Source organism: Brockia lithotrophica, from assembly GCF_003633725.1.
GTDB classification, from domain to species: Bacteria; Bacillota; Bacilli; order Thermicanales; family DSM-22653; genus Brockia; species Brockia lithotrophica.
The window spans coordinates 251,605-366,947 of record NZ_RBIJ01000001.1 but is presented as its reverse complement, the minus strand read 5'-3'; the positions used below and the strand labels follow the sequence as shown (position 1 = coordinate 366,947).

Sequence of the window (115,343 nt, the reverse complement as noted above, 5' to 3'; positions counted from 1 at the left end):
CAAGCCTCCACGTCCCGCACCGTAAGAAGCGTGAGGTCCTGCGGGCTCATGCGCCCTTCGCGGAGCACGCGGGCGGCGTGGGCGCGTATGGCTCCTTCCACGACGTTGCGCACGAACCGCGCGTTGCTGAACGGTGGGTAAAACTTGCGCTTTTCCCGGACGATGAGGCGCTCAAGGGCCGCCCGTGCTCCGGGTGCCAGGCGGTAGTCCCTTTCTTCCACGAACAAATCGGCGATTGCAAGGAGTTCTTCTACCGTGTAATCGGGAAAACGAAGGCGAAAGGGGAAGCGCGAAGGAAGCCCTGGGTTGGTGGCGAGGAATTCTTCCATCTCCCGTTCGTACCCGGCCAAGATGAGGAGAAACCTCTCCCGGTGATCCTCCATCGCCTTGACGAGCGTGTCGATGGCCTCGCGGCCGAAATCCCGCTCGCCGCCGCGGGCGAGCGAATATGCTTCGTCGATGAAGAGGATTCCCCCCATCGCCCGTTGAATGGCATCGCGCGTTCGTTGGGCCGTGTGGCCGATGTACTCGCCGACGAGGTCCGCCCGCTCCACCTCGACCACGTGGCCGCGGGGCAGAAGCCCTAGCGCGGCAAACACGCGTCCCAACAGGCGAGCGGCCGTCGTCTTTCCTGTCCCTGGACTTCCGGAAAACACCATGTGGTAGGATTGCGGCTGCACGCGCAGACCCATCTGCCGACGTCGCTCGCTCACGAGGACGAAGGCCACAAGTTCAAAGACAAACGTCTTGAGTTCCCCGAGTCCGATGAGGCGCTCCAGCTCCGCAAGCGCCCCGTAGAGGTCGGGACGGCTCTGGATTTCTGGGAGGTCGAATAGGCCGGAACGCACATTCCCTTGGGCGTCCCGTGTGCCCGTGCGCGCCAAAACAAAGGTCCCCCCTCGCAGCTCTTGCTTGGGAACGGGCGAATGCGGCCGGGCAGGTGCAAACTCTCTCCCCCGCCCGCCGATGAGGACGGTCGGTCGCGGATCTGCGGCGAAGGGGTACGCCATGGGTTTCCCTCCTCGATCTTTGCCAAAGGTTTCTCCGCGGGCTCCGGTTCGGCGGTCTGGGCTTTTGCCCTGCGTCTTACGGTATGCACGGGGCTTGTCGGGGGTGCGACCCCCGGAGCCGGGGAAACTCCACTCAGTCGTCCGGAGGAAGGCGTACCCAACGCTTGAGGTACCCTTGGTCGTACAAGGCCTTGATCAAGATCACGAGAAACGGCGCGAGAAAGACGCCCGGCCAGCCGAAGTACGCCGCCGAAAGGACGATGGCCAAAAGCATCGTAAACGGGGATACACCGAGCGTTTGGCCCATGATTCGCGGTTCGAGAATGTGGCGCGCGAGGGAAACGACGCCGTAGAGGATGAGGACGTAGAGGGCCGGCAGCCAGCCGCCACTCACGTATTCGGATACGATCCAGGGGACGAAAAAGGTCATGATCCCCAAGTACGGGACAAACTCGAGGACGGCCGCCAGCAGCGCGAGGAGGAACGGGTTCGGCTTGTGGAGGATGACGGCGCCGATGAGGACGAGAAATCCCGTCACGGACACGATTTTGAGGAGCGCCCCGAGGTAGCGGACGATCTGGCTCAAGACGTGGGCGTTGAGGAAGTGCAGGGCGCGACGGAGGGTTCCCGGCGCACGCGTAGCGTACCAGTCATGCCAGTGGTCGTATTCCAGAGCGAAAAAGAACGTAAGAAGCCCGGAGAGGAAGATGTCCCCGAGGAACTTCGCCAACCGCGTCGGCCAATACGTGATCGTGTCCAAGAGTTGGCGGAGAAGCCCCTGAAGCCAGGTTCCCGCTTGGCGTACGAAATCCGTCTCGTACGCGCGCAGGCGCTCAAACACCTCAGGGGGGAGGTTCTCCGCCTTTTGTAGGAACCATTGATACTGTTCGTTTACGCGGATCTCCATGTACTCCACGGTCTTGGGAAGTGCGTCTACAAGACCACGGATCTCTCCGACGACGATGAGCCCGATGAGTCCGAGGACGAGAACGATGAGGAGGATAAAGGCGAGAAACCCGAGGGAAACGGCAAGCCCGCGGGGAACGCCACGACGTTCGAAGAGGCGAATGAACGGGCGTACAAAAAGAAAGAGTACCACCATGTAGAAGAGCGGCGGCACGAGGTGGAAGAGGTAGCTAAAGGCGGCCATGAGAAGGTAGACCGTAAGGACGAGGACGGCGACGTCGAAAATCGTGCGGGCATACTTGCGGTAGTACTCGATCAAAGCGAAACCCCTCCTCCCCGTCCGCCGCTTAGGGGTCTTTGCGTCGTTTCGCTACTCTGCAGTTTATTGTACCGTACGCCAGGGAAAACTTCGTAACCCCCCGGAAGAGCCGTACGTCATTGCACAACACAAAAGGGCCCGCTTCACTCGGGCCCTTGTCCATGTATTGCCTAACCGCGACGGAACCGCGGGAAGAACGGGCTTTCCCTCGCCCCTTCCTCAATCCCGGGCGTATTCCGGGGATCCTTCGATGAGCGTCTCCCCTCGCGAAGTCAGATCGCCGGCCGACTCGCGCACGCGCCGCACGATCTTTTGTGCCCCTTCACGCACGTTTTCCTTGAATCCTTCTGCCACCTGTTCGGCGCCTTCACGGACTTGGTCGAAGGCCCGCCGGCCGCGCTTCGTGAGCTGACGCACCGCATCCTCTTCCCACGCCAAATCCATCCACTTCACGACGGCCACTCCGGCGATGAGGCCGAGACCGGCGCCGACGAGAAAGGCCCCGAGACCGTTCTGCACGTTGACCACCTCCTTCACCCGTTAGCGTTTCCCGTGTTTTTGCCCTCATGTGTCGAGATTTCGGGGAAAAACGCCCAAGGAGAGATCTGGCTCTTTCGGTCTCGCGAAATCTCCCCTATCCTTCTTCCGCACGATGCATCCTAAGGGACGGCGTTCGAGGAGGGAAGGCTGATGGACAGACGCATCCAGATCGGGGGCAGGCGATATCGACCATTCCCGGGTTTCCTCGTGCTCGCCGTCCTCTTTCTCGTCCTTTTCGCGGGCGGGTTCGTCGTCGTAAAGGCCGGCGTCGGAAAGGCCGGGGGGAAACCGCAAACGGAAAAACTGACCGCAGGCCAACCCTATGTCACCATTCAGACTCCCGATGTTCAACACCAAGGCCCCAGTGTCGGGTCGCAAGACACCCACGACCAGCCTCAAAGCCCCAGCGTCGGGGCGCAACACCCCAACATCCGGCCGCAAGGTACGTTTGGGGGATCGAGGTACGTCGTAACGCGCTCTTCCCTGGTACGGCTCTTGGGAGGAAACGGCAAGGAAAAGATCGTCCTTCTCACCTTTGACGACGCCCCTCGCGGCGAGTCGACACGCAAGATCCTCGACGTTTTGGAACGTCACCGCGCCCCCGCTCTCTTTTTCGTAAACGGGACCTACGCCGAAAAGCGGCCAGAGCTCTTGCGAGAGATCGCCCGAAGGGGACACGGGATCGGGAACCACACCTGGAGCCACGCACGCCTCACGCGCATCCCTTGCGAGCAGGTGCGGGAGGAGATCGTACGTCTGAACGATTTCGTGGAACGGGAGACGGGAATACGTCCCGCCTTTTTCCGGCCGCCGTACGGGAAAATGTCCCCCTGTGCGTATTCTGTACTCGAAGAGGAGGGCATGGTCCTTCTCCAGTGGACGTGGTCGAGTGAGGATTGGCGCCGCAAAAGCGCCAAATCGATCGTGCAAAGCGTCGTCTCCCACGTCCACCCGGGTGCCACGCTCCTCTTTCACGACCTCTCTCTTACCGCACGCGCCCTACCGGAAATTCTGGAAGAGCTTGAACGGCAGGGCTATCGATTCGTCCTGCCCGACGAACCGCTGCCGGAGGATTTCCAAGGGGTGCCGTAGCCCCGTCGAAGGAGCTCTTGCGAGAGGTTCGAGCGCGGAAGGCGCAGGCTGCGCATCACCGCCCGCACGACCTCCCGCAGACGGGTGAATTCGAGTGCGAGGAAGAGCGCGAACGCCAAACCGAAGGAAAACCCAAGAAACCCAGCCGCCCATACCCACGACACTACGGCGAAAAAAAGGCAGCGGATGCCCTCCCGCGGAGAGCGGATCCAGGCGCGCTCGAGCGCGAGGAGCTTGAGGTGTTGGGCGAGGAGGACCCCGCTCAGGTGGACCGCGACGAGGAACGGACGGAAGACGAGGAGGGCGAGGAAATCTCCGAGGTTCGTGTACGGAGAAAGGGGATAGGCGCCGCTCAAGAGAAGGCGCATGGTGGGTTCGAGGATCCCTACTGCCCCGAGAAACAAGAAAACGGGCACCCCTGCCTCCCCCCTCGTTCCGCCGTCGCCTATTCGTGTCTTATGCGACGTTCCCAGGGGCATATGTGCAGAAAGCTTCGGAGGAACGGCGTCCGTGCGCATTCAGCGGCCGCTCGAGATTCCGAAGGCGGCCGCCGCGTACAGAAGTGCGGCGAGGTGACCGGACAGGAAATTGACCGCCTCGTTGGAGAGGCGAAATGCGGAACGTGTGGAATGCGGTCGTTCCCAAAGCGCCCCAAAGAGAGAATCCATGAAAAGTCCCGCGATCCCCGCTCCAACCAGGAGGAAAAAGGAGGGGGGCGAAAACGTAAGGAGAAAGTCGAAGTTCTCCGGAGCTTCTCCCTGCGAAGGTGCGGATGAAGCCGCGTACGAGGAGGCCAATAGAAAGGCGGAAGTCGCGAGGACCACTGCGCCTGAGATTCCGAAGAGTGTCCCGACGGCGGTCACCCCACCGCTCGCCCCAGGGGCAAGCGGTCTTCCCGTGAGGACGTCGCGGGGTACGCCGCCCCAGCGGATCCCCGCCTCCGTAGCCCAGGTGTCCGCGGTCTGGGCCGCGAGGAGGGCGACGTACGTTCCGAGAAACAGCGATGCAGACGACGGAAATGCATAGGCGCCCGCGAGAAACGCGGGGAGCGTTCCGCCGCTCGCGCACACCTGCTTCCAGGTGCGGGGGCGGTCTTGGTCTTCGACGGTCCGACCGGCGTGCGGGAAGGGGCGAAAGAGAAAGCTGCCCGACAGAAAAAAGACCACGAGGGGCCCATACCAGCGGACGTCCCCCCAAGCAAATGCCACCGTTCCCACGCACGTGGCCGCCAAGGCCCCCGAAGCGGAAAGTGCCCGCAAGCGGTACCCGGCAGCCGAGACGAAGGCGGCAAGTACGAGAGCGAGGAACAAACGGAACATAGGACGCGTCGCCTTCCCTTCGCGTAGCGGATGGTATAATACGGACATGGCGGCGGTTTCCGGGCGTCCGCGTACCTTTGCCGAGGCGAAGCCGGTCGCCCGAACCGTACCCACACAAGCCAATCGTGAGGAGGTCGCATTCCGATGAGCCAGGAGCAGATCGTCGAGGTGGTTATTGAGATTCCGCGCGGTAGCGCGAACAAGTACGAGTTCGACAAGGAGCGCGGGCGCTTCGTCCTCGATCGCGTGCTCTACTCTCCCATGTTTTACCCGGCGGAGTACGGCTACATCGAAGAGACGTTGGCGGAGGACGGAGATCCGCTGGACGCCCTCGTCCTCACCACGTACCCCACCTTCCCCGGAGTCGTCATCGAATCGCGCGTCGTAGGGTACCTGCGCATGGCGGACGAAAAAGGAGAGGACGAAAAGCTCCTCGCCGTGGCCACGGGGGACCCGCGGATGGACCACATTCGCGATCTGTCGGACGTACCCCCCCACATTCTCAAGGAAATCGCGCACTTCTTTGAAGTCTACAAGACGTTGGAAAACAAGAAGACGGAAGTCCGCGGCTGGGAAAACGCCGAAGCTGCCGTCCGCTTGCTCGAGGACGCCCGGCGGCGTTACCGCGAGCGGGGGTAAAGTTTCGAGGGACGACGGAATAGGACGTATGACAGGAGGCGAATTCGGCGATCGAGTAAGCCCGGCGGTCAAGGATACCAAAAAAGGTGGGAAAGGCGAAATGTCGGGAAGAGATGGGCAACGTTCGCCCAGCCGCACCCCTCGGGCGCTCCGACGCGCCGCCGCGCTCGTTTTGGTCCTTCCCATCTTGTTTGCCCTGTCCGGGTGCATTGAGATGAATATGGACCTCAACCTCACGCAACCGGACAAACCGCGCCTTTCCACGGAACTCCTTGCGGAAGAGTCGCTTATCTCCCTCGCCGAGAGCGAATGGAACAAAAATGTCCAAGAGATGAAAGACGAGTGTGCCAAGGTGCCGACGTGCAAATTTGAGGAACTCACGCGGGGGAGCAAGCAAGGCTTTCGCGTCGACGTACCCGTGGTCTTCGATTCGCAGGGCAAGCTTTCCCACGACGGAATCGAAATCGCGCGTACCTCGAAGCGCGAGGGCAGCAAGGTGTACGAAGCCTACCGCGTGACCCTCGATCTGAATCAGGTTTCCGGGGCCTCCGGCGACTCGTTTCCCGCACTCGTGGAAGGCACGTTTGCCGTTCGGCTTCCCAAGGATGCCTCGGACGTTCAAACAAACGGTAAGTACAACGCCCAGGAGCAGACGATCACGTGGAAGATCGGGACTTCGCAAAAGGGGCCCATAGAGTTCGCCTTTGCCCATCCGGCGAGAGGCGGCCTTCTCGGCGCCTTAGGGGGTATCGGGATCGCCGTAGTCGGCCTTGCCGCCGCGGTGGCGGTCGTTCTCTTCGTCGTCTACCTTTTGCGGCGAAAACAGAAACAAGAAAGCCCCTGGCAGGCCTACGCGGCAGGAGGTTCCGCCGGCGGACCCGTTTTCCCCTCCCCCACCCCGCAGGGAACGCATGTTCCGCCGCACACACCCGAACCCCCTCAGCCTTCGCAGGAACCGCCGCCTTCCTCCGGGGAAACCCCGCCGACTTCACAACCTCCGGAAACCCCCGAGCGGTAAAGTCAACTCCCGCAAACTGGGGGGCAAGCCTCTGAGCTTTCGGGCACGGCGAGTCCCTAGACGTCCTCTTCGTCGCAGCTACGGAGCTCCCCGAGGGGAAAGCGCATGCGAAACGTCGTCCCCTTCCCCAAGGTGCTTTCCACCCAGATCGTGCCGCCGTGGGCTTCCACGAGGCGCTTCACGATCGCCAGACCCAATCCCGATCCTCCTTCGCCCCGCCTTCGCGACTTGTCCCCTTTGTAAAAGCGTTCAAAGACGTACGGGAGGTCCTCCGGTTCGATGCCGACGCCCGTGTCGGAAACTTCGAACCAGAGGACCTCTTCGTCTTCCCAAGCGCGCACAGCGATCTCGCCCCCGTACGGCGTATAGCGCAAGGCGTTGTCCACGAGGTTCGTGAGGATCTGCTCGAAACGGTCGGGATCGAGGCAGTAGGAGCCCTTCGTCTCGACCGCTGTGCGAAAGCGGATCCCCCGCTCGCGCAAGATGGGGTCGAACCGACGCTTGAGTCGGGTTACAAGTTCTTCGGGCATGGTAGGGCGCCGGTACAGCTTGAGCCGCCCGGCTTCGAGGCGCGAGAAGTCCAGGAGGTCCTGAACGAGCCGCCCCATGCGGAGCGTTTCCTCGTGGATGATCTGAATGAGTTCGCGCTCCTCCTCTTCGTTGCGGGCGAGTCCGTCGAGGAGGGCTTCCGTGTACCCCTGCATGAGGGCAACGGGCGTCTTGAGCTCGTGCGAGACGTTAGCGAAGAAGTCGCGCCGCAAGGTTTCCAGACGCACTTCGAGGGTGATGTCGCGAAAGACTACGCTCACGCCGCGCACCCCCCCTTCTTCGCGGTAGAGCGGCGTGAGGGTGACGTGGTACGACCGCCCGAGGAATTCGAGCTCCGCGAGGCGCACGGTTTTCCCTTCCCGGATCGCCTCTTCCCACTGGGGGCGGATGAGGGAGAAAAACTCTTCGAGCGAAGGTACGAGACGTCGAGCGGCGCTGTTCGCGTGCAGAAAAGTCCCCTCCGTGTCCGTAAGGAAGACGCCTTCTTCCATGCTCTCGAGCACGCCCTCGAGTTCCTCTCCCTTTTCCCGCAAGGCGTTGATGGATTCCCGCAGCCGCGAGGCCATCTGATTGAAGGAACGGGCGAGCAACCCGATCTCGTCCTGGAAATCGTAGGCGAGGTGCGTGTCGTACTCGCCTTCGGCGATGCGCTTGGCGGCAAGGCTGATGTCCGTAAGGGGTTGGGTGATCCGACGCGTGAGAAAGAGCGCCCACGCCGTGACCCCGAGGGCGGAGAGGACAATCGTTCCCAAGATGAGCCGGTCGATCCCTTCGACGATCGGACGGAAGCTCGCCTCCGGCTCCAAGATGAGAACGGCTCCCTTGCCCGCCGGAACGGCGGCCCCGCTGGCGACGACGAGGACGGGGATGCGCTTCCCCCCTTCTTCGTAGGTCGTGCGGAGCTTCACGCTTCCCCCACTCCATACGGGACGAAACTCGGCGGAGGCGGCGATCGGCCGAAGCCCCTGCGGCAGCTCGGCTGCGTCCGGTCCAAAGACGAGGTAGAGCCGGCGGTCCTTCGTCTCTTCGATCACGCTGCGGAGTTCCGTGAGGGTACGGCTTTGCTCGCGATCGGCGGCGGAGAGGAGCACCTGTGCGGCAGAACGCGCGAGGATCACGAGGTCGTCGAGTTCTTTGTTGAGGAGAAAACCGCTCACAAACTGCGAAAGGAGCGAGCTAAAGACGATGAGGACGACTACGGTAAAGGCGACGACCGTGACCCAGAGCTTTCCGACGATGGAACGGACGATCATTCTTCAGGCACCTCGAGCTTGTAGCCGACGCCCCACACAGTGACGATGAGGCGCGCGGCCTCAGGCGAAACGCGGCCCAACTTTTCCCGCAGGCGTTTGATGTGCGTGTCTACGGTGCGCAAGTCGCCGAAATACTCGTAGCCCCAGACCTCCCGAAGGAGCTGCTCGCGCGTAAAGACCTTGTCCGGCTGTACGGCAAGAAAGTACAGGAGGTCGTATTCCTTGGGCGTGAGGTGCACCTCTTCGCCGTTTACGAGGACGCGCCGCGCGTCGTGGTCGATCTCGAGGTACGGAAGGCCAATCTTCCGCCGGTTGCTCACCTCTTCTGCCAGAGGCGAGGCGAGGGACCGCTTGAGGATGGCGCGAATCCGGTAGATCACCTCGCGTAGGCTAAACGGCTTTACGACGTAGTCGTCCGCCCCGACCTCGAACCCGAGGATCCGGTCGGGCTCCTCACCGCGCGCGGTGAGCATGAGAATAGGCGTGCGTTTCTTTTGTCGAAGGTGCTGGGCGACCTCGATGCCGTCCATTCCCGGAAGCATGAGGTCCAGAATGATGAGGTCGTAGTCGTTTTCGAGCGCCTTGCGCAGCGCTTCCAGACCGTCCTGGGCTTCGTCGATCACCACGCGGTAAGGCTCGCGTTCGAGGTACATGCGCAAGAGGCGACGGATCCGTTCCTCGTCGTCTACGACGAGAAACCTCACCTCGCGTCCCTCAAAGCCTTCGAATTCATCCGTCTGACGTTTCCCCCGGGCCGGGCCGACCCCCCCTCCCACCTCTCCGCGGTTGACCCCCCGTATGTCCCCGTGGGAATTTCGGCGTTCATCGGCCACGATTCTCTTGCCTCCTTTACGTTCCGCGCTCTGGCTCTCTTATTTCTCTCCCCCGCCGTCCCCTCGCCTGCGGCCGCGTTTCCTTGGAGGTAGACGGATCCTCCTGTGCTCCAGAATCGGCGGCAGGCGGTTCCAGACCGACGAGGCGGTACAGACGTGTGCGCTCTTCCGGGGTGAGCGGGCGCACCTGCCCGGGGCGCATGCCGTCAAGGGTGAGAAAGGCGACCTGCGGCCGGTGGAGTTCCTTGACGGAAAAACCGAGCGCCTCGAACATGCGGCGCACGACGCGGTAGCGGCCCTCGGTAAGCACGATCCGCAGCCGCGTCTCCTCCCGTCCCCCACCCGGTATCCATTCTACACGCAAAGGGCGGACGAAGCCGTCCTCGAGGGTAACGCCCATCTCCACGCGCCGCTTTGCCTCCGGCGGGAGGTTTCCCCGGAGGCGGACTTCGTACACCTTTTCGATGCCGTAGCGCGGGTGCATGAGCCGGTTGGCGAGTTCCCCGTCGTTCGTGAGGAGGAGAAGCCCCGTCGTGTTGCGGTCGAGCCTCCCTACGGGAAAGACGCGCACGGGAATCCCCCGGAGGAAATCGCGGATCGTCCGCCTCCCCTGTGGATCGTAGAGAGTCGTGATCGTGTTTTTCGGCTTGTACAGGAGGTACACGACCTTAGGCGCGGAAAACCGAACCCGCTTTCCGTCCACCTCCACGACATCCGTCTGCGGATCGATGCGCACGCCCGGCGTGCGGACGACGACGCCGTTCACGCGCACGCGTCCGGAAAAGATGAGCGCATCTGCCGCCCGCCTCGAGGCAATCCCTGCCTCGGCCAAAGCCTTGTTGAGGCGGAGCCCCCCCTTCCCTGCACCGCCGCTTTCGTCCCGTTCGCCGCTCTCCATGGCCGTCCTTCCTTTCCACTGCACCAAAAGTCCTTTCCCGTCGCATCCCACCTTCCCTTATCATACCGCTTTTTCCAAAGTGCTCGCGTGGGGGCGGGATGGGGCGCCGCCTTAAGACGCAAATCGAATTTTTCCGACTCGCTTGCGCGGAGAGGGAGGATAGAGTTAATATATAGGTACTTGTAAGTACTTGCGCAAATTTTTCCCAAAAAACAATGAAAAGAGCGAAGTCCAAATGAAAGCGCTTCCCGTGAACTGCTCGATCGAGCCATTGCTGCCATGGTGGCGGCGATTGACGTGTACAACAAACCCGACTTTGCCTATCGAGCCGAGTCGTTCACCATCTTGGCGCTCAATGCCAGGGCAGGGTCTTCCCGCTCCCCCTGGCGTGGCACAGAGCGGTCGCGTCGGTTGAAGAGTCAGATCCCCGTGTAGATAGGAGAAGCATGTGAGGAGTCCATGAAACCCCGCACCATCCCAAAGCCCTGGGCGTTGCGCTCGCCGAACCCCGCTTCGTACCCGATGGAGAGTAGCTCTTTGTTGCCTCCTGCCCAAAATTTCCCTTCGAATCCCCGCACTTTCGTCCCCTGAACTTCGTAGAGACGGGAACGCCACTTTCCAACGGGCTTAAACGTGAGCGGCTCGGGCGGGACCTCCCACCCCAGCGCCTGGGCCTTCCGCCTCAAGTTCGCTTCCAAGTTGCGCCAGAAGTCGGGCTCATCAGGAGACAGGAACCTGCGGTGTAGCTTTTTTCCTCGGCGAATTCCCGTGGATACTACGATAGGAGACAGGGTCTGGAAAAGGCGGAATCCTGAAAGTTCAGGATTCTCTTCCACTACAACTCGCTCCACTACAAGCTGAGTCTTGCCCAAAAGGGCCGTTCCCTCTGTAAGGAGAGTGAGCGCCAGGGCTTCCAGTAACCCGATCAAAGGCGAGGAGACCCACCACCGGATGGGCGGTACCATCTCCAACCCCTCTTCCCGTCTCCGCGCCTGTTGGGGGAAAAGAAGAGAGAAAGTGAACATCTTGTACCGGTGGCCTCCGGCCGCAAAGCCTCGCTCGTGCAACTGCTCTCCTAGCAGAGGATTCGTTTTGTAGATCGCGGCATAAACAAAGCCGTGAAGTAGATGCGGGTAGTTCCAGGGAAGTACTATCGGGTTATCTCCAGTCCAGTCTACGCGCAAGCGCATGTGATTCCCCACCTTTATTCCAAAATGGTACGAGTAACTATTTTTTCTTGTCCCAAGATTTCCTTCTTAACCAACTTTTTACCGGGAAGCTGGTAAATGTAGACGCTGTCGCGTTGGGGATCAATTAGTTTGCTAAGTCCAGATTTTACTTTAACTAATTGCGCTTCTGAAAGTTCACCTTCAAAAACACTGTTCTGTGCCCAGTAAAGAAAGCGTCGCAAATACTGGCACACCTTAGCTACCCTTTCCTGCTCAATATCGTACACAATTATCACATACATGTTCATTCCCTCACACCATTAATAAATATACTGGAGTTACCACCATGCCCGCAAAGATTTATAAGTTTCGATATTAACAAGATGCTTAATAAGCTTGTAAGCCTCCAAGCGAATTAAGTGACGGTAAGAAACATGACGCTTCAATCTCCTGTGCTTAACGGTCGTCTGTAAATACTCCTCAAACACTCGAACAAACTTTTTGCGGGCGCCTTCTTTCAAATAAACCCCTTTCGCTTCGCCTATACTTTCAAAATCATTCTCGTCTATCTCTCCCCGGTTGAGTAAGCGGAAAATCAAACGATCAACAATGAGTGGTTTGAAAATTTCTGACAGATCTAAAGCAAGGGAAAAGCGTCTCTGCGACGGTTCGTGGAGGTAGCTAATCGTTGGATTCAGCTGGGTCACATAAAGCTCTGACAAGGTAGCCGTGTAAAGCAAACTATTGCCAAAGGAGATCAAGGAATTTACTTCGTTATCTGGAGGACGTCTTACCCGCTTTGTGTAGGGCTGCTGAAGTTCCAGGATTTCGTTAAATGCTTGGTAGTAGGCATCACGAGCGCGTCCTTCTTCACTCATTAACTCCGCAACACTGCCGCATTCGTTCAGTCGTTTCAAAGAAGACTCTACCACTTCCAAGCTCACATCCACCTCTCTGCCCCGGTTCCGGTAATAGTTCAAATTTCGTCGAAGATGAAAGAGAGCTCCGGCCACAAATTCTTTGGCAATTTCCAGCCGCTTCTGGGGGTCCAGATAGTGCTCTACCTGCTTAACCAAAAGGTAACCGCTGACGTTTGTTTCGCGGGGATAAAAGCTACCGATGTAAAAGCCATAGTAGTTAAAGCAGTGAAGGGTAACTTCATTTTGAGCCAGAAATGTAAGCAGCTTAGTGTTGAGATCTATCTCGCCGAAGAGATAAAGATCGCGAACATTCTCTATGGGGATGGGCACCTTTTGTAACTGGCCATCTTCACTCTCTTGCTCGAAGTAAAGGGTGTTTTGCTTACGACGCAACCGCCCGCTGCGGAAGATGTAATAACTCTGCGCCACCTCTTGCTCACCTCTATCCCCAGCAGAGTTCGCGATATGCGCACACACGGCAGATCGTTGTGGATTCTGCCGACGGCGGTGCGGAAAGCTGCTCGACTTGTTGAACACCCCGCAAAGCCTCGGCGAGGCGTCCCTCGAGCTCCGGTGTCAAACGCACCTCTTCCCTACGCCGCTCTCGCGGAAAGCGAAGTTCTCCAACCAGTTCGCCCGCTCCCAGCCACCTAAGATAGGCGAGGTAGTAGGCCAGCTGTAGCCGGGCCGCCTCTGCCAGCTTGTGCGAATATTTTATCTCCAACACTTTGCCTTCGCTTTCCAGTAAGTCGATTTTGATCAGTTTGTCAATCAAAATTTCCCTGCGCGGCGTGCCAGGATAGGCACGCTCGTGCATAAGTTGTCCGAGTGCTACTCGATCAGAAAGCGGTTCCATCCGTAAACCCTTCGCGAAAAGCCACAGCTTGCGGTGGCATACCACCCAGTAGTTAACCTTAATGCCGTTGGTGCGCAGCCGCTCAAACTCCTCGTAGGAAAGCATCGCCTAACCACCGCTTTTTTCTCAATCCAAGATAATGGCGCCAGGAAGAACCTTTCCTTCCCCAGGCACCTCAAGCCCGAGCTCAGTGTAGGGAAGACTTGTGACCACCACTTTCAAATCAGAAGCTAGGGTGAAGTACTCCGCCGACTTCAGCCAGTAGATGGGTACCGGCACCAGGAGTTCAGGCAGGCGCCACCCTTCCCCCTTTTCTTTAAAAGCGTAGGCCTCTTGGACAAAAGATTCGGGCAAAACCTCAACAGACACTACTCCGCGCCGCGTAGCGAAGCGGGCGCGCATCTCCTCATCCGAAAGGTCGATTGTGTAGCATCCCAGTATGCGCTGCACCACGTCCAGCGTTTCCCTTCCCTCCTGCAACTCTTTCTGCCACTCTTCTGTTACCACTACCCGCTCGTATAACTGAGCGGTTGCCCGAAACAAAGTAGTTTCGTCGGGAGTTTCTGGCAAATCGCGCAGGATCTCCAGGCTCCAAGAGAGGATCTCCTTGCCGTAGACGCGCTGCGAGCCCTCCGACCACTCCTGGTAGATAAAGACCGGCACCACCCCCTTCTCCCCGCGCCGGTTCACCCTTCCCATCCGCTGGATTAGAGCATCTATCGGTGCAACCTCGGTTACGAGCGCATCGTAAGAAATGTCCAAGCTCACTTCCACCACCTGGGTAGCCACAAGAATCGTGCCTTTTCCTGGATTCTCCGCCCGCTTTTCCTTTTCAGTCCTGTCACGTAGGGTAAAGCGGGAGTGCAGCAAAGAGCAGTTAGACCAACCGTGCTCCTCCCTGAGCTGGCGGTAAATGTGCTGAGCGTCTCGCACCGTGTTGGCGATGAGAAGTACAGCTTTTCCCTGCTTGGCAAGTTCCAAGGCAACCCTAACCCCGTCACTCAGCAAGGAGCCCTGGTAGAGCTTTATCTGGTGGCGTCGACGTGCCCAGAGATTCTCTTCGGCTTCCACGAGCTCTCCCACCGGGAAAAGCTCTTGGAAAAGCATTAGAAGCGGATCAGGGAGGGTGGCGCTGGCCAGGGCCAGCCGGGCAGGCGGCTCCCGGTTCAACGCCTCGAGCAAAAGCCCTAAGGTGTAAGGCTCGTAGGCATGCACCTCGTCCAGGATAAGGGTGGCGTGCCGCAGGAGGCCGCGGCGCTCCTCCCAGTGGCGCCCATGAAGATGCGCCAATAGGTACTGATCTAAGGTGGCTACCGTAACGGGTTTGGCAAAGACCGACCCGAAAAGCCGAATGTCCAGCGGATCCTCTTCCCATTCTTGCCCTTCCGACTCGCGGCGCCACACGTAACTGGCCCGTCCGTGAGCCAGCGCCACGGTCTCTTTGCCGTAGATCTGGCGCAGGCGCCTCCACATGGCATTGGTCGTGGCTTGGGTAGGAAGCAGGTAGATGAGCCGCTCGGTGTTACCTGCCCACAAGAGCAAGGCCTCCGTCTTCCCCGTACCGGTCGGGGCCCGCAGCCAAATGACGTTTTTCTCATAAGCTTCACGAGCTCTTCGCTGGAAATCTCTTAGCTTTTCCCCCGTTTTCTTTTGAAGCTCTTGTACATGGTCCTTAACCCGCAGCGCTCCATTGTTAAGAAAAAGCATTGAGGATGAAGCCTTCTTGGCCGAAGCTAGCCAGTCTGCCAGGTGAAGCGCCGCTTTAACCTGGGCAAAGTTTTGCGCAGATAGGCGTTGAAGGATTCCCCGAAGCGTACGATTTTCTCCGTTAAAGCTCATGCTTTGGTCAAGAAGCAGAGCAGGGTATGGGTATAGACCTAAAAATTTCCAGATATTCTTCCAGAAATCTTCTATTTGAGGCAGATTTTCCACACCGTAACGGCGAAGGAGATCCCAAACCTCACGGAGGATATCCTGAAGTTTAGCCTCCTCAAAGTCGGGCAGACTTTCCCTGAAGCCCTTGTAAAGCTCGGGACCCAATGGCGAGTGGTGGGTAAGCACCGCTGCGGAAGCTTCGTAATCGTGCTCACCCCAGCCATAGTGGCCCCGCAAGAAGGCTTCGGCCAGAAATACAAACGGAAATGAAGCAAGGGCATGGGGAAACGCCTGTCTCTTTAAGTGGTCCAGTTCTTTGGGAGAAGCTCCGTCTCTGGCGGCCTGCATATACTCCTGAAAACTTTTCGTGGCCTTCCCTATGTCGTGAAGGGCACAAGCCAGAAGTACTTTGACCCGCAAAGGCTCAGGAAAGTCCAAGCGGTCCGCGATCTCGGCCCCCAGCCGGGTCACTTCGGCCAAGTGGTCGAGGAGAGAGGTATCTGGTTTTGCTAGGAGTTGAGCCATGCGAAGCTCCTCCCCCTCCACTGGAGAGCGGGTACACCGGGGACTTCTACTTCCAGCCCCGGCGGTATAAAGCTTATAGTAATGGAATTCTCTGGGTGGCGAACCCCCTTTCTATCTACCGTAAAGGCGAGGGGCAGCGTCTCCACTACCGACGGTTCAAAGTAGCCGCCCGGCTCAAGGACGGGTTTGATACCAGGAATTTGCCGGATATCTCGGGGTAGCGGCGTGCCGCGAAAGCGCGGAGCTCCTTCTGAAGCCTCCCCCCAGCGGATATCCTCCACCAACATCAGCTCGTCTTCTCGCCCCAGTGATAAGGGGTAAGCTGGGTCCTTAAAGGCTTTCTCCAGGCGTTTCAATAAGCCTTCGTCGCCTCCGTAGATCAGCGTGTAATGGGTAAAGAAAAGAAGTTCCCGGAAATAAGGGGAGCGCTCGGCGATTTTACTTTGCTTGATTTTCAATACTACCCACATATCTTTGGCGCGTCCGGGTTCACCCTCCCCTTCCATCCAAACTGAAACCTTAAGACTGCGGACGGGTGAGCCGGTCTCCCACAACTCCCAGTCAGGAAGTCCCAGAGCTGCCCCGGCAATGCCGAATAAGGTCGTGGGGGGTGGCATGGGGAGGGTTCGCTGATAATTGTGATCCAAAGGACGTCGGAACGAGGCCACCGGGGCGCGAACGGTTATTAGGAGGATTCGCTCCATAGACCTTCCACATCCTCCCTAGCTTTAGCCAGTGCATCGCGAACTCTAAGAACCTCACCGTACTCTCTCAAGGTATTGAAAATCTCTTCTTCGTTACCGAAAATCCCGGGATCTAAGCCGAAAATGGTGTGCTCACGGTAATCTCTAAATCTCTCTAGAACGTTCACCAGGGGGGCGAGATTCAGCAGATACCTCCCGTCCTCATAGCGGGCTTCAAGCGCCTCCAAAAAAATCGGATGTTTCACCCGCAGCCGGGTGTAGGCGAGGAACTTCGGAGAGAGGTCGGCCAGCATCCTAGCCGTACGTCCACCACCCCAGAGGAGATTGAGGGCTTGGAGCAAATCCTGAATCCGTTTTCTACGGTCAAGAGAAGAAAGGGTGCGCTCTTTCTCTCCCCCGGTTTCCAGAGGTTGGAACACTCCTACCCGGTCAAGCTCCACGAGAATCGTGCCCTTGAAAAGGTTGGCGTAAAGCTCAGTTTCGAACATGTTCCCGCCAGCGGCCATCGCCTGTCCGAAGCGCTCAAAGGAGCGGGTACCGAGGTCTCGGTCCCCCTGGAAGGGGAAGAGTCCTATCGCCGCTGAAACGCGCACCGGCGAAGTACGTCGGCGCCCGCCAGAGGGATCTAGGTAGCCAAACAGATCTTCGTCGATGAATTCCCAGGGACGCACCGGGGGAGTCACTTCCTGTCCGCTTACCTGGGAAAAGGGTTCGGACAAAGTATACCCCAGATCCGCAAGCCTCTCCCGCAACATCCGCCGTATTGCCTGACCCGAAATGTAGGGAACGGTACTCCCGTCAGGCAGGGTGACCTTCTTTGCTACCACCACGTTACCTTCGGTGTGGGAAGCGTTAACGTTAGCGGCAGATACCTTGGCTAAATAACCCACAACAATGGCCTTGCTCATACTCACGCCTCCTTTGTCTGAACTCCCGATTGTGGTGTGGTTTTGCGCAAATAGGCGTTCATAGCGTAGATAGAGAGAAGACTTTTTACTCTAACCCACGGAACCCCAGCAATACGCTCGCCTTTTTCGATACGAAGCAAAACCTCTGGTACGGTTATTTCCAGGCGGAACTGTATGTCGTTTAAAACCCGATAGAAATCCTCAGGATTCTTGGCGTTGCGCAAGGCGTAAAGCAAACCCACCTCCTCATGCTCCCGAGCTGCTGATCCGAGGGAGTACCCGAAACCTGCCAGTATGCGCTGAAATTGTTCGTCCATGCCGAACACCTCCTGCAAATACTTACCCAATATTTCTAGAGTACCCCGCACCAGAGGGCGGGGGTTCTCCTCCTTTGCCCGGGCGTCGAAAAGAAACTGCTCGACAAACGGTGAAGGATCGAGGAATTCTAAAATGGCGTGGGCAATTTTGTCGCGCAAGATGGTCTCACGATTTTGCCCCTGCTGTGCCCAGAACTGCTCAAAAATCTGGATGATGTGCTGGTGCGGATTTTTGTTTATGTTTTTCTCCGCTATAATTTTTTCCCAGCTTTCGTAAAGTCTGTAGAGGTGCTGGAGCTTGGAGAATTCTCGCAGTGCCCGCATGCTAAACGCCTGTCCCGGTTTCCCGGTGACCGCGTAAAGGGTAATCGGTGCAGGCGGGGGTCCTCCTTTCCCAGCACCGAGGAGCGAGGCCAGGAGGTCACGCGCCTCTTCGGAAAGCAGATCAGAGTTGCGCACGTGTGTGAAAAGCTTTAAGAGGAGCCCCCACACGGTCTCATGAGTATATGGACCAGCAAAAGCCACCGGCGCAGTGCCGCTCCGGTCACCTTTTAGACGAAGGGGTTCCAGAACCTCTTCCTGTAGCCTCTTCATTTCCCTTGGCTCAGAATGGAAGATAAAGAAGTGAAGCGCCTCGTTACCTTGCGCCTTCCACAGCCATCCCAGATACCCCGCCATACCTGCCAGCGCGCAACGGGCGCATAAGCGTAACGCCCGCTTTGTCCCGGAGTAAAACGTGCCGAACTTATCGGGATCCACTACAAAAGGATACATCCACATCTTGGCCTCAGCCAGTAAAGCCTGGTCTCCGCAGAAATCACATTTACCGGGACGCTTGCTGAATTTAAGGCTCAGGTCAAAGGTAGGGGGAGATGTAAATACCTTTTCTTTTTTACCTTCTATCTCGACATCTATTTTGGGTGCCGAACCGGAAACCTTGATAAAGATGTTGGCCGGATAAATCCAATTAACTTTATCATACTCCCGAAACTGCCCGCTGTTCTGGTCGTAATACTTACCTTTATTGCCGCTGGGCTGCACCAGCTGACTGACTAGCCACTCCCGCACTCTTTCCACAGAATGCTCTCCTTCGCCGAACTGCCTGAGAAGCACCACTAATCCTGTATCTATCCAGAAGTTTCCTATCGGCTCATCGAAAGATAGATAGACAGAGAGTTGTCCCATCTCATTCACCTCGCAAGGATTTCGAGAGTACTTTCAGCAAAGTAAAACCGTCACCTAATTCGTAATCTTTTCATCAATATATCAAGTTCCCTAAATGTCCCAGTTGTAAGGAATTATACCATGATAGTGGTAAGAAAAACAAATATCAAACATGGCGGTGCAAGCCGCGAAAAAACATTGGTTTAATATTAATAGTTTCCTTTGATTTAATATTAATAGTTTCCTTTCTCCAGGATTAAAGCAAAGATGTTAAGATAATCTCATCCTCTGCCTAGACCAGTTTCTGGAATTGTACCCCGCGCGGCCCTTTTTTATTTTTATAAGCGTTCCCTCAGGTCGTACCATTGCTGCAATAGACTCCTGGTCGTGGCTCTCCCAGGTAGAGGCCCTAGACATGATCTACCCCGATTTCTTTCACCAGCATAAAAGCCGCCTCGTCCTCCACCCATTCGGCCACCGTCTCCTTGCCAAAGGCCGCGGCCACGGTGGTCATCGCCTGGACAATGTTCTTGAAGGAAGGTTTCTTCACCGCCTCGCGCACGAAAGGCCCGTCCATCTTCAGATAGTCGAGAAAATCCTCTGTCAGAAGGCCGAAAAGCAAAAAAGAAGAAAAGTATGAGCGAGTATGACCGTCGATAACGACCGGGGTTTCGTCAACGACCTGCCGCAACCGCAGCTGAGCGTGTCGTTGACCAGCTTAAAGTTGTCAAGGTCGAGGATTGCCGAATCGTGAATGCGGTAAAACGCCCGCAGCACCACCTTACGTACCCTAGAATTCCCGCCTGCCGTAACATTGCCAGGTGCTTAGCAACCACTGACTGCTCCGCCCCGACCGCCGGGATGATCTCGCAGACGTAGCGCCCTCACTCCCGCAGGAAATCAAGGATCTTGAGCCGCAAGGGGCAGCTTAAAGCCCGCAGTAACTCTGCTGCCAACTCCAGCCGCATTTCCTTCACATCTTAACATCCTCACATCCTTTCCTACATGGCCACGTTAGCATATAGTCTTGCTCCGCGTCAAGATCTATTAGGCGATTGTGTGCTCAAGAGTTAGTAGGTGGACTCGGAAAGGAAATTCTCCATGCTTCACCCACGTAGCCCCGGCAAAAGGCCCTTTCAGTGCCGGGCAAACTTGCTCTAAGCCAGTTCCCTGCTTCCTTTACTTTCCGCTTCACCTGCACCGCCTGGGCCAAGTGCTCCTGCCCGGCCAGCCTTAGCTCCCATCGAGAAGTCTACTTCTCTAGCTCCTCTAGCTCCCCGTTGGACCGCGCTGACAACGAACTCTCCTCACCGCTTAGTTTAAAACCTCTTCCACCCCCCAATCCCCCGAAGCTATGGCTTGTTTGGCTTCGTTGGAAGTAATTCTCCTCGGCGTGCCAAAATCCCTCTACGAGCCGCCAGTTCAACAAATAGTAAGGATCCAAAACGTGCAATGCTCCCCAGGGAAGTAATTTACCCCCTGCTCGGCCCACTCCGACCCCGTCGTTCCCAAGGTATATCTCCTTCACCTGACCTATGTCCCACTGGCTCGCTACCCCAAAGTGAACCTCCCCCCACAACCTCTCTCCTTCGCCTACAACGCTCATTACCAGCTTATTCTTCAAAGCCTTCCGGCTACCCCCGACTTCCTCTTTGCCCGTGATAGCCACGAAGAGTCTGACCTCAACAAGGCTTTCAATCCCACAATGGTTCGATTGGTACGAGATATGTGGATAGATCATGAGCGGGGATTCCCATGTTTCAATCCCACAATGGTTCGATTGGTACGGCACCAAGTACGTTTTTCTTGTGTGGTACGTGGCTGTTTCAATCCCACAATGGTTCGATTGGTACACAGTCCCGCGTCCCGCAAGAGTTCGCGGGAGGTGAGTTTCAATCCCACAATGGTTCGATTGGTACATTTCGAATCTAATTCTGTTGAACAAATCACCTATGACGGGTTTCAATCCCACAATGGTTCGATTGGTACTAGCGTGGGCATCTCTTCGAAAAAACGGCCATCAAAAAGGTTTCAATCCCACAATGGTTCGATTGGTACGCCGTGGTTCCGGCTTCTCCTACCGACTCTGCTGCGGTTTCAATCCCACAATGGTTCGATTGGTACGCCGTGGTTCCGGCTTCTCCTACCGACTCTGCTGCGGTTTCAATCCCACAATGGTTCGATTGGTACGCCGTGGTTCCGGCTTCTCCTACCGACTCTGCTGCGGTTTCAATCCCACAATGGTTCGATTGGTACGCCGTGGTTCCGGCTTCTCCTACCGACTCTGCTGCGGTTTCAATCCCACAATGGTTCGATTGGTACGAGGGGGACTCGGGCTTGGGCTGAAAATATTCGGTTGTTTCAATCCCACAATGGTTCGATTGGTACTCTATAGGTTCCGCCGGTTGTGACGACCAGTGTCAAGTTTCAATCCCACAATGGTTCGATTGGTACACCCTTCATCGTCGACCTTTCGAATGAAACAGCGTCGTTTCAATCCCACAATGGTTCGATTGGTACGGCCACTCACCAAAATTAATTATGATCATTCACTAAGTTTCAATCCCACAATGGTTCGATTGGTACAAGCGCGGACGGAGAACAAAAAACTGATTTCATTCGTTTCAATCCCACAATGGTTCGATTGGTACTTTCTGGATTACAAAGAACCAAAGTATGTTTTAGTTGTTTCAATCCCACAATGGTTCGATTGGTGCCCTTGCTCCGCGTGGTCATTTCGTGATACCATACGAAGTTTCAATCCCACAATGGTTCGATTGGTACCAGGAAAGGGCGGCGCGGCTCGTAGGAGTGTCTCCTGTTTCAATCCCACAATGGTTCGATTGGTACCCGGCTATTCCGCGTGGTACTTCGCGGCGCTCATCGGGTTTCAATCCCACAATGGTTCGATTGGTACGCCTTCGGGATGTCCAAAGAAAGCTAGATGAGCAAGTTTCAATCCCACAATGGTTCGATTGGTACTCGCTCGGGAAATTCATCGCCTTGAATCCGTACTGAGTTTCAATCCCACAATGGTTCGATTGGTACTAGCTCTCCGGCCCTGTGCTTTCGCCGATGTGCGATGTTTCAATCCCACAATGGTTCGATTGGTACTGTGTTTTACCTGTTCTTCTCTGGGGGATCGATCACAGTTTCAATCCCACAATGGTTCGATTGGTACTGTACGGCAGATCGCGCTCGCGGTGTCCGGGATCCCAGTTTCAATCCCACAATGGTTCGATTGGTACAACTAGTTGGCAAAAAAATCCCCCGGAAGAATCTCCGTTTCAATCCCACAATGGTTCGATTGGTACGATCTTTTTAAAACTGAAGCAACTTGAGATGGATGTGTTTCAATCCCACAATGGTTCGATTGGTACCTCGCCTCGATTTCTGTGATTAAAGGCGCAAACAGCGTTTCAATCCCACAATGGTTCGATTGGTACTCTGTCGCGGCACCGACGTGCGCGCGCGCTCTCGCCGGTTTCAATCCCACAATGGTTCGATTGGTACGGGAGGAGCTAGCCAAGCGGAAGGCTAGCGAGGATTTGTTTCAATCCCACAATGGTTCGATTGGTACGACTTTCGCGCCTTCGTTTGATAAAATATACTCGAAGTTTCAATCCCACAATGGTTCGATTGGTACCCGATTTTTCTTGCAAAAACTTTGGAAAACATATAAAGTTTCAATCCCACAATGGTTCGATTGGTACTCTCTCGCTGCGCTCTAGACATCGTAGTCATCTCCAGTTTCAATCCCACAATGGTTCGATTGGTACTTCTCTCTGGCTATCTTTTTATAATTGCCATAAGAGTTTCAATCCCACAATGGTTCGATTGGTACATTCAAGAAAGCAAATATTCCTACCGCTACTATTTTGTTTCAATCCCACAATGGTTCGATTGGTACGGTTTTACTTCTCGTGTCATGAACGCTGGAATTAAAGTTTCAATCCCACAATGGTTCGATTGGTACTTTTCTCCTTGGCAAGAATACCAAATAAACGATTCAGTTTCAATCCCACAATGGTTCGATTGGTACTCCCTTCATACCACATCGAGACAACCATGTCAAGTCTCGTTTCAATCCCACAATGGTTCGATTGGTACTTCGATTCGGACTTGCCTGATAAGGCACCTTCTGTGTTTCAATCCCACAATGGTTCGATTGGTACACGTACGTGCCGCACGAAGCATCGGCCATCCCTCCATCCAGTTTCAATCCCACAATGGTTCGATTGGTACAAGAGAGGTGAGGGGGATGCCGATACTAGCTTCGACGTGTTTCAATCCCACAATGGTTCGATTGGTACGTGGCGGAGTTTTTGATATTGATTTTGGTTTTCGTGGTTTCAATCCCACAATGGTTCGATTGGTACCGCCCGGGCCGCGGTCGATGATATCCCGGTTGCCGCAGTTTCAATCCCACAATGGTTCGATTGGTACCTGTTGAAACACCACAGATGCCTCAATTGCCGGATAGTTTCAATCCCACAATGGTTCGATTGGTACCCGGCTGCCCATGGATCAATCCCAACCCAATATAATGTTTCAATCCCACAATGGTTCGATTGGTACTTTTTTCACCACCTTAGTAGTTTACGTAAGACACGGGTTTCAATCCCACAATGGTTCGATTGGTACCCGCCCGCTTCGGCCCGTCAAGGGTTTTCAATCCCTTGTTTCAATCCCACAATGGTTCGATTGGTACGATTTTTGAGAACGACATCGATGTTGAGGAGGTTGGTTTCAATCCCACAATGGTTCGATTGGTACCAAATCCACCCGTGCACCCGGAGAAGGACTGCGGGAGTTTCAATCCCACAATGGTTCGATTGGTACACTAATACAGTTCGCGATGCGGTTTCTAAAGAACAGTAGTTTCAATCCCACAATGGTTCGATTGGTACAAAATCCCATACATCGCTTTCCCGCCAGGTGATTATGTTTCAATCCCACAATGGTTCGATTGGTACTTGGAAACCTTGGAAACCGAGGTTGAATAAGTTCTGTTTCAATCCCACAATGGTTCGATTGGTACTCGATTCGGTTGTTGGACGTGTACCGTCGTCCAAGGTTTCAATCCCACAATGGTTCGATTGGTACTTTCAATCCCACAATGAGAGGAGCTAGCCAAGCAGGTGTTTCAATCCCACAATGGTTCGATTGGTACCCTCAGACCGCTCAATGCGACTGAAATCCTCCAAAGTTTCAATCCCACAATGGTTCGATTGGTACGCCGCTGCGATGGCTCTCTATGCCTTGATTGCCGAGTTTCAATCCCACAATGGTTCGATTGGTACTTTTCACAAAGTGCCCGCGAGCCCTTGATTTTCAAGTTTCAATCCCACAATGGTTCGATTGGTACCAAGACCGTCGGAATTCGAAATGCCTTGATTTTCCTTACTTCCCGCCTTCGAATCTTACCCTGAACTGCCGTCGACCTCCAGTTGCCCCAAAACCCTAGGGGATCGACGGCAACTCACGATCCTTGAAGCCCGCACCACTACTGGATCTGTCATAACCTTCCAAACGCCAAATGGCCTCCGGTGCGCTTTGACCACCTCGATCGACGGCAATTATAGCACAGCGGCAGCAGGTAAAGCAAACCCCGGTTTTGCCGGGTGTGCGTCAAGAGATAGATGGTCCCCAACCGCTCTGTACCAGGAGAAGCGATTATCCCAGACCACTTCTTTCAAATAGCGCCAAAGCCCCGCTATCCTCTTCTCCCTGACTCCCCGAACTCCTTTCACCGTTTTGTTCAAAACCTTCCACCCTCCCCACCCCCCGAAGCTATGGCCTGCTTGACTTCGTTGTAAGTCTCCTCGTCGTGCCAAAATGTCTCAACGAGCCGCCAGTTCAAATGGTCAAGGATCCAAAACGTGTACTGCTCCAGGAAAGTAATCTACCCCCTGCTCGGCCCACTCCGACCCCGTCGCTCCCAAGGTATATCTCCTTCACCTGACCTATGTCCCACCGGCTCGCTACCCCAGAGTGAACCTCCCCCCACAACCTCGCTCTTTCGCCTACACCGCTCATTACCAGCTTGTCCTTCAAAGCCTTCCGGCTACCCCCGACTTCCTCTTTGCCCGTGTAAGCCACAAAGTGTCTGACCTCTTTTCTTTTCGCTCCTCTGGGGTTTTAATCACCATCCCGTCGGCCTCTATGTAAAGCTTGGAGGTCCTCTCTTTACCTCTGGGTGTATCCCCCTTATTAAAAAAGGCTTCTCTCCTGGGCTCTCCTTTCCGCCTGAGCGCTTCTCCTGCTTCCTGCACGGCCTGCCACACCGCCATACCCTAGAATCTCTGCCGCTCGCCTGAAGAGCATGTCTACTCCCAGCTCCACCGCCATCTCTTTTCTTCTTACGCTTGGCTCCAAGCTCTTCGCACAAGTCTATAGTCTGCTTGCCCGGAAGTTCGGCCAAACCTGCCTTGCTGCCCAGAACCTTCTAGAAGTTTCCTTTTTTGCTTCCGCTAGCAAGAAGGTAAGAGGATGCGCAACCCTTTGGGAAAGCTTCCCTTTGAGACGCATCCGTCCGAAGGCGAACGATAGACGTCTCCCTTACCCAGAAAAAAACCACCGGCCTACGAGGAGGGCGGCGAGGATGCCCGCCGCATCGCCGATAAGGCCGACCTTGACGGCGTAGCGTTCGCGCACGATTCCTACGGAACCGAAGTACACCGTGAGCACGTAAAAGGTCGTATCCGTGCTCCCCTGCATGATCGCCGCCAGGCGCCCGATTTCACTGTCCGGACCGTATCGTCCCATGAGATGGGTGACGACCGCCATGGACGCGGCGCCGCTGAAGGGGCGAAGAAGCGCGAGGGGCAAGAGTTCCGGCGGAAACCCAAGGGGGCGAAAGTAGGGGGCGAGGAAGGACGTGAGGGCCTTAAGGGCACCGGAAGACTGAAACACCGCCAGGGCGGCGAGCATCCCCACGAGGTGGGGCAAGATCGTGAGGAAGGTTTCGAACCCTTCCTTGGCGCCTTCGATAAAGGCGGAATAGGCAGGGACGCGCCGAAAGAGCGCCGCACCCAGGATGACCGTGAGGAACGCGGGCAACACCCAGGCACCGGCCGCCTCGAGCCAGGCGAGAGGCATCCTTTCCCCACCCCTCTATCGCACGCGGATGCGCCGCGCGTGGTTCGTCTTATGCGGGAGAGGCCCCGAGGAGACGGCATGCGGGGGATAAGTCGCACGCGAATGCCGCCGCGCGTGGAACGTCCCACGGGGACTCAAGGGCCTTCGCGCCATTGGTAATACCGGTCTACAAGCACCGCGACGGTGCTCCCCAGAAACGAGGCCAATACGACCGCCGGGAGGATGTCCGCCGGTTGGGCGGCGCCGGCGGCGGCGCGAATCCCGATGACCGTGGTCGGAAAGAGGCTCACGGAAGCGGTGTTGAGTGCGAGGAGGGTGATCATCGGCCGGGTGGCGCGTCCCTTTTCCGGATTTAGCTTGTCGAGTTCCTGCATGGCCTTGATCCCGAAGGGTGTGGCGGCGTTTCCCATGCCGAGGAGGTTGGCGGCGATGTTCGCCAGAAGGTACCCTTCGGCAGCGTGGCCCCGGGGCACGTCGGGAAAGAGCAGGCGGATGAGGGGCCGGAGGAGTCGGGCGAGGGCATCCAAGAGGCCGGCCTTGCGCGCGACGTTGAGGATGCCCATCCAAAGCGTGAGGATTCCGAGGAGGGAGAAGGCGACGTTCAGCCCTTCTTGGGCGCCTTCGAACAGGGCGGTGCTCACGTGGGCGATGTTTCCCGTGAGGGCGGCGTAAAGGATGCCGACGAGGAAGAGACCGATCCAGACGGTGTGGATCATCGGATTCCCTCCTCACGGGCGAAGCTCGGGAGACACGCCGCGCCCAGCGTCGCCCGACAGCGGGGCGAGCGGCACGCTCCCGATCGCTTCCTGACCGAGGTACACCTTGAGGAAGGCGTTGGGCCGGAAGGGACCGAAGTCCGCCTCCTGCACGAAGCGGCCGATCCGCGAGACTTCGTCCGACTGGAGCGGATAGGCGAGGTCGGCCAGGGCGGCGTAGCTTCCCCGAACTCCCGTGAACACTTCGCCCTTGTGGACGATGGGCGTAAGGGGAAAGTGCGTAAACCCATAGTCGAAGAGCTTCCTTACGTCGTTCCAGTCGTCCGGGGCGTTGAGGACGACGGCGATGAGGCGTCGGCCGTCCCGCACGGCGCTCGCCGCGAGCCCCCGCCCGGCGCGGTCCGTGTATGCGGTCTTGATCCCGTCGGCTCCCTCGTATGTCACGAGGAGCTTGTTCTTGTTCGTCCACACCGCTTCGGAATTCCCGTGTCCCGAAGGGGTGACGCGGGGGCGGTAGACGCGCGTACCGACGATCTCGCGAAAGGTCGGGTTTTCCATGGCGTAGCGCGAGAGGACGGCGAGGTCGTAGGCGCTCGCGTAGTGGCCTTCGGCATCGAGGCCGTGGGGGTTTACGAAGTGCGTGTCCGAAAGGCCGAGCCAGGCCGCCTTTTCGTTCATGAGGAAAGAAAAGCCTTCCACCGAACCGCCGACGTGTTCGGCGATGGCCGTGGCGGCGTCGTTTCCCGAGCGAAGCATGAGTCCGTAAAGGAGGTCGCGCAAGGGGATCTTGTCGCCTGCGCGGAGGTAAATCGACGATCCTTCGACCCCTTCGGCGTTAGGGGAAACCGTGACGACTTCGTCTAAGTCGGAACTCGATTCGAGGGCGACGATCGCCGTCATGATCTTCGTAAGCGAGGCCATGGGGAGGCGCGCGTGCGGTTCTTTGGCGTAGAGAACGCGTCCGCTCGCCGCATCCAGGAGCACGGCCGCCTTGGCGGAAACTTCCGGTGCGTCCGCATCCTCGGGCGGCGGTCCGGGAAAGAGGAGGGCACGCCCGGTGGATGGCCCCTCAGCGGTGGGAAGGCTTTGGAGCGGCACCGGAAGAGACGAAGTCCTTTCTCTCCCCTCGGTCGCCCCTCCCCGGGAGACGGACGGCCGTTGCGGCGCGTGGAGAACGTCATGTGCGGCGGAGAGAAGTTCTCCGGCACGTATGAAGCCTCCTCCTCGCTCGGAAAGCTCTGCGAAAAGGAACGCGCCGCCCGCAGCGAGGAGTACGACGAGGAAGACGAACTTGCGCCAAAGGGATCGGCTTGCGCGTTCACTCCGTCGGCGTGGCCGCTTCCCCACGGGATACCCCCCACTTCTTCGGCGGAAAGCAAGGTCACCGCTACCCTATGCACGCCCGTCCGGGGGCATTCCCGGAACTAGCGAAAAAGCTCGCGCTCGACCTCCTCTTCCGACGGAAGCGGGGGAAGTTCGTCCAAGGAGGACAACCCGAAGAGGTTGAGAAAGCGCTCCGTCGTTCCGTAGAGAATCGGGCGGCCGATCCCCTCCCCGCGCCCCACTTCGCGGATGAGCCCGCGTTCGAGGAGGGTCTCGATCGGGCGGTCGCTCCGCGTTCCGCGAATTTCTTCGATTTCCGCTCGGCTCACGGGCTGTCGGTAGGCGACGATCGTGAGGCATTCGAGGGCGGCCGGCGAGAGGCCGGCAGAGGCCCTCCCCCCCTCGAGAAACCTGAGGAGGAGGGGGGCGTGTTCGGGACGCGTGACGAGACGGTAGGTGTCTTCTCCCCGTTCCACGAGGAGCCCGCGGTCCTCCGCGTTCCACCACACGCGGAATTCCTCGAGGCGGCGTTCGGCTTCCTCCGGCGGAATCTCTAGGACTTCTGCAGCCTTATGGGCCGAAAGCCCTTCTTCGCCCGCCACGAAGAGGAGGGCGAGGAGTTCTCCGTCCGTGGCCCTGTCTTTCACGTGCTTCCCCCCTCCCCTTCCCTCCGTTCGGAATCCCAAGGGGGCTCGTCCGTTTCCCGGCGCACGAGGAAAAGCGTGGAAAAGGGAACTTCTTGGCGTACGAGGATCTTTTTCTTTCGCAAAAGCTCGAGCACGGCGAGAAATGCCGTGACGACGAATTCGCGTCCGGCACCGGGCGGGATAAGGCTTGCAAACGGAATTTCTCCCGCCCAAAGGAGTTGCCGGCAAATCCGCGCCTCGAATTCCAATACCTCGTACGGATCCGGCACGACGGAGCGGACCGCGGCCTCTTCTCGCCTGCGCCGCAAGATCCTTCGCCACGCCTCGGTGAGGAGTTCGGGGGACATCGGCGATGCGGAAGCTCCCCGGGCGTACCCGAGCCGCTCTCGCGCTTGCGCGGAGATACGCCGCCGAAGGGATTCGCCAAGGGAGGGGCGCGAGAAGCGGGGCAACGCCTGAGAAAGCCGGGCGACGAGGGCTTCTCGGGCGATTTGGTAGCGCCTGTACGTAATGAGGCGGCGGTATACGTCCTCGCGGGAGGTGAGCTCTTCCTCCCAAGCCTCGCGCACCTGCTCGCTTTCCGGCGTTGCGGCGCCCGGGAGGAGCGCACGGCTCTTCCAGCGCATGAGCGCCGCGGCAAGCGCGACGAACTCGCTCAGTTCCTCGAGCGACGCCTTCTCCTGGAGCTCCTCGACGTAGCGAAGGTAGAGCTCGACGATCTCGGATACGGAAACCTCGTAGACGGAAAGCCGCGCTTCGCGCACGAGGGCCACGAGGAGTTCAAGCGGTCCCTCGAAGGTCTCCGTACGGACGGTGAACACTGGCATCTCCTCACCCGCGACGCCCTTCCTCCGCCGCGGGCAAATGGCCGCCTGCGGCGGAAACGAAGGCGCGAAAGATCGCCCGCGAGGCCTCGTCCTCAAGCCATTCCGGGTGCCACTGTACGCCGAGCAGGAACGCGCCTTCGCGCGCCTCGACGGCCTCGATCGTGCCGTCGGGGGCGTGGGCGACGGCCACGAGTCCCGGCGCGAGCGTGCGCACCGCCTGGTGGTGAAAGGAGTTCACGGCGAGTTCCCGAACCCCTCCGAGGATGCGAAACAGGCGGGATTCGGCCGCAAGGAACACGGGATGGGTTGCCTGCGGTCGCGGCTCCGACTGGTTGTGTCCCGGGATGTCCTGATACAACGTACCGCCGAGGGCGACGTTGAGCACCTGTGCCCCGCGGCAAATGCCGAGGATGGGCCGACCCGCCCGGCGGAAGGCGCGGACGAGGGCAATTTCAAAGGCGTCGCGCAGGGGCTCGACCGTTCCCAGGCCGGGGGCGGGGGATTCCCCGTAGTACGCGGGATCTACGTCGTAGCCTCCCGCGAGGAGCAGCCCGTCCATGCGCTCCACAGCGGAGGCGGCGAGGGCCTCCGCATCTTCCGGGGATTCGGGCGGAAGGAGGACAGTCGGAACGGCCCCCGCCTCCTGAATCCGCCGCGCGTATCGTTCACCCACGCCCATGCGCGGCACGCCTTCACACGCAAAGGACTGTGCTGGGATCCCGATCCAAGGACGACGCATCGCGCGTTCCCCGCTTCCTCGGACGAAGAATTTGCGGCCTCTGAGCCCATCTCTATGCGGATGGTGCAGCTAAATCCTCTTTCGGAGTTTCGAAGCGGGGGCTAGGCTCACGCTTCTGGCGCGCCTCGCGTCTCGAGCGCCTTACGCGCGGCCGCATTTGGGACTTCCGAAGGAGCGGTTTCGCAATCCCCGAAGCCGTAGGGAAGGTCGAGGGCGAGCAAGTCCTCGATCGTCTCCCGACGTTGGACGAGGCGTGCCTTCCCGTCGCGAACGAACACCACCGCCGGGCGCGGCAGGCGGTTGTAGTTGGAAGACATCGCGTAAGCATACGCGCCCGTGACGAAAACGGCCAAAAGGTCTCCCGGTTGGGGATGGGGGAGTGGGTGGTCGACGATGAGGATGTCGCCGCTCTCGCAAAGCCGCCCCGCCACGGTGTAGAGCGCCTCCGGAGGATCGAGGGGGCGGTTGGCGAGGAGCGCCTCGTACTGCGCCTGGTAGAGGGCGGGACGGATGTTGTCGTTCATCCCGCCGTCGACGGCCACGTAGCGACGGACTCCGGGGATTTCCTTTACACCGCCCACCCGGTAGAGGGTCGTCCCCGCGGACGCGACGACGCGCCGTCCGGGCTCCCACCAGAGCTCCGGCTCCGGGTGCCCGAGGCGGGAAAAGAGCTCGCGCACGGCCTCAACCACCGGCACGAGGAGGTCGCGTAGGGGGACGTGGGGATCGTCGACGACGTACGGCACGCCGAAGCCCCCGCCCAAGTCGAGGACTTCCGGAACGAATTCCGGGACGGACGTAAGGAGGGCTTCGAGGCGGCGCACGGCTTGCACCGGCCCTTCCGAAGAGACGAGTTGCGAGCCTACGTGCATGTGGATCCCGCGGAGCCGCAGCCCTTCCGTGCGCATCGCCAGGCGTACGGCCGCGAGGGCCTGTCCGCTTTCGAGGTCGAAGCCGAACTTCGAATCTTCCTGCCCCGTGAGGATGTAGCGGTGGGTATGGGCCACCACGCCGGGAGTGATCCGAAGGAGGATGGGTATGGGACGGCTCCCGCCTTGCGTGGCCGCGAGGCTGGCGAGGCGTTCGAGCTCGTAGGCGTTGTCGACGACGATCGTCCCGATCCCCTGCTCTACGGCGAAGCGCAGTTCCTCGTCCAACTTGAAGTTCCCATGAAAGAGCAGGTCTTCCGGCGGGATGCCCCCGCGAAGCGCCGTAATCATTTCGCCCATGGAGACGACGTCCGCGCCAAAACCTTCTTCGCGCACGACGTGGGCCATGGCCAAGCTGCAGTACGCCTTACACGCGTAAAAGAGCCGGTAGCGCACGCCCAACCCGGACAAGGTTTCGCGAAACTCGCGCATGGCCCGGCGGATCTTATCCTCTTCGTAGACGAGGAGAGGCGTGCCGAACCTCTCGGCCAGTTCGACGGCGCTCACGCCACCGAAAAAGAGAACTCCTCCGCGCACTTCGAGTTCTACGGGAAACTTCCGCACGGCCGCCCCTCCCCGCTCCACATGCGACTTCTCTTCGATTCCGATCCCCGTACAGGGTTGTCTTTGTAAGCATACCAAAGCGACCGGCGAGACGCTATGCCGCCCGCATTCGGCGCCCTCGGGCGAAGGAGTAGACCCCGGAATCGGCCCTACGAGGGAAAAGTCTCGGGTTTGCGGGCCGTTACCAGGTAGAGGTCGGAACGGTTGACGAGTTGTATCTCTGAAAACCCAGCGTCTCGAAACAGGCGACGCATTTCCTCGTCTTCGGGCAAAAGGTGGTCCCGCACGACGCCGCCCAACTTGCGGTGCACATCGTTGACCGCTTCTCGGCTCATCGGGTGGAAGACCGCCACTCGCCCGCCGGGCTTCACTATCCGAAACATCTCCTGCACTGCGCGCGCCCGATCTTCGAAGTGCGGAAAACTGGAGTTGCACACAACTTCGTCGAAAGTCCCATCTGGAAAGGGAGCGTTTGCGATATCCCCTTGGACGAACTCCACCCTTTCGCCCCCATACTTTTCCTTCGCAAGGGCGAGCATCTTTTCAGCCAGATCAAAGGCCGTAACTTTTCCTTCCGGACCTACGGCCTCTAAGAGAAGAGGGATCAAAATTCCCGTTCCACTTCCTACGTCCAAGACGTAGCTCCCGGGTCTTATACCGAGATCTCGCACGATCCGGGCCAAGCGTTCGCGCGTTTCCGGGCGGATGTTCGCGTCCCAACCTTCGGCCCGCTCTTCGAAGTACTGCCTGGTCGACCCTTCCACGAAGAAATCACTCCCCTGCTTTTACGCCCATGTGGCAACCCCACAAAACCCCGCGGGCATCCGTCATTGCGCCCTCTACGCCGGACTGGGGCCGAGGAACCCCCGTACCCCCTCCCCGGCCATCTGGACGGCGAGGGCGGCGAGGACGAGGCCCATAACCCGGGCGACGAGGCGGAAGACCGAAGGAGAAAGCGCAGCCTGAAGCCTCTCCGCTTCGCGGAAGAAGGCGTAGGTGAGGGCGAGAACGACGAGAAACGCCGCAGCAACAATGGCCTTGTGGTCCCACATGCTCCAGGGCGCGCCGCCGTATACCGTGAGGGTCGTCATCGTACCGGGACCGGTGAGGAGGGGTACGGCAAGGGGGACGAGGGCTACATCGTCTTGTCCTGCCACTTCTTCGTGCTCGACACCGTGGGGGGCGTGGACCGGCGAAGCCGAACCCTTGAGGAGTGAGTAGGCGATCGTAAAGAGGACAATTCCTCCCGTCACGCGGAAGGCGTCTAGAGAGATGCCGAGAACGGCCAAAATCCCGGCGCCGAACACCACAAAGGGAAGACCCAAAAGGGCGGCGGCAACGACAGCCCGTCGGGCCACCGCCTTTCTCGCGGCGTTGTCCAGGTTTTCGGTCAGGGCGAGGAAGAGCGTCACGTTGGGAAAGGGGTTCATTACCGCGAAGAGGGCTAAAAATACCTTGATAGCGAAGGAAAGCACGGACATCACCTTGGCATGTGCGGCTTACAGAGTAATCCCCGCACGTTTGAGGCGGTACCAAATCCAAGGAACGAAGAGGGCGAAAAGAAGCAGAACCGCTGCGAAGGTGGAGGGAGATACGGATCCTCCAACGGACGGGAGAAGCCTAAAGAGGAGCAAGACCGCCAATAGGTGTGTAGAAAACACCCCAAAAACGAATGTACCGAGGTCCTGCGGATCGTCGGGGGAGAACGGCCGGAGGGCGGCGACGAAGAGCGCGAGGGCCGTCAAATGTACGGAAAAAGAAAGTACGCGATCTTGGAACACCCCCAGGTACGAAAGCCAGCCGTAGGTAAGGGCCGTCCAGAGGAGCGTATAGGCAAACGTGAGAGCAAACGCTGCCGGGATCGTGCGGCGGTAGGCGCGGCCGAGCCAGAAAGACGGCCAGAGCGGGCGTTCGAGGTAGCGGCACCCGACAGCCGAAACGCTCAAAAAGAGAGGGAGGATCAGGGTAACCGAAAACAGCGCAAGCCCCGCGAGGAAAACCCCGAATTCGTACTGCCCGACACAACCCGCACCTTCCGGCGAACGAACCGATAGGCTTCCTTCCAAGAGCCCCCGAAAGGAAAATTCAACACCCGGAAAGCGCGCGGCCCACCACACCAACGCCCAGATGATTCCTACGGGCCAGAGAAAGAGCGGGTTCACCCAGGTAACGGCAAGGGAATTTGTGCGCAGCAAGATCACCCGCTTCGACGGGATGAGCCGATCCCAAAGCAAAAAGAGGAGGCCCAAGGTGAGGGGGAGAAGGCCGACGGGGGCGACGAAGGCGAGAACGGCGGCGGCGAAGAGGATCCCCGTCCAACTCAAAGGCAACTCCGTAAACGGCAGGTAGAGGAAAAACGAGAGGAGAATGGGAAGCCACGGATTCGGAAACGAGGCGGCGAGGGCAATCCAAAACGGAAGGAAGGCAAAGAGCTGTAGAAGCGTGAGCTTGAGCCGTGCGGAGAAAAACCCCGGGATTTCCGAAAGGGCGAGCACCGTTCGCGGGGCAAACGACCGCGCATGCATCCACCCCAAAGCCCAAAAGATGAGGACGAGGGATGGAAGGAGTGAACGAACGGGGATGACGGAAAGAACGGGTTGCGTCTCGTAAAGGAGCCAACCGAGGACGGCGCTGAGGAAAAGGAAAACCCACGTACCGGGACGGCGGACGATAAGGCGAAACCAAATCCTCGAAAGGTGCACGAACGGCACGAAGTGCCCCCTCCTCGAGCGGAACTCGGAAAACTCGTTTGCCGAAATTCGAAATTCGTTCCCGCGAACCGTCGATCTCCTCGGGAATTTCACCTCACTTCTCGGGCTTCTCTAACGTCGGAAGAGCTGCGGTATCAGGGAGGACACGACTGATCTCCCGCATGTCGACGATCGCGGCGAAGGAGCGAAGGCGTTCGACGATCGCCGCCACCCGCGTGGCGACAAGGGTGATCTTGCCCGCCCCCTTGAGGCGGCGTACGAGGTCGGGTACGAGTTCTTCCGCACCGACGTCGTCGAGGCCGATGGAAGGATCGTCGAGGAGGTAGACGAGGGGACGAGACACGAAGAGGGCGCTCGCGAGCTGAACGCGCCGCTTTTGTCCCTGGGAAAGGTGGCGCAGAAGCGCTTCCGCCGGAACCCCCGCGTACCGGAGGTAGGGTTCGGGATCGGCGGTTTCTCCGTATAGGGAGGAAACTACCCGGAGGTACTCCGCACCCGTCAGGCTTTCCGGCATCTCCACCCGCTCACCCAGGAAAAACACCCGATCTGTCTTTCGTTCCATCGGCTCCCCGTCGAGGAATACCTTGCCGGCGAGCGGCCTCTGAAGGGTGGCGAGCGTGCGAAAGAGGGTGGACTTCCCTGCCCCGTTCGGTCCGACGAAGACGAGAACTTCCCCGCGCTTGAGGGAGAGGGAGAGCGGGCCTACCACCGGCGTTCTGCGGTACCCCGCCACGAGGTCGCGAACTTCAAGCATGCCGCCGTAGCACCTCCACACCGTCCAAGGCCGACGCCGCCAGAACCCCCAAGGTGAGGAGCAAGAAAACGCCTTTCCCCGTCCACAGGCTCACCCCGAGACCGAGCGCGAGGGGAAGGACAGCACTCCAAACCACTGTACTCCAGGGGACGTCGCCTTCGACTTCCACGGCTACGCCGAAGATTCCCTCCCGTACGACCCCCCGTACCCTACGGCGTACAGGAAGGTAGTGGCCCAATTCGTGCAGGTAGACGAGGAGAAACGGAAAAAAGAGGAGAAGTACGTAGAATCCCAAACGCGAAAGAACGCACGGTACCGCGTGAAACGCTGCCACACCCAGGGCGGCGATGCCGAACACGAGTCCCGCGAGGGGCGCGAGGAGGACGACCACGCGCTTCGTAAACGCCCAAAAGCCCATCGGCTTCCCCCCAACCGCGCAGTGCGCAGGTCGTAATCGATCCTTACTTTTGCCTCTGTTCCGACAACAGCCGAATCCGCCTACATCCGTACCTTTCTCCGGAGGAACTCCCTTGTCCTTCCTCCCCTCCCCTGCGTGTTTGAGGATATCAGCCGCCAAAGGCGGCTTTCTCCAGAAAGGCCCCTTCGCCGGGGGCTTCTCTGTCCTCCCACACGTGCTCCGGGAAAGAGCGGCGAAATCTCGGGGCTACCCCGCAAACGGCGGGTCGGATGCCGAACGGCGGGCCCGGGGTACGCGAGTACCCCGGCGGGTGGAAGCGGCAACAAGTCGGCCCGCGCTTCTCTCGGGCGAGAAACAAAGCAGCCGATGGAGCGCAGGGAGTGCGCTCCCCCGCCCCATCGGCCGTCCTCTGCCCAACTCCGGAGCAATCCTCCGGACTGTCCAAGCGCCCTTTTGCCCTCGCGCGGGACACGCCTCACCGGCAGAGGCAGACGTACTTCACAGAAAGCGACTTGAGGAGGAATTCCATCGAACAGTTCGCCACGGGACCGTGACAGGCGAGGTACGGGCAGACGATCCCGCAAGGCGCGATGTACCCGAAGAAGGCGAGGATGGCGGCTACAGCGAGCAGGACGACGATTGGTCCTACGCGCAGACGCCGCGAGCGTCCGTCGTACGTGCGGGCGGCCACGTACGTGAGGGCTCCGGAAAGCGCCAAGGCCGTGACCACGAGGAGCGGAGTCGCCCGAAATACGATCCCCGTCGCATCGCGCTCCATGTGGACGAAGGCGCTCAGGTCCTGCCCCGTCACGGCCCAAAGAACGGAAAACGCCACGATGAGGAGGTAGACGGTAAGAAACGAAAGCGCACCAAAGACGAAGAGCAATAGTGCCATACGACCTGCACGTTCCCAAGGCAAAAGCGCACGTTCGGCCACGGTTCTCACCCCCTTTCCGAGGGCAAACATAGCAAATCCCGCGCGCGTGCGTCAAGACAAATCCGGAAAAATGCACAAAACGAGTTTCCTTGAGACATGCGAATATTTCGGTCTCAGAAAGAAACAGACGTACCTCCGCGTTTTTCGGTCGGAAGAAACCAAACGCCCTCGGTCGCGGCCGGATTTCGGTCGACCGAGGGCTTGGCGCGGCAGATGGCGGATTCGGAATTTCGGGCTTTACTTCCGCGTCGGGTCCATGGGCTGGGTGATCACGGCGCGCCTCCGTTCGAGGGGAACGGGCATGCGGAAGAGGACGTGGAAAAACCCTGAGGCGTTGAAGGGGATGAGGGGCCAAAAGTAGGGCGTGTTGAGGGAGTGGGTGAAGACGAGGGAAAGGAGGATGAGCGTCGTCCCTACGATGAGACCGGGCGCGCCGAAGAGGGCGACGGCAAAGAGGAGGAACAGGCGCATGAGGCGATTGGCGAGGGACATCTCGTAGCTCGGCGTGGCGAAGAGCCCGATGGCCGCCACGGCGATGTAGAGGACGATTTCCGGGACGAAAAGCCCGGCCTTGGTCGCCGCGTCTCCGAGGATGATCGTGGCGAGGATGCCCAAGGCGGTTGCCAGGGGTGTGGGCGTATGGATGGCGGCCATGCGCATGAGGTCGATGAAGAGTTCCGCGATGAGGATTTGGGCAAAGAGGGGTACGTCCGTAGGTTTCTTTACACCGATCATCTCGAGCCCCGGCGGGACGAGCCAGGGGTGGGTGGCGTAGAGGAACCACAGGGGGAGGAGAAACACGGAGGTGAAGATCCCGAAAAAGCGCACCCACCGGAGGTACATCCCCACGACCGGAGTCTGGCGGTACTCCTCGGCGTGCTGCACGTGGTGGAAGAAGGTCGTCGGCGTGATCATCACGCTCGGCGACGTGTCAAAGAGGATGAGGACGTGGCCCTCGAGGAGGTGCTGCACCGCCACGTCCGGGCGCTCCGTGTAGCGCACGAGAGGATAGGGGTTCCACGATTGGCCGATGATGTACTCCTGAAGAGACTTATCCGTCATCGGAATCCCGTCGACCTGTACCCCGTCGATTCGGCGGCGGACGAAGTCGACGAGTCCGGGGTTTGCCACGTCTTCCAAATAGGCGATTGCCACGTCGGACTTGCTTCGCTCGCCCACGCGGCGGATTTCCACGCGCAGCTTTTCGTCCCGCAAACGGCGGCGGAGGAGCGCCGTGTTTACGATGATGTTCTCCGTAAATCCGTCGCGGGATCCGCGGACGACGCGTTCCGTATCGGGCTCCTGGGGCATCCGGCCGGGGTACATCCGGCCGTCGAGGAGGAGCCCCTCCCCCACCCCTTCGACCACGAACCCGAAGAGACCGGTGAGTACCCGGTCGACGAACTCGTCGTACGTGCGTACAGGCTCCACCTGAACGTGGGTGAGGTAGTGGGAAAACAGGAGGTCGAAGACCTCGTCCGGTGAAAGCCTGCCCTCGATCTCGAGGCTCAGGCGCGCGGTGTCCTTGAGGAGGATGGCGAGCATCCCGTTGTCGGCTAAGCCGTTTACGAAAAAGATCGCCACGCGCCGGCCGCCGATCACGAGTTCGCGCATGCCGACGTCGAAGGACTTGCCTACCCCGAGTCGCTCCTTGAGGACCTTTACCGCTTCCTCGTAGTTTCGCGAGATGGGTACAGCGAGCGACGTGTTGTTCGCCAACGGCCAACCCTCCCGGCTAGACGACGCACACCCAAGAGGTAGTATGCGCCATCTAGCGGCAGGGCAAACCCTTACACTGCCTTGGGAAAGGTGCCGTCCCGCCTCAGGAAGGCTCGAGGAGATCGCGCAGCTTTTGAAGGATGCGCTTTTCCAAACGACTTACTTGGACTTGGGACACGCCGAGACGCTCGGCCACCTCTTGCTGGGTGTAATCTTTGAAAAAGCGGAGGTAGACGATGAGCCGCTCGCGTTCGGGGAGACGGGCGATGAGTTCGCGGACTTCCACGCGCTTGAGCCAGGTGTCGTCCCCTTCGGCAAGTTGGTCGATAAGCGCGATCGGATCGCCGTCGTTTTCGTAGACCGTCTCGTGGATGGAGACGACTTCGCGCGTGGCCTCTTGGGCAAAGAGAACTTCGTCCGGCGGGACGCCCAGGGCTTCCGCGAGTTCGCCGAGCGTGGGCTCGCGCATGAGTTGCTTTGTAAGCTCGTCGCGCATGCGCCGGATTTTGTGCCCAAGCTCCTTTACCGCACGGCTCACCTTGACTTCGCCGTCGTCCCTGAGGTGGCGCTGAATTTCGCCGATGATCATCGGGACGGCGTACGTGGAAAACTTCACGTCGTAGGAAAGGTCGAACTTGTCGATGGCCTTGATGAGACCGATCGCTCCGATTTGGAAGAGGTCGTCCGCTTCGTACCCGCGGTGCAGGAAACGTTGGACGACCGACCAGACGAGGCGGACGTTCCCCTCGACGAGGCGCTCGCGGGCTCGGGTGTCCCCTGCCTGAGCCTGTCGGATGAGTTCCCGCACCTCGTCGTCCGTGAGCTCCGTGTGAGGGTTCTTCTCCGTGCCGCGCACTCCCCTCCACCCCTACTCCACCTTCGCCTCGCGGTCGGAACTTCGCGTTGCGAAGCGCTTCGTCATGCGGACGACGGTGCCCTTTCCGGGAGAAGACTCCACCTCAACCGAGTCCATGAAATTCTCCATGATCACAAAGCCCATGCCCGAACGTTCGAGGTCGGCCCGCGTCGTAAAGAGGGGTTGCCGCGCTTCTTCTACGTCGGCAATCCCCACCCCTTCGTCGCGGACGACGAGCGTGAGGAGATCGCCCTCGAGTACCGCCTCAACGCTTACCCAACCTTCGCCGTCGGGATAGGCGTGGATGATCGCGTTGGTCACCGCTTCGGATACGGCCGTCTTGAGTTCTGCAAGCTCGTCCAACGTAGGGTCCAGCGGAGCGACGAAGGCGGCGATGGCCATGCGTGCAAGGGCCTCGTTGCCCTTGCGGGCCGGGAAGCTCAGGCGCATTTCGTTTCGCACCTCAAGCCACCCCCAGCTCCGCAAGGGCTGCGTCTTCGTCTGCCGCCGCGGAGACGATTCGGTACAGCCCCGAGAGTTCGAACATCCTGTGGACCGTTGGGTTGACGCCGCAGACGACGATCCTTCCCCCGTCGGGAGCGAGGCGCCGGTAGCGCCCGAGGATCACCCCCAAACCAGAGGAATCCATGAATTCCAACTCGGAAAAGTTTAGGACGAGGTGGCGGGCCCCGCTGCGCCGAAGCCACGTGTCCAGGTAGTCGCGAACTTCCTCCGCCACGGCGTGGTCGATTTCGCCGCCCACACGGACGATGAGTGCGGTGCCGCGAAGCTCGTGCGAAAGATGAACGGCCACGTTCTCAACCCCTCCTCCGCATGCGAGGCCAAAGCGGTGAGACGCTTCGTCCTTCGCCCTCTTCCCTTTTCTCTCCGTTCGGTACTACCTCCTTCTCCCTCGACGCAAACGGCCAACGGTAGTGCGAATCCGCCGGGAACTTTCCCCTATCGTCAGGGAATGCAAGCGCGTCGTCGGGCACGGGACCGCGTCGCCGTAGAGCGAAGGTGCAACGCCACGGATGGGACCGCCCCTTCAGGGGATGAGGTCGCGCAGCCCACGGAAAATCCGCTCGGGAAGCGAGGGAAGGCGTACCGCCTCTTCGGCGAGGAGCGGGAATGTCGACTCGTACGGTTTTCCCGCGATTTCCGTACGGACCACCACCTCGCCGACGGGGGTTTCCGCGGCGAACGGCGGTCGGGGCACGTGGGGGACGACTTCCGTGCGCACGACCTCGCCCTTCCCCTTGGGGAAGACGGCAATCACGTCCTCACCGGCCCGCGCCCCTACTTCCTCGGGAGTTCCGCCCGATACCCGGAAGCGCGCGACGCGCTCGCCTCGGGCGTACAGCGTGCTCGCTTCGAGGTGGGCGAACCCGTAGTCGAGCATTGCGGTGACCTCTCGGTTGCGCGTCTTGACGTCTGGCTCGCCCATGACCACCGCGATGAACCGAAGGCTCCCGCGCTTGGCGGTCGCCACGAGTCCGTAGCGCGCTTCCGCGGTGTACCCCGTCTTCAGTCCGTCCATCCCCGGGTAGAACTTGACGAGGCGGTTCGTATTCACGAGCCAAAAGGGCTTTGCCGACCCTTCCCGAAGCATGTCTTCATAGCGTCCGGTGTACTCGAGGATCCACGCGTGGCGCACGAGTTCGCGGCCGAGGCGGGCGAGGTCGCGTGCCGAGGCGACGTGGCCCTCTTCTGGAAGCCCGTGGACGTTGCGAAACGTCGTATGTTGCAGCCCGAGTTCGCGGGCGCGCCGGTTCATGAGTTCGACAAACTGCTCCACCGAACCGGCGAGGTGCTCAGCAAGTGCGACGGCAGCGTCGTTGGCCGAGGCGATGGCGACGGACTTCAAGAGGTCCTCGACAGTCATCTCTTCGCCCGGGGCGAGGAACACCTGCGATCCGCCCATCCTAGCGGCACGCTCGCTCGCGATCACGCGGTCTTCCAGGCGGATGCGCCCGGCGTCCACCGCTTCGGCGACGAGGAGCATGGTCATCACCTTGGTCATGCTCGCCGGCGGAAGCGGAGTGTCGGCTTCCTTTTCGTAAAGGACGGCGCCCGTCGTCGCCTCGATCAGGATCGCCGACTTGGCGTTCGGTGCGAGATCGGGGGCGGAGTCTTTCTCGGGCTCCGATGTCGCGGGCTTTGCCGAAAGGGTGTCCGAAGCTGCCGACGAGTGCGCCGCGCCTTCATCCCCCGGAAACACGTCCCCCCACACCGTCGTCAGCGGGAAGGACCAGACGCCGATGGCCAAAAACGTCACCGTGAGGAAGAGTCCCGTACGAAACGCAACGCGCATCCGCCCGTACACCGTACATCCACCTCCGGTCGATCCAGGGCCACGTCCGCTGCCGGAAGGGTTTCCGGAGTTGAGCGGGCCCGTCTCATCTCTTCTAGGATCTCCCAGAAGTCGCCGCGGCATACTGGGGGATGCGCTCTGCACCCGTTCGACTCGCTTTCCGGACAGGGCGTCGCCAACAGCAAACGTCGGATGCACAACTCGCCCGTTCGGTTCGTTTCCCGTCCTCAGTCCTCGAGGTCGCGATCGCGCACGACGTCGATCACGGTCTGGATGCAGGTGACGTCCTCTTCGGTCACCTTGAAAGCCTGGACGAGCTTTTCCACGGCTTCGTCGGGAATTTCCTGAGAGGCTACCATCCGCGCCAGGGCGTCGCCGCGGAAGATCTTGGAGCCGCCGCGGTAGTACAGGGTGACGCCGGCGGCGTGGTCGATGGGGTCGCCTTTCTTCCTCCGTCCGCCGCCCGCAAGCATCACCGCCTCGCCGATGAGCCGGGCGTCCGGCGGCATGAGGATTCCCTCCCGCTCGGCACCGACGATCACCTCGTACTCCGGCTGCGGGAGGAGCTCGTAGTCGTCCACGACGCGCGGATCGCCGCCCTGGCGTTCCACCCATTCGGCGAACTTTTCGAGGGCCGCACCCGAAGCCAGCGTATCGTCGACGAGGCGGACGGCCTCGAGAATCGTCTCCGCTTTGCCGGCCAAAAGCGCCATCTCCGCCGCCATCCGTACGGCCGCACCCTTAACATCGTCGGGCCCGCCACCCTTGAGGACTTCGATCGCTTCGCGGACTTCGTTCGCGTTGCCGATCTCATATCCGTGGGGTTGGATCATGTTCGTGAGGATTGCCGTCGCCCGCTTGCCGAGCTTCTTGGAAATCCGCACGAGAAGCGTCGCAAGCTCGCGGGCGTCCTCCTCCGTGGGCATAAAGGCACCCGATCCGGCCTTTACGTCAAAGACAAACCCGTCGGCGCCGCCGGCGAGCTTTTTGCTCAAGATGGAAGCGACGATGAGAGGCTTGGAATCCACGGTCGCCGTGACGTCGCGGAGGGCGTAAAAGATCTTGTCTGCCGGAACGATCTCCTCTCCGGGTTCGGCGACGGCGAGCCCGATGTCCTCCACCTGCCGGACGATCTCTTCCCGCGTGAGGTTCGTGCGAAATCCGGGGATCGACTCGAGCTTGTCGATCGTGCCCCCGGTGTGGCCGAGGGCGCGCCCCGAGAGCTTGGCCACGGGAATGCCCACCGCGGCGACCATCGGGAGGACGACGAGCGTGAGCTTATCCCCTACTCCGCCCGTGGAGTGTTTGTCCATCTTGAAACCCGGTACGGAGGAAAGGTCGAGCTTTTCTCCGGAGTCCGCCATGGCGAGGGTCAAAGCGAGGGTCTCTTCCTCGGTGAGCCCGCGTACGTACGCGGCCATGAGAAAGGCCGCCGCCTGGTAGTCCGGAATTTCCCCCCGTACGACACCGTTGACGAAGTAGCGGATTTCTTCTTCCGTGAGGACTCCGCCGTCTCGCTTCTTCGCAAGGATCTCCTGGGCACGCATAGGATCATCGCTCCTTTTCGTCGGACTGACGAACGAGTTCGCGGAGAAAGCTCGTACCGATTTCCGGCCGCCACCGGAGGTGAAAGTTTTCCGCAAGCGTCGCCGCGAGGTCGGCAAACGTCTCCCGGACGCCCAGGGATCGTCCTTCCTCCTGCTCCGCCACCACCGCGAGGAGCGGAACGTACTCTCGCGTGTGGTCGGTCCCTTCGTGGTAGGGATCGTTTCCGTGGTCTGCCGTGATCACGAGGAGGTCGCCCGGCCGAAGGCGCGCAAGGAGGTCCGGAACGCGGGCGTCGAACGCCTCCAGCGCCCGCGCGTACCCTTCCGGATCGCGGCGGTGTCCGTAGCGCGAGTCAAAATCCACGAGGTTGACGAACAAAAGGCCCGTAAAGTCTTCTTCGAGGCGGGCGAGGGTGGTTTCTACCCCCTCTTCGTTGGAGCCCGTACGCCAGGAGCGGGTAATCCCCCGCCCAGCAAAGATGTCCTCGATCTTACCTACCGCCCAGACGTCAAAGCCTGCATCCCGAAGGGCGTCGAGAAGGGTGGGGGCAAAAGGTTCTACGGCGTAGTCGCGGCGATTTGCCGTACGGACGAAGCTGCCCGGTTTCCCGCGGAACGGACGGGCAATGACGCGCCCCACGAGGTACGGTTCCTCGAGCGTGAGGCGTCGGGCGATCTCGCAAGCACGGTAGAGCTCTTCGAGGGGGACGACCTCTTCGTGCGCCGCAATTTGAAAGACGCTGTCCGCCGAGGTGTAGACGATCCACGCACCCGTGCGCATGTGTTCTTCGCCGAGCTCTTCGATGATCGCCGTTCCGGAGGCCACCTTGTTGCCGAGGACGCCTCGCCCTGTGGCCTCGGCGAACCGTCGGATGAGCTCCTCGGGAAAACCGTGGGGAAACGTACGGAAGGCCCGGCGCACCCACAGCCCCATGAGTTCCCAGTGCCCGGTGAGCGTGTCCTTGCCAACGGAACGCTCGGCCATCTTGGCAAAGAAGGCGCGCGGCCGTTCGGCGGGAGGGACGGTCGCCAGGGGGGCGATGTTCCCCAGGCCGAGAGAGGCGAGGTGGGGGAGCGCGAGACCCCGGCGCTCGGCAAGGTGGCCTAGGGTGTTTGCTCCCGCATCTCCGTACCCTTCGGCGTCCGGAAGTGCTCCGATGCCTACGCTGTCCAAGACGATGACGGTCGTTCGGGCAAATACGGGTTCGGGTTGCGGCATCGTCCAACCTCCTGAAAGGGGCGAACTTCAGAACAGCCTGCCGGAGGCAAGGTGTCCGTCGGACGCCCTACCCCGCGAGGCGCCCGGACCCGGCGTCACGCGCGCGGGTGCGCGCGGCGAAAGACCTCCCACGCGGCTTCTCGAACGACGTGGGTGTAGATCTGGGTCGTGCGGACGTCCGCGTGTCCGAGGAGCTCCTGCACCACCCGAAGGTCTGCTCCCCGGGCGAGAAGGTGCGTGGCAAACGAATGGCGCAGGGTGTGGGGGGAAAGCGCTTTCGCGATCCCCGCGGCGCGGGCCCGCTCGCGGAGGATCTTCCAGAAGCCCTGCCGCGTGAGCGGGCGTCCGCGGGCGTTCAAAAACACGCGGTCCGAAGGCCTCCCGCCCGCCTTCTGCCCGCGGGCGGCGAGGGCGGGACGACCGAATTCCAGGTAGCGCCGAAGGGCGTCGGCGGCGGCGCGGCCGAAGGGGACGACCCGTTCCTTGTCGCCCTTGCCGATAAAGCGCAGGAACTCCCCCTCCCAGTGAATGGCGGAAAACGTAAGCCCGACGAGTTCGGAGACGCGAAGTCCCGAACTGTAGAGGAGCTCGAAAAGGGCGCGGTCGCGAAGCGACAGGGGATCCGAGCCGCGGACGGATTCTATGAGGGCGAGCACCTCCGACTCTCCGAGTACCCGGGGCAACCCCACGTCGCGTTTGGGGCCGCGCACCTCCCGCAGCACGTCCTCCGGAAGTCGGCCGTTTTCCTCCAGATACCGAGTAAAGGCTCGGAGCGCGGCAATCCGCCGCTTGGCCGTGGTGGGGCGAAGTCCGCGTTCGGAAAGGGACTCGAGATAGGCGGCCACGGCTTCCCGCCACACCTCTCGCGGGGGGGATTCCTCCGATCGGCGTCGGCAGTCGCAGGAGGAGAGCCAGCGGGCGAAGTCCTCGAGGTCGGAGGCGTATGCGTGCACCGTATGCTCCGCGCGACCGCGTTCTACACGGAGGTAGAGGAGAAAGGCTTCCTTCTCCTCGGAAACCGTGCGCAAAAGATCCACGGCCACCTCCCCCTCAGGCGAGAAGCTCCTCCGGCGGGCGGTACGGAAGGCCCAAGGAACGCGCGACCGCCTCGTGCGTCACATATCCGGCGTACGTGTTGAGCCCTTTGCGTAGGGCGGGATCGCGCCGGAGGACTTCGGCGACGGGAGCGGAAAGGAGCTTTTGCACGTAGGGCAGGGTGGCGTTCACGAGTCCCCACGTGGACGTACGGGGGACGGCGCCGGGGATATTGGCCACGGCATAGTGGAGGACGCCGAACCGTTCGTACACGGGATTGTCGTGGGTGGTTACGCGGTCCACTGTCGCGATCGATCCCCCCTGGTCGACGGCGACGTCCACGATTACCGAACCCCGACGCATGGCGCGCACCATGTCTTCCGTGACGAGGACGGGGGCCTTGGCCCCGGGGATGAGAACCGCCCCGACGACGAGGTCCGCCTCCGCGACCTCCTGACCGATCGACCACGGATTCGACATAAGGACGCGCACCCGCGGACCGAAGAGGTCGTCCAGGGCGCGCAAGCGCTCCGCGTTGACCTCGAAGATGACGACTTCTGCCCCCAAACCCACGGCGATTTTCGCCGCGTTTGTTCCCACGGTCCCTCCTCCGAGAATCACGACCTTTCCCGGAGCAACCCCAGGAATCCCACTCAGAAGCACTCCCGACCCGCCGTAGGTCTTTTGAAGGAACTGCGCGCCGATCTGCACGGAGAGGCGCCCCGCGACCTCGCTCATGGGTTGGAGGAGGGGGAGGGCACCGCTTGCGAGCTGAACGGTCTCATAGGCGATTGCCGTGACCCGTTTTTCCAAGAGCGCACGTGCGAGTTCCGGTGCCGCGGCGAGGTGAAGGTACGTAAAGAGGATCAGACCTTCCCGGAAATGCCGAAACTCCTCGGGAAGGGGCTCCTTCACCTTGAGGACGAGGTCCGCCCGATTCCAGACGTCCTCGGGAGTCGGGACGATTTCCGCGCCCGCGGCGCGAAATTCGTCGTCGGAGATCCCGCTCCCCTCTCCCGCCCCCCGTTCCACGAGGACGTTGTGCCCTGTCGCGTGCAGCGCGTGCACGCCTGCAGGCGTAATCGCCACGCGGTTTTCGCCGGGCTTTATTTCCCTCGGTACGCCGACGATCATCCCTCGTTGCCTCCTCGGATAGTGGTGGTTGTGCGGCGGCCGTTCGGGCGACGCTCGACGGGAACCTTGCCGAACGCGATAAAAAACGACCGAGGTGTTCCACCTCGGCATCATTATACGCCTTTTTCCAAGGTTTTACCGAACCGCGGGGCGCTTTCGGCGCCTACCGCTCGCCCCTCTCGCGCGACGATGCGGCTTCGGAGGTTCCACTTCCCGCGCCTTCCTTTGCCGCTTTTTCGCGCTCCTCGCGCTCCTGGCACTCGCGGCAAATCCCGAGAAACGTGAGCCTGTGGTCGAGGACCTTAAAGCCGTAGCGTTCTTCTACGAGCTTCTCCACGTCGGCGAGGAGGTTTTCGTGGATTTCCTCGACCTTTCCGCAGCGGATGCACTGCAGGTGGTGGTGGTGGCGCGCCATGCCTTCCTTGCGGAAGTCGTAGCGCGTCACGCCGTCTCCGAAGTTCACCTTGTACACGATCTCCAGATCGCTCAAAAGCTCGAGCGTTCGGTACACGGTGGCTAGGCCGATGTCCGGGACGCGTTCCTTAAGGAGTAGAAAGATCTCCTCCGCACTCAAGTGGCGATCTTCGTGCTCCAAGAGGACCCGCACCGTCGCTTCCCGCTGCGGCGTCATCTTGTAGTTGTGTGCTTGCAAAATCTGCCGGATACGCTCGACCCTGTCTTCCAACAAGGGAGGTTCCCCCTACGACAGCGTTTCTCAGGCCCATTCTATCAAGGGCGTGTCTTCTTGGCAAATGCCAAAAACCCAGGTATACCGCAATGTGCTCCCTGCGGTCGATCTTCGGGGGCGTCCCTTCGAACGCCCGACCGGGGATTCACCCGCTCGGCCCGAGAGGGTCAATTTCCCCGCGTTTGTGTTCATCATACCGCAAAACCGAAGGGGACTGCCAAAGACGTAGGTGCGGATAGGAGAAGCTGGGGAATCGCCCACCAGAGGAAGAGGCGGAAGAAAAAGACACCTGCCCACGCGAGGGCGTACCGGAAAAGCTCGGGACGCAGGGGATCGCGGTAGCGAAGGAGGCGGTTGTGTACGACGAAGGAGGCAAACCGCGCGGTAAAGGCGAGGCCAAACGCGAGGGCGAGGAGGGAAAGGCCGTGCAGGCCGAAGAGAAAGACGACGTCGCCCGTGTGCAGAAGCCCCGTTCGGTAGAGGAAGGCCAAGGTAAAGCCGAGGCGGGCGGCATATCCGACGAAGTACAGCCCGAGCAAAGGGGCCAAGAGGACGGAAGCCCCCACCCAGGCCAAAAGAAGGGTCTCTCCCAAAAGAAGCATCGCCGTTCGCCCGAAGGAAGAAGCGGAGAACACGAAGGTCGGGGCGTCGCGTTCCCCCAAAGCGTGTGCCACGGCGGCGAGCGTCGGCGGGTCGAGGTGGAACCCCCAAACTACGCCAATCCCGAATCCCGAAATTCCGAGCGCGACGAGCAAGCGAACGAGCCGCGAATCCGTCACCTACCCCCACCTCCCCCGCCGATCGGCCTCAAGGCTCTTCGACACACGGCTTGCCTGCGGACGTCGCCCGAGGAAACCATAGGGGTTGCCAATGCCTTTGCGGATGATGTATACTAGCTTTTGCGTCGGCACGGATGGAGTACCGAACCGGGTCAGGTCGGAAACGAAGCAGCCCTAAGGTGCGAGATCCGGTGCCGGCGTTTTTTTGTGCGCGCGAAGGGAGTAAATTTTTCCCGCGCACCGAAAGGGCTAGGAGGAGCTCCCCGGAAAGGAGGCGAATATATACCTACGTGTGTGCGCGGGGGAACATGTCGCGACCGAGCCCTCGCGTCCGGACAACCTTACCGAAGTGTCATGCCCCGATTGCCCCGTTCGGCTATGTTGCAGACGGGTAGGGATCGAGAAACGGGAAACACTCCTCGTGGACGGAGATCAAGGGGGTCATCCCGAGGATGTACAGACAGAAAGAACGAAAGCGCCTGCGGAACGCGATGGGCACTCGAGAGGTGGCCCTTCTCGCCCTCTACGTGCCCTACTTCATCGTGGTGTTTCTCACCTATGCGGTGCAGGATCTCGTCCGGACTCTGCGGAAAAGCGACGGACACGCCCTCTCCGCAATGCTCTTTTCCGCGCGAGGGGAAGGGCATCCGATTCTCTGGTGGAGCGGTAGCCTGGCCGCCTTCGGCCTTTGGAACCTCGCGGTGGCCGCGGAGCAAAAGGATCTGCAAAGCCTTCTGTACAGCCTTTTTCCGATCCTGTACGCCGCGTTTTCCCTTTGGGTGTTCGTGCGCATCGACCTCCGCCCGCCGGAGGTGCACGCAGAAGAGACGGAACGTATGCTTTCTGCCGTCTACCACCTCGGCGTGCCGACCGCCGTTTTGGCGTTGGCCCAATCCTTTTTCCTCAACCGTTGGGGCGACGTCCTCGTCCTCCTCGGATGGTATCCGTGGCGGGGCGGGACGGGTTTCCGCGCCAGCGGAACGTTTGAAAATCCCAACTTTGCGGCGGTGTTCTTTGTCTTTTTCCTCTTCCTCGGCGCCGGGCTGATCGAACGGAGTACCTCCACCCGTCTCCGCCTCGTCTACGCCGGAGAACTTTCCCTCTACGCAATCGCCCTCCTCCTCACCGGATCGCGGGGTGGGATGGTCGGACTAGCGGCAGGGCTCGTCCTCTACGCCGTTCTCTTCGCCGCGGGCGACGCGGCGGCGGAACGACGGCGTGAGGCAAATCTCGTGAAAAAGCTCCACACCACTCCCCTCACGCACGTGGGGGTTACGCTCTTTTCCGCACCTTGGCTCCTTACCTCCGCGATTCCTCGGTTTTCCCTCTGGAGGGATTCGTTGGCGGAACGCGGTGAGGTCTGGCGGAAAGGCCTCGAGCTCTTTCGTGAGGCGCCGTGGACCGGACACGGGCTTGCCGCCTTTACCAAAGTCCCCCCCGAGGTCTTAGGGGAATCCGTCCCACTGCCGCACGCCCACAACCTCATCCTCAGCCTCCTCGTAGACAGCGGCGTCCTGGGTTTCTTCCTCCTCGTGCCCGCGTTTTACCTCATCGTGCGCGTCCTCGGAGAACTCCTCCGCCGAAACCACCCGTGGGGAAGGCCGGCTGCGGCCTTCTTCCTCGCCCTTTTCGTCCACGGCCTCGTGGACTTCCCCTTCTTTTCGCCACAGGTGGCCCTCCTCGTGATTGCCGTGCAAAGCTTCCTCATCGCCGAAGCCTATCCCGTGCGGCGAAACCTCTGGACCACGTGGACAGTGCCCGCCCTACCCTACGGCGGAACCGTCTCTCATAGAGGACGGTAAAACACGACCGTAACGTAGCGGTCCACGATCCCCACGCCGTCTCGCGTAAAGTCATTGCCGAGCAAGTTCTTCCGATGCCCCTCGGAGTTCAGAAGCCCTACGTGCGCCTCGAGGACGTCGGCAAAGCCCGTGGCGAGATTTTCCCCGACGATGCGGTAAGGGATCCCCGCCTGCTGCATCCGCCCGGCCACGTCAAGCCCCGTCGTGGGGGAGACGTGGGCAAAGAAGTGGTGCGTCGCCATGTCTTGGCTGTGGCCCAGGGCGACGCGGGCGGCGGCGTCGTCCCACGTAAGCGGCCTAAGCCCCATATCGACGCGAAAGTCGTTCATCAGGCGGTGCATGAGGCGCTCACCGGTGCGCGCCGATTGCTCGGGTACTTTTGGAGGCTCTTCTTCGTTCAGCCACGCGGGAAGGCTTCCCATGTAACTCAACTGCACGGGAAACGAACGGGCTTGCAAAACATGGCGAACGTCACTCAGGCGTACGGCGACGACGAGGTTCTCGCGAAAGCGGTCGACGTAGACGCGGATGAGTTCCCCGCGACCGCTCCCGGGGAGGAGGATGACCCCCTCCTTGAGTCGTTCTTGGGAAAACTGCGCCTGGATCCCCGCATCCAGACGCACCTCGATCGTCTGCGGGACGGTATCGTCCGGAAACTTCTGGCCTACCCGGTACTTTCCCAGCGCCCAATTCGGCGAGGTGCTGAAGACGTCTACCAACACACCGTCGCGGAAGGCGAGGACGGCGTACAGCCGTCCTCCCTTTTCGTATACCCACCAATCTTCTCCTTGTGGCGATAGCCCGCGCCAGGTCGGGGAACCGAGAAGGGCGGAAGCCTCGTCTGCCGAAAGCCCCAGGTGGAGCGCAGCAGTCCCAGACGTGCGCACCTCGGATTCGCCCGAAGGAGATCCCGAATCGGCCGCGGGCACTTGGGAATCGGCATGGGCCCCGAGAGAAGGGGTCTCCCCGGTCCCTCCGGCGGATTCGGGAACCGGAGAAGCGCGCTCGGTCAAGGAGAAAAGCGCCTCGCGCGCCTTCGCCCAAAGTTCCTCGGGATTCAGGTAAAGGGGGTGGCTTTGGAGCCGAACCCAAGCCAGAACGGCGAGAGCGACTACGACAAGTCGGCGCAAGGTCTTCCCCACGGTCGACCTCCCCCTCGATGTGCCGCGAATCGAAGCCGTGCGTTCCCCTACGACCCAGACCCTTCCCCCCTAGGAAAAGGTTCCGGGGGGAGCTTGGCTTCCGATTCCTGAGGGGCTTCCGGTGGACGCACGGTGGCGACGGGAGGCGTGCCCCGAAGCATCGCCTGGAAGCGCTTGAGCGTCGCGCTCACCCGCCCGTGTACGCTGTCGGGCGGAAATTCCCCTTCCTCGTCGCGCGCACCGGCGGAAACGCCCAAGAGGAGTTCCAATGCCTCGTCTACGTGTCCGACGGCGTAGACGGAAAATTCCCCTGCCTCGATCGCCCGCACGACGTCCTCGCGGAGCATGAGGTTGCGGAGGTTCGCGCGCGGGATGACCACCCCCTGGGTTTTCGTCCAGCCCAAGGCGCGGGTGATGTCGTAGAAGCCTTCGATTTTTTCGTTCACCCCACCCACCGCCTGCACGTTTCCCTTTTGGTCCACGGACCCCGTGACGGCGAGGTCTTGCCGGACGGGGATTCCGGACAGGGCGGAGAGGAGGGCCACGAGTTCCGCGAGAGAAGCGCTGTCGCCGTCGATTGGGTCGTAGCTCTGCTCGAAGACGATTTGCGCCGCGAGGGAGAGCGGTGCCTCCCGCTCGTACGTCGCCCGTAGGTACCCTCCCAAGATGAGGACGCCCTTCGTGTGAATTCGCCCACCGAGCCGGGCCTCGCGCTCGATGTCGAGGATTCCTTCGCGCCCGGCGCTCACGGAAACGCTGATTCGCTGCGGTCGGCCGAAGGTGAGGTCGCCCACGGTGCTCACGGCGATCCCGTTGACCACGCCGACCTCCGCCCCAGACACCGCGACGCGGAGCGTTCCCGTGGCGATGAGTTCGTAGATGAGGTCGCGCACGAGGGCGCTTCGGTAGACGCGCGCCTCCAGGGCGCGAACGACGTGTTCGCGAAAGATCCGCTCGGCGCCTTCGCGCGCGGCGTAGGCGTGCGCCTCGCGGACGACGTCCGCAAGGTCGGCAAAGCGCGTAGAGAGCTTTTCCCGATCTTCCGCCAAGCGCATGGCGTACTCGAGAACTGCGGCCACGGCAGAGGCTTCGAGGTGCAGGAGGTTTTCCTTGTCCACGAGGGTGCGGAGGAAGGCGACGAAGTTTCGGACGTTGGCCTCCGTGTAGGGCATCGTAGTCCCGAATTCCGCCTTTACCTTGAAAAGCTCGCGAAAGTCGGGATCGTAGTGGTAAAGCAGGAAGTACAAAAACGGGTCGCCGACGAGGATCACCTTGAGGTCGAGGGGGATGGGCTCGGGGGCGAGGCTTCGGGAGGTGACGATTCCGTAAGTTTCGCCGACGTCTTCTACGACCACGGAGCGTTCGCGCAGGGCGCGCTTGAGTCCGTCCCAGGCAAACGGAGCGCGCAACAGGTCGGCCGCCGGCAAGATGAGGTACCCACCGTTCGCCCGGTGGAGCGACCCCGCCCTGAGAAGCGTGAAGTCGGTGCGCAAGATCCCGAGCACCGCCTCGCGCTCGATCCGACCGATGAGGTTGGGGAAGGTCGGATTTCGCTCCACGACGACGGGTGCCCCGTCTGTCTCCGAATGGTCCACGAATACGTTTACGGCGTAGCGCCGGAGGGGATCTTCCGCGGGGAGAAAGGGAAGCGGCCGCTCGGGGCCCTTAAGGAAGAGCGGGAGGTGTTCGAGGACGTCCTCCCGGACTTCCTCGAGATAGCGCAGCACTTCCTTTTCCTCGGCATACACTTCGAAGAGTTCGGCAAACGCGCTTTGGACGATGTGCTCTCCCACGGTGCGTTCCAGGCTTCTAAGGGCTTCCCGCATTTCCCGTTCCCGCTGCTGGATTTCCCGAAAGGTCTGGGCCAGGTCTTCCTCCACCTTGCGGCGGCGCGCGAAGAGCTCGTTCCGTTCCTCCTCCCCCATCGCGTTGAGTTCCGCTTCCGGGAGGGGCTCCCCGCCCCGGTGGGGGACGATGTAGAGGCCGTCGGGGCCGATCTGTACGAGAAACCCCTGCATGAGGGCCCGGCGGTTGAGCCCTTCCAAGAGACGGCGGCGCTCATCCTCAAAGCGGGAAACGATTTCCTTTTGCCGGTTTTGAAACTCCTCGCCTTCAAAGGCGCGGGGGAGCTCCCGCCGCAGGAAGGCCACCACGTCTTCGAGGCGATGGGCGAGACGCCTCCCCTCCCCCGGAGGAAGGGAAAGGGCCTTGGGGCGTTGGGGGTCGCGAAAGTTGTACACGTAGCACCAATCGCGCGGAACCGGACGCGAACGCGCGAGGCGCTCGACGAAGTTGCGCACGGCGGTCGTTCTTCCCGTTCCTGGGAAACCCGCGACGAACACGTGGAACCCCTCGGCGCGAATCTCGAGGCCGAGGGCGAGGGCTTCTGCCGCCCGTTCCTGGCCGATAATGCCTTCGAGGGGAGCAACGTCGGACGTATCTTCGTAGGGGAGGTCCTTGGGATCGATCTTCCGGCGTGCGTCTTCTCCACGAACGACGGTGACCACGGGATCGCCTCCTTGTCTACACCGGGAGAATCGGCAAACGGAGCCCGCCGATCGAGGGCGAGCGCATCCGCGACGTCTCTACTCCACTCCATGGTAGCGTAAGGGCGTGGAGGTGTGCGAACTGGAAACTCCTGCCCGCATGTTCTGAGAAGACGGTATAATACCCTTTGACGAGGTACTTGGATGTGGAGGTGCGGCGATGGTTTTCGCCTCGACGTCTGCCTTCCCCCCGATCCATCCGTGGGTTCGCCCGATGCGCGCGGCTTGGGTCGACGCACCGTACGCCACGCCGCTCATCCAGAGCTTCCGCGAGGCGCTGCGCGCCGCCTTGCTTCGCGAAGGACATCACCTCCTCGAGCATCCCGAGGACGGCGTCGAGCTCCTCCTCACCCCGGCGCCCTTCTTCACACCCTTGCGCTGGCGCGACGCCCTTCTTTTCACCGCCCGGCGCCGTTTCGGCTTATCGAAGACGCCCACGATCGTAAGCGTGATCCACGCCCCGACCGCGGCGTGGGAAAGGGCCTTGGACGAAGCCCGCGCCTTTCTCGCCGATCCCGAGAGCTTCCGCGGCGAAAACTTCCCCTACGCGGGGATGGCGGAATCGGCGTGGGAAGCCCTCCTTAACCAAGGTCGGCGCGGAGGGCCCGTTCTTCTCCTCGAACGCGTGCTTCAGGCGCAATCTAAGAGCATCCGCGTCCTCCTCCTCGTGGGCGACGAGTCCCTAGAGGAGGCCTACCTCTTCGACCTCGTCGGCGCCTACCCCCGCCTCCGCCCGCCCGCGGAAGCGTCCCCGGATGAAAAGGAATCCCTCGTGGCGGCCAACGTCGTACGCCGCCTCGCCACCGTCGTAAGTACGCGGGAGATCACCGCGCACGAGACGGTGGCCGACCCCCTCCCATGGGAAGTCTGGCAGCGCCTCGAAGCGCCCAAGGCGATGAAGCGTGCGGGACGCGAGTTCGGCCGACGCGACTTCTTCACGGAAACGATCTCCATCGACAGCCTCGTCCACGTCCCCGCCGTGAGCGACGCCATCGCCGACCAGTACAGCGAAGGCTGCTACGCGACGTGGGAACCGGAAATCGGCGCCCTCGTGGCGACGATCACGGGAAGCGCCCGCCCCTTTGACAAGACGCAACTTACAGACGACGAACTCGCCCTCATCGTCGGCGTTCGGCCGGACAAACAAGGTGCCGTCGTGCGCCACGTGTTGGGGAAGCGAAACGACCCCCCCTCTTCGGAGGCTGTAGAGCTCTTCGACATGGACGAACCGTTGCCGCGCGTGACGTGGGAGGAAGGCGGACGCACATACACCGTTCCCGTAGCGCGTTCCAAGCTCCACGGCCACCGGGGAATTCGCGCGTACGACCCGCGCGTCGTAGAGTACGTCCCCATGGACGAAGCATACTTCCACTACCCCGTGTCCTGCTCTACGGAAGCCCAAGCGATGGGCATCCGCCGGGCGTTTTCTCGCTCGCAGGCCCTTCAAAACCCCGACGATCCCCGTACGATCGCCTTTACGATCATCCCCGGCCACGGGGTGCTCATCGCGGAAAAGTGGGTGCGCGGCAAAGTTCCCTTCCAGGTGATCTGGGAGGCGATGGACGCCGGCGCTCTCGAGATCACCCCCCGCGTCCCGCAGGGACCGTTTCGCTACACCCAAGGACTGGACGGGCGCATGTACTGGGACGAGACGGAAGAGATCCCTCTCGGCCCGTGGCCCCCGAGCAGGGCGCAGGAGAGATGAACCTATGGCAAATTCCCTCAACGATCGGGTCGTGCTCCTCACGGGGGCCTCTTCGGGATTCGGCGCGCTCGCCGCGGAACGCCTCGCCGCGCGCGGAGCGCGCCTCGTCCTCATGGCGCGGCGCAAGGAACGGCTGGAAGCTCTGGCGCAAAGGCTCCCTACCCCTACGCTCGTCGTGCCCGGAGACGTTACCCTCCCGGAAGACCGGGAACGCGCCGTGGACCTGGCGCGGAAGACCTTCGGTCGCATCGACGTCCTCGTGAACAACGCCGGGTTTGGCCGCCTCGACTGGCTAAAAAACCTCACCCCCGAAGAAATTGACCGCATGATCGACGTGAACTTCCGCGCCGCCGTCCACCTCACGCACCTCGTGCTCCCGGAAATGCTCCGGCGCGGGCAGGGACACGTCGTCTTCCTCGCCTCCCTCGCCTCCTTCATCGCCATGCCGCCGTACGTCCTCTACGCCCCCACGAAGTTCGCCCTGCGGGGATTTGCCGACGCCCTCCGGCGCGAGGTGGGGCCCCTCGGAATCCACGTCACCGCAATCTACCCCGCCCCGGCGGCCACCGAATTCGCCGCCCACAACGGCGAAAGCGTCTTCCTCCCCTTCTTTTCGAGCCGCCGCTGGCTCTTCCTCGACCCCGCCCTCGTCGCCGACAAACTCGTCGCCTCCCTCGAACGACCGCGCGCCCACGTCTTCGTCCCCTGGTGGATCCGCTTCCTCATCTGGGGAGAGGCTCTGTCGCCCTCCCTCGCCGACGCCCTCATCGCCCGCCTCGTCACCCGACCGTACTGGGAACGCGAAACGAGGCGCGAACACCCCTCCGCTCCCGAAACGGGACGCTAACCAAAAACGGACCGGACGCTTTGGCGTCCGGTCCGTTTTCGTGAGAAGGACCGATTCGCACCCGAAAGACGGCGGCCGGCATTACCCCTCTCGAGGAGCTTCTTCCGAAGCGCCGAAGGCCCCGGACGATGCGGCGGAGGTACCCGCTTCGTCCGCGTCCGGTCCTCCTCCCGTAGTGGGTGCGAGCGTGAGTTCGCGGTACTGCCGCAGGGCGGCTTCCGCCTCCTCGGGACGCCAAATGCGGCAAAACGAACACACGGGAGAAGAGGAAGGCATGCCGCATACGAGGCATTTGCGCAAGGCGGGGCGGGCCTCAGGAGCGTGTTCGGCGAAAATGTGGGCGATTTCCGTATACCGTTGGTAGAAGTACCGCTTCGTCCCCGGAGAAAGGGCCTCGACGGCGCGGAGCATGGATTGGTACTTGCGGAACTTCGCGTCCTTCCCCAGAGGACAAGAGCAGCGGACAAACTCCACATTGTGAAGCTGGGCAAAGGCGACGATCTCGAATTCGCTCGTGAGCGCGAGGGGCTTAATCTTGCGGGCAAACCCGTCTTCCGGCGGAAGGACGGGAAGTCCTTTGGCAAGGTAGTGGAAATCCCAGCGGAGGACGTTGGCGAAGAGCTGGGCGGCGAGGTCGTCGAGGTGGTGGCCCGTAGCCAAGGCGTAGGCGCCGTGGGTCTCTGCGGCTTTCAGGGCGTAGACGTTCATGAGGTGGCGGCGGGTCATGCCACAAATCGGGCAGATCTTCTTTTCCTTCTTGTAGACATCGGGGATGGTCTTGCCGTACTCCTCCTTGAGGGAGACGATCTCCACAGGGATGTCGAACCGGCGGGAAAAGGTGAGCACCGCCTCGCGCGACTTCGGCGAGTAGTCGTTGAGGTCTATCCCCAGGTCGACGTGAAACCCGAGGACCTCGTACCCGAGGCGCTTGAGGACGAGCGCCGTGACGAGCGAGTCCTTGCCCCCCGACAGGGCGACGACCACCTTTGCCCGCGGAGGAAGCATGCGGTACCGGCGAATCGTGCGCTCCACCTGCCGGACAAAAAACTCGTCGAAGTGCTCCTCGCAGAGGGAGATGTTGTGCTGGGGCAGGTCGATGTACGCCGGGCGCTTGCAGATCTTACAGCGCCTTCCCTTGCGGGAAAAGGAGTGCTCTTCCGCCGGGGCGCTTTCCGCCGGGGAAGAGAGGTGTATGTGGACGTTTTGCTCGCGTTCCACCTTCGTCGCCTCCTCTGCCGTCCCGATGCATGTACAGGGAAAAACCCGGAAAGGCTAGAACATGCGAAATCGGAACGGGCAAGCGGTGTACAGCTCGCCTTCGGGGAGGGAGATCCCCTGGCTACGGACATCGGAATCGTGGGCGGAGGACTTGCCGGCCTTCGCGTGGCAAATCTCCTCGCCCGTCGCCTCGGCCGCGAAATCGATGAAAACCGCGTGCGTATCTCCCTGTACGCAAAGGACCGCGAGCACACGTATGCGTGCGGCCTTCTGTGCGTATCCCTGGGGCTTCGCCCCCTCGCGCATTATACCCGAAAACTGGCGGACTTCGTCCACCGGCGGGTGCGCCTCGTCGTCGACGAAGTGTCCGCGATCGACGTAGACAAGGGAAGGATCCACGGGGCGGAGACGCACCGCTTCGACATCCTCGTCCTCGCCACGGGAGCTGAGCCCGACTTCGCCTTCGTCCCCGGCTTTGCCGAGGCGAGCCACAACTTTTATACCCGCGAAGGCGCCCCGCGGCTCTACGAGGCCCTGCGGTCGTTTTCGGGAGGGCGAATCGTGTTCTTCGTCGCACCCCCCTTCAAGGGCCCCGCGGCTCCCGCAGAGTACCTCCCCCTTTTGGCCGACTTCCTCACGCGCCGCGGCGTGCGAGAGCGTACGGAGCTCGTGTACGCAACGCCGGAAAGCACCCTGCACCCGCGCGAGGAACTCGCCCGCTGGATGGAAGAGACCTTTGCACGCCTTGGCGTCCACGTAGAACGAAACGTAAGGCCAGTCGCCGTCCACCCCGAAGAGCGCTACATCGAGACGCACTTGGGCACGCGGATCCCCTTCGACCTCCTCGTCGCCATTCCGCCGCACCGCGGCGCGCGCGTCGTGGAAGCCGCAAACCTCCCCCACTCGAACGGATTCGTCCCCGTCGATCCCGCCACGGGAAGACTCCCCGAACGCGACAACGTCTACGTCATAGGCGACGCCGCCCTCACCCCGTGGTGCAAGGCCGGATCTACGGCACACTTCATGGCCGAGACGCTCGTGGAAAACCTCGTCCACCGCCTGGAAGGCCGGGAGGAAATCGCCCGTTTCGACGGAAAGACGGCTTTCTTCCTCTTCGAAAGCTTCGACCGGGCGAGCTTCGTAACCTTTGCGGGCGGGCAGGGGGTGCGCATTTCCCCTCCCTCCCCGCTCTTTGCGGCGGCCAAGTTTGCCTACGACGAAGCATACTGGTTGGGAGTCCTCGGGCTCATATGACCACCGATACCCGCGGGTGGAGACGAGGCACGTGCGCCCGCATCGCCCCGGATCCCGCGGCCGAAAACCGCCTTGCGTGCGAGGAGGATGCCCCGTGTCCAATGCGGATTGCGCACCGGCGAACCTCCGAGAAGACGCGCTCGCCTTTGCGGAAGCCGCCGCCGCGCTCGTAACCCCCGACGCGGCAAGCCGCGTGACGTCGAACCTCGTGGAACTCCTCCGCACCCTCGACCGCATCTCCCAAGAGGCCGAATCCCGCGGAGAGGCCGTGCTTTGGACGGAGGACGCGCTCGCGCTGCGCAAAACGCTAAGCCGCTTTGCTGCGTGGGAGGCATCTGGGGCGTGGGAAGTACTCGCCGAAGCGACGGGGCTCCTCGTCGCCTTGCGCGAGCTCCTCACGGCGGAGCGCCTCACCGCCTACGCCCACGCGCTTACGTTCTTCCTCCGAACGCTCGACGACCTCGCGCAGTACGGGGCCTCCGATGCGCTGGCCCGCCTCAGGGACGCCTACGCCCTCGCGCGAGAGGACCTCGAGGCGCGGCCGCACCCTCCCTCCATTTGGGAGATCTTCAGGCTCTTGGGCGACCCTTACGTCCGGACGAAGATCTGGCTCATCCTCCGCACCTTGCGCGGCGTGTAGCCCTTCCGAAGGCGGACGGGCAAAGTCCGAACTCCGTCCCGCCTTCCGTACGTACGGCTGAGGAACATCGGGGCACGCGGGACGCGGCCGGAAGCATAGGAAACCGGTTTACGAAACGCGCCTCGGCGCGGGCGTCACCGCTGGATCTGGATCACCCAACAGAAGTTGTCGTCCGGGTAGGGTGCCTTTTCCGGCGATGCGTTCGAACAGAAGCACGCGGTGTGAAGGCCGGGTGCGAGGCGGTCGGGGAGCTTCACGCGAAACGTGGCAAGCGGCGGTTGGGCGGACGTGAGGTAGACGTCGGTGAAGGGGAGAACCTGTTTGTCGTCGAGGACGAACGTAAATCTGGTGAGGTCGACCGTATCTCCGCCCACCCGCTCCGGTGGCAGGCGGTAGAGGATCTCGACCATCGTCCCCGGACGAACCACGTCGTGCTGGTACGGACGTACTTCTACGACGCCGCCCTTCTCCGGAATCCCTCCCCCGTCGGAGGGCGGAGAGGCAGCTTGCGACTCCGTGCGCGCTCCGACGTGCTGCGCGACCGACCTCCCCGGGGAAAAAAGCGCGGAATACACGAGGTACGCGAGCCCTACGAAAAGCGCGACGAGGAGCAAAACTTCCAAGGCCTTTATCGCGAGTTTCATCTCGACCTCTCTTCCTTCTTTTCCATTTCTTTCTATGCCTACGTACCGGAACCCGCTTCGTAAATACTTTAGCACAACGTACCGTCGCCGCCACCTTCTTCTGCACCCGACGATTGCCTGTTTGTGGATCTTGTGCTACGATGTACCAGACGGGGTATGCGATTTACGTTGAGGACTTCATCTTCCTTTGGCACGCTGCACTTTCGGGTGTGGAAGTGCAGGAATCCGGGAACGCAAGCACCCATTCTCGCACGTCCACGTCACGTGCGATGCGGGTGCAAGGGGAAGGGGGAACCCTCATGTTGGAAGCGTTTGCAAAGCGTGCGGCGCGGTTCGCCCGGGTTGCGGCCGAGCAGGCGGAAACCATTGTCGGCCGTCCGTTTCGTCTCGTGTTGACGAACGCCGGATACGCCTTCCCCAACGGGGCGAACACGCGCGGCGCCCTGGACGAACTCCTCCGCCTCCCCGAACTTTCCCTGGGTACGGAAACCCTCTTGGACGTCCACACCGCGGCGGACAAGCCCCTCTGGTTTTTCTTCGTGGGAACCGACGGACGCCGAGGGGCCTTTTTGCGCGTCCGAGACGCGGCTTGGGAGCGGGATGCAGACGGAGAACTTCGCCCTGAAGAGATCCTCTCGGAGGAAACCGAGACGGTCGAACTCACCGCGGAGGCGCTTCGCGGAAGTGGTGCGACCTTCGGAAGGTTCGGCGGGGCGTTCTTTTCCGTCGTCTCCATCGCCTACCTCGCGCTCCACGGAGCACCCCCCGAACTCTTGCGCGCCGCCCAGTTTCACGACCACCTCTGCCCCGGCGTGACGAGCGGCTACCTCATCGCCACGTACCTCAAACGGCACCTGCCCCTTCGGTCTCCGGACGAACGCTACGTCATCCTCTCCCTGCCCCCCTGGTGCAAAGACGACGCCCTTCAGATCCTCCTGAACACCACGCCGGGGAAATCCGGCTTGTACGTAATCCCCCTGAACGAACGCTCCAAAGGGCGGCTGCGCCCGGAAGCGCGCACGCTTGCGGGGGTGTACTTCCGCGTACCTCGCGAGGGAAGCCCCGCCGAAGGCCTGATCCTCGGCTTCCGCTGGGAAGAGGCGTACCGGCTTTTGGGAATCCCGCGGGAAGCCGAAGCCTTCCGGCTGGAAAACCTCCTCGCCCTCGACCTCCTCTTTGCGGAGTATTTGGACCGACCGGAGACCTTCGTGCACACCCTTCGGGAAATCTCCCTCCCCGAAGGCACGCGTCCCGAGGACCTCGTCCAACCCGGAACCGACGTGCTCGCCGCGCTCAACCTGGCGGATCCCCTCTAAGCCGATGCGGCACGGAGAGACGTATGCAAAAAACGCCCGGGTCGGGATCCGCCCGAACCCGGGCGTGTTCATGCGCGCCTTCTCCTACCGTCGAGCGCCGACATCGCAGTTTCGGCGGCAGCGGCCTGGAGTTTCGCTTCGTCCTCGGCTCCATCTCCCCGGATAGAAGCCCCTTCTCGCTCCGGCAGAGAAGGCTGTTCGGCCTCCAGCGGGACGATGACCGGAATGCCGGAGACGTGCGTGACGACGACGGAAACGCCGTAGACGGCGCGGATCACCTCCGGCGCCATGACCTCCGGACCGCCCGCGGCGTAGACCTTGCGGTCTTTGAGGAAGAGGAATTTGTCGGCAAAGCGCAGGGCCAGGTTGAGGTCGTGGAGGACGACGACTCCCGCGATCTTCCGCTCCTTGACGAGGTCGCGCATGATCGAGAGCACTTCGAGCTGGTTGCGGAGGTCGAGGTTGTTCGTCGGCTCGTCGAAGAGGAGCACTTCGGGTTCCTGGGCGAGGGCGCGGGCGATGACGACCTTTTGGAGCTCTCCGCCGGACAACTCCGTGAGGTAGCGCAAGGCGTAGTCCTCGAGGCGCATGCGCCGAAGGACGTCCTCTACGATTTGGATGTCGCGCTCGGTGACGTCCCACTTGATGTAGGGCTTCCGGCCCAAGAGCACCGCGTCGAACACGGTAAAGCGCGGGCTCTCGTTACGCTGGGAGACGTACGCGACCTTCTGGGCGATTTCCAAAAGCGTGAGCGAACGCACGTCCTTTCCATCTACGTACGCCGTACCCCGCTGTGGACGAAGGATCTTGTTGATGACCTTGATGAGGGTGGATTTGCCCGCCCCGTTGTTCCCGAGCACGGCGAGAACTTCCCCGCGATTCAAGGAAAAGGAAACGCCATCGAGGACCGGAACGCTCCGGTAGCGAAAGGCTACGTCGTCGACGCGGAGAATCATCGCCGATACCCCCTCGCAAGGACGTAGAGGAATACGGGCGCTCCGAGGGCAGAGGTGACGATCCCCACGGGGAGGATCACGGGAGAGATAATCACGCGACCGACGGTGTCCGACGCGAGGAGGATGAAGCCGCCGAAGACGGTGGAGGCGGGAATGAGGTAGCGGTGGTCGCCGCCGATGAGTCGACGCATGATGTGTGGGCCGATGAGGCCAATGAAGCCGATGATTCCCAGGAAGGCCACGATCACTGCAGCGACGAGGGCGGTCACGAACATGCCCGAAAGCCGGACGCGTTCCACGTCGACGCCGAGTCCCTTCGCCGCCTCTTCGCCGCTGTCCAGGGCGTTGTAGTTCCAACGGTTGTAAAAGAAGTACAGCGTGGCGGCGAGGACGACGACCGTCATGATCGCGAGATCCCGCCACGTGGCGCGCCCGATGTCGCCGAAGGTCCAAAAGACGATAGAGGCTACGGTCACGTCGTCGGCGAAGTACTGGATGAGCATCGTACCCGCCTGAAAGAGGCTGCTCAGCGCGACTCCCGAAAGGACGAGGGCCTCCGGCGTGGCGCGAAACATCTTGGCGAGGAAGATCACGACGAGCGTCGTAGCTAAGGAGCCGACAAAGGCGAAGATCACGACGACGTAGGGGTTGTTGATGAAGACGTGCTCCATGTTCCGGGCGCCGCCGGCGCCGAGGAAGAAGATCGCCACCGCCGCGCCAAAGGCGGCACCTTGGGTGATCCCCAGGGTAAACGGCGAGGCGAGGGGGTTGCGAAGGACGCTCTGGGCGACGGCGCCGGCGACGGAAAGCCCCATCCCCGCCACCACCGCCGCGAGGACGCGCGGAAGGCGGATGTTCCAAATGATCACGTTCATCCGCGCGTCTCCCTCGCCCAGGAGCGTGCGCACGACCTCAGCGACGCTCAGGTTGGCCGACCCCGCGACGATCGCGTAGAGCATGAGGATCACCGTGCCAAGAAGCGTCGCGAAGATCACAGCCCACTTCGCCCGGATGTACCCCTGGTACCTGCGGCCGACGCTCAAAGGTTGCGTGACCATCCCCCGGTTCCCCCTCTCCGGAGTTTGCCCTCCTCCCCCGCACTTCGAGCGAAGGAAAGGGGAGCCTTACCTCAGGCCCCCCTCTGCCGACTGCCGGGTGAATCTACGACTTCCGAGGACAGAAGTCACTTCCCGAGTTCGATCTGCTGCCCTGCGGGCTTCGAAAGGTCGATGGGCGCACCCGCCTTGCCGTAGGCCTTTTCAAGCTCCGCGGGAATCTTTTTGCCGGCCTCGCCGAAGAACGCCGCGTAGATTTCCTCGCCCTTCTTCGTCAGGTCGACGTCTTGGAACTTGTCGGGGTAGAGTACCTTGCCGACGATGTACGCGTCCCACAGAGCGGTTTCGACGTTTGTGTTGTAGTAGTTGAAGGGGTAGATCCCGAACACCTTTTTGTCCTTTACGGCCTTAAGGCTCTCGTAGAACTGCCTCTCCTTCTGATAGTCGTCCGTCACGAGCTTGAGGTTGCCGAGGTCCAAGAAGATGATGTCGGGGTTCCACTCGACGAGCTTTTCCCGGTCGAGGTCGGGGACCACGTCTTTGTCTAGCGCCGCGGCAACGTTTTTCGCGTGCGTGAGGACGAAGGGCGGGAAGTTCTTCTGCGTGCTCGTGATCCCGTGGCCGCCCTTGAACCCGAGGCCGCCTACGTACACGGTAGGCTTTTGCGCGTCGGGAATGTCCTTCGTCCGCTGCTTGAGGTCTGCCATGGTCTTTTCGATGAAATCGACGACCTCCTGCGCCCGCTTTTCCTTGCCAAGCGCCTTCCCGATGTTTTGGATCGACGTAAAGAGCGGCTTGTCCAGCGTCCCCAGGGGACCGTACGACAGGACGATCACGGGAACGCCCGTCTTGGCCTGGAGGTCGTCGGCTCCCTTGGCATCCGACGGCTGAACGGCAAAGATCACGTCTGGTTTGACCTCGACAATCTTTTCCACGTTGGGAGGCGTGTCCGGCCCGCCCTGCCCGATCACGGGGAGGGCCTCAATCCTGTCCTTAAACGGATAGCCGTAGGTCTTTCCCGGGTTCGATCCCTTTTCGATCTGCTCGACGCCGACCACGCTCTCCATGCCGTCAACGTATGTGACGAGGCGTAGGGCGCCCGGCCCGATGGCCACGACCCGCTTTGCTGGTGCCGACAAGGTGACCGTGCGGCCGGCGGCATCCGTGATCTGAATTTGGCCTTCGGCCTTACCCGCCGACGGAGCCTGCGTCCCCGGAGTCTCCGACGGAGCGGAGGTCTGCGTCTTTCCGCCGCATGCGGCAAGCGTCCCTACGAGGGCAAGCGATAGTACCAGTGCGACAAAAAGGCGGATGTGGCGAAGCCTTTTTGCCATGAAAACTCCCCCTTGTATGTCGTTCTAGACACCGTTCGTCCCCATCATAGCAATACGTCCGAAGCCTGTCAACGCTTTTCTGGAAACGCTTTCTTGAACGTTTTGCGTACGGTGAACGGTTTCACAAAAGCGGGGGTCTCGCGAACCCTCTCCTCCGGCAAACGAGGCTCCTCGAAAGGATGCGGAGAAAAGCGCACCTCGTGGGGTGCACCCGTCCGACGAGACGAAAATTCCCGCATGTGGTACAACGTGAAGTACGGAAGAGGAAAAGGCGAGGAGGGAGTGTACGTGGATCTCGGTCTCGCAGGAAAAACGGCCCTCGTCGTAGGAGGAACCAAGGGGATCGGACTGGCGATCGCCCGCGGACTTGCGGAGGAAGGGGCGCGCGTGGCGGTTGCGGGGAGGAGTTCCCCGCCGGACGGAGCGATGCCTTGGGCGAGCTCCTTTCGCGCAGATCTCACAACGGAAGAGGCAAGGGAAGGCTTCGCCCGCGCCGTTTCGGAAGAGCTGGGGGACGTAGACGTTCTCGTGGTCACCCTGGGCGGAAGCCTGGGCACGGGAGAATTCCGCACCGCGAAGCTCGAGGATTTTCGCCGCGTCATGGAGCTCAACTTTTTCGCCCCCCTGCACCTCACGAAGCTCTTTCTCCCGAGCCTCGAGCGGAGAAAGGGGGTAGTGCTGTACGTCGGGTCCATTTGGGGGCTCGAGGCCGGCGGCAAACCAGCATACAACGCGGCTAAGGCGGCACTCGCGAGCCTCACGAAGATGGCCGGACGGGAACTCCTCCCGCTGGGAGTTCGCGTCGTGGGAATCGCCCCAGGGTCCATCCTGCACCCGACGAGCAGCTGGAAGCGTATGGAAGAAAACGACCCCCAGGGGTTCGCCGCCTTCGTACACGCCAACCTCCCGGCGGGGCGTTTGGGTACGGCCGAAGAAGTCGCCGCCGTAGCCGTGTTTCTCGCCTCCCCGCGCGCGTCCTGGGTTGCGGCGACCACCGTCGTCGTCGACGGCGGACAATCCCTTCGGTTTTAGGCGAAGTCCCCGGCCTTTGGGAAGAAGAGTCCACCCTCGCTTCCCGAAGGAAGGCGCGCCCGTCCTCGTCGGGGCGGAGGCGCGCCTTTTTTCGCGCATTCGGGAAAAGGCGGGGCGCCGGACGGAGTTTCGGCGCATCCCCTACGGCATACCTTACAGGGAGAATGCGACGTGCCGTCCCGGAGGGAAGAGCGGGCATGGGGGAAAACGAACGTCCTCGCGGGCTCGACGTGTCCAATTGGCAGGGAGCGATCGACTGGCGGCGCGTCGCCGCCCAAGGACTGAGCTTCGCCTACGTAAAGGCTACGGAAGGGACGACGTTTCGCGACCCTTACTTCGCGGAAAACGCCTCGAGGGCCGCGGAAGCCGGGCTCGCCGTGGGCGCCTACCACTTCTTCCGCGCAAAGTCCGTCGGAGAAGCGCGGGCGGAAGCCGAGTTTTTCCTCGGGCAAACCGCCGACTTTCGCCTCACCCTTCCTCCGGCCCTCGACGTCGAAATTCCGCCCACCGGAGATCCCGTGGCCTTTCGAGAGGCGGTCTTGGCGTGGCTCGAGTACGTATCCAACCGCACCCTTCGTCCGGTGGTGTACTCCTTCCCCGCGTTTGTCGTGCAGTACCTCGGCGATCCGCAGTTTGAAAGGTACCCCCTCTGGATCGCTTCTTGGGATCGCGCTCCCTCGGAGCCGCTCGGGGCGTGGAAGAACTGGACGTTTTGGCAGTACACGTGCTCCGGCATAATCGACGGGATCACCGGGCGCGTATGCCTAGACGTACACCGTGGCCCCCTCGACCTCGCCTCCGAAGAAACGCCCGCCCCGCCACCAACGGATGCGCCCCTCATCTCCGAGGCAAGCCCAGCCTCACCGCCCGAAAGCCCTCCCCTCACCCCGGAATCGGAAGTCGAAGGGAGGAACGAACCCGGGGCGGCGCCGCACGAAGAAACCCTTCCGCCGGACGAAACCTCTTCCCTCCCGCATTCGGAGGGAAACGACACCTTCGCCTTCCGACTCCTTGCGGCGGTTCGGAAGATCTTGCTCTTTCTTTTCACTCGAATTTTCTCTCCCATCCTCCGAAGAACGCCGAACTCGCACGGGGATGCGGACGCGCGAAAAGAGTAAGGAGGGAGCGCCGTGCGCATCGTCCTCGATCCCGGACACGGCGGAATGGACCCTGGAGCCGTAGGCAACGGCCTCGTCGAAAAGGAGGTCACGCTCGTCCTCGCACGCCTCGTTCGGGAGGCCCTTCAGCGGTACGAAAGCGTAGAAATCCTCCTTACGCGCGAAGACGACGTCACCGTTTCCTTGGCCGAACGCGTGCGAATGGCAAACGAGGTTGCGGCGGACGTCTTTCTCTCGCTCCACGTGAACGCCTTTTCGGACCCTCGTCCCCGCGGGTTCGAAAGCTACATCCACTCGAGTCTTGCGGACACGGGGCGAACGGCGCAAATCCGCGCCGCGATTCACCAAAGGACGGCAGAGACATTCCTGCGTTTCGGCTCTCCCGATCGGGGCCCGAAAAAGGCGGACTTCACCGTCCTGCGGGAAACGCGCATGCCGGCCGTGCTTACGGAAAATGGGTTTCTCTCGAATCCCGAAGATGCCCGACTGCTCAAAGACGACCGCTTCCTCCGCGCGGTGGCCGATGCCCACGCGCGGGGAGTCGCAGAGGCCTTCGGACTGACCGCGCGAACTAAGGCTCCTTCGCCCTTTCCCGATCCGCCCGAAGCGCATACGCGGCCCAACAAGCTGTACATCGTCCAGATCGGCGCCTTCCGCGAGCGCGCGAACGCCGAACGGCTTGCCGCGCGCGCCCGCGCCTGCGGATTTGAGGCGATCGTCAAAGAGGTCGACGTAGGAGGCGCGTAAGGCCGCGCACGCAAGGGGTGCCTGCCCTCCGGCTACCCGCGGGAATAGAGGAGCCGGCCCTCCCGCCACACGGCGACGACGCGCAAGGAGCGGTCGAGGAGGACGAGGTCCGCGTCGTACCCCGGCGCGATACGCCCCTTCGTCGTAAGTCCGAGGATTTCCGCAGGCGTCGTGCTGGCCATGCGCACGGCGTCCGGAAGGGGGATTTTGGCTCCGAAGACGAGGCGACGCAAACCCGCCTCCATCGTCCCCGTGCTCCCCGCGAGCTTGTGCGTTCCGGCCACGTACGCCCTGCCGCGCCGCACCTCGACCTCCGTTTCCCCGAGGCGGTAGCGCCCATCGGAAAGGCCGGCGGCGGAAATCGCGTCGGTCACGAGCGCCAACCGGCGGGCCCCTTTGAGGCGATGGGCAATGCGGACGGCCGCGACGTGCAGGTGTGCGCCGTCGGCGATGACCTCCGCCGTAAGGCGGGGACAGAGCAGGGCAGCCCCCACGGGCCCGGGGCGGCGGTGGTGCATGGGAGGCATACCGTTGAAGAGGTGGGCGACGTGCGCAAGACCGGCCCGCACCGCCCGGCGGAGCACGCGGTACGGTGCGGCGGTGTGGCCCGCCGCAGGGAGGACTCCCCTCGCCCGAAGGGTGGCGAGAAACGGCAAAGCTCCGGGAAGCTCGGGGGCCAACGTGACGATGCGGATCGCCCCGCCGGAAATTTCGTTCCAGCGCTCCCAAAGGGCGAAGTCGGGGAGGCGGAGCGCTTTGGGATTTTGCGCTCCCGCGTAGGCGGGGGCGAGGAAGGGGCCTTCGAGGTGAATCCCCAAGATCCGAGCGCCATCGTCGGGCGGAGCGGACATGCTTTCCCGCAAGGTGTGGAGGGCGGCTTCGAGTTCTCGAGGTGCGAGGCTCACGGTGGTGGCCAAAAGGGACGTCGTCCCGTGGCGGGCGTGAAAGCGGAGGCTCTCGCGATGCCCTTCGGGGTCGGGGGAGGAAAAGTCGCCGCCCCCTCCCCCATGCACGTGAAGGTCGACGAATCCCGGCACGAGATACGCGCCACCGCGTAGGGCATACCGGACGGGTACCATACCCTTTCCAGGAGAACCCGGTGTGCCCCTACCTTCTCTCCCGTCGCTCCCGCGAAACGTGCCGCCGGATACCTTTACGATCTTCCCATCGCGCACGCATACGGAAGCCTTGCCCGGCAACGGATCCGGAGCGAGCACCTGTACGCCGTCGATGCAGAAATCAGCTAGTTCTTGAGGCGTACGTGAAATACCCACCCTTCTCCCACCGCCCCATACAGATCTACGGGATGACCTTCCTGATCGACAATTTCCGCCTTCCCATCGCGTACGAGGCGGTAGAGGCGCGGATCGTACGCAAGGATCGCGTGGCGCACCTGCGCATCGAAGCTCACGATCACCGGCGAACCGTTTACGTAGACGGTGACCGGCCCTCGTCCCACCTCCGGTTCCCCCTTTGCAGAAGCCCGAATTTCCTCCCCGTACGCGTTCTCAGAATTCCGGCCCCATAATACCCGAAGGCCCCATAGGAAAAAAAGAGGTCCGGAACTTCGCGGCAAAAAGAACTTGAGTTCTCCGACCATTCCGGGTAGAATGAACCACAACCCCATTTGGATCTTTGGTCCCGTCTTCCTCGGGCGCGCGGGAGCTCGCCAAGGCGAGCTGAGAGGGCGGCTTAGGCCGCCGACCGCCGGAACCTGATCAGGGTAGTACCTGCGTAGGGAGCGCCTGGATCGACGGAGCGGAGACGGCTATGCGGGGGGAAGTTCCGGGGCCTTTGCCCACTTGAGGAGGAACTTCCCTCGAAGGCCGCCTCCTTCGTCGAACCGAGGGCCGCCTGCGCGCAGGCGGCCCTTTCCCTTTCCCGAGAGGGGCTTCGCCCGACCTCTCCGCCCCAAAAGCCGACGGTACGTCACGCGCAACGCGTCCGGGGAGGACCGCAAAAACGCCGGGATGCGGTCAAGATGCGAAACCTCCCAAGGAGGGAACACCATGGCGAACGCCAAGCCCAACCTCGCCGTGCGCAACTACGCGGGGATCTTCCCCAACAGCCGCAAAGTCTACCTGCGCGGGTCGCGACCCGACATACGGGTTCCCTTTCGCGAGATCCTCCTCACCCGCGACGGGAAGCACCTCGCCGTCACGCCGCCGGAACATCCGGACGATCCGTACGCTCCCTGGGGCGACGGAGAGGGAGAAACTTCCCTCCTCGTGTACGACACGAGCGGACCGTACACAGATCCCGGTGCGGACATCGACCCGTACCGCGGACTTAAGCCGCTGCGCACGCCGTGGGTTCTCGAACGCGGGGACGTGGATTGGGTACGGGGGCGCACGGGCCGTACCGTGCTTCGCGCCAAGGGCGACCGGGCCGTCACGCAGCTCGCCTACGCCAAGCGGGGGATCGTGACCCCGGAGATGGAGTTTGCGGCCATCCGCGAAGGCGTGGATCCGGAGGTCGTACGAGAGGAAATCGCCCGCGGCCGGGCCATCCTCCCCGCCAACGTGAACCACGAAGCCCTCGAGCCCATGGTCATCGGGAAGAAGTTCCACGTCAAGATCAACGCGAACATCGGTACCTCCGCCCTCTCCTCCTCCGTGGAAGAAGAGGTCGAAAAGATGGTCTGGGCGATCCTCTGGGGGGCGGACACGGTGATGGACCTCTCCACGGGGCCACGGATCTACGAGACGCGGGAGTGGATCTTGCGCAACGCGCCCGTACCTGTGGGAACCGTGCCCGTGTACGAGGCCTTGGAACGCGTGGGCGGCCGTCCGGAAGACCTCACCTGGGAAGTGTACCGCGACACCCTCATCGACCACGCCGAACAGGGCGTGGACTACGTGACGATCCACGCCGGACTGCGCCTCGCCTACGTGCCGCTCACGGCGGAGCGCGTAACGGGCATCGTCTCGCGCGGCGGATCGATCCTCGCGGCGTGGATGCTCGCCACGCACGAGGAGAACTTCCTGTACACGCACTTCGACGAAATCCTCGAGATCTGCCGCGCCTACGACTGCGCCATTTCCCTCGGCGACGGCCTGCGTCCCGGTTCGATCGCCGACGCCAACGACGCCGCCCAATTTGCCGAACTCCGCACCCTCGGAGAACTCGCCGCCCGCGCCTACGAAGCGGACGTGCAGGTGATGATCGAAGGACCGGGGCACATCCCCATGCACCTCATTCGGGAGAACGTGGCCCTGGAGGAATCCTGGTGCCGCGAAGCGCCCTTCTACACCTTGGGACCAATCGTGACGGACGTCGCCCCGGGGTACGACCACATCACCTCTGCCATCGGGGCGGCGATGATCGCCCTTTCTGGAGCCGCCATGCTCTGCTACGTCACGCCCAAGGAGCACCTCGGCCTTCCCAACCGGGACGACGTGAAGGAAGGCGTGATCGCCTATAAGATCGCCGCCCACGCCGCAGACGTCGCCAAAGGCCATCCGCGCGCCAAGCGGCGGGACGACGCGCTTTCGCGGGCGCGCTTCGCCTTCCGCTGGGAAGACCAGTTCAACCTCGGCCTCGACCCCGAACGCGCGCGCGCCTACTACGACGCCTCCATGCCGGAGGAGCAACTCGCGCGCACGACGCACTTCTGCTCCATGTGCGGGCCGAAGTTCTGCAGCATGCGCATCAGCACGGACCTCCTCGCCTATGCGCGGGAAAAGGGGCTTTCCGTAGAGGCCGCGCGGGAAGCGGGGATGCGGGAGATGAGCGAACGCTTCCGCGCCGCGGGTGGCGACGTGTACGTGTGAGGGAGAGGGCCTTCCCGCCGCAGACCGTATCCCGATACGCCAAAGGGGGCACCCACACGAGGTGCCCCCTTGGTCTTTCTCCTTCACGAAAAGCCCGCACGGAACGAGACGACGGCGCGGGTCGCGCCCCTTCACCCCTCCAACTGGAGGAGCGTCTGCACGAGCCGCCTGAGCCGGGCGTCGATCGCCCGAACGCGCTTCTCGTCCCCCGCATACCGGAGGCGGGCGTCCAAGAGGCGGTCGATCGCCTCGCGGAATTGTGCAATGCGCCGAAAGTCCTCGGGGTCGACGACGACGATCTCGCTCGACGCGCCTCGCAGGGCCGAATTCCGCTCACGCATCGTCATGCGGGAGACCCCACCCTCGGGCAAGGCGGCCGCCGGCCCGTGCAGGGAACCCCCTTCGCTCCTCCCTCTCGCACGAAAGATGACCTCTGCCCCTTCCGCGACTTCCGTCGGCGCCGAACGAAGGTTGGTGTACATGGGTACCTTTTCGATGTACTCCACGCGACCCGCGTCGTAGCGGTAGACCACGGCAAATCCTTGGAAATACCGGATCATGAGGCACGAACCGCGATGCCGGAGGACGGCGGAGCGCAAGGCTTCCGCCGCGCTGCGGTCGGTGAGATACCCTTCTCCCCGGAGGCGGAACTTTGTTGGAAACGTTTCTATGTGCAGGACAATTCGGTTGACACGATCGTCGCAGTGAATTTCCACATCCCCGTTGTCCAGGACGCGCGCCCGCGCGCGCAACCTACCGCGTAGGTGGTAGAGAAGTTTCTCGCCGTCCTCCCGCGGAACCCAGACGTCCAATGCGCGGAACTCGGAGGCGATGCGGCGACTGCCCATCCTCTCTCCTCGCCATCTCGGAAATTGGGGAGAGTTACCCTACCGTAAGTATACCGGATGGGGAGCAACCTTGCCAAGAGGAAAACGAGACCTCTTCTCGCCTCAATGGTGGGAGATGGCACCGTAGCTCGCGAGGACGGCCCCGATGAGCGCGGAGGCCACGAACGCCACCATTCCTCCCATGACCACGAGGAGCATCGGTTCGAGCAAAGACAGCGCTCGGGCGATCTTGGTCTCGAGAAGCTCCCCGTACACTCCGGCGAGCATTTCCAGGGCTCCATCGATCCCTCCGGTTTCCTCCCCTACCTGTACCATACTTCCGACCATGGGGGGGAAGAGGGCACCCGCCTGGGGCCACTGAAGGGTTTCGGAAAGACCCTTTCCCTCCAAGACGGCCGCTTCCATCTCCGAAAGGAGACCCCGAAGGACGGTATTCCCGATGGTTTCCCGCGTGGCGCGAAGCGACTCGAGCATGGAAACGCCGCTTTGGAGGAGGAGGGCCATCGTCGTCGCAAATTGGACGATGAGCGAGTACCGCAAGATTTCCCCGAGAACGGGGAGGGAAAAGAGGACGCGCTCCGCGTAGTAGCGCAGCGAAGGTACCCGGAAGGACAAAACTCCAAACCCCACAAGGGCGAGCGCCGCCAGGCCGATCTTGGGCAAGTTGGGCGGAACCACTTCCCCGATGCGGATGAGAAGCAAGGTATTCCAGGGCAGCTCGCCCCCGAGTTCTTGGAGGAGGGGGAGGATCTTGGGGATCACGTAGGCGATGAGGAAGACCGCCTCCCCAATGGCCGCGACGAAGACGATCGCCGGGTAAAGAACCCCCGAGAGAATTCGCCGCCGGAGCGCCATTCGCTCTTCCCAATACCGCGTCGCCCGCTCGAGGGATACGTCGAGCAACCCGCTTGTTTCGCCCGTCTGTACGAGGCTTGAAACCAACTTGGGAAAGACGCGGTGGCGCGCCAGCGCTTCGCTCAAGGGGGTCCCCCCTTCCACCGCCTCGCGGACTTCCCGCAAAATCCGGCGGAGCCGGGCGTTCCGCGTCTGCCGTTCCAACACCGAAAGGGATACAGACAACGACACCCCGGCGCGGAGGAGGGAGGCGAGCTGCTTGAGCGTGAGGAGCACGTCCCCTTGGCGCACGGGAACCCAACCCGAAAGGCCCCCCTCCTCCTGCGGGCGCGGCCGCGCGTCGGTTTCCTCTCGAAGTTCGGTTACGAGGAGGCCCTGCCGCCGAAGCAGAGATGCGGCTTGCGAGGGATCGGCGGCCGTAACCTCCCCGCGGATTGCCCGACCGCCGGCGTCGAGCGCCCGGTAGCGAAACTGCGGCACCCCGATGCACCCCCTTCCGTTTCCCTATTTCCCCTACATGCTCACCGTCACACGGATCACCTCCTCCAAGGTGGTGATCCCGCGCCTTGCCTTTTCGATCCCGTCTTCGCGCATCGTCTTCATCTTCCCGGCGACGGCCTCCTTGAGCGAGATCGCGTCCGCCCCGCCGGCGATGAGCTTTTGGAGTTCCTCGTCCACGACCAAAAGCTCAAAAATCCCCGTCCTGCCGCGGTATCCGGACTGGTGGCAGTAGACACACCCCTTCCCCGCAAAGAACTCCCCTTCGTCTTCCGGGCTAAGCCCCAGCGCGAGAAACTCGCCGAGGGGAGGACGAACGGGAACCCGGCAGCGCGGGCAAATCGTCCGCACCAGGCGCTGGGCCAAAACTCCGCGCAAGGCGGCGGCGATTAGGTAGCGCTCTACGCCCATGTCCGTGAGCCGCTCCACCGCGCTCACCGCATCGTTCGTGTGGAGCGTGGAGAGGACGAGGTGTCCCGTGAGCGCCGCCTGCAGGCTGAGCTGCGCCGTCTCCCGGTCGCGAATCTCCCCGACCATGATGACGTCCGGATCCTGGCGGAGGATGGAGCGAAGGGCGTCGGAAAAGGTGAGCTTGCGCGAGGTGACGTCCACCTGAACTTGGGTGATCCCCTCCATCTGCAGCTCGACAGGGTCCTCGACGGTGATGATGTTCACTTCGGGACGGCGGAGGTGCTTGAGCGCCGCGTAGAGGGTGAACGTCTTACCGGAGCCCGTGGGGCCCGTAACGAGGATGAGGCCGTGGGGAAGGGCGAGGAGGCGGGTGAACTTCTCTAAGAGTTCGCCCTCCATGCCCAGATCCTTAAGCTCGAGAATCCTCTCCTGAGAGGGCAAAAGGCGCATGACGACCTTCTCGCCGCGCACCGAGGGTAGGACGGAAACGCGGACGTTGGTCGTGCGTCCCCCTTCGGGACGAAAGGTGAACCCGCCGTCCTGCGGAGACCGCTTTTCCGCGATGTTCATCCGTCCGAGGACCTTGATGCGGGACACGAGGGCAGAATGGAGGCTCAGGGGGAACTGGTCGACGGGGCGGAGAAATCCGTCGATGCGGAAGCGGACCTGGATGCGGTCGGGCTCCGGATCGAGGTGGACGTCCGAGGCGCCCAAGTGCACCGCCTTGGCGAGGATGGCGTCGAGGACGTCGGCCGCCGACCCCCCCTCCCCACCTTCCGAAACGGGGCCTTCCCCTTCCCCTTGGAGGAAGAATTTCCTTAGCTCCTCGAGCTCGCTAGGGCGCATGAGCACGAGGCGCACGTTTTTCCCCGTCATGCGCCGGAGGTTTTCTACGACGCCCGAAGGAACTTCCCCCCGGCACGCGAGGTACAGCTCGCCCTCGTCCGCGCGGACCGGATAGACGTCGTACCGACGGATGAGGGCGACCGGCACGAGCTGTTGGAGTTCGGGTGTGAGTTCCACCTCGTCGAAGGAAAACACGGGGAACCCCGTGAAGCGACTCACGAGTTCCACGAGGCGCTCTTCGGGCAGGATTCCGAGTTCGTAGAGGACCTCCTCGAGACGTTTTTGGCTGGTCCGCTGGTGGCGCAAAGCCGCGGCGAGTTCTTCGGGTTTGAGGGCTCCGGAGGCGACGAGGAATTCGCCGAAGCGCGAGCGTGCGACGGCCAACGTCCGTCCCCCCTCGAGGGCCGCTTACAGGGCCAATTTCTCCTTGACCAGGGCGGGGTTCCGCGCGGCGGCCAGGGCCGTTTCCACGTCGATCAGCCGCTTTTGGACGAGCTCCACCAGGCTCTGTTCCATCGTCTGCATCCCCAGCCTTCCACCCGTCTCGAGGATGAGGCGAATGTGCTCGTCCTTTCCCAGGCGCACGAGGTTGGCGACCGCCGGCGTTACGACGAGGACTTCCGCCGCAAGGACCCTCCCTTTCCCGTCCCGACGCGGAAGGAGCTGCTGGGCGATTACCGCCCGAACGGAAGCCGCGAGTTGTTGACGGACCTGGGCCTGCTCTTCCGTAGGGAAAACGCCGATCACCCGTGCGAAGGTGGAAATCGTGTCCCGGGCGTGAAGCGTGGAGAGGACGAGGTGGCCGGTTTCCGCCGCCATGATCGCCGTGCGGATGGTTTCGAGGTCGCGCATCTCCCCCACGAGGATCACGTCCGGGTCCTGCCGAAGGGCCGCCCGCAAGGCGTCCGCAAACGAAGGGACGTCCGTATAGAGCTCCCGTTGGTTGATCACGCTCAGCTTGTTGTAGTGCACGTACTCGATCGGGTCTTCTACGGTGATGATGTGTCGGCGGTACTTTTCGTTGATCCGGTCGATGATCGCGGCAAGCGTGGTGGATTTCCCGGAACCCGTGGCCCCCGTGACGAGGATGAGGCCGGAAGTGAGGTCGGGGAAGCGGTACACGGACTCGGGCAGGCCGAGCTCCTCCAACTTGGGGATTTCGTCCGCGAGGCGCCGAAAGGCGCAGGCCAAGCTCCCCCTCTGGTAGTACACGTTCAGTCGGAAGCGTCCGATTCCTGCCAAGCCCACGGCGAGGTCGACAGAAAGGCGTTCTTCCAGAACCTCTCGTTGGCGCGAACTGAGAAGCGGATAGACGAGGTTCCGGATGTCTTCCGGGCCCAATGCGGCGTATTCCTCCAGGGGCGTGAGGTATCCGCCGATGCGCAGGATTGGAGGAGAAAACGCCGTGAGGTGAAGGTCCGTAGCCTCGCGCTCTTGGGTCTCCCGAAGGAGCTCCTCAATGTGCGCGGGTATTCGCTTTTCGGACGGACGGGCGAAACCCCCTTCCACCCTGCCTCCCCCTCTCCGTCAAAAAAGGAGTTTGAGACGAGCCTGAAACCGCGCATCGTCCTTCTTCTCGGGCTTTGCTTCGAAATTCTCGAGGTACACCACGTACCTCCTTTCGGACAAGGATCGGACGAACTCCGCCACGTCTTGCGTCCTCCCGGAGACGGCGAACTCGTACACCCGCCAGGTGAAGGCTTCCTGCGGCTTGTTCGGGGGGGCGTCTTCCTTGCCCGGTTCGATTTGCTTGAGGATCACCTCCCGGAGTTCCACATGGTAGCGTCGGGCCAACTCGTACACCTCCGCGACGGCCAACGCGACATCGCCGCCTTCGCGGAGTTTTCCTCCGAGGGATTTCTCGCGCTCCTCTTCCTTGCGCTTGAGCTCCTCTTTGAGGGCGTCGATCTCCTTTTGCACGGCGGCAGTCGAAGGAATTTGGGCGCCTGACACCGCCTGCCGAAGTTCCTGCAGGCGATTCCGGCTTTCCTCGTACGTCCGGAGGATGGGGTCGTACACGTACCGGAGGTAGGCGAAAATCCCCACGCCCAAGACGAGCACGGCCAGAAGGAGCTTTTCCGTCCTCGAAAGCGGCCGCTTCAGCACCCCGATTCCTCCCTATTCCTTGAAGACTACCGTGAGTACAAAGGTGTAGGCCGGGCGCTCCTCAAAGACGGGGGCTCTCCCCTCCTCCGTCGGCCCTTCCCGGGGCACTCGGACCTTATCCGACTTCATGAGATCCAAGCGGACGTACTGGCACCACGGCTGCATTTGGTAGCGCAGGAGGAGGCGGTGGATCCCTTCGAGGGTGAGGCTCCACCCCCCGACGCGGTACGCTTTCTCCGCTTCCGAAGGATCGACGGGCGGGTACGGATCTTGGGGAACCTGCTGCTTCTTTTGCGCAGGGACGGTTTTGTCCTTCTCGGTCGTAGGCGGAGAGGATTCCTTTTTGTCCTTCTCGGTAGCCGGAGGGGAAGCGGTATTTTTGTCTTTGTCGGTCGATGGGGAAGGAGCAGTGTTCTTGTCTTTATCGACCGTAGGGGAGGAGGCGGGCTTTTTGTCCTTCTGGGTTACGGGCGGAGGGGGGACTTTGCTCACCTTGTCGACGAAGATTTCGGGGTCTTCCGCCACCACCTTGAGGAGGCGGTGGATCCGCTCTTCCTCCGTTCGGTAGGTCTCCTGGAGAAAGGCCGTTTGTGCCTCGACCGCTTGAACCTTCTTGCGCAGGGTTTCCGCCTCTTTCTTGAGTTCCTGCAGACGCGCCTGGGCCGCGTCGATTTCCTGCTTCTTCTCCTCGAGGCTTTGGATTTCCGCCTGTACACGGGCGAGCTGCTCCCGTACGACCAGGTAGTGCGCGCCGAAGATGAGCCCTACGGCCAACGTGGCCAAGAGCGGGTACAGCTGGATCCTCTCGCGCATGCGCGCCACGCGCTCTTCCAGGTCGTCTACGCCGATCGCACGGTCCGCGCCGCGGAGGCTGAGCTGCCGCACCCCCCCGCCTACCGCCGCGGCGAATTCTGCCCCACATCCCTCCCGCACCCAGGCGGGAACGTACACGCCCTCGGCCCCTAGGAGTTGGGCGAGCAGGGCGGCCGTGCGCGAACCCCCTTCTCTTCGGAGGTCGGAGGAACCGACCAACGCCACGGGAAGGCCGAGCATCCCCCGAATCGCGAGGGCCTCCCGGAGGGGTGCGGCGACATCGGACGGAAGGGGGAAGGACGAACCTGTCCCCCCTACTTCCAGGGAGACTTCAGAAGATCCTGCGGAAGCGGCGAGGAAGGTGAGGAGCGGGGCGGCGATCTCTGGCGGGGGGACGTACAGGGCGTATACCTGCCCCTTCCTGAAGCGGGCAAAGCGGACAGCGTCTTCCCCCACCTCCGCCACGAGGAGGTCGCGGAACTTCCGGCCGCGGAATCCCAGGGCGCCTCCCACTGGGAAGCAAAACTCTGGGGCGAAGACCTTGCCAAGTTTGAGTCCGCGCTCGGCAAACGCGGTACGGAGTGCCGCGTACTCGTCGCGCAAGAGGGCGGAAACCCAAAAGACCACCCGTCCGTCTTCGCTCTCGGGTCCCCTCGCGTAGCCGAGGAAGTAGTCCGTGGGCGGCGCGGGAAGAAAGGGTTCCGCCTCCCAGCGGAGGACCTCCCGCAGCTGAGCGCCACGAAGGCGCCGGAGGCGAACGCGGTCTACGGACACCTCCACCGTGGTCACCGCCGGGGAAACCAGGACGACCTTGCGGGGACGGAAGGGCAAGCGGCGAAGGACGGACGAGAGCTCCTCGCCTTCGGGAAAAGGTCCCGCCGCCCCTTCGCGATCGAGGGAAGTACACACGTCGACGCGCATCCCGGTCGGACTCCACCGCACTACGGCCGCGCGCACTTTGCGCTCTGCGACTTCCAATGCGAGGACGGAGAGCACGTGCTCCACCTCCCCTTCTTACGGTCTGTACGTCACCGCGAGCTTTTCGGGAAGCGGAGCCTGCGTCCCCCCGGGACCGACGTACACCCAGGTTTCCTCGGGCAGGAGCGTTCCCGATCCGGCCGAAAGCGCAAAGGCGACCTTGCGCTTTCCCGCGGGCAGAGGGGAGCCCGCGGGAAGACTCACGACGAGGGGGACCTCCGTTTGGTCCCCGCCGGGGAGAACGGCAGAAACGAGGATCTCCCGCGGGGCGACCGAGGCGTCATCGGCGGCGTATATCTTCACCGTGATGTTCACGGAGATTTCCTGGGGTTCTACGCGGTAGACGTCCACGGGATTTCCGGCGGCATCCGTGCCCTGTTCGTACACCCACCTCCACCGGTACCTGGACTGGTCGGCAAATTCGGGATCGTTGGGATTCGGGCGCGGCGTCCGCAGAGCCGGCCTTCCGTCCAAAAGGCGGAACTCCAAGGTAAACCCTTCGACGTTCCAATCCGCCTTCGCGATCTCCAAGCGGAGGTCGTCCTCCGTGTCGAACTCGCGGTCGGGCCCTGCGGAGGTGACGACCAAACGTTCGTTTGACGTGCCCTCGTCTACGAGAACAAACCGAAGCGGTGTACCCCAAGCGTCACGGAGGACGTCTTTGGGAGGCGAGAGGTAGGGCCCCCTCCAGGCGAAGCCAGGAGCGAAGGTCTGAGGAAGACCCGCATACTCGTGATCCCAAAGTCCGGGCATCTGGACGACTTCTCCGGGTGCCCCCGTAGGCGAAACCCATGTCCGCACGTCGGGATCCCAGGCGTACAGAGGAGGCCATTTTCCAACGTCGCCGAGAAATCCGCGGAGGAAGCGATTTCCGGCCGGGTCATAGGCTTCTGCTCCGAAGAACGCCGCTTTCAGCTGCCGGAGCAACCCTTCTGTGTCCGCGGTTTCCTGCGGGAGGTTTACGTGCTCCCACTCTTCAGGAGAGATCCCGAGAATGAGAAGCCGGTGTTTGGCGTTTTGCGCCTTGAAGTACTCCCACGTCCCGGGAGTGGCGGGATCCCCCCACTCCACGGGCGAACCGTCGGAAGTAAACGGGGGATCGTGTACCACCCCCTTGGGGCCGGCGCTTACGAGGAACAGCCACACGCCGCCCTTCGCATCCTTCACCTTGAAGAAGAGGAGGGGACGCCCCCAGGCGTCGTGCAGAACGCCGTCCCCGTAGCGGATGGGAGGGGCACCCGTCGGGGGGGTCACGGGAGACTTGGAAAGGTCTACGTACGGACCCTTCCAAAGAGGTGCGACGTCCCCAAGGCTCGGGTCCGGCTTTTCCCACAGAGCGCGCGGCTGCGCGATCTTTGCCCCGTCCTCGAGGAGGTGCTCGGCGCCGTTCCCCGGATTCCAAGTCGGTTTCCAAAGGCCGCCGCCTCGGGCGTCGCGGACGAAGGCGAAGGTGTAGAGCTCCGGGATCGCCCCTACATCGCCCACGTAGCCGCGAAGGATTCGGCGCCCTCTTTCGTCGTAGGCGCCTTCGGGGCCGAGGATGGCCCTCTTTACGTCCTGCATCGCCTTCCACGTCGCCTTTTCCTTTTCCGCATCCCCGATCGCTCCGGCAAAGGGGACGATCATCGTCGTGAGAAACCCGAGGATGACGAGAAAGATGACGACCTCGAGGAGGCTCATCCCCGTGTCGGATCGAAACGCGCGCGGCACAAGCCTTCCCCTCCCCGGAGATCCGCGTTGCGGGCGGAGAAATTCAGGAGACGACCTCGATCCGAACGGGAGGATCGCCGCCTTCGCTCTCGACGACGGTCGAGCGGACGCTGACGATTCCCTTGGACGCGGAGGCAAACCCGAGAACGACCCAAAACAAGGGGAGCAGGGGCAAGATCTCGGAATGGTACAGCCCCGTCACGAGGTACGAAACCCCCAAAGCCACGAGCTCCCCCTTTGCGTGCCGGAGGGCGGCGACGATCCAGGCGAAGTAGGTCACCGCGGCAAAGGCCCCCATCGTCACAAGCGTTTCCAGGTACATACTTGGCGTCTTGTCCCAAAACCCGAGCCACGGCATCTGCCGAACAACGACCGTGAGGTGGTCGGGTCCCAACCCCCAAGCCCAGCATGCGCGGCACAGGCGGAGGACCTTCCCCCATACCGACCAAAACTCCGACGGCGGGAGCCAGCCGACGACTTGGGCAAGTGGGGTAAACCACAGGCCGGCGAGAAAGGCGAGGGTGGCCGAGGCGAAGGCCGAGGCGTACGCGACGAGGGACTTCCGCGGAAGCCGCCGCACCTCGGGATCCCGGAGGACGACGGCGGTGCCGAAGAGCGCACCTGTCCAGGCGGGCCAATCCAAGGTCACGAGCAGCCCGACCCAGACGAAGAGCGCGGCCCCGACCCAAAGCCCACGCCGCCTTTCTGAGGTTAGGGCAACCCAAAGGGAAGCGGGAAAGGCGAAGCCCAGAAAGGCCCCCAGGTTTTCCGCCGACCCCAGCGTGGCGTATGCGGTCATCCCGCTCCGGTACGGCTCGTGCGGCACGGGAGAAAGGCCGAGAAGCTGGGCAAGGGCGAGGACCGAAGCCGTGGCGCCCGCGAGGACGAGGGCCTTTACGGCCGACGCATTTCGGCCTACGAGGGCAGCCAAGAGAAAGAGGGGGAAGCTGAGGAGGTACGTGGCCAACCCCGTGTAGCGAAAGTTAGCTCCCCAAAAGGCGAGTGAGGGATAGGGTGCCATCGACGTCGCCACAACGCCGAAGGTAAAAAAAACGAGAAGAAGCCAAAGGGCGGGGGACTTCCCCGGATACACGCGCACGCCGCGGCGAAAAAGGAGGAAGGCCGCCGCAAAGGAAAACAGGGCCAAAAGGACGAAGCGGGGGGCGTAGAAGTAGTCCAACCGGCCCCCGGAAAAGGCGATCGGGTGGGGAAGGACGAAGAGCGGAAACACGAAGGCAAAGGTGACGAGGAGCCCTTCTGCGGGATCCCCGGCCCGCAGGCGTTCGAGGAGCCTCCGCACGCACATCCCTCCTGTCGTTCCTCAAAAAAGGGGCGGGGGTTTCCCCGCCCCACGAGCCTTGCGCGTGCTTACTGGGCTGTGACGTTCGTCAGTACCCAGACAGGTTCGCCCGTGCCTCCCGGGACGTCCCCTTCGGGGCAGAAGGTCGTCACAGACCAGAGGGGCTCGGCTTCGTCCGCGCGAATCTCGACGGTCTTCGTCTCCTTCGTGCGCTCGTTCGTGAACGTAAGGGTCACCTTTTCCGTCCCGCCGAGCGCCTGCACGAGGGCGGTGCTCGTCGCCGCAAGGCGCGGGACGACGACGTTGTAGTTGTTGTAGAGGAAGTGGTCGGCGCGCTTCATCCCGTTCGGGCACATCCCGGACTTCTGGATGAGGCCCTCCTTCACGAGGTCGCTGTTCGGGCCGACGCCGAGGACGATGCGCCCGATGAGGTCGGGGTGGCCGATTTTTTGATTTTGGGCGATCGTGAGCTTGCCCGTGGTCCCGTCATGTGCATAGCCCACGGCAAGGACGTACGTCCCGTCCGCAACCTTAACGGGGGTCATGAAGTCGTTTACACCGGCTGCGTGGGTGGGTATGCCGTCGTTCAGCTTCTTCACGTCGTTCCCCACGAAGTCCATGTCCTTGACGTCTTTGTTCACATTGAGGTAGAAGAGAGGTAGAAGACGTTGTTGATGCCGAGCTGGTTGAGCTCGCTCGCCTCCTCCGCAGAGAGCTTGACGAGCCCCATCTTGGTCATGGCGTAAAAGTCCTTGGAGAGGACCTCCTGCCCCGTTCCCTTGTTGTTGTCGTCGATGTACCAGCCCGTGCCGATTTCCTTTCCGAAGTCATACTGCGTCGTAGGATCGACGGGGTTGCCGTTTGCCTCGTGGACGACGAGGCTCGTAAGGTTGTCCGGCAGCGCCTCCCGGCTTTCCGTGTACGCCGCCAGGACGTCCCGGAGGCGCATCTGGTTGTTGTCGCAGACCGTGTCCGACGCCCCGCCCGCAATCCCCGCGAGGCGCGGCACGATCATGGCAGCCAAGAAGCCCATGATCGCGATGACGATCAGGAGTTCGATCAACGTGAACCCGCCCGAGTCCTTTCGAAGGCGCCGATAGAGCTTCTGCACCTTTTCCCGCATGTGCGCGGCCCTCCTCGTAGGTCGAATTTTCCCGACGCGTGAGAAGGGCTCCCCCGCAGAGCCACCTCCTCTTACCTTACCGCCACCACGGAATTCGGCCCGGACCCCGCGCCCGCGGCCACGTCGCACGCTTTCTTGGCCATCACCCCCTTTCTGGTCCTTCCAGAGAGGAGGCGCCGGAGGAGGCGTCCGCTGTGCCCGCAAGCTTGGCCTTTCCCGCATAGGGGTAATCCACCACGAAGCGGTACTGCTTGCCGCAGTGGAGGATCACCTCTTTCTGGCCGCGCTTGAGGATGCGGATTTCGATGCGCATCTCCCCGTAGCCGTCGTGGAAGAAGAGCTCTTCGTACAGCTCGCGAATCTTGGCGAGGACCGCTTCGTGCGTGTGCGCCATCGTTCTCCCCTTGTGACGGCGACCCCCTTTCCGACGCTCCACGAACGCCGGCGGGCGGATACCCGAATGGTACCCGTACCCTGCGATGGGGACGGGCGGATTCGGCCGTTCTCTCCGAGAATGATTCTCTTTACCGTCCCGATTCCCGTTATACGGCCCGCGGACGAGCTGTCAAATGAACATTCTGTGAATTATTGAACTTATGACTTGGTACGAGCGAGCTAAGAATGAAAGCCTACACAACGTGAGGAGAGGTCAAAGCTAACATTGACTTGCAGAAACGAGTTCTGCGCAAACAAAAAACGGCGGCTTTCGCCGCCGCAAGGCTCTCCTCCTCCGACAGCCTCGGAAACGGCGAAGCCGCGGGATCTGCCTTTCCCCAGATGCCCGAAGTCCTTTAGAATTCCTCCTCGTCGTCGTCATCCGCCTCCAGCCAGTTGTACTGGACGAGCCGCGGGACTTCGCGCACTTCGGGTCTCCTCGCGTCGGAAGCCGGTATGCCGCGCGCACGCGCGGAAGCGGGCGGCCGCGACAAAAACCGATCGACTTCGCGAAGCGAGCGGACGCCACCCGCCACCGCCTCCTCCGTAGCGCGGAGGATCTCGGCGTCTTCACGGCCTTCCTCCCGCCAGGTGGCGAGGAGGTCGATTTCCGTGACGGAGAGGGGACGTCCGAGTAGGGTTTCGAGGCGGTCGACGAGGGAGGCCGGGCGAACCTCGCCCGCCAAGGAGGTCGCGAGGCGAAGGTAGAGGGGGTGGAGGGAGTAGCCTTCGAAGAGCGCACCCTCCTCCTCGTGGCGTTCGATGGCGAGGAAGCCTCGGTCTACGAGGGAGCGGAGACGTTCGGCGATGGTCCGCTCGGCCATGGTCGTCACAGAGGCCAACACCCGCGGCGAGGGGAGGGGGTCCCCCTCGTGGCGGAAAACGAGGAGGTGGAGAAGGAGCACTACGTCTTCTTCGTCTAGGCCGAGTTTCGCGTAGTGACGGAAGAGGGCGACGGGAACGCTCACGGCGCCTTCCTCGAGGACGCGTGCGAGGAGGGAAAGTACCTCTTCGTCCACGGTCCCACCCTCCCCTCGGAAAGTCGAAGTCGAAGCAACGATTACGCCGACATCACCCTGCGGCGGGCAAAGGCCGCGAGGCGCGCGATCCCCTCGAGCATCTCTTCCTCGCCCATGGCGTAGGAAAGCCGAACGAATTCGGGGGCACCAAAACTCGTCCCCGGAACGACGACGACCTTTTCTTCTTCCAAGAGGGCGCGGGCCAAGGCGTCGGCATCGGAAAACCCGCCCGCCTCGAGGAGCGGGGACACGTCGAGGAAGACGTAAAACGCGCCTCCCGGGGGAGCGAAGCGGACCCCAGGGACCTCGGCGAGAGCGGCGAGCATCTTCGCGCGCCGAGAGGCGAAGAGTTGGCGAAGGCGCTCCACCTCTCCCAAAGCTTCCCGCAGGGCGGCCACGCCCGCGTACTGTACGAAAGACGTGGGACAGGAAACGCTTTGGCTCGCGAGGTTGTCCAGCGCTCGGACGAGCTCCCGCGGACCTGCGGCAAAGCCGAGCCGCCACCCCGTCATGGCAAAGCTCTTGGAAAACCCTCCGATGAGAAGCGTCCGGTCGGCAAGTTCGGGAACCGCCCGCGGAAAGGGAACGTGGGCGCCCTCGTAGACGAGCTCCGCGTAGATTTCGTCGGCGATTACCCAAACGTCGCGTCCCGCGAGGACTTCCCCGAGCTGCCGAAGGACGGTTTCGGGGTACACGGCTCCCGTGGGGTTGTTGGGCGTATTGAGAAGGACGGCGCGCGTTCGCGGGGTGAGGGCGGCGGTGAACGCCTCCCGTTCCGGAAGGAATCCGCGCTCCGGTGACGTGGGAACGACGACCGGTTTGCCCCCAGCGAGGCGCACCATCTCGGGGTAGCTCACCCAGTACGGCGAGAAGAGCACGACCTCCTCCTCGGGTTCGAGCACCGCGAGGAAGGCGTTGAAGAGCGCGTGCTTTGCCCCTACGGAAATGTGGACGTCTTCGGGTGCGTACGCGAGCCCGAAGCGGGTGTGCAGGTATTCCGCCACCGCCTCGCGCAAAGGGCGGATTCCGCCTGAGGGGGTGTACTTCGTCTTCCCTTCGCGCAGCGCTCGGCAGGCGGCTTCAATCACGGGCTCTGGGGTGTTCACGTCCGGTTCGCCCGCCCCGAAGCTCACCACGGGCTCCCCTCGCTCCTTGAGCTCGCGGGCCAAGGCGGTAAGGGCGAGGGTGGCGGAAGGGGCGAGAGCGCGGACGCGGCCGGCGAGAGGTGGAGTGGGCATGCGTCGGGTCCTCCTATCGCGTTCGAAAGCTGGTCTGCGAAGTCAACCTCCCAAACCACGCGCGGGAAGCGCGAAGGCGCGAAGGAAGCGGAGCCCTTCGGGGTCGACGTCTACGTACACGAACCCGTCCGGCGTCCGGACGACGGCCTCCCAAAAGGCCGTACCGCGCGCGTAGGCAGGGACGAGGCGGACGAGTTCCCCTCCTTGCAGGGAGGGACCGTCGTCCCACGGCAGGTGCACCGCGCCCGACAGGAGGCGTTCCCGGAGTTCGCGTTCCTGGACGGCGGCGTCCCAAGGACGTGCCGCGAGGCGCTTCCCTTCTCCATCATACCAGACCATGACGGGCGATCCACGGTGCTTGCCGGAGACGACAAAGGCGGCTTCGCCGCCGCCGAACGTCCAGACGCGCTCGACGGCGTCCACGTCGCCGGCGGCGATGGCCCGTGCGGCGGCGAGCGCGGCCTCGCGGTTTTCGCGCGCCGCCTGGGAAAGTACGACGCCGACGTACGTACCTCCCCAAAGCACAAGCCCTACCGCGACGAGAAGCGCCGTCCACATGAGACGCTTCACGGCAATCCCGCCTTCGGAACAAAAGTCGAGAAAAGGGCCACGGCTCAGCGAAGACGCTGTGCCTCGCGCTCCGCTTCGTAGAGGATGCGTTCGGCGTCGAGGGTGAGGACCTCGCGCTCTTCCATGAGAAAGCGCCCGTCGACCATCACGTGGGTGACGTCCGCGGGTAGGGCGTTGTACACGACGTGGGCCAAAAGGTCCGTCCGCGGAACGTAGCGCGCGTTTGCCGCGTCGAGGACGATGAGGTCGGCCTTCCATCCCGGGCGGAGCGCGCCGACGTCCTCGAGGAAGAGCGCCCGCGCCCCCATGCGCGTGGCGAGGGCAAAGGCTTCCGGCGGCGGGAGGACCTCCGCTTCGTGCCGGATCCCCTTGTGAAGGAGGGCCGCGGTGGTGAGCTCGTGGAAGACGTCCTGGCGGTTGTTGCTCGCCGCGCCGTCCGTCCCGAGGCCTACGATCACGCCGCGGGCGAGGAGCCCCGGGACGTCGGCGACGCCGGAGCCGAGCTTGAGGTTGGACACGGGGTTGTGGGAGACGCGGACGCCGCGGGCGGCGAGGAGGTCCTTTTCCGCCTCGCTCAAGTGCACGGCGTGCACGGCGAGGGTGGGCCGGCGGAAGACCCCCAGCGCGTCGAGGTACTCCACGGGCCGCATGCCCGTACGTTCCCGGCACCGCTCCACTTCTTCCTTCGTTTCGGAGACGTGGATGTGCACGGGGAGGTCGAGTTCCTCGGCGGCCTCCACCATGCGTACGAGGAGGGGCTCGGGAACCGTGTACGGCGCGTGCGGGGCGATCATCGCCGTCACCCTCCCGCCGTAGGCGCCGTGCGCCGCGCGGGCAAACTCTACGGCCTCGCGGAGTTTGGCGTCCTGCACGTCCTTCGGCGCAAGGCCGATGACGCCGCGGCCGAGCACCGCACGCAGTCCGCTTTCGCCTACGGCCTCCAGGACGAGGTGCATGCGGTCGTACATGTCGTTGAACGTCGTCACACCGCTTTGGATCATTTCGAGTTGGGCTAGCCGCGTCCCCCAATACACGCTCGCGTCCGTGAAGCGCGCCTCGCGCGGCCACATCTCCTCTTCGAGCCACGCCGTAAGCGGACGCCCTTCCCCGATTCCCCGGAGGAGGGACATAGGCGTGTGGGTGTGCGTATTCACGAGCCCGGGGAGCACGAGTCGGCCGCCGAGGAAGAGCACGCGTTCGGCCTCGGCGCGGAGTTCCGGGGGCGGATCTCCAGGACCGACAGCCGCGATGCGCGTGTCTCGAACGTAGAGGTAACCGTAGATCCAGCCGTCGTTTCCCGCAGGCGCCCCGGCGTCTCCCCGCGGCGCAAGACGCCGCGCATCGCCCCTCCCTTCTCCTTCGGGTTCGGACGGGTCACCCCCGACGTACACGTACGCCCCGGTGAGCAAGATCCGCACGGCGCTCACCCCTCCTCCGACGGAGGGATGTGGGGTAGGTCCCCTGGAGAGGCCGACCGCGTCTCTTCGGCAGGGACGGAACCGCTCCCTTCGTCCGAAGAAGAAGCGCCGAAGGCCGAATGTGTCTCCGCCTGCGGCGAACGCGCGGGCAAACTGGGGCTACAGTGCAGGTAGTACGCGAGGGCGGCGAGCTCGGCCGTGATGTCCGCGTAGTGGACGCGTACGCCGGGCGGCGCCTTGAGGATTTGCGGCGCGAAGTTGAGAACGGCTCGGATCCCCGCCCGGACCATGCGGTCGAGGACCTCCTGCGCCGACTCCCGGGGTACGGCGATGATCCCGATGCGAATCCCCTGCTCGCGGACGACGCGGTCCAATTCGTCTATCCCGTGCACGACGAGGTCTTCCGTAAGCCTCTGCCCCACCTTCTGGGGATCGCGGTCGAAGACGGCCGTGATCCGCATGTGGGTTTCCTGGAAGGCGTTGTAACGGGCGAGGGCCGTGCCGAGGTTTCCCGCGCCGACGAGGGCGATGGGGACGCAGCGGTCGAGGTGGAGGATGTGGCGGATCTTTTCGATGAGGTACGGGACGTCGTAGCCGATCCCCTTGCGGCCGAACTCGCCGAAAAAGGCCAAGTCCTTGCGGATTTGCGCGGGATTGAGGAGGAGATCCTCGCCCATCTGAAACGACGATACCGTGCGAATCCCCTGGCGCTCGAGCATGCGCAGGTAGCGAAGGTACAGCGGCAGACGCCGGACGACGGCATCGGAAACCTCTCCGTGCGCCACGAAGTTCCCTCCATTTCGAGAAGTCTCGGGCCTACGCGCCCTCGTTCCTCCCGTCGGCGTCCCTCTCCAAAGGAAACCCGAAGCCGAGACCCCCGCAAGCAGCGGTTTAAGGGGGAAAGTTCATCCGGCTACCCGGCATCCGAATCGGAAATGCCCGCTTTTAACCACGACGAACGGGAAAAAGGCCGAGTACCCCGAGGAACCCGCCTCCCCTCACGCGATTCCCAAGCGCCCCGGTATGCCGACGAGAACGCCCGACGAGTCTACTGTCTTATTGTAGCAAAACCCACAACGAGAACGATCCTCATCGTCGGGTTCGAAAAAAGCGCCCCACATTTTCGGAATTTCGAAGTAAAGTTCACATGCGCTCTTGCCCCGTGAGGGCGACGATGCGGTTCTTTTCGTCGACGAAGACCACGCGAGGCTCGTGCGTTTGCGCTTCGTCGGGCGTGAGGTAGGCGTAGGCGATCACGATCACGACATCGCCAACTTCCGCCCACCGGGCCGCCGGGCCGTTGAGCGCCACGATGCCGGATCCGCGTTCCCCCTCGATCGTGTAGGTTTCGATGCGGGCCCCATTCATCACGTTGAGCACCTGGACGGCCTCGCCGGGGAGAATCCCCGCCGCCTCCAAGAGATCTGCGTCGATCGTGATGCTCCCCACGTAGTCGAGGTGGGTACCCGTGACCCGGGCGCGGTGGATCTTCCCCTTGAGCATCTTGAGCCACATCCCGATTCCCCCCTGCAGTCTCCGAGAACGCGGTTTTACGACCAAACCGGCGCGAATTTCGGCGGCGAAGTTCGCGCCCTTCGAAATGCGAAGCCTCTGTCTTAGTTCACCCGTACGAATCCTTCGGCGGTTCGGGCGAAGATCAGGTTGTCGATGAGGCGCGCCGCGCCGACGCGGGCGGCGAGGGCGAGGAGGTACTCCTCCCCAAAGGGTGGGCCTTCGGGAAGCTCCTCTACATCCTCCAGTGCGGGGTACGTGACGAGGGAGACGTACTCGGGAGAAATGTCCGCTTCGGCGAGCACCCTACGGGCAACGGCCGTTAGCTTTTCCGCGCGCCGCTCGCCGCGCAAAAGTTCGGCCCACGCCGCTTCCAAGGACCGGTACAGGGCTGTGGCGCGACGGCGCTCCTCGGGGGTAAGGTAGACGTTGCGCGAACTTAAGGCAAGACCGTCGGCCTCCCGAACCGTAGGTACGCCGACGATCTCTACGGGAAAGTCGAGGTCTTCCACCATCCGCCGGACGATCGCCACCTGCTGGGCGTCTTTGAGGCCGAAGTACGCGCGCGTGGGCTCGACGAGGTGGAAGAGCTTGCTCACCACGGTCGCCACACCGACAAAGTGCCCCGGCCGAAACGCGCCGCAGAGTTTTGTCCCCAAGGGCCCGGGGTCGACGCGCACCTGCGCCGCCCCCTCGCTTCCGTACATTTCTTCCACGCCGGGGAGAAAGAGCACGTCGACGCCCAGACGTTCGAGGAGGGCGGCGTCGCGTTCGGGATCGCGGGGGTAGCGGGCGTAGTCTTCGCCGGGGCCGAACTGCATGGGGTTGACGAAGATGCTCACGACGACGATCGCATTTTCCGCGCGGGCGCGGCGTACGAGGGCGGCATGCCCTTCGTGGAGGTAGCCCATGGTTGGCACGAACCCCACGCTCTCCCCCGCGCGGCGGGAAGGGGCGAGGAGGTTCCGGAGTTCGGCCTTTGTCTCGACGATGCGCACCGCGTCTCCCTCCCGTTCTTCCGGTTTTCCAAGCGGCGGCCGAAAGAAGTCCCTGCGCAGAAAACCTCACCCGTCTTCCGGCAGGGGAACGTGCTCGCGGTCGGGAAACGCCCCGCTCCGCACGTCGGCGACGTAGGCGGCGACGGCCGCGCGGATCTCTCGTTCCAGGTCGAGGTAGGCTCGAGCAAAGCGGGGACGCCGTTCGCCGATTCCCAAAAGGTCGTGCCAGACGAGGACCTGACCGTCTACAGCTCGGCCCGCGCCGATGCCGATCGTCGGAATCCGGAGCGCTTGAGAGATGCGGCGTGCGAGCGCCTCGGGAACGAGTTCGAGCACGAGGGCAAATGCCCCCGCATCTTCGAGCGCGCGGGCGGCGCGGAGGAGTTCCTCGGCCTCCCGCTCTTCGCGCCCTTGCATGCGGTAGCCGCCCAGGCGGTAGACCTGCTGCGGCCTAAGCCCGAGGTGCCCCATCACGGGGATCCCCGCCGCGGTGAGGCGCGCCACCGTCTCGGCGATCTCCTCACCGCCCTCGAGCTTCACGGCGTGGGCGCCACCCTCTTGGATCGCGCGCACAGAGGCGGCCAGTACCTCCGACCACGGGCGGTGTGCCCAGCCGAAAGGGAGGTCCATCACCGTAAAGACGTCGGGTGCACCGCGGCGCACGGCCCGCGTGTGGTGCAACATCTCTTCCAGGGTGACCGAAAGCGTCGTCGGATATCCGAGGACGACCATCCCGAGAGAGTCGCCCACGAGGAGCAGGTCGACGCCCGCCGCCTGCGCGATCCGCGCGGAAGGGGCGTCGTAGGCCGTGAGCATGGCGATCTTCTCTCCGCGGGCTTTCATCGCGACGAGTTCGGGAACGCTTCGCATCGCGTCCTCCCTCCTACCTCAAAGAAGAACGCCCACCCCCGGCGGGGGTGGGCGTCACAGTCCCACGCAACAGCGGTCCGGCGGATCGTGCGCCCGTCGGCCGTGCGCGGGGTGCCGTTCCCTTGCGGGATACCGCCCCCTCGAAGGGCGCCGAACGCTTGAGCTCCCGTCCGCTTCTCTCCCAAGGAGGCCGCACGCCTCCCGTGTATGGCGATGGCGCGGGGACCCGTACGTCTCCCGGCGCCGGTCCCTGCAGACGACTTGCGGAGCGGGCGTACTCACGCGGACGAAATGCGCGATCTCTTACTTCGCGAAGTAGGCGCGGTTCCGCTCGATGAATTCCTTCTCTTCCTCGGGGACGAAATCCTCGTGGTAGATCGCGTTCACCGGGCAAACCGCCTCACACGCACCGCACTCGATGCACACGTCGGGGTTGATGTAGAGCATCTCTTCCTGCTCAAACTCCGGCGTTCCCGGGTGCGGGTGGATAGCGTCCACCGGGCAGACGTCCACGCATTCCGCGTGCTTCGCCCCAATGCAAGCCGAAGTGATCACGTATGCCATCGCGAGACCTCCCTTGGGGACCTTGGTGTAGGGTGTGCGCGGGACGATCGCCCGTGCTTGGACCATTATAGCAACTTAAGAAGCGGACAACAAGAAACATTCCTTCTCACCGAGGAATCGTTTCACTTCCGAAACCGCCAGTCCCGCCGGCAGACGGGAAAGGGAGACGACCCCCTGCAACGGTCGCGTTTGAGAAACCTCACATCGCCTCAAGGCGCCGGATGCGTTCTTCGATGGGCGGGTGGGTGGAAAAGAGGGTTTCTAGTCCGCCCCCGTCGGCAAACGGCCGTACGAAGTACATCCCTGCCGTCGCCGCGTTCGCCCGGCGCACGGTGGCCGCGTGCTCCTTGAGCTTGGCAAGGGCTCGGATGAGCCCTTGGGGGTTTCGCGTGAGGTCCACGGCAGATGCGTCGGCGTAAAACTCCCGGTTGCGGGAAAGGGCGAGCTGGGTGAGCTGGGCCGCCAGGGGGGCGAGGACGAGGAAGAGGACGGCGAGGAGGAGAAAGAGCGCCTCGGCGCCTCCGCGGCCATCGCCTTCGCGCCGCCTTACGCGGCCTCGTTCGTCCTCCAAACCGCCCCACCAGAGAAGTTGACGGCCTATGTCGGCGAGGAGGACGATCACGCCCACGAGGGCGATGGCCAGCGTCATGAGCCGTGCGTCTCCGTTTTTGAGGTGCGAGATCTCGTGCGCCGCCACGCCCTCGAGTTCCTCGCGGTTGAGGAGCTTGAGGAGCCCCGTGGTAAACGCCACCGCCCCCTCTTCGGGGCGAATCCCCACGGCAAAGGCGTTGGGGGCTTCGTCGGGGACGACGTACACCCGCGGCTTGGGAATCCGCGCCGCCAGTGCGAGCTCTTCCACGACGTGGTGGAGTTCGGGGTACTCCTCCGGCGAAGCTTCCACCGCGCCGGCGAGGGCGAGAACCTGCCGCGAGGCGGTGGCGTACGTGAGGGGAAGGTATACCGCCGCAAAGACGAGCGCGAGGCCCAACCCCGCCCACGTGTCCCCCGCAAGGTACCCGACCGCCGCTCCCGCACCGGCCACGAGAAAGACGAAGAGGGCGAGGATGAGCCTGGTGCGCCTCCGGTTCCACTCTAAGGCCTCGTAGAGCACGGAAATCCTCTCCCACCCGGGTCGCGGACAAACGCCCGCTGCGTCCTGCCGTCCGCAGCTTCCAAAGAGCCCCTCGCCGACCGGAGTGCCTCGTGCGGAAGGCCGGCGGGAGCCGTCAGTCGAACCGAACCTGCGGCGCCTCCCGTTCCCCCTCCGGAATGCTCAGGGGCTCCACACGCGCAAACCCAAACATGCCCGCAAAGAGGTTGGCGGGAAACGTCTCGCGGCGAATGTTGTACTCGGCCACCGTCTTGTTGTACAGCTGCCGGGCGTAGGCGATCTTGTTTTCCGTCGTCGTGAGCTCCTCCTGCAGGCGGAGGAAGTTCTCGTTTGCCTTGAGGTCCGGATAGTTTTCCGCGAGGGCGAAGAGCTGCCGCAGCGCCCCCGTGAGTTGGTTGTCCGCCTCCATCCGCTCCTCCGGCGATCCTGCGACGAGGCGGTTGCGCATGGCGATGACCTTTTCCAACGTCTCCTGCTCGTACTTCATGTACCCCTTGACCGTCTCGACGAGGTTCGGGATCAAATCGTGTCGGCGCTTGAGCTGAACGTCGATCTGCGCCCAGGATTCCTGGATCCAGTTGCGGTAGCGGACGAGCCCGTTGTAAACGCCCGCGGCGTACAGGCCGACGAAAAGCACGATCGCGAGGAGCACGAGGAGTGCGGTGAGCATCTACTTCCCTCCCCACGGGGCCGGTAACGCCCTTGCCCGCGGTCTTTTTCCTCTTGTACCAAAGTACCAAATCCCGGGAGAAAAGAAAACTCACGAAACTCCCCCCGAAGGTCTCGCGGAAAGAAAGGCTTCCTCGCCCAGAAGGAGGGAGACGGCGTACACGGCAGCCGTTTCGGCCCGAAGGATCCTGGGGCCGAGGGAGACGAGGTGTGCGCCGGCGTGTTGCGCCGCCTCCGCCTCCTCCGGCGCAAAGCCCCCTTCCGGACCGACTACGAGCAGGAGGGGACCGCGAAACGCCCTCGGGGGAAGTGCGCGGTAGACCTCGAGGAGGTGGGGGTACACACCCCCGTGGGCCGCCGCCGCAAGCTCGTAGGGTACGAAGACTGCGGCGTACGAGGGGAAAGAGGCGAGCACATCCGCAAAGGACGCGATCGGCTCCACCGGCGGGAGGTGCGTGCGTCCGGAGAGCTCAACCGCCTCACGCACGACGGCGCGGAAGCGCTCTTCCCGCCTGCGGCGGGCCTCTCCCTCCGGACGGACCACGGTGCGCGTCGAAAGAAAGGGGCGGTAGCGCCGCACGCCGATCTCTGTGGCCAGGGCGAGGACGGTTTCGGATCGGTCGCCCTTGAGGAGGGCAAAGGCGAGGTCTACGGCGACGGACGCTTCGGGATCCCGCCCGTCCCCTTCCGGGTATTCGGGACCGAGAACCTCCCCCTCCACCGCACGGGCGTCCACGCGCCGCAGGCGGACGAGGAAGGAACGTCCACCGCCATCTGTCACCGCGATGAGTTCGCCTTCCCGCAGGCGGACGACGCGGGCGACGTGGTGTGCGGCCTCCTCCGGAAGTCGGATCGTCGACCCCCGATCTACGCCCTCGAGGCGTTCAGGGGAGAGGACGTAGCGCTGACGCGCGCGCGGCAAGGATCCCCACCCACCCTTCCCGCTCGCGCACGGCGCGGACGGCAAAACCGGACGCGGCGAGCGCGGCTTCCAGCGGATCGCGTTCGGATCGCAAGACGCCGGAGAGGACGAGGGACCCCTCCGGTGAGAGAACTTCGGGAGCCTCGGGAAGGAGCCGGAGGATCGGCTCGAGAAGGAGGTTGGCGAGGAGGAGGTCGAACGGAGGGGCGCCCGCCTTCACCGCCTCCCGGGCCGGGTGCAGGAGGTCGCCCTCCACGACGCGCACGCAGTCGGAAACGCCCGCCGCCGCGACGTTTTCCCAGGCGACGCGTACGGCGAGGGGATCGACGTCCACCGCGAGAACCTCCCGCGCGCCGAGGGCACAGGCGGCGAGGGCGAGGATTCCCGAACCTGTCCCTACGTCGAGGACGCGGGCGCCGGAGACGCGCGCCGCCTCGAGGAGTTCCACGGCGAGGGCCGTGCTCGGGTGGTGGCCAGTCCCGAACGCCATTCCGGGATCGATGCGGAGCACGCGGCGTCCCTCCGCCTCCGGAGGAACTTCGCGCCAGGGCGGGACGACGACGAAGGTCTCCCCGAGAAAGAGCGGCACGAAAAAGGCCTTCCACGCCTCGGCCCAGTCCTCCTCACGCACCTCGCGCGAGGACACGTCCAAGGGCCCGGCGTCGAGGCCGAGTTCGGCAAAGACGCGCGCGATTCGTTCGAGCCCCGCCCGGACGTCGGCGAGAAACGCCGAAAAGGCGCCACCCCCCTCCCCTTCCCGTCCGTGGGGGAGGACGTACGCGCAGACGCGCAGCGCGTCCCCGCCTTCCGGAACCGCCTCTGCCCGCACCCCGTCCGCTCCGGCGGAACGAAGCGCCTCAGACACCGCTTCCCATGCCGCCTCACGCGTGAGGACGCACACCTCCCACCAAAACGACGCGCGGCCTTCGCTCACCCTTCTTCCCCCCAAAAGGCGTCGCGCATGCGGCGGAACCAGTCTTTCTTTTCCCGCCGGCGCCCCGCGCCCGACCTACCGTCCGGGGACTCCCCCGACGGCCGCCCGCCTTCGTCGGCTTCCGAAGGAGCTCCTCCGTCTTCGGCTTCGCGCCGGGACCGCGCCTCTCCCCGCGCGCGCGTTCCCCGCCTTTCGCCTTCCTCGGCTTCCTGCGGCCGCTCCTCTTCCGAATACCCGAAGGCCTCTCTTAGGAGTTCCTTTTGCCGCTCCGTAAGCCGCGTCGGCGTCACGACGACCGTCTCTACGTGCAGGTCCCCCTGGCCGTCTCCACCCAACCGCGGGAATCCCTTGCCGCGAAGGCGGAAGACCGTTCCCGTCTGCGTTCCCGGGGGGATTTTGAGGCGCACGGGCCCTTCGAACGTGGGGACCTCCACGGTCCCTCCCAACGCCGCCTGGGCGAAGTTGAGTTCGAGGCGCGTGTACAGATCGGCACCCTCGCGCCGAAAGCGCGGGTGCGGGCGAAAGCGAAACGTCACGTACAGGTCGCCCGGAGGCCGGCCGAAGGGGCCCGCGTGCCCCTGTTCCCGCAGACGCACGGGAGTATCCTCGTCGATCCCCCGGGGCACGCGGACGTTCAGGCGCACCGTCTCCCGAACCACGCCCGTCCCCCGGCATACGGGGCATGGATCGCGGACGATGCGGCCCGTACCGCCGCACGTCGGGCATACCTCCCGGCGCGTGATCCTGCCGAACACCGTGCGTTGTGTGTGTTCGACGAATCCCGTACCGCGGCACGTCGGACAAACCTCCGCCGACGAACCGGGCCTCGCCCCCGTACCGCCGCACGCCTTGCAGACGCCGAGGCGCGTGACGGGAACCTCCACCGTACGCCCGAAGTACGCGTCTTCGAGGTCTATGGTCACCGTGACGTGGATGTCCTCGCCCCGCTCGGGGATCGCCCCCTCCCGGGGACGCCCGCCGAAAAACAGGTCGAAGAGGTCCTCGAACCCGCCGAAGCCGAAAAACGGGTCTTCCGCGCGTCGGCCGAACCCTTCGAAGCCGCCCGATCCGGACGCTTGGGCCTGGGCCGCAGGGTCGAAGGCGGCGTGGCCGTACCGGTCGTAGAGCGCGCGCTTTTCCGCGTCGCTCAAGACCTCGTAGGCTTCCTGAATTTCCTTGAACTTCTCCGCCGCGTCGGGAGACTTATTCACGTCCGGGTGGTACTGCCGGGCGAGGCGGCGGTACGCCTTTTTGATCTCTTCGAAAGACGCGTCCCGCGAAACTCCGAGCACTTCGTAGTAGTCGCGTTTCACCGGCCGACCACCTCCCTCCGCGGCCTACGCGGTCGGGCGGAACCGGCGGCAGGCCGTACGACGCCGGGAGCCTGCCGCTTTTACGCTTCCTTCCCCTTGGGCTCTTCGTAGTCCGCGTCGACGACGCGCTTCCCCGCGTCGCCCGCCCCGCCGAAGGAAGCCCCCGCGGAGCCGTCGCCCGTCGCCTGACCGTACAGGCGCACGGAAATTTCCCCTACCGCGCGCAAGAGGTCGTCTTTGGCGGTGCGGATTTCTTCGACGTCGTCCTTTTCCAGCGCCTTGCGCACGCGCTCGATCGCCTCTTCCACGCGCCGCTTCTCGTCCGCGGTGACCTTGTCGCCCAAGTCGCGGAGCGTCTTTTCCGCCGTGTAGACGGCGGCGTCCGCCTCGTTGCGTGCCTCGATCTTCTTGCGGAGTTTCTCGTCTTCTTCGCGGTACTTCTCCGCCTCGCGGATCATGCGCTCGATGTCCGCCTCCGAAAGGCCGCTCGACGGCTGAACGATGATCCGCTGCTCCTTCCCCGTCGCGAGGTCCTTCGCCGAGACGTTCACGATGCCGTTCGCGTCGATGTCGAAGGTGACCTCAATCTTGGGAACTCCGCGCGGCGCCGGAGGGATCCCGTCCAGGATGAAGCGGCCGAGGGAGATGTTGTCCTTGGCCATGGGGCGTTCGCCCTGAAGGACGTGGATTTCCACCTGCGTCTGGTTGTCCGCCGCCGTGGTGAAGATCTGCGACTTCCGCGTGGGGATCGTCGTGTTGCGCTCGATGATCTTGGTGAACACGCCCCCAAGCGTTTCGATGCCCAAAGACAGGGGCGTCACGTCCAAGAGGACGACGTCCTTGACCTCACCGGCGAGGACTCCCGCCTGGATCGCCGCACCCATGGCCACGACCTCATCCGGGTTGATCCCCCGGAAGGGTTCCTTGCCGAGGAAGTTGCGGACGGCCTCCTGCACCTGCGGCATGCGCGTCGAACCGCCGACGAGGATCACCTTGTCGATGTCCTCCGGGCGAAGCTTGGCGTCCTCGAGCGCCTGGCGTACGGGTCCGAGGGTCTTCTCCACGAGGTGGCGGGTGAGCTCTTCGAACTTCGCCCGCGTGAGCGTCATCTCCAGGTGCTTGGGACCGGTGGCGTCCGCGGCGATGAACGGCAGGCTGATCGTCGTGGAGAGAGAGGTGGAGAGCTCCTTCTTGGCCTTTTCTGCCGCCTCGCGCAGGCGCTGAAGCGCCATACGGTCTTGCGAGAGGTCGATCCCCGTATCGCGACGGAATTCGGCGATGAGGTAGTCGACGATCGCCTGGTCGAAGTCGTCTCCGCCTAGGCGGTTGTTCCCTGCCGTGGCCTTGACCTCGATCACCCCGTCGCCGATCTCGAGAATCGAGACGTCGAACGTCCCTCCGCCCAAGTCGTACACGAGGATCGTCTGTTCTTCTTCTTTGTCCAGGCCGTAAGCCAAGGCGGCCGCAGTAGGTTCGTTGATGATCCGGAGCACCTCAAGGCCGGCGATGCGTCCGGCATCCTTCGTCGCCTGACGTTGGGCGTCGGAAAAGTAGGCGGGGACGGTGATCACCGCCTGCGTCACCGGCTCGCCCAGGTACGCCTCGGCATCCGCCTTGAGCTTCATGAGGATCATCGCCGAGATCTCCTGGGGCGTGTATTCCTTGTCGTCGATCTTGACCCGGTAGTTCGTCCCCATGTGCCGCTTAATGGAGATCACCGTACGCTCGGGATTGAGGACGGCCTGCCGCTTGGCCGCCTCGCCCACGAGGCGCTCGCCGTCGGGTTTAAAGGCCACGACGGAAGGCGTCGTACGCGATCCCTCGCTGTTGGGAATGATCACGGGTTCTCCGTTTTCCAAGTAGGCGATTACGGAGTTCGTCGTACCCAAATCGATGCCTACGACCTTGCCCATGCGGATTCCCCCTTCCGGACGAAGTCTCTGCGTCACCTGCGGATTTCGGTGCACCCGCCCTACGTCTGCACGTCGGCGTCGTCTTTCCCGCCCTCCGGGGCCTCCGCCTCCGGAGGTGCGGACACTGCTACGCGTGCCGGGCGTAGGAGCTTTTCCTTGTAGGTATACCCCTTCGCATAAACCTGCACCAAACTCCCCGGCGGAACGTCTGCGGTTTCTACCCGAAGCATCGCCTCGTGCAGGTGGGGATCGAAGGGGTCACCTACGGCTCCGAAGGGGGAAATCCCCTCTTCGGCCAAGGCCCCAAGGAGGCGGCGGTAGATCATCTCCACCCCTTCGACGAAGCTCCTGAAGCGGGCGATCGCCTCGTCGGCGGCCGCGCCTCCCGGAGGGGCGAACTCCCGTTCCGCCGCAAGTGCCCGCTCGAAGTCGTCGAGGATGGGGAGAAGCCGCTCCGCGAGGTCCCACGCACGGTAGGCTACGAGCTCTTCCCGTTCGCGCCGGACGCGCTTGCGGTAGTTGTCGAAATCGGCGCGGGTGCGGAGGTAGGCGTCTTGGAGCTCCCTCAACCGCCCTTCGAGCGAAGAAAGGGACGCCTCGCACGCCTCGAGCTGCGCCGTGAGGTCTTTGAGCTTCTCCTCGCACGGGGCAGCTTCCTCCGCAGGCGCAAAGCCGTCGCCCGGCTCTTTACCCGGAAAAGACGGCGCCTCCGGAGCGCCGTCTTGCCCGCCCGTCTCCGGGCCTTCGCCTAAGGTTTCGCGTTCCGCATCCTCACCGCGCACGTCCTCTCACCTCGCCCTTTGTGCTTCCGATTCGCCCTCCGAGCTCTCCCGTGCGGCGAGGTGCCGCACGTCTCCCTCGGCCTTTGCCCGCGTTTCGAGTCCGGCCTCCCCCTCGCGGCCCCGCTCGAAGAAGAAACCGAGGAGGGTGTTGAGGAGCGCGAGGACGCGTCCGTACTCCATGCGTACGGGGCCGATCACGCCGATCGTCCCCAGCCGCGTCCCCCCTTCGACGAGGGCCGCCGAGACGATCGCGTAGCGCCGCGCCTCGCGGAACTCGTTTTCTCCGCCGATGCGCACGACGATCCCCGGAGCCGGAGGTTCGAGGAGGCTCCGGAGGAGCTCCTCCCGTTCGATGAGCCCGAGGAACTCGCGAACGGCCTCTACACTCCGAAATTCCGGGTGGGCGAGGAGGCGGGTCGTCCCTTCGAGGTGGACCGGAGACGCCGAAGGAAGGTCGAAAATCCTCCGGAGAAACTCCGCCGCACGTTCCCGAGCCTCGGCGTTGCGGGCGAGAGCTTCTGCCAGCTCCGCGTAGATTGCCGGCGGTACGTGGCGCAGGTCCTTCCCCCGCAGGTGGCGCGCCGCCGTGCGCACGAAGTCCTCTACGACGTCCCGCGGCACGCCCTCGGGGAGGAGGGACGTGCGGTGGAAGACGCGGCCGTCCTCCGTCACGAGGATCGCGACGATGCGGTTCCCCTCCAAGGGAATGAATTCCAGGTGGTAGAGTTTCGCCTCGTCTACGTCCGGGCCGAGGGCCACGACCGCGTAGTCCGTGAGCGCCGCGAGCACCTCCGCCGCCTCGCGCAAAGCGCGTTCCGCTTCTTCGTACGGGAGGCGGAGCAGGCGCTCGAGAACTCCCTCGTCTACGGAAAAGGCCTCCTCCACCGCCGGGAGGATGTGGTCGACGTAGTACCGGTAGCCCTTTTCCGACGGGATCCTCCCTGCGGACGTGTGCGGCTGTTCGAGGTAGCCCATCTCTTCCAGGTCGGCCATTTCGTTGCGGATCGTCGCCGGGCTCAGGGGGATTCCCGCGAGCTTGGCGATCGTCCGCGAACCGACCGGCTCCGCAAAGCGCACGTGAAGCTCCACCACGGCCCGAAGGATGGCCTCCTGACGCTCGTTGAGCAGCTCCACGGGAACCACCCCCTCCCGTGCAATCCCGGCGTACGCCCGGGCGGCCGTTTCGTGTCGCGAAATCCTCCTGCGGCCGTACGGCCGACTCCCTCTCGCGTCCATATTAGCACTCAAAGGGAAAGAGTGCTAATCCCAAAGGTTAGAATACCAGCCACGACGAGCTCCTGTCAACGAAGGCGCAGGGGGCTACGCGAGGAGGAACTCCGAGAGGAAGCTGTTTTGCACGTACACCCACCTTTCCCGTACGTACGCGCGACCGCCGTCTACGGTTAGGATTCCCGCCGCGAAGAGGCGGTCGAACGTCAGTGCAAACACGTCGAAAAACGAAACGCCGAAGAGGCGCCGAAACCGCGCCAGATCCACGCCCTCCGCGAGGCGGAAGCCGAGAAAGGCAAATTCTCCCATCGCTTCAGCCCGAGAAAGTGCCCGCACTTCGGCCCACGGAAGGTCCGCACGGGGACCAGGAACCAAACGGCGGAGGTAGGTCTGGAGGTGCCGCGTATTCGCCGTTCGAATGCCCCGGAGAAAGCCGTGGGCCCCCAAGCCCACGGCGTAGTACGGCTCGTAGCGCCAGTACGCGAGGTTGTGCCGCGACTCGCCGCCGGGGCGGGCGAAGTTGCTCACCTCGTAGCGGCGAAACCCCCGAGCCGCCGCGCGCTCCACAAAGCGCTCGTACATTTCCGCCACCGCGTCGTCCTCCGGCAAGGCGATGCGTCCCCGGCGCAGTTCGCCAAAGAGGCGCGTCCCCGGCTCTACGCCCAGGGCGTAGGCGGAAACGTGGTCGACGGGAAGCTCGAGGGCCCGCTCGACATCGCGCAGCCAGGCGGAGACCGTCTGGGACGGAAGGCCGTACATGAGGTCGACGGATACGTGGGGAAACCCCAAATCGGCGGCGAGTTCTACGGCGTGTACCGCACGGGCGGCATCGTGGACGCGTCCGAGCGCGGCGAGGAGGGCATCGTCGAAGGACTGCACCCCTATGCTCACGCGGGTTACGCCAAATGCGCGAAGCATGCGGAGGAGCTCGGGATCGGCGTCTTCCGGGTTGAGCTCCACCGTCCACTCTTCGAGGGACGCAATCCCCCCCGGGAGAACGCGTTCGATCCCCGCCGCCAGGCGCTCCCATTCCGCCCGTGCGAGGAAAGACGGCGTCCCTCCGCCGACGTACAGGGTGCGGAGCGGGTGCGATGGATCCGGAGGAAAGTAGGAAAAGAGGAGTTCGAGTTCCCGCAGGAGGGCGTCCACGTAAGGCCCGTGCAGGTGCTCCGTCTTCCCGGCTACGACGGGGAAGTCGCAAAACGCGCAACGCGCGCGGCAAAAGGGAAGGTGGATGTAGAGGGCGCGGGCGGGCTCCGGGTGGACGAAGGGCACCCCTCCTTCCCCAGACGATCCGTTCGCCCTTGTCATTCTCCCTCGTCCTCGCCCACGCGGAGCACGGCGAGGAAGGCTTCCTGCGGGACTTCCACCCGCCCGATGGCCTTGAGCCGCTTCTTTCCTTCCTTTTGCTTTTCCAGGAGCTTTTTCTTTCGGGAGACGTCGCCGCCATAACACTTGGCGAGCACGTTTTTGCGCAGCGGCTTGATCGTCTCGCGGGCGATCACCCGCGTTCCGATGGCGGCCTGGATGGGTACCTCGAAGAGCTGACGGGGGATGATGTCCCGCAGGCGCTCGCAGAGCTTTCGCCCGCGCTCGTAGGCGAAGTCGCGGTGGACGATCGTGGAAAGGGCGTCCACCGGCTCCCCCGCGATGAGGACGTCGAGCTTGACGAGTTCCGAGCGGCGGTATCCGGAAAACTCGTAGTCCAACGAGGCGTACCCGCGCGTGCGCGACTTGAGCAGGTCGAAGAAGTCAAACATGATCTCCGCCAACGGGAGCTCGTACGTGAGCTCCACGCGCCGTTCGTCGAGGTACTCCATGGTGACGAACTCGCCGCGCTTCTTTTGCGCGAGATCCATGACCGCGCCGACGTATTCCGCGGGGACGAGGATCCGCGCCTTGACGTACGGTTCCTCGATGTGCTCGATCTTCGAGGCGTCGGGAAACTTCGCCGGGTTGTCGATCTCGAGCCGCTCCCCATTTCGCAGGTAGACGTGGTAGACGACGCTCGGCGCCGTCATGATGAGCTCCAGGCCGTACTCGCGCTCGAGGCGCTCCTGCACGACCTCCATGTGGAGGAGCCCCAGAAAGCCCGCGCGGAATCCGAACCCCAGTGCGGCGCTCGTCTCCGGTTCGAAGACGAGGGCGGCGTCGTTGAGGGCGAGTTTTTCCAAGGCATCCTTGAGGTCTTCGTAGCGGTCCGGGTCGACGGGGAAGATCCCCGCAAACACCATGGGCTTCACGGGGCGGTAGCCAGGAAGTGGCTGGTCGGCTGGCCGTGCGGCGTGCGTGATCGTGTCCCCGATGCGGATGTCGCGGATTTCCTTGATGTTGGCCACGAGGTACCCCACCTCCCCCGGGCCGAGGGCTTCCTGCGCCAACGGGTGCGGCGTGCGGACGCCGACCTCCTGCACCTCGTAGCGCTTCCCCGTGGCCATCATGAGGATCTCGTCGCCCGGCCGGAGGACGCCGTCGAACACGCGCACAAAGGCCACCGCCCCCCGGTAGCTGTCGTAGTAGGAGTCGAAGATGAGCGCCCGAAGGGGAGCCCGAGGATCGCCTTGGGGAGGCGGGATGCGCTCGACGATCGCCTCGAGCAGTTCGTCGATCCCGATCCCCTCCTTGGCCGAAACGAGGAGGGCGTCGTCGGCGGGAAGGCCGATACGCTCCTCGATCTCCCGCATCACCCGCTCCGGCTCGGCGCTCGGCAGGTCGATTTTGTTGAGCACCGGGACGATCTCCAGGTTGTGCTCCAGGGCGAGGTAGACGTTGGCCAACGTCTGCGCCTCAACCCCCTGAGTGGCGTCAACCACGAGCAACGCCCCCTCGCAGGCGGCGAGGGAACGCGACACCTCGTACGTGAAATCCACGTGCCCTGGCGTATCGATGAGGTTGAGGACGTACGTCTCGCCGTTTCGCGCGGTGTAGAGAAGCCGCACGGTGTTCAGCTTGATCGTAATCCCCCGCTCGCGCTCGAGCTCGAGGACGTCGAGGACCTGTTCGCGCATCTCCCGCGCGGAAAGCGCCCCCGTGCGCTCGATGAGCCGGTCGGCGAGGGTGGACTTGCCGTGGTCGATGTGGGCGATGATGGAGAAGTTCCGGATTCTCTCTCGGGGGAGAGCCCCGTCTTCGCCGCGTTCCAATTCCCGTGCCAAAGAAGACCCCCTCCCGCGCAATGCGAAGGCGCGAAGTTCGGTAGACGCCGTGCAAAAGTTCTGCGTCCAATCCTACCACAAGCCGGGGTCGTAAGGGAGTTCCGCCGCAAGCGAATCGACACGCCCGGCGGGCTGGAGTACAATAGCTTCGATTTCTCGGAAATTCTTGCAGACGCCGAAACCCCGATGCCCGCAGGAGGGAAGCCGAAATGCCGCCGTCTCCTTCGGAAAAACCGAATCCTCCGGCAAACGAGGGCCCCCACACGGCCGAACCGCCTTCGTCCCCGGAGGCGGAGGGCGACCGCCTTCGCAGCACCGCCTGGCGGATCATCCTCCTCTTCGGCGTCGTAAGCCTCTTTGCCGACGTCACGTACGAAGGCCTGCGAAGCGTCGTAGGGCAATACCTCGCCCTCCTCGGGGCGAGCGCCGCCGTCGTCGGAACGCTCGCCGGGTTGGGAGAACTCCTCGGGTACCTCCTCCGCCTCGCCGGCGGGTACCTCGCCGACCGTACGCGCCACCACTGGCTCCTCACCGCTGTAGGTTACGCGATCAACCTCTTTTCCGTACCTGCCCTCGGCCTCGTGCACTCGTGGCCGCCGGCGGCGGCCCTCATCCTCGCGGAGCGGGCGGGGAAGGGCCTGCGCACGCCGCCGCGCGATGCTCTCCTCTCCTACGCCACGAAACGGGTGGGCCGCGGCAAGGGCTTCGGGGTGCACGAAGCCATGGACCAGATCGGGGCGCTCACCGGCCCCCTCTTCGCCGCCCTCCTCCTCGGCCTCGGACTCGGGTACCGGACGACGCTCTTCGCCTACGCCCTTCCGGCAATCCTCGCCCTCCTCGCCCTCGTCCTCGTCTGGCGCCTCTTCCCCCGCCCCGAACTCCTCGAGTCCGGGACGGAGGAGCCCTCCTCCGGGCGGGAGGACCTTCGTCCCCAAAGCCCCCCTCCGCACGCGTCCGTCCGGAGCGACGCGCTTCCCTCCCGCGCCTTTTCTCGAAAATTCTGGGCGTTCCTCTTTTTTGCCGCCCTGGCCGCGACGGGCTTTCTCCACTTCCAGCTCATCGGATTTCACTTTGCGCGCGGCGGGCTCGCTCCGGAAATCGCCCCCCTCCTCTATGCGCTCGCCATGGGGGTGGACGCCGTATTCGCCCTCGTCGCTGGGCTTCTCTACGACCGAATGGGAATCCTCGTCCTCGGACTCGTCCCCTTCCTCACCGTAGGCGCGGCCGCCTCTCTCTTTCTGCCTTCCGAGGCGGGGCTCGGCTTCTCCGTGTTGGGAATGGTCCTCTGGGGGGGCGCCATGGGGCTACACGAAAGCGTCCTCCGCGCCGCGGTCGCCGACCTCACGCCTCCGGAGCGGCGGGGGTTGGGATACGGGGTGTTCAACACGGTGTACGGCCTCGCCCTTTTTGCGAGCGGCATCCTCTTCGGCCTCCTTTACTACGGCTTGGGGGGGACGTACGTCGTGCTCGGGGTGACGATCTTGGAAATCGCCTCCTTGGGCGTGCTGGCGGTCGCCCTTCGCCGGTGAGGAGGGACTTTCCCGCGACGGGGCCCGCATACTCCGCGTCCCCCGAGGCGTGCGGCCTTCCGAACGCCGCTCAGTCCGCCTCTTCCACCCAGCGCACGTAGACGAGGGGCAGCTCGAGTTCTTCCCCGTCTTCCTTGCGCACGAGCACGCAGGGCCCGCTGCGGCCGCCGGATGTGCGGGAGCACTCTTTCCATCCGAGTGGGCGCACGGCAAGTCGTACGTCCCCTTGCGGGGTGTAGGCGGTGAGGATGACCTCTCGGCCCGTGGCCAGCGCGCGGCGCAGGCGCTCCTCCACCTCGGCCAGCTTGTCTCGGTCCGGCTTCGGCGGGGCTTGGGCTCCCCGGCGCAGGAAGTAATCGACGAGCGCCTCCCGGTGTTCCGGGAGGAGCATGCGGCTTCCTTCCCAGATGGATGCTGGCTCGTTTCCCCCGCGGGAACTTCCGAACACGGGTCTTCCCTCCCCTCTCCAGACGAACTCGCAAAGGAGACTTGAATCCCGTTTGCCGTACAGGCGTACGAGGTCTCCCCGAAGCGGAAAATCACGCCTCGTGTCCGCCGATCTTATGCGCGCGCTCCCGCGCCTGTCCCGCCGGGGTGAGGGAAGAAGCGCGCACGAGGCTTGCCCGGCCAAACCGCTCCCAGATGAAGTCCAGCGTCTGGTACACCCTTTCCTCCCGCACCCGATCCCGAAAGAGCTCGAGGGGGAAGACGTCGTCGGTGGAAAGCCCGCCGAGGAACACGGACACGTGGCGCACGGGGAACCCCGACCAATGGCGACGAAAGAGGGCGCGGGCCGCCGCGGCGATTTCCGTCGGGGAACGCGTAGGCACGGACAGGTGCATCTGGCGGAAAAACCCGTGCCGCACCTCTAGGCCGTAGGCGCCCCCTATCCCTACGCCGACGACGTTCCCGAGGACACCCAAGGCGCGGGCGCGGTGCGCCACCTCGTCGGCGAGCTCGAGGATCACGATTCCCACGTCCCGCCCTTCCCGGTAATCGCGCGGGAGGGTGATCCCCCGCCCTACCCCCTTTTGCCGCCACACCAGGGAAGGGTCTACGGGAGAAGGATCGATGCCGTTGGCGTACCGGTGAAGGCGCACCCCGAGCTTGCCGAACCGGCGGCGGAGGAGCTCTTCGGGCGTTTGGGCGAGCTGGCCGATCGTGCGGATCCCCATGCCTCGCAAGTGGGCGCCGAGGCGGCGGGCGACGCCGAAGAGATCTTCTACCGACCGATGCCAAAAGGCTTCGGCGAACTTCCCCGGAGCGACGCGGAATATGCCTTCAGGGATCTTTTTGGCGTACACGTCGCAGGCCATTTTTGCCGTGAGCTTGTTCGGGCCGATGCCCACGCGGGCGTTGACGCCCGTGGCCTCGCGGATGCGTCGGCGGATCTCCTGCGCGGCGGATTCCGCCGTTCCGAAGAGGTGCAAGGTCGGCGTGAGCTCCACGAACTGCTCGTCGATAGAGTACGGTTCCACGAGGTCGGAAAACGCCTCGAGAAGGGCGGTGATCCGAAGGGAGGTGGCGAGGTAGCGGGCCATGTGCGGGCGTACGACGACCGCCTCGGGACAGAGGAGGAGCGCCTCGCCCAACGTCATCGCCGTAGAAACGCCGCACGCCTTGGCCTCCCGCGTGGCCGCGAGGACGACCCCGTGTCGCCGCTCGGGATCCCCCGCGACGACCACCGGACGCCCCCGGAGGTCGGGGCGTGCCGCCACCTCTACGGAGGCAAAAAACGACTCCATGTCCACCAAGAGCACGACGCGTTCTTTCCCTGCGGATGCGCCCCGCGCGGGTTTCTCCTCGTCTCCCGCGCGGGCGTAGTCCGCCCCTCCATCCATCCGAATCCCTCCGCACCGAGCCGGACAATCGGCAAACAAAGATTCGTTGAACTTTAGTTCGTTTTTAGGATAGCACGGGGCAGCGAAAGAACTCAAGAGAGCGAGGGGGGTAGGCGCGGCCCGCGGCGCGTATGCTACACTGAAGACGTCGGTCCCCGCCCCGGCCTTTTGCCCTCCGGCCGCAAAGGGCGAGAGGCGCGGCGGGAGCGTATTTCGCGAACGCCGCAAATCGATCCAAACGGAAAAGAGAGATCCACGACGGACGAAAGGACGGGCTTTCCGTGAAGACGCACTTCGGAACCGCCTCCGTGCACGTGCACGACGACCGCGTATCCCTCGCCGCCGTAAACGAGATTCTCGCGCGCAAGGCGCACCTGATCCTCGGACGCGTGGAACTCACGGACGCTGGCGGAGACGTCGCCGTCTCCCTCATCGTCCGCGGCACGGACAACGAACTGGGCACGCTCGTCGCCGAACTGGAAGCGCTCCCCAACGTGAAGGCGAGCCTTTTCCTCCCCAAATGGGACGACGAATGAAAAGGGCGCGGAAGCCCTTTCGCCTCCGCGCGTCGATCTCCCGCTTGCTCCGGCATCCATCCCGGCAGTCGAACGCGAAATGCACGTGCGCCTCGCCTGCCCGGCGACTTGCACCATGCCGGTGCGGGTATACAGCCGCCGAGCCTACCGGGTAAAAATGTGGTTGCCGATGCGCTTGATCTGCGGCCGCGACCAGATCCACGCGGAAGTCGCGGTCTTGGGATTGAAGTAGTAGAGGGCTCCGCCGCTCGGGTCCCACCCGTTGAGCGCGTCGTACACCGCGCGGCGCGCCGTCGCATCCGGCGTGAGCCAGATTTGACCGTCCGAAACGCACGTGAAGGCCCCAGGCTGAAAGATGATCCCGGGAATCGTGTTGGGAAACGCGGGGTGCCGCAGGCGGTTTAGGATGACCGCCGCCACGGCCACCTGGCCGATGTACGGTTCTCCCCGGGCCTCGCCGTACACCGTACGTGCCATGAGGTCGATGTCGCGACTCGTAATCGGCTGCGAGGTGTACGTGACGTACGTGGGCTTCGGTGCGGAAGGGGCAGGTGTCGAGGCGGTGCCCGTAGGACGCCAGTTTTTGGTCGCCAGCCAGAGCTTGTACTTCGTCTGCGGCCCGACGATCCCGTCTACGCGAATGCCGAACTGGTACTGGAAGTTGCGCACCGCCCAGTACGTACGCCAGCCGAAGATTCCGTCGATCGGCCCGTGGTAGTACCCGAGGTACTGAAGCCTTCCTTGCAGCTCGTATACGTCCCCCCCGCGCGAACCCACGCGAAGAATTTCCCGGCCGAAGGCTTCGGCACGGGGAGGTTCACCGGCCTTTTCCGCGCCCTTCGGGGCCAAGGGCGCCCGCCCCCAAAGCTCTAGGGGCACAAGGCCCGCGAGGAGGAAGGCAAGCCCTAGCGCGATGACGCGCACCCACCGGGAACGCACGCTTCATGCCACCTCCGCCGTCGTCTTCCAGAGTCGGGGCTTCTGCGCCCCGAGGAGGGCAAAGCGCCTTGCGTCTCACCCGTAGGGTGCGCGTTTTCCGCAAAAACTTGCCGGCAAAACAAAATCGCGGCCGCCTCAGCGCCGAGGCGGCCGCTCGCACCTTCCTCCACCCGTCCGTCCCACGATCCCGGAGGCGCTCCGCAGACGGCGGCCCCTTCCCGAAAGTCAGCCCTCCTGCGCGTACACCACCTCTCCGCTGCGGGAGAGGTCGTAGCCGCCGAAACGCCGAAGCTCCTCGCGAAAGGCTTCGCTTTGCAGGATCTCGAGGAAGCAGGCGCCCAACGGGCTTTCCACAAAGGAACGCAAGAGGAGCAGGTCGTACTGCTCTTCGCCGACGGGGATGAAATCGAGGTCGAAGGCCTTGGCCGCCGCGTAGATCCCCAATCCCACGTCGGCGCTTCCCTCGCGGATGGCGACCGCCACGGCGAGGTGAGTAGGCACTTCGCGGTCGTACCCGTACACGGACTCCCGGGAGATCCCCGCCTTGCGCAAAAGGTGGTCGAAGAGGATCCGCGTCCCCGCGCCGCGCTGGCGGTTCACGTAGCGCACGCCCGGGCGGGCGATGTCTTCGAGGCTTCGGATTCCCAGGGGATTTCCCTTGGCTACGAGGAAGCCCTGAACGCGCTTGGCGAGGTGGACGAGTACCACGGGGACGCCGCGGATGTGGCGCCGGACGTAGGAGACGTTGTACGTCCCGTCCTCCGGATCGAGGAGGTGGATGCCGGCGCCGTGTGCCTCGCGGCGGGCGATCGCCTGAAGCCCCGCCGTGCTCCCCACGTGCGAGGACGAAAGGTCGCATGTGGGGTCCTTCCGCCTAAGGTGTGAGCGCAAGAGGTCGAGGGCGAAGTCGTGGCTTCCCGTGAGGACGACGGTGCGGTCGATCTGTGCCGGGTCGCGGAAGAGCTCGACCTCGACCTCCGTCCCCTGCTCGAAGCCTTCCGCCTCCCGCGGGACGACGAGAAGCCCATCGGCACGCACGAGGGACATCGTCACGCCGGCCCCGCGCGAGAGGGGCTGGACGACGTAGCGCCCTTCCACCTTGCCTACGGTCACGCGTACGAATTCGTCGCGGCCGACGGCGGACACGAGGCGTCGCCCGAGGAGCGCGCGCACGCGCGGCCGCGGGGGCGCCCCCTCCCCAAAATAGCGGTCGAGGAGGGGTTTCAAGAACCACTCCATGGCGAGAAAGGCGGAGACGGGAAAGCCCGGGATGCCGAGAAGGGGACGACCTTCCGGAGTCACCGCGAGGACGACGGGCTTCCCCGGCCGGGTGGCGACGCCGTGGGCGACGATCTCGCCGAAGGACCCGAGGATGTCGGCGGTGTAGTCGTCGCGCCCGGCACTCGAGCCGGCGTTCAAGACCACGACGTCGTAGCGTTCGAGGGCGGCGGCCACGCGCTCCCGAAGGAACCCTGGATCGTCGGGTGTGATCGGGAACACGTCGGCGACCGCCCCCCAGGACTCCGCGAGGCCGCGGAGCATGGCGCCGTTGAACTCAGGGATTTCCCCGAGGCCGATGTCTTCCTTGGGAGGGACGAGCTCGTCGCCCGTGGGAAGCACGGCCACGCGCGGACGCGCGAGCACCTCCACCTCGAGGACGCCGCCGGCGAGGAGTGCCCCCAGGTCGTACGGGCGAAGGCGGCGGAAGGCCGGGAGGATCATCTCCCCCACCACCACGTCTTCGCCGATCGGCCGTACGTCCTGCCACGGGGCCACGGGGGCGAGGACCTCGATGGTCCGTCCGTCGTCGAGGATGTGGACGCGCTCGACGGCGATTACGGCGTCCGTCCCTTCGGGAAGGGGATCGCCGGTGTCGACGACGATCGCCTCCTCCCCGACGCGCAGGCGCACGGGGTTGGTCTCCGAGGCGAAAAACGTCCGTTCTGCGCGTACGGCAAACCCGTCCATTGCCGCCGCGTTGTAGTTGGGCATGGAGACGCGGGCGTAGAGGTCTACGGCGGCGACGCGATTCAGGGCCTCCGCCGTAGGAATTCGTTCCGTGCGACGGGGGATGTTCGCGCGGGAGAGCCAACGCCGGCGAACGTCGTCGAGGGGCTCTTCGTCGAGAAACACCTTGCGCCCCACGGTCACTCCTCCTTTTCCGTCCAACGGGCTGCGAGACCTTCTCGCGGCTTGCGGGGGGGCGGAACGGCTACTTGCCGCGTGTCCAACAGGTACACGCGGACCGACTCCCCGGCGAGGTACCCTTCCTTTTCTTCGGGCACCTCCGCGAGCCCGTCGCTCCCCAGGAGCGTAAAGAGGAGACCCGACTTTCCGAGCACCGGCTCCGCCCACCAACCGTCCGCCTCGCGCACGAGGCGCACGCGGTAGTAGTCCGTACGGCCGGCAACGGAGGCGAGGGGACGCCGGAGCTTCGCCTCGAGGGCGATCGGGGCGAAAACCGCCTCCCCGGCCAGGCGCGCGAGGAGGTGGCGCCCGAAGAGGAAAAAGACGACCGTGGCGGAGGTAGGATTCCCGGGGAGGCCGAGGACGAAGCGTTCCCCCACGCGCGCGAGCAAGGTGGGCTTCCCCGGATGGAGAGAAATCCCGTGGAAGAAGACTTCCGCGCGGAAGCGCTCCTCAAGCACCCGCAGCGTGAGGTCGCGCACCCCGACGGAGCTTCCGCCGGAAAGGATCACGAGGTCGGAGTCTTCGAGGGCGGCACCGATCGCCCGGGCAAAGGCGTCTTCGTCGTCACGCACGATGCCACCGCAGCGGACACGTGCGCCGAACTCCTCGGCAAGGAGGCAGATCGCCGGGGCGTTCGTGTCGCGCACCTGCCCCAACCGGAGGTCGCGCGTCTCGTGTGGGACGAGTTCGTCTCCCGTGGAAAGAACGGTCGCGATAGGAGGCGCGTACACGGGCACCTCGCGCACCCCGAGGCCAGCGAGGTAGGCAATTTCGTAAGGGCGAAGCCGCATTCCCGGGCCGAGGACCTCCTCCCCGGCAAGGGCGTCCTCCCCGCGGAAGATCACGTTCTGTCCCGGTGAGACGGCGCGGTAGACGTTGAGGAGAGTCCCCATGACTTCCACGTGCTCCACGGCGACGACGGCGTCCGCCCCCTCGGGGAGCATTCCTCCCGTGGGAACGTACATCGCCTCCCCCTCGGAGAGACGACGCCCGGGAGTCTCGCCCATGCGCACCTCGCCGACGACGTCGAGGAGCGTGGGGGTGGATTCCCCCGCGCCGAAAGTCTCTCGGGCGATCACGGCGTAGCCGTCCACCGTAGAACGGGAAAACGCGGGAACGTCCTCCGGAGCGCGCACGCCGCGCGCGAGAACGCGTCCCGCCGCCCGGAGGAGGGGGACTTCCTCTACCCGGCGCGAAGGTACGGGAAGCGAGTCGAGGAGCTTTCGGACGTCGGCGACGGACAGGACGCGAAAGAGTTCCACCACGCGCACCCCTTCCTCGTGGAGACGGCGCCGAGTTGCCCCGGCGGCGTCTCCGTTGCCGAACCCGCAGCCGTCAGGCGATGATCTCGAGCTCGCGGAGCTTTTCCTCGGGCACGACGCCGTCCCGCCAGCCGCGGACGCGGTAGTACTCGTCGAGCATTTCGTCGAGATGGCTCACCATGCCCTCGGACTTCCCCGCCGCCGGCTCCTTCAGGAAGCGTTCCGGCAGGTGGTCGTCCTCACGCCGGTTGAAGCCGGCGAGGTTGTTGTAGTAGCGCTCGAGATTGTAAATGCGCTCCCCGATGCGGAAGAGTTCCTCTTCCGTGATCTCCATGCCCGTGAGTGCGGAAAACTGCCGCGCGTAGTGCTCCGGCGTCTCGGAAAACGTCGAGAACTTGCACACGTCGAGGGAGTCCGTGAAGGCGAAGAGGTCCTGAAACCACTTTTGGAGTTCGCCCTTCCCGGCCACGGCCGTACGGTCCACAGGGTAGGGAATCCCGAGGATCTCGGCGCTGATCGTGTAGCCACGGAGGTGGCAGGCACCGCGGTTGCTCGTCGCGTACCCAAGGCCAATCCCCTGAATGGCCCGCGGGTCGTAGGCGGGGATGGACTGCCCCTTTACGGACATGGAGATCTCGGGCGCCCCGAGGGACTTGGCGAAGCGGGCCGGCCCCTCGGCGAGGTCGTCGCCTACCCCGCTTCGCTCGGCGATCGAGCGGAGGAGTTCAATCGCGCGGTCGGCGTCTCCCCAGCGGATCGCGTACCCGATGAGCCCGCGCTCGTAGGCCTCCATCGCCACGGCGATGGCGTTCCCCGTCTCGATGGTGTCCATGCCGAAGTCGTTTGCGAGGTCGATCATGCGCGCCACCGCTTCGCGGTTGGTGACGCCGATGAGCGCCCCGAGGGCCCAGGCGGACTCGTACTCCATGCTCCCGGCGGGGACCGTCGTCCGATACTTCCCCTCCCGCACGACGACGTCCTTTTTGCAGCCTACGGGGCAGGCGTGGCAGGTGTGGTCGCGGTAGAGGATCGTCTCCCGCACGCGTTCTCCGCCGATCTCCGCCGCCCCTTCGATCACCGTCGTCTTGGCGTTGTACACGGGGAGGCCGCTCACGCCGTCGATGATGTTCATGAGCACGTTCGTCCCGTACACGGAGAGGCCGCCCTTCTTGGGCGCCGTAACCGCCCCGTGAAGGATCGCCCGCAGCCCGTCTTGGTTCGCCTTGTGGTAGGCGGTCTCATCGTAGGCGACGAAGTCGCGGTCGCGGGCCGACCCCTTGACGACGATCGCCTTGAGCCGCTTGTAGCCGGCTACGGCCCCGGTGCCGCCGCGCCCCGCCGCGCGATCGTCCTCGTTGATGAACGAGGCAAAGCGCACGAGCCGCTCGCCCGCCGGACCTATGGCCATCACGCTTACGTCCTCCGGACGACTGCCCCCGTGGCGTTCCCGCAAGACCCGCACGGTCTCCCGCACGCCGAGGCCCCAAATGTCCGACGCGTCGCGGATTTCCGCTCGCCCATTTTCAATGTACAGGTAGACCGGCTTTTCGCTCCGTCCGCGGATGAGGATGTTGTCCACACCCGCCCACTTGATCCGGGCGGCCGTCCATCCGCCCATGTGCGAATCCGTCACCGTCCCCGTGAGGGGGGACTTCGTGACGACGGCCAACCGTCCGCTCATGGGCGAGCGCGTCCCCGTGAGCGGGCCCGTCATGATCGCGAGTAGGTTTTCGGGCGAGAAAGGCTCTACGTGCGGCCCGTTGTCGAACACGTACTTTACGCCGAGGCCGCGGCCGCCGATGTACTTCCGAACGAGTTCCCAGTCGAGCGGCCGTTCTTCTACCGTGCCCCGCGTGAGGTCCACAAGGAGTTCGCGGTTGTTGTACCCGCGCAGCATCGTACCCACGCCTCCCTTTTAAGACAAGTTTCGAGGAAACGGGTGCCGGGACGTCGAAAGCCGCAATACGGGTGGGGGTGTTTCTCTTTGCCATTATACCCTATTTCTTCCTGAAAGCGTTTACTCGGTGAGAACCGTTTCGATCGTTCGGCACCGCCTCGGCTTCAGGGAAAGAGCTCGCGCACGAGAGGATGTTCTCGCCGTAAGGTTGCCGTCGGGCCGGCGGCGAGCACGCGACCGCGCACGAGGACGACCGTGCGCTCCGTGAGGTCTTCCAAGTCGCGGTAGTCGTGGCTGATGAGGAGGAGGCTCGTCCCCTGATCTCGCAGGATCTCCCGGAGGGTCGCCTTGAGGGGCGCACGCGACGTGACGTCTACGGCGGCAAAGGGTTCGTCTAAAAAGAGCACCTCCGGCCGCAGCGCCAGCGCGCGGGCGAGGGCGAGGCGCGCCCGCTCCCCACCCGAGAGGGAGCGGGCGCTTCGTCCCGCAAAGACTTCCAGCCCAAAACGCTCGAGCCAGGCGTACGCCTCTTCCCTTGCCTTGTTCCGGCCCAGGCCGCGAATGCGCAAAGGGAGGTAGATGTTCGCCAGCACACTACCCGTAAGAAGCGGCGGATCCTGAAAGACGACGGCCATGCGCCGGCGGAGTTCTGTCGGAACGGTGCGGCTTACGGGTACGCCGAACACCTCGCGTTCCCCTTCCGTCGGCGTAAGAAGAAGGGCGAGGACCTTGAGGAGCGTCGTCTTTCCCGATCCGTTTGGGCCCGCAAGACCGAGACGCTCCCCCGCGGCGAGGTGGAGGTCGATTCCGTCCAAGATGGCACGTCCGGCGCGTACGACGCGCACCCCGCGCACGCGGAGGACGTCTCCCACGGCGATCCCCCCTTCGGCAACGCCTCGCAACCCGGATTCCGCGATCAACCTTCCCGGACGCGGTGCTGGAGGTAGGTGAGGAATGCGGTGACGGCGAAAGACAGGGCGAGAAGGAGAAAGCTGATTGCCAGCGCCCGGTCGAATGCCCCCTTCGACACCTCGAGTACGATCGCCGTCGTGAGCGTCCGCGTTTCCCCGCGGATGTTGCCGCCGACGATCATCGCCGCCCCCACTTCGGAAATCACCCGTCCGAAGCCGGCAATCACCGCAGCGAGAAGCGGCATGCGAATTTCCCGCAAGAGGAGGTAGAGGTACGTCGGCGGCGTCGTCCCCAAGGAGAGGAAGAACTCGTGTAGCCGCTCTTTGGCACCCGCAGCCGCCGCCGCGACGAGGGCGACGAGGATCGGCGTCGTGAGGATCACCTCGGCGATGACGATGGCCGCAGGCGTGTAGATGAGGCGCAGGGCGCCCAAAGGCCCGTTCCGCCAGAGAAAAAGGGCCACCCACAGCCCGACGACCGTGGGCGGAAGCCCCATTCCGGCGTTAAAGATGCTTAGGAGCACCCCGCGGCCGCGAAAGTGCACGACGCCGAGGAGGACGCCCAGCGGAAGGCCGATGAGGAGGCTGATCCCGAGCGCCCAAACCGCGATGCGGAGAGAGAGCCCGAAGATCGCGAAGATTTCCGGGTCTCGGGCCAAGAGAATCCGCACCGCCTCGCGGAGTCCCGACCACACGAGATCCACAGCGTTTTACTCCTTCCCCTCTTTCGCGTCGGGGAAGAAGAGGGGCTGCCCGTACTTGTCGACGCCGAACTCGCCAATGAGCTTTTGCGTCTCGGGCGACACGAGAAACTCGACAAAGGCCTTGGCACCCTCCGCATTCACCTTGGGGTACTTTTCGGGGTTCACCTGCATGACGTGGTAGATGTTGAGGAGGTCCTTGTCGCCCTCGCGGACGATGGCGAGGTCGAGCTTGTTCTTGTAGGCGAGGTACGTACCGCGGTCCGTCAAGGTGTACGCGCGCTTTTCGTTGGCGATGAGGAGCGTCTGCCCCATCCCCGTACCGCTTTCTCTGTACCACGCCTGTCCCTTAGGATCGACGCCGGCCGCCTTCCAGAGGACGAGTTCTTTCTTGTGCGTACCCGAATCGTCGCCCCGGGAGACGAAGCCCGCGCCGGAGGCGGCGATTGCCTTCATGGCGGCCTTCAGGTCTTGGGCTTCCTTGACCTTGGCCGGG

General features: G+C 63.1%; 108 protein-coding genes, 1 other RNA gene, 1 pseudogene, 1 CRISPR repeat array and 1 riboswitch (2 of these 112 only partly in view). Of the genes and pseudogenes, 17 read left to right on the top strand and 93 right to left on the bottom strand.

What is annotated here, in order from left to right; all coding sequences use genetic code 11:
- The 3 genes from C7438_RS01665 to C7438_RS01655 all read right to left on the bottom strand — a co-directional run.
- Positions 1-1,010: the 5' portion of an AAA family ATPase gene (locus C7438_RS01665; protein WP_121443607.1), read on the bottom strand. The gene continues 52 nt to the left of window position 1, outside the view; 1,010 of the gene's 1,062 nt are visible here — the first part of the coding sequence; its start codon is at positions 1,008-1,010; its stop codon lies off the left edge, out of view.
- 133 nt (positions 1,011-1,143) lie between these two features.
- The gene (locus C7438_RS01660; RefSeq protein ID WP_121443606.1) at positions 1,144-2,235 is read right to left on the bottom strand and encodes an AI-2E family transporter; all 1,092 of its coding nucleotides are present in this window, start codon (positions 2,233-2,235) and stop codon (positions 1,144-1,146) included.
- Positions 2,236-2,454: 219 nt separating this feature from the next.
- On the bottom strand, positions 2,455-2,754 hold the full coding sequence (locus C7438_RS01655; RefSeq protein WP_147401958.1) for a hypothetical protein: 300 nt from the start codon (positions 2,752-2,754) through the stop codon (positions 2,455-2,457).
- 171 nt (positions 2,755-2,925) lie between these two features.
- Between C7438_RS01655 and C7438_RS01650 the strand changes: the two genes are divergently transcribed.
- Positions 2,926-3,867, top strand: a complete 942-nt coding sequence (locus C7438_RS01650) for a polysaccharide deacetylase family protein (RefSeq protein WP_121443604.1) — start codon at positions 2,926-2,928, stop codon at positions 3,865-3,867.
- On the opposite strand, the gene C7438_RS01645 is transcribed toward C7438_RS01650, so the two are convergent.
- Together C7438_RS01645 and C7438_RS01640 are read right to left on the bottom strand one after the other, a co-directional pair.
- Positions 3,810-4,283 carry a hypothetical protein gene (locus tag C7438_RS01645; protein ID WP_121443603.1) on the bottom strand — a complete coding sequence of 158 codons (474 nt, stop codon included), beginning with the start codon at positions 4,281-4,283 and terminating at the stop codon, positions 3,810-3,812. The two genes, C7438_RS01650 and C7438_RS01645, sit on opposite strands and share 58 nt — an antisense overlap.
- A 102-nt stretch (positions 4,284-4,385) precedes the next feature.
- The gene (locus C7438_RS01640) at positions 4,386-5,186 is read right to left on the bottom strand and encodes a DUF92 domain-containing protein (protein WP_170143473.1); all 801 of its coding nucleotides are present in this window, start codon (positions 5,184-5,186) and stop codon (positions 4,386-4,388) included.
- A gap of 144 nt (positions 5,187-5,330) precedes the next feature.
- Between C7438_RS01640 and C7438_RS01635 the strand changes: the two genes are divergently transcribed.
- A complete protein-coding gene (locus C7438_RS01635) occupies positions 5,331-5,825 on the top strand; it encodes an inorganic diphosphatase (protein WP_121443601.1) in 495 nt (164 codons plus the stop codon).
- A gap of 100 nt (positions 5,826-5,925) precedes the next feature.
- Positions 5,926-6,843, top strand: coding sequence for a hypothetical protein (locus tag C7438_RS01630; RefSeq protein WP_121443600.1), 918 nt, complete (start codon positions 5,926-5,928; stop codon positions 6,841-6,843).
- A 56-nt stretch (positions 6,844-6,899) separates the two neighbouring features.
- Here C7438_RS01630 and C7438_RS01625 read toward each other — a convergent pair whose 3' ends face one another.
- The 3 genes from C7438_RS01625 to C7438_RS01615 form a co-directional block, all read right to left on the bottom strand.
- Positions 6,900-8,645, bottom strand: coding sequence for a HAMP domain-containing sensor histidine kinase (locus C7438_RS01625; protein WP_121443599.1), 1,746 nt, complete (start codon positions 8,643-8,645; stop codon positions 6,900-6,902).
- Positions 8,642-9,298, bottom strand: a complete 657-nt coding sequence (locus C7438_RS01620) for a response regulator transcription factor (RefSeq protein ID WP_121444034.1) — start codon at positions 9,296-9,298, stop codon at positions 8,642-8,644. Before C7438_RS01620 ends, C7438_RS01625 begins: the two co-directional genes overlap by 4 nt.
- A gap of 196 nt (positions 9,299-9,494) precedes the next feature.
- Entirely contained in the window at positions 9,495-10,376 is an 882-nt protein-coding gene (locus C7438_RS01615) for a pseudouridine synthase (RefSeq protein ID WP_121443598.1), read from the bottom strand.
- A gap of 255 nt (positions 10,377-10,631) precedes the next feature.
- Here C7438_RS01615 and C7438_RS09600 point away from each other — a divergent pair, with 255 nt between their 5' ends.
- Positions 10,632-10,811, top strand: a complete 180-nt coding sequence (locus tag C7438_RS09600) for a DUF3644 domain-containing protein (RefSeq protein ID WP_353653306.1) — start codon at positions 10,632-10,634, stop codon at positions 10,809-10,811.
- Here C7438_RS09600 and cas6 read toward each other — a convergent pair.
- The 36 genes and pseudogenes from cas6 to C7438_RS01430 all read right to left on the bottom strand — a co-directional run bounded on the left by cas6 (position 10,796) and on the right by C7438_RS01430 (position 47,771).
- A complete protein-coding gene (gene cas6 / locus C7438_RS01605; RefSeq protein ID WP_121443597.1) occupies positions 10,796-11,566 on the bottom strand; it encodes a CRISPR-associated endoribonuclease Cas6 in 771 nt (256 codons plus the stop codon). The two genes, C7438_RS09600 and cas6, sit on opposite strands and share 16 nt — an antisense overlap.
- Before the next feature lie 14 nt (positions 11,567-11,580).
- Complete coding sequence (gene cas2 / locus C7438_RS01600) at positions 11,581-11,847, bottom strand: CRISPR-associated endonuclease Cas2 (protein WP_121443596.1); 267 nt, start codon at positions 11,845-11,847, stop codon at positions 11,581-11,583.
- Positions 11,848-11,883: 36 nt separating this feature from the next.
- The gene (cas1b, locus tag C7438_RS01595; RefSeq protein WP_121443595.1) at positions 11,884-12,894 is read right to left on the bottom strand and encodes a type I-B CRISPR-associated endonuclease Cas1b; all 1,011 of its coding nucleotides are present in this window, start codon (positions 12,892-12,894) and stop codon (positions 11,884-11,886) included.
- A 13-nt stretch (positions 12,895-12,907) separates the two neighbouring features.
- Positions 12,908-13,426 (bottom strand): CRISPR-associated protein Cas4, encoded by a 519-nt coding sequence (gene cas4, locus C7438_RS01590; protein WP_121443594.1) that lies wholly within the window; start codon positions 13,424-13,426, stop codon positions 12,908-12,910.
- Positions 13,427-13,447: 21 nt separating this feature from the next.
- Positions 13,448-15,721: a CRISPR-associated helicase Cas3' gene (gene cas3, locus C7438_RS01585; protein WP_121443593.1), complete on the bottom strand. Its 2,274-nt coding sequence runs from the start codon at positions 15,719-15,721 to the stop codon at positions 13,448-13,450.
- Complete coding sequence (gene cas5 / locus C7438_RS01580; RefSeq protein ID WP_121443592.1) at positions 15,706-16,425, bottom strand: CRISPR-associated protein Cas5; 720 nt, start codon at positions 16,423-16,425, stop codon at positions 15,706-15,708. The genes cas3 and cas5 overlap by 16 nt, the downstream gene beginning before the upstream one ends.
- Positions 16,407-17,333, bottom strand: coding sequence for a type I-B CRISPR-associated protein Cas7/Cst2/DevR (gene cas7i, locus C7438_RS01575; protein ID WP_121443591.1), 927 nt, complete (start codon positions 17,331-17,333; stop codon positions 16,407-16,409). Before cas7i ends, cas5 begins: the two co-directional genes overlap by 19 nt.
- Positions 17,334-17,335: 2 nt before the next feature.
- Entirely contained in the window at positions 17,336-18,835 is a 1,500-nt protein-coding gene (locus tag C7438_RS01570; RefSeq protein ID WP_121443590.1) for a hypothetical protein, read from the bottom strand.
- Positions 18,836-19,223: 388 nt separating this feature from the next.
- Positions 19,224-19,505: an EAL domain-containing protein gene (locus C7438_RS08975; protein WP_147401956.1), complete on the bottom strand. Its 282-nt coding sequence runs from the start codon at positions 19,503-19,505 to the stop codon at positions 19,224-19,226.
- Positions 19,489-19,683: pseudogene (locus tag C7438_RS09595) on the bottom strand (hypothetical protein); the annotation flags it as partial. The pseudogene C7438_RS09595 and the gene C7438_RS08975, both read right to left, overlap by 17 nt.
- Before the next feature lie 383 nt (positions 19,684-20,066).
- Complete coding sequence (locus C7438_RS01555; RefSeq protein WP_147401955.1) at positions 20,067-20,483, bottom strand: hypothetical protein; 417 nt, start codon at positions 20,481-20,483, stop codon at positions 20,067-20,069.
- Between the two features lie 22 nt (positions 20,484-20,505).
- A CRISPR array of direct repeats spans positions 20,506-24,182; the repeat unit is 30 nt; unit sequence GTTTCAATCCCACAATGGTTCGATTGGTAC.
- Positions 24,183-24,867: 685 nt separating this feature from the next.
- Positions 24,868-25,107 (bottom strand): hypothetical protein, encoded by a 240-nt coding sequence (locus tag C7438_RS08970; RefSeq protein WP_147401954.1) that lies wholly within the window; start codon positions 25,105-25,107, stop codon positions 24,868-24,870.
- A gap of 268 nt (positions 25,108-25,375) precedes the next feature.
- Complete coding sequence (locus C7438_RS01545; protein WP_121443585.1) at positions 25,376-25,915, bottom strand: spore maturation protein; 540 nt, start codon at positions 25,913-25,915, stop codon at positions 25,376-25,378.
- Between the two features lie 134 nt (positions 25,916-26,049).
- Positions 26,050-26,631 carry a nucleoside recognition domain-containing protein gene (locus C7438_RS01540; protein ID WP_121443584.1) on the bottom strand — a complete coding sequence of 194 codons (582 nt, stop codon included), beginning with the start codon at positions 26,629-26,631 and terminating at the stop codon, positions 26,050-26,052.
- Positions 26,632-26,643: 12 nt separating this feature from the next.
- The gene (locus tag C7438_RS01535) at positions 26,644-27,978 is read right to left on the bottom strand and encodes a D-alanyl-D-alanine carboxypeptidase family protein (protein WP_211322010.1); all 1,335 of its coding nucleotides are present in this window, start codon (positions 27,976-27,978) and stop codon (positions 26,644-26,646) included.
- Positions 27,979-28,055: 77 nt separating this feature from the next.
- Positions 28,056-28,601 carry an SMC-Scp complex subunit ScpB gene (gene scpB, locus C7438_RS01530; protein ID WP_121443583.1) on the bottom strand — a complete coding sequence of 182 codons (546 nt, stop codon included), beginning with the start codon at positions 28,599-28,601 and terminating at the stop codon, positions 28,056-28,058.
- Positions 28,598-29,422, bottom strand: a complete 825-nt coding sequence (locus C7438_RS01525) for a segregation and condensation protein A (protein ID WP_170143472.1) — start codon at positions 29,420-29,422, stop codon at positions 28,598-28,600. Before C7438_RS01525 ends, scpB begins: the two co-directional genes overlap by 4 nt.
- Before the next feature lie 10 nt (positions 29,423-29,432).
- Positions 29,433-30,167, bottom strand: coding sequence for a gamma-glutamyl-gamma-aminobutyrate hydrolase family protein (locus tag C7438_RS01520; RefSeq protein ID WP_121443581.1), 735 nt, complete (start codon positions 30,165-30,167; stop codon positions 29,433-29,435).
- 107 nt (positions 30,168-30,274) lie between these two features.
- A complete protein-coding gene (lysA, locus tag C7438_RS01515) occupies positions 30,275-31,660 on the bottom strand; it encodes a diaminopimelate decarboxylase (RefSeq protein WP_121443580.1) in 1,386 nt (461 codons plus the stop codon).
- A 149-nt stretch (positions 31,661-31,809) separates the two neighbouring features.
- Positions 31,810-32,424 carry a class I SAM-dependent methyltransferase gene (locus C7438_RS01510; RefSeq protein ID WP_121443579.1) on the bottom strand — a complete coding sequence of 205 codons (615 nt, stop codon included), beginning with the start codon at positions 32,422-32,424 and terminating at the stop codon, positions 31,810-31,812.
- Between the two features lie 75 nt (positions 32,425-32,499).
- Positions 32,500-33,135: a MarC family protein gene (locus tag C7438_RS01505; protein WP_170143471.1), complete on the bottom strand. Its 636-nt coding sequence runs from the start codon at positions 33,133-33,135 to the stop codon at positions 32,500-32,502.
- Between the two features lie 24 nt (positions 33,136-33,159).
- Positions 33,160-34,371, bottom strand: a complete 1,212-nt coding sequence (locus tag C7438_RS01500) for a hypothetical protein (protein WP_147401953.1) — start codon at positions 34,369-34,371, stop codon at positions 33,160-33,162.
- 94 nt (positions 34,372-34,465) lie between these two features.
- On the bottom strand, positions 34,466-35,125 hold the full coding sequence (locus C7438_RS01495) for an ABC transporter ATP-binding protein (RefSeq protein ID WP_121443576.1): 660 nt from the start codon (positions 35,123-35,125) through the stop codon (positions 34,466-34,468).
- Positions 35,118-35,543, bottom strand: a complete 426-nt coding sequence (locus tag C7438_RS01490) for a hypothetical protein (RefSeq protein WP_121443575.1) — start codon at positions 35,541-35,543, stop codon at positions 35,118-35,120. The genes C7438_RS01495 and C7438_RS01490 overlap by 8 nt, the downstream gene beginning before the upstream one ends.
- Before the next feature lie 475 nt (positions 35,544-36,018).
- Positions 36,019-36,480 carry a hypothetical protein gene (locus tag C7438_RS01485; protein ID WP_121443574.1) on the bottom strand — a complete coding sequence of 154 codons (462 nt, stop codon included), beginning with the start codon at positions 36,478-36,480 and terminating at the stop codon, positions 36,019-36,021.
- A 237-nt stretch (positions 36,481-36,717) separates the two neighbouring features.
- Entirely contained in the window at positions 36,718-38,199 is a 1,482-nt protein-coding gene (locus C7438_RS01480; protein WP_245956416.1) for a spore germination protein, read from the bottom strand.
- Positions 38,200-38,302: 103 nt separating this feature from the next.
- A complete protein-coding gene (gene sigF / locus C7438_RS01475) occupies positions 38,303-39,055 on the bottom strand; it encodes an RNA polymerase sporulation sigma factor SigF (RefSeq protein WP_121443573.1) in 753 nt (250 codons plus the stop codon).
- A gap of 12 nt (positions 39,056-39,067) precedes the next feature.
- On the bottom strand, positions 39,068-39,517 hold the full coding sequence (gene spoIIAB, locus C7438_RS01470; protein WP_121443572.1) for an anti-sigma F factor: 450 nt from the start codon (positions 39,515-39,517) through the stop codon (positions 39,068-39,070).
- Position 39,518: 1 nt separating this feature from the next.
- On the bottom strand, positions 39,519-39,869 hold the full coding sequence (spoIIAA, locus tag C7438_RS01465) for an anti-sigma F factor antagonist (protein ID WP_121443571.1): 351 nt from the start codon (positions 39,867-39,869) through the stop codon (positions 39,519-39,521).
- Between the two features lie 234 nt (positions 39,870-40,103).
- Complete coding sequence (locus C7438_RS01460; RefSeq protein WP_211322009.1) at positions 40,104-41,381, bottom strand: D-alanyl-D-alanine carboxypeptidase family protein; 1,278 nt, start codon at positions 41,379-41,381, stop codon at positions 40,104-40,106.
- Positions 41,382-41,596: 215 nt separating this feature from the next.
- Positions 41,597-42,916 (bottom strand): thymidine phosphorylase, encoded by a 1,320-nt coding sequence (locus C7438_RS01455; RefSeq protein WP_121443570.1) that lies wholly within the window; start codon positions 42,914-42,916, stop codon positions 41,597-41,599.
- Positions 42,917-42,920: 4 nt separating this feature from the next.
- The gene (locus tag C7438_RS01450) at positions 42,921-44,135 is read right to left on the bottom strand and encodes a phosphopentomutase (protein WP_121443569.1); all 1,215 of its coding nucleotides are present in this window, start codon (positions 44,133-44,135) and stop codon (positions 42,921-42,923) included.
- A 95-nt stretch (positions 44,136-44,230) separates the two neighbouring features.
- Positions 44,231-45,172 (bottom strand): site-specific tyrosine recombinase XerD, encoded by a 942-nt coding sequence (xerD, locus tag C7438_RS01445; RefSeq protein WP_245956415.1) that lies wholly within the window; start codon positions 45,170-45,172, stop codon positions 44,231-44,233.
- A gap of 13 nt (positions 45,173-45,185) precedes the next feature.
- Positions 45,186-46,304, bottom strand: a complete 1,119-nt coding sequence (ald, locus tag C7438_RS01440; protein ID WP_121443568.1) for an alanine dehydrogenase — start codon at positions 46,302-46,304, stop codon at positions 45,186-45,188.
- A gap of 163 nt (positions 46,305-46,467) precedes the next feature.
- Positions 46,468-46,989 carry a ferric iron uptake transcriptional regulator gene (gene fur / locus C7438_RS01435; RefSeq protein WP_121444029.1) on the bottom strand — a complete coding sequence of 174 codons (522 nt, stop codon included), beginning with the start codon at positions 46,987-46,989 and terminating at the stop codon, positions 46,468-46,470.
- A gap of 194 nt (positions 46,990-47,183) precedes the next feature.
- Positions 47,184-47,771, bottom strand: a complete 588-nt coding sequence (locus C7438_RS01430) for a hypothetical protein (RefSeq protein WP_121443567.1) — start codon at positions 47,769-47,771, stop codon at positions 47,184-47,186.
- A gap of 120 nt (positions 47,772-47,891) precedes the next feature.
- Here C7438_RS01430 and ffs point away from each other — a divergent pair.
- Together ffs and C7438_RS01420 are read left to right on the top strand one after the other, a co-directional pair.
- Positions 47,892-47,977, top strand: an RNA gene (gene ffs / locus C7438_RS01425) — signal recognition particle sRNA small type.
- Between the two features lie 246 nt (positions 47,978-48,223).
- Positions 48,224-49,573 carry an O-antigen ligase family protein gene (locus tag C7438_RS01420; protein ID WP_147401952.1) on the top strand — a complete coding sequence of 450 codons (1,350 nt, stop codon included), beginning with the start codon at positions 48,224-48,226 and terminating at the stop codon, positions 49,571-49,573.
- Here C7438_RS01420 and C7438_RS01415 read toward each other — a convergent pair.
- Both C7438_RS01415 and C7438_RS01410 read right to left on the bottom strand, forming a co-directional pair.
- A complete protein-coding gene (locus C7438_RS01415) occupies positions 49,558-50,715 on the bottom strand; it encodes a CAP domain-containing protein (protein WP_121443565.1) in 1,158 nt (385 codons plus the stop codon). The two genes, C7438_RS01420 and C7438_RS01415, sit on opposite strands and share 16 nt — an antisense overlap.
- A gap of 47 nt (positions 50,716-50,762) precedes the next feature.
- Positions 50,763-53,222, bottom strand: a complete 2,460-nt coding sequence (locus C7438_RS01410; RefSeq protein ID WP_121443564.1) for a Lon protease family protein — start codon at positions 53,220-53,222, stop codon at positions 50,763-50,765.
- A 199-nt stretch (positions 53,223-53,421) separates the two neighbouring features.
- Here C7438_RS01410 and C7438_RS01405 point away from each other — a divergent pair, with 199 nt between their 5' ends.
- Entirely contained in the window at positions 53,422-54,966 is a 1,545-nt protein-coding gene (locus C7438_RS01405) for a hypothetical protein (protein WP_121443563.1), read from the top strand.
- A gap of 4 nt (positions 54,967-54,970) precedes the next feature.
- Positions 54,971-55,813, top strand: coding sequence for an SDR family NAD(P)-dependent oxidoreductase (locus C7438_RS01400; RefSeq protein ID WP_121443562.1), 843 nt, complete (start codon positions 54,971-54,973; stop codon positions 55,811-55,813).
- An 81-nt stretch (positions 55,814-55,894) separates the two neighbouring features.
- Here the strand turns inward: C7438_RS01400 and C7438_RS01395 are convergent, their stop codons facing one another.
- The gene (locus C7438_RS01395; RefSeq protein ID WP_245956410.1) at positions 55,895-57,031 is read right to left on the bottom strand and encodes a PP-loop family protein; all 1,137 of its coding nucleotides are present in this window, start codon (positions 57,029-57,031) and stop codon (positions 55,895-55,897) included.
- On the opposite strand from C7438_RS01395, the gene C7438_RS01390 reads away from it, so the two are divergent.
- Both C7438_RS01390 and C7438_RS01385 read left to right on the top strand, forming a co-directional pair.
- Entirely contained in the window at positions 57,008-58,285 is a 1,278-nt protein-coding gene (locus C7438_RS01390) for an NAD(P)/FAD-dependent oxidoreductase (protein WP_170143470.1), read from the top strand. The two genes, C7438_RS01395 and C7438_RS01390, sit on opposite strands and share 24 nt — an antisense overlap.
- A 94-nt stretch (positions 58,286-58,379) precedes the next feature.
- The gene (locus C7438_RS01385; RefSeq protein WP_121443560.1) at positions 58,380-58,925 is read left to right on the top strand and encodes a hypothetical protein; all 546 of its coding nucleotides are present in this window, start codon (positions 58,380-58,382) and stop codon (positions 58,923-58,925) included.
- A 134-nt stretch (positions 58,926-59,059) separates the two neighbouring features.
- Here C7438_RS01385 and C7438_RS01380 read toward each other — a convergent pair whose 3' ends face one another.
- Positions 59,060-59,569 carry a hypothetical protein gene (locus C7438_RS01380; RefSeq protein WP_121443559.1) on the bottom strand — a complete coding sequence of 170 codons (510 nt, stop codon included), beginning with the start codon at positions 59,567-59,569 and terminating at the stop codon, positions 59,060-59,062.
- Positions 59,570-59,868: 299 nt separating this feature from the next.
- Between C7438_RS01380 and C7438_RS01375 the strand changes: the two genes are divergently transcribed.
- The gene (locus C7438_RS01375; RefSeq protein ID WP_170143469.1) at positions 59,869-60,885 is read left to right on the top strand and encodes an FmdE family protein; all 1,017 of its coding nucleotides are present in this window, start codon (positions 59,869-59,871) and stop codon (positions 60,883-60,885) included.
- Positions 60,886-60,953: 68 nt separating this feature from the next.
- On the opposite strand, the gene C7438_RS01370 is transcribed toward C7438_RS01375, so the two are convergent.
- The 3 genes from C7438_RS01370 to C7438_RS01360 all read right to left on the bottom strand — a co-directional run bounded on the left by C7438_RS01370 (position 60,954) and on the right by C7438_RS01360 (position 64,230).
- The gene (locus C7438_RS01370; protein ID WP_121443557.1) at positions 60,954-61,841 is read right to left on the bottom strand and encodes an ABC transporter ATP-binding protein; all 888 of its coding nucleotides are present in this window, start codon (positions 61,839-61,841) and stop codon (positions 60,954-60,956) included.
- The gene (locus C7438_RS01365) at positions 61,838-62,899 is read right to left on the bottom strand and encodes a FecCD family ABC transporter permease (RefSeq protein WP_121443556.1); all 1,062 of its coding nucleotides are present in this window, start codon (positions 62,897-62,899) and stop codon (positions 61,838-61,840) included. Before C7438_RS01365 ends, C7438_RS01370 begins: the two co-directional genes overlap by 4 nt.
- 125 nt (positions 62,900-63,024) lie before the next feature.
- Positions 63,025-64,230, bottom strand: coding sequence for an iron ABC transporter substrate-binding protein (locus C7438_RS01360; protein ID WP_121443555.1), 1,206 nt, complete (start codon positions 64,228-64,230; stop codon positions 63,025-63,027).
- Between the two features lie 288 nt (positions 64,231-64,518).
- Between C7438_RS01360 and C7438_RS01355 the strand changes: the two genes are divergently transcribed.
- From C7438_RS01355 to C7438_RS01345, 3 genes are all read left to right on the top strand, one after another.
- Positions 64,519-65,262, top strand: coding sequence for an SDR family NAD(P)-dependent oxidoreductase (locus C7438_RS01355; protein WP_121444027.1), 744 nt, complete (start codon positions 64,519-64,521; stop codon positions 65,260-65,262).
- 197 nt (positions 65,263-65,459) lie between these two features.
- Positions 65,460-66,380 carry a glycoside hydrolase family 25 protein gene (locus tag C7438_RS01350; RefSeq protein WP_170143468.1) on the top strand — a complete coding sequence of 307 codons (921 nt, stop codon included), beginning with the start codon at positions 65,460-65,462 and terminating at the stop codon, positions 66,378-66,380.
- A 12-nt stretch (positions 66,381-66,392) separates the two neighbouring features.
- Positions 66,393-67,127: an N-acetylmuramoyl-L-alanine amidase family protein gene (locus C7438_RS01345; RefSeq protein ID WP_245956407.1), complete on the top strand. Its 735-nt coding sequence runs from the start codon at positions 66,393-66,395 to the stop codon at positions 67,125-67,127.
- 32 nt (positions 67,128-67,159) lie between these two features.
- On the opposite strand, the gene nagA is transcribed toward C7438_RS01345, so the two are convergent.
- From nagA to C7438_RS09080, 3 genes are all read right to left on the bottom strand, one after another.
- Complete coding sequence (gene nagA / locus C7438_RS01340; RefSeq protein WP_147401950.1) at positions 67,160-68,401, bottom strand: N-acetylglucosamine-6-phosphate deacetylase; 1,242 nt, start codon at positions 68,399-68,401, stop codon at positions 67,160-67,162.
- Positions 68,371-68,586 (bottom strand): hypothetical protein, encoded by a 216-nt coding sequence (locus C7438_RS08965; protein ID WP_147401949.1) that lies wholly within the window; start codon positions 68,584-68,586, stop codon positions 68,371-68,373. Before C7438_RS08965 ends, nagA begins: the two co-directional genes overlap by 31 nt.
- A 189-nt stretch (positions 68,587-68,775) precedes the next feature.
- Positions 68,776-68,885, top strand: a riboswitch (TPP riboswitch).
- A 10-nt stretch (positions 68,886-68,895) separates the two neighbouring features.
- The gene (locus tag C7438_RS09080) at positions 68,896-69,060 is read right to left on the bottom strand and encodes a hypothetical protein (protein ID WP_170143467.1); all 165 of its coding nucleotides are present in this window, start codon (positions 69,058-69,060) and stop codon (positions 68,896-68,898) included.
- 76 nt (positions 69,061-69,136) lie between these two features.
- Here C7438_RS09080 and thiC point away from each other — a divergent pair, with 76 nt between their 5' ends.
- Positions 69,137-70,900 (top strand): phosphomethylpyrimidine synthase ThiC, encoded by a 1,764-nt coding sequence (thiC, locus tag C7438_RS01325; protein ID WP_121443550.1) that lies wholly within the window; start codon positions 69,137-69,139, stop codon positions 70,898-70,900.
- Positions 70,901-71,031: 131 nt separating this feature from the next.
- On the opposite strand, the gene C7438_RS01320 is transcribed toward thiC, so the two are convergent.
- The 30 genes from C7438_RS01320 to lepA all read right to left on the bottom strand — a co-directional run bounded on the left by C7438_RS01320 (position 71,032) and on the right by lepA (position 103,041).
- Positions 71,032-71,748, bottom strand: coding sequence for a hypothetical protein (locus C7438_RS01320; protein ID WP_121443549.1), 717 nt, complete (start codon positions 71,746-71,748; stop codon positions 71,032-71,034).
- Positions 71,749-71,850: 102 nt separating this feature from the next.
- A complete protein-coding gene (locus C7438_RS01315; RefSeq protein WP_121443548.1) occupies positions 71,851-73,083 on the bottom strand; it encodes a type II secretion system F family protein in 1,233 nt (410 codons plus the stop codon).
- Positions 73,084-73,116: 33 nt separating this feature from the next.
- Positions 73,117-74,742 carry a GspE/PulE family protein gene (locus C7438_RS01310; protein WP_121443547.1) on the bottom strand — a complete coding sequence of 542 codons (1,626 nt, stop codon included), beginning with the start codon at positions 74,740-74,742 and terminating at the stop codon, positions 73,117-73,119.
- 24 nt (positions 74,743-74,766) lie between these two features.
- Positions 74,767-75,867: a type IV pilus twitching motility protein PilT gene (locus tag C7438_RS01305; protein WP_121443546.1), complete on the bottom strand. Its 1,101-nt coding sequence runs from the start codon at positions 75,865-75,867 to the stop codon at positions 74,767-74,769.
- Between the two features lie 18 nt (positions 75,868-75,885).
- On the bottom strand, positions 75,886-76,464 hold the full coding sequence (locus C7438_RS01300) for a hypothetical protein (protein WP_121443545.1): 579 nt from the start codon (positions 76,462-76,464) through the stop codon (positions 75,886-75,888).
- 12 nt (positions 76,465-76,476) lie between these two features.
- Positions 76,477-78,273, bottom strand: a complete 1,797-nt coding sequence (locus tag C7438_RS01295) for a hypothetical protein (RefSeq protein ID WP_121443544.1) — start codon at positions 78,271-78,273, stop codon at positions 76,477-76,479.
- 18 nt (positions 78,274-78,291) lie between these two features.
- Positions 78,292-79,965, bottom strand: a complete 1,674-nt coding sequence (locus C7438_RS01290; RefSeq protein WP_121443543.1) for a type II secretion system protein — start codon at positions 79,963-79,965, stop codon at positions 78,292-78,294.
- A 43-nt stretch (positions 79,966-80,008) separates the two neighbouring features.
- Positions 80,009-81,265, bottom strand: coding sequence for a hypothetical protein (locus C7438_RS01285; protein ID WP_121443542.1), 1,257 nt, complete (start codon positions 81,263-81,265; stop codon positions 80,009-80,011).
- 68 nt (positions 81,266-81,333) lie between these two features.
- The gene (locus tag C7438_RS01280) at positions 81,334-81,885 is read right to left on the bottom strand and encodes a hypothetical protein (RefSeq protein ID WP_121443541.1); all 552 of its coding nucleotides are present in this window, start codon (positions 81,883-81,885) and stop codon (positions 81,334-81,336) included.
- Positions 81,886-81,902: 17 nt separating this feature from the next.
- The gene (locus C7438_RS09530; RefSeq protein ID WP_121443540.1) at positions 81,903-82,388 is read right to left on the bottom strand and encodes a type II secretion system protein; all 486 of its coding nucleotides are present in this window, start codon (positions 82,386-82,388) and stop codon (positions 81,903-81,905) included.
- A 142-nt stretch (positions 82,389-82,530) separates the two neighbouring features.
- Complete coding sequence (locus C7438_RS01270; protein ID WP_121443539.1) at positions 82,531-82,782, bottom strand: hypothetical protein; 252 nt, start codon at positions 82,780-82,782, stop codon at positions 82,531-82,533.
- A gap of 397 nt (positions 82,783-83,179) precedes the next feature.
- On the bottom strand, positions 83,180-83,842 hold the full coding sequence (locus C7438_RS01265; RefSeq protein WP_121443538.1) for a DnaD domain-containing protein: 663 nt from the start codon (positions 83,840-83,842) through the stop codon (positions 83,180-83,182).
- Between the two features lie 41 nt (positions 83,843-83,883).
- Complete coding sequence (locus tag C7438_RS01260) at positions 83,884-85,080, bottom strand: pyridoxal phosphate-dependent aminotransferase (RefSeq protein ID WP_121443537.1); 1,197 nt, start codon at positions 85,078-85,080, stop codon at positions 83,884-83,886.
- A gap of 42 nt (positions 85,081-85,122) precedes the next feature.
- Positions 85,123-85,650, bottom strand: a complete 528-nt coding sequence (locus tag C7438_RS01255; protein ID WP_121443536.1) for a hypothetical protein — start codon at positions 85,648-85,650, stop codon at positions 85,123-85,125.
- A 44-nt stretch (positions 85,651-85,694) separates the two neighbouring features.
- Positions 85,695-86,933 carry an amidohydrolase gene (locus tag C7438_RS01250; RefSeq protein ID WP_434963939.1) on the bottom strand — a complete coding sequence of 413 codons (1,239 nt, stop codon included), beginning with the start codon at positions 86,931-86,933 and terminating at the stop codon, positions 85,695-85,697.
- Between the two features lie 140 nt (positions 86,934-87,073).
- Positions 87,074-87,955 carry a redox-sensing transcriptional repressor Rex gene (locus C7438_RS01245; RefSeq protein WP_121443535.1) on the bottom strand — a complete coding sequence of 294 codons (882 nt, stop codon included), beginning with the start codon at positions 87,953-87,955 and terminating at the stop codon, positions 87,074-87,076.
- A 256-nt stretch (positions 87,956-88,211) separates the two neighbouring features.
- Positions 88,212-88,583, bottom strand: a complete 372-nt coding sequence (panD, locus tag C7438_RS01240; RefSeq protein ID WP_121443534.1) for an aspartate 1-decarboxylase — start codon at positions 88,581-88,583, stop codon at positions 88,212-88,214.
- Positions 88,584-88,684: 101 nt separating this feature from the next.
- The gene (gene panC, locus C7438_RS01235) at positions 88,685-89,578 is read right to left on the bottom strand and encodes a pantoate--beta-alanine ligase (RefSeq protein ID WP_121443533.1); all 894 of its coding nucleotides are present in this window, start codon (positions 89,576-89,578) and stop codon (positions 88,685-88,687) included.
- 66 nt (positions 89,579-89,644) lie between these two features.
- Positions 89,645-90,448 carry a 3-methyl-2-oxobutanoate hydroxymethyltransferase gene (panB, locus tag C7438_RS01230; RefSeq protein WP_121443532.1) on the bottom strand — a complete coding sequence of 268 codons (804 nt, stop codon included), beginning with the start codon at positions 90,446-90,448 and terminating at the stop codon, positions 89,645-89,647.
- A 303-nt stretch (positions 90,449-90,751) separates the two neighbouring features.
- Positions 90,752-91,012, bottom strand: a complete 261-nt coding sequence (locus C7438_RS01225; RefSeq protein WP_121443531.1) for a 4Fe-4S dicluster domain-containing protein — start codon at positions 91,010-91,012, stop codon at positions 90,752-90,754.
- 199 nt (positions 91,013-91,211) lie between these two features.
- Positions 91,212-92,123 (bottom strand): zinc metalloprotease HtpX, encoded by a 912-nt coding sequence (gene htpX, locus C7438_RS01220; protein ID WP_121443530.1) that lies wholly within the window; start codon positions 92,121-92,123, stop codon positions 91,212-91,214.
- 115 nt (positions 92,124-92,238) lie between these two features.
- Positions 92,239-92,793, bottom strand: coding sequence for a LemA family protein (locus tag C7438_RS01215; protein ID WP_121443529.1), 555 nt, complete (start codon positions 92,791-92,793; stop codon positions 92,239-92,241).
- A 90-nt stretch (positions 92,794-92,883) separates the two neighbouring features.
- The gene (locus tag C7438_RS01210; RefSeq protein ID WP_170143466.1) at positions 92,884-93,714 is read right to left on the bottom strand and encodes an RsmE family RNA methyltransferase; all 831 of its coding nucleotides are present in this window, start codon (positions 93,712-93,714) and stop codon (positions 92,884-92,886) included.
- Complete coding sequence (prmA, locus tag C7438_RS01205; RefSeq protein WP_170143465.1) at positions 93,677-94,648, bottom strand: 50S ribosomal protein L11 methyltransferase; 972 nt, start codon at positions 94,646-94,648, stop codon at positions 93,677-93,679. Before prmA ends, C7438_RS01210 begins: the two co-directional genes overlap by 38 nt.
- Complete coding sequence (gene dnaJ, locus C7438_RS01200) at positions 94,645-95,961, bottom strand: molecular chaperone DnaJ (protein ID WP_121443526.1); 1,317 nt, start codon at positions 95,959-95,961, stop codon at positions 94,645-94,647. Before dnaJ ends, prmA begins: the two co-directional genes overlap by 4 nt.
- A gap of 80 nt (positions 95,962-96,041) precedes the next feature.
- Positions 96,042-97,874 carry a molecular chaperone DnaK gene (gene dnaK / locus C7438_RS01195; protein WP_121443525.1) on the bottom strand — a complete coding sequence of 611 codons (1,833 nt, stop codon included), beginning with the start codon at positions 97,872-97,874 and terminating at the stop codon, positions 96,042-96,044.
- Positions 97,875-97,933: 59 nt separating this feature from the next.
- Positions 97,934-98,656 carry a nucleotide exchange factor GrpE gene (grpE, locus tag C7438_RS01190; protein WP_121443524.1) on the bottom strand — a complete coding sequence of 241 codons (723 nt, stop codon included), beginning with the start codon at positions 98,654-98,656 and terminating at the stop codon, positions 97,934-97,936.
- A gap of 6 nt (positions 98,657-98,662) precedes the next feature.
- Positions 98,663-99,790 (bottom strand): heat-inducible transcriptional repressor HrcA, encoded by a 1,128-nt coding sequence (hrcA, locus tag C7438_RS01185; protein ID WP_170143464.1) that lies wholly within the window; start codon positions 99,788-99,790, stop codon positions 98,663-98,665.
- 186 nt (positions 99,791-99,976) lie between these two features.
- A complete protein-coding gene (gene hemW / locus C7438_RS01180; protein WP_170143463.1) occupies positions 99,977-101,161 on the bottom strand; it encodes a radical SAM family heme chaperone HemW in 1,185 nt (394 codons plus the stop codon).
- 32 nt (positions 101,162-101,193) lie between these two features.
- On the bottom strand, positions 101,194-103,041 hold the full coding sequence (gene lepA / locus C7438_RS01175) for a translation elongation factor 4 (RefSeq protein ID WP_289626225.1): 1,848 nt from the start codon (positions 103,039-103,041) through the stop codon (positions 101,194-101,196).
- 209 nt (positions 103,042-103,250) lie between these two features.
- On the opposite strand from lepA, the gene C7438_RS01170 reads away from it, so the two are divergent.
- Complete coding sequence (locus C7438_RS01170; RefSeq protein WP_121443521.1) at positions 103,251-104,570, top strand: MFS transporter; 1,320 nt, start codon at positions 103,251-103,253, stop codon at positions 104,568-104,570.
- A 70-nt stretch (positions 104,571-104,640) separates the two neighbouring features.
- On the opposite strand, the gene C7438_RS01165 is transcribed toward C7438_RS01170, so the two are convergent.
- The gene (locus C7438_RS01165) at positions 104,641-105,018 is read right to left on the bottom strand and encodes a YolD-like family protein (protein ID WP_121443520.1); all 378 of its coding nucleotides are present in this window, start codon (positions 105,016-105,018) and stop codon (positions 104,641-104,643) included.
- A gap of 91 nt (positions 105,019-105,109) precedes the next feature.
- Positions 105,110-106,411, bottom strand: coding sequence for a DNA polymerase IV (locus tag C7438_RS01160; RefSeq protein WP_121443519.1), 1,302 nt, complete (start codon positions 106,409-106,411; stop codon positions 105,110-105,112).
- A 281-nt stretch (positions 106,412-106,692) separates the two neighbouring features.
- Here C7438_RS01160 and C7438_RS01155 point away from each other — a divergent pair, with 281 nt between their 5' ends.
- Positions 106,693-106,947: a hypothetical protein gene (locus tag C7438_RS01155; protein WP_121443518.1), complete on the top strand. Its 255-nt coding sequence runs from the start codon at positions 106,693-106,695 to the stop codon at positions 106,945-106,947.
- A 144-nt stretch (positions 106,948-107,091) separates the two neighbouring features.
- On the opposite strand, the gene sleB is transcribed toward C7438_RS01155, so the two are convergent.
- The 7 genes from sleB to C7438_RS01120 all read right to left on the bottom strand — a co-directional run.
- The gene (gene sleB / locus C7438_RS01150; protein ID WP_252393315.1) at positions 107,092-107,796 is read right to left on the bottom strand and encodes a spore cortex-lytic enzyme; all 705 of its coding nucleotides are present in this window, start codon (positions 107,794-107,796) and stop codon (positions 107,092-107,094) included.
- Between the two features lie 315 nt (positions 107,797-108,111).
- Positions 108,112-110,031 carry a molybdopterin biosynthesis protein gene (locus C7438_RS01145; RefSeq protein WP_121443517.1) on the bottom strand — a complete coding sequence of 640 codons (1,920 nt, stop codon included), beginning with the start codon at positions 110,029-110,031 and terminating at the stop codon, positions 108,112-108,114.
- Positions 110,032-110,033: 2 nt separating this feature from the next.
- Positions 110,034-111,341, bottom strand: coding sequence for a molybdopterin molybdotransferase MoeA (locus C7438_RS01140; RefSeq protein ID WP_211322005.1), 1,308 nt, complete (start codon positions 111,339-111,341; stop codon positions 110,034-110,036).
- 70 nt (positions 111,342-111,411) lie between these two features.
- The gene (locus tag C7438_RS01135) at positions 111,412-113,235 is read right to left on the bottom strand and encodes an aldehyde ferredoxin oxidoreductase family protein (protein WP_121443515.1); all 1,824 of its coding nucleotides are present in this window, start codon (positions 113,233-113,235) and stop codon (positions 111,412-111,414) included.
- Between the two features lie 164 nt (positions 113,236-113,399).
- On the bottom strand, positions 113,400-114,107 hold the full coding sequence (locus C7438_RS01130) for an ATP-binding cassette domain-containing protein (RefSeq protein ID WP_245956405.1): 708 nt from the start codon (positions 114,105-114,107) through the stop codon (positions 113,400-113,402).
- A gap of 44 nt (positions 114,108-114,151) precedes the next feature.
- Entirely contained in the window at positions 114,152-114,850 is a 699-nt protein-coding gene (locus C7438_RS01125; RefSeq protein ID WP_121443513.1) for an ABC transporter permease, read from the bottom strand.
- 6 nt (positions 114,851-114,856) lie between these two features.
- Positions 114,857-115,343, bottom strand: partial view of an ABC transporter substrate-binding protein gene (locus C7438_RS01120; RefSeq protein WP_121443512.1) — the 3' portion only. It continues 434 nt past the right edge of the window; the window shows 487 of its 921 coding nt (coding positions 435-921); its start codon lies beyond the right edge, outside the window; it ends in the stop codon at positions 114,857-114,859.

Bases quoted from the DNA above. Each gene is read 5' to 3' on its own strand.
- C7438_RS01160 (WP_121443519.1), bottom strand. From the start codon at position 106,411: ATGGATGGAGGGGCGGACTACGCCCGCGCGGGAGACGAGGAGAAACCC.
- C7438_RS01320 (WP_121443549.1), bottom strand. From the start codon at position 71,748: ATGGGCAGTCGCCGCATCGCCTCCGAGTTCCGCGCATTGGACGTCTGG.
- C7438_RS01650 (WP_121443604.1), top strand. From the start codon at position 2,926: ATGGACAGACGCATCCAGATCGGGGGCAGGCGATATCGACCATTCCCG.
- C7438_RS01490 (WP_121443575.1), bottom strand. From the start codon at position 35,543: ATGGGCTTTTGGGCGTTTACGAAGCGCGTGGTCGTCCTCCTCGCGCCC.
- C7438_RS09530 (WP_121443540.1), bottom strand. From the start codon at position 82,388: ATGCGGGAAAAGGTGCAGAAGCTCTATCGGCGCCTTCGAAAGGACTCG.
- C7438_RS01455 (WP_121443570.1), bottom strand. From the start codon at position 42,916: ATGCGTGCCCAGGAGATCCTTGCGAAGAAGCGAGACGGCGGAGTCCTC.
- C7438_RS01365 (WP_121443556.1), bottom strand. From the start codon at position 62,899: ATGGTCACGCAACCTTTGAGCGTCGGCCGCAGGTACCAGGGGTACATC.
- C7438_RS01640 (WP_170143473.1), bottom strand. From the start codon at position 5,186: ATGTTCCGTTTGTTCCTCGCTCTCGTACTTGCCGCCTTCGTCTCGGCT.
- C7438_RS01635 (WP_121443601.1), top strand. From the start codon at position 5,331: ATGAGCCAGGAGCAGATCGTCGAGGTGGTTATTGAGATTCCGCGCGGT.
- panB (WP_121443532.1), bottom strand. From the start codon at position 90,448: ATGCGAAGCGTTCCCGAACTCGTCGCGATGAAAGCCCGCGGAGAGAAG.
- C7438_RS01225 (WP_121443531.1), bottom strand. From the start codon at position 91,012: ATGGCATACGTGATCACTTCGGCTTGCATTGGGGCGAAGCACGCGGAA.
- C7438_RS01625 (WP_121443599.1), bottom strand. From the start codon at position 8,645: ATGATCGTCCGTTCCATCGTCGGAAAGCTCTGGGTCACGGTCGTCGCC.
- cas4 (WP_121443594.1), bottom strand. From the start codon at position 13,426: ATGCTTTCCTACGAGGAGTTTGAGCGGCTGCGCACCAACGGCATTAAG.
- C7438_RS01545 (WP_121443585.1), bottom strand. From the start codon at position 25,915: ATGCCTCTCGCCTGGCTCGAGGCGGCCGGTGCCTGGGTGTTGCCCGCG.
- C7438_RS01270 (WP_121443539.1), bottom strand. From the start codon at position 82,782: ATGGCGCACACGCACGAAGCGGTCCTCGCCAAGATTCGCGAGCTGTAC.
- C7438_RS01215 (WP_121443529.1), bottom strand. From the start codon at position 92,793: ATGCTCACCGCACTCCTCGTGCTCCTCGCGATCGTGCTTTTCGTCGGC.
- C7438_RS01570 (WP_121443590.1), bottom strand. From the start codon at position 18,835: ATGGGACAACTCTCTGTCTATCTATCTTTCGATGAGCCGATAGGAAAC.
- C7438_RS01380 (WP_121443559.1), bottom strand. From the start codon at position 59,569: ATGAAACTCGCGATAAAGGCCTTGGAAGTTTTGCTCCTCGTCGCGCTT.
- C7438_RS01260 (WP_121443537.1), bottom strand. From the start codon at position 85,080: ATGCCCACTCCACCTCTCGCCGGCCGCGTCCGCGCTCTCGCCCCTTCC.
- dnaK (WP_121443525.1), bottom strand. From the start codon at position 97,874: ATGGGCAAGGTCGTAGGCATCGATTTGGGTACGACGAACTCCGTAATC.
- C7438_RS01170 (WP_121443521.1), top strand. From the start codon at position 103,251: ATGCCGCCGTCTCCTTCGGAAAAACCGAATCCTCCGGCAAACGAGGGC.
- C7438_RS01360 (WP_121443555.1), bottom strand. From the start codon at position 64,230: ATGGCAAAAAGGCTTCGCCACATCCGCCTTTTTGTCGCACTGGTACTA.
- C7438_RS01520 (WP_121443581.1), bottom strand. From the start codon at position 30,167: ATGCGTCGTCCTTGGATCGGGATCCCAGCACAGTCCTTTGCGTGTGAA.
- C7438_RS01620 (WP_121444034.1), bottom strand. From the start codon at position 9,298: ATGTACCTCGAACGCGAGCCTTACCGCGTGGTGATCGACGAAGCCCAG.
- C7438_RS01450 (WP_121443569.1), bottom strand. From the start codon at position 44,135: ATGCCGCAACCCGAACCCGTATTTGCCCGAACGACCGTCATCGTCTTG.
- panD (WP_121443534.1), bottom strand. From the start codon at position 88,583: ATGTGGCTCAAGATGCTCAAGGGGAAGATCCACCGCGCCCGGGTCACG.
- C7438_RS01400 (WP_121443562.1), top strand. From the start codon at position 54,971: ATGGCAAATTCCCTCAACGATCGGGTCGTGCTCCTCACGGGGGCCTCT.
- C7438_RS01280 (WP_121443541.1), bottom strand. From the start codon at position 81,885: ATGGACTTCGTGGGGAACGACGTGAAGAAGCTGAACGACGGCATACCC.
- thiC (WP_121443550.1), top strand. From the start codon at position 69,137: ATGGCGAACGCCAAGCCCAACCTCGCCGTGCGCAACTACGCGGGGATC.
- cas2 (WP_121443596.1), bottom strand. From the start codon at position 11,847: ATGTATGTGATAATTGTGTACGATATTGAGCAGGAAAGGGTAGCTAAG.
- C7438_RS01350 (WP_170143468.1), top strand. From the start codon at position 65,460: ATGGGGGAAAACGAACGTCCTCGCGGGCTCGACGTGTCCAATTGGCAG.
- cas6 (WP_121443597.1), bottom strand. From the start codon at position 11,566: ATGCGCTTGCGCGTAGACTGGACTGGAGATAACCCGATAGTACTTCCC.
- C7438_RS01420 (WP_147401952.1), top strand. From the start codon at position 48,224: ATGTACAGACAGAAAGAACGAAAGCGCCTGCGGAACGCGATGGGCACT.
- cas3 (WP_121443593.1), bottom strand. From the start codon at position 15,721: ATGGCTCAACTCCTAGCAAAACCAGATACCTCTCTCCTCGACCACTTG.
- C7438_RS01495 (WP_121443576.1), bottom strand. From the start codon at position 35,125: ATGCTTGAAGTTCGCGACCTCGTGGCGGGGTACCGCAGAACGCCGGTG.
- ald (WP_121443568.1), bottom strand. From the start codon at position 46,304: ATGATCGTCGGCGTACCGAGGGAAATAAAGCCCGGCGAAAACCGCGTG.
- C7438_RS01135 (WP_121443515.1), bottom strand. From the start codon at position 113,235: ATGCTGCGCGGGTACAACAACCGCGAACTCCTTGTGGACCTCACGCGG.
- C7438_RS01405 (WP_121443563.1), top strand. From the start codon at position 53,422: ATGGTTTTCGCCTCGACGTCTGCCTTCCCCCCGATCCATCCGTGGGTT.
- C7438_RS01370 (WP_121443557.1), bottom strand. From the start codon at position 61,841: ATGATTCTCCGCGTCGACGACGTAGCCTTTCGCTACCGGAGCGTTCCG.
- C7438_RS08970 (WP_147401954.1), bottom strand. From the start codon at position 25,107: ATGGCGGTGTGGCAGGCCGTGCAGGAAGCAGGAGAAGCGCTCAGGCGG.
- cas7i (WP_121443591.1), bottom strand. From the start codon at position 17,333: ATGAGCAAGGCCATTGTTGTGGGTTATTTAGCCAAGGTATCTGCCGCT.
- C7438_RS01615 (WP_121443598.1), bottom strand. From the start codon at position 10,376: ATGGAGAGCGGCGAACGGGACGAAAGCGGCGGTGCAGGGAAGGGGGGG.
- C7438_RS01540 (WP_121443584.1), bottom strand. From the start codon at position 26,631: ATGATCCACACCGTCTGGATCGGTCTCTTCCTCGTCGGCATCCTTTAC.
- C7438_RS01630 (WP_121443600.1), top strand. From the start codon at position 5,926: ATGTCGGGAAGAGATGGGCAACGTTCGCCCAGCCGCACCCCTCGGGCG.
- C7438_RS01375 (WP_170143469.1), top strand. From the start codon at position 59,869: ATGTTGGAAGCGTTTGCAAAGCGTGCGGCGCGGTTCGCCCGGGTTGCG.
- cas5 (WP_121443592.1), bottom strand. From the start codon at position 16,425: ATGGAGCGAATCCTCCTAATAACCGTTCGCGCCCCGGTGGCCTCGTTC.